This is a genomic window from Streptomyces sp. NPDC046308 (assembly GCF_055588065.1).
Map to the genome: position 1 here is coordinate 113,995 of NZ_JBVJFB010000004.1, position 111,979 is coordinate 225,973.

Below are 111,979 nucleotides of genomic sequence, written 5' to 3' on the forward strand. Positions count from 1 at the left end.
CATCGTGTTCCCGCAGGTAGTCCTGACGGGCGAAGTGGGCGAGCACCGCCTCGCCGAGCGGCTGCTCCACCGTGTGCGGCCACTCCTCGACCACGATCGAGGGCTCGGTGGCGTCCGACCGGCGCAAGGTGATCCAGCCGAAGCCGACGGACTTGGTCTTGCGGGCCTCGAACTCGTCCAGCCAGTCCTCGTAGCGCCGCGCGTACTCCCCGGGATCGGTCCGGTGGTCGCCCGCGTCGCGCAGCCACAGCTCCGCGTACTGCGTCACGTCCTGCACGTCACGCTGCACGATCCAGGCGTCGCAGCCGCGCGGCACCCAGGACCGCAGCCGGTCGCGCCAGTCCTCGCCCTCGACGTGCTGCCAGTTGCCGAGGAACTGCGCGTACCCACCCGGGTTGAGCCGCGCTCCGGCCTCCTGGACCAGGGTCCGGCACAGGTCGTCGCCGCCCATTCCGCCGTCCCGGTACGTCAGCCGGGCTCCCGGGGAGATCACGAACGGCGGGTTCGACACGATCAGGTCGTACGTCGCCTCGCCGACCGGTTCGAAGAGGGACCCGGTGAGCAGCTCGGCCTCCGGGGCGCCCGACAGGGCCAGCGTCAGACGGGTGAAGTCCAAAGCGCGCGGGTTGACGTCGGTGGCGGTGACCCGGGTGGCGTGCCGTGAGGCGTGCAGCGCCTGGATGCCCGATCCGGCGCCGACGTCGAGGGCGGAGCCGACGGGCGTGCGGACGGTGATCCCGGCCAGCGTGGTGGAGGCGCCGCCGACACCGAGGACCACCTCCGTGCCTGGCTGACGCCCCCGGCTGCCGATCCCGCCGGCCCCGCCGACGGCGCAGCCGAGGTCGGACACGATGAACCAGTCCTCGCCGTCCGGGCCGCCGTACGGGCGCACGTCGACGGTCGCGTGCACCTCGTCGCCCTCCAGCCGGAGCCAGCCGTCGGCCAGGGCCGCGTCGACGGGCAGCGCGGCGGCGGCGTGCACGTACGGCTCGGGCTGCTGGAGCAGGAACAGCCGGACCAGGCTCGCGAGCGGGGCGTCGCCGGCGCCACGGGTGGCGCGCAGGGCGGGGACCGTCTCGCTGCGGGCCAGGGCGGCGTAGGCGGGGGCGCCGAGCAGGTCGAGCAGCCCGTCGGCGGTGAAACCGGCGGCCAGCAGGGCACTGCGGAGTTCGGCGGCGTGGTCGGACGTGGGGAGGCTGGTGGTACTCACGCGTCCATTGTGTCCGCTGGGGCCCGTCCTGCCGGTCAGCCGGGCCCCGTACGCACGAAAGGGCGGCCGCGGCCCCTTCCGGGACCCGGCCGCCCTGAGCGCAAGCCCTACTTCGCCGTGGGCGAGGGCGCCGCGACCTGACAGCCCTTCTGGGCGTTGATCGCCTTGTCCAGGCCGCCCGCGTTGAGCTTGGCGAGGGCGTCCTGGCCGCCCTTCGTCGCCTCCTGGAGGCCGCCCGCGACCTCCTTCAGGCCGTCGGCGAACTTCGTCTGCTCCTTGGGGTCGAGGGCGTCCATCTTCGCCTTCAGGTCGGCATACCCCTTGGACGTCGCCTCGAAGCCCTTGGCGGCCGCCTCCTGGGTCGCCGCGCCGTCCTTGACTGGCGGAACTCCCGCCGACTGCAGGGCGGCTCCCATGGTCTTGTACGACTCCGACATGGTCGCGAAAGCCGCGGAATCGGTCTGCTGGACCTCCTCGGGCTTGCTGCTCTCCGTCGCCACGCGCTTGATGTCGGCGTTGGCGGTCTCGATCTTCGCGAGTTCGGGCTGCCACTTGTCGCAGACCTTCTTGGCCCAGGCGCTGGCCTTCTCGTCGGTCTCGTCCCCGCCGCAGCCGGACAGGACGAGCATCAGCACCGCACCGCCCGACATTGCGGCCGCAAGCTTCTTGTTCACCGGATTGGTCCCTTCGAAGGCTCTCGGCCCGGAAGATACACGTCTGCCATCCGGGGACGCACAAAGGCGGACAGACGGCGCGTCAGTCCGCGCTGCCTGTCCGCCCTTCGGGCGTACGGCCGGCCCTGCCCGGCCCTGCCCGTCCTGCTGCCGGGACCTCTGGTCAGGAGACCGTCGCGGGGTCGGCCGGCTGCTGGGCCACCCGCTCGGCGGCTCCGTCCTCGGTCTCGTCGCCGACGGCGATGCCGCGGCGCTTGGAGACGTACACCGCGCCGATGATGACGGCGATCGCGAGGACCCCGACGATCGCCCGCACGGTCGGGTTGGTGTCCGGGCCGTAGCTGAACTGCACGACCGCGGGGGCGATCAGCAGCGCCACCAGGTTCATGACCTTGAGCAGCGGGTTGATCGCGGGACCGGCGGTGTCCTTGAACGGGTCGCCGACCGTGTCGCCGATGACGACCGCGGCGTGGGCCTCGCTGCCCTTGCCGCCGTGGTGGCCGTCCTCGACGAGCTTCTTCGCGTTGTCCCACGCGCCACCGGAGTTGGCGAGGAAGACCGCCATCAGCGTGCCCGTGCCGATGGCGCCGGCGAGGAAGGAACCGAGCGCGCCCACGCCGAGGCAGAAGCCCACGGCGATCGGGGTGAGGACGGCGAGCAGGCCGGGCGTGGCGAGCTCGCGCAGCGCGTCCTTGGTGCAGATGTCGACGACGCGCCCGTACTCGGGCTTCTCGGTGTAGTCCATGATCCCGGGGTGCTCGCGGAACTGGCGGCGCACCTCGTAGACCACGGCGCCCGCGGAGCGGGAGACCGCGTTGATGGCCAGGCCGGAGAACAGGAACACGACCGCCGCGCCCAGGATCAGCCCGACCAGGTTGTTGGGCTGCGCGATGTCCAGGCTGAGGTTCATCTCCCCCGCCTTGGCCCCGACTTCCCTGACCGCGGTGGCGATGGCGTCGTTGTACGAGCCGAAGAGCGCGGCCGCGGCGAGCACGGCGGTGGCGATGGCGATGCCCTTGGTGATGGCCTTGGTGGTGTTGCCCACGGCGTCCAGGTCGGTCAGGACCTGCGCACCGGCGCCCTCGACGTCGCCGGACATCTCGGCGATGCCCTGGGCGTTGTCGGAGACGGGCCCGAAGGTGTCCATGGCGACGATGACGCCGACGGTGGTGAGCAGGCCGGTGCCGGCCAGGGCCACCGCGAACAGCGCGAGCATGATCGACGTACCGCCGAGCAGGAACGCTCCGTAGACGCCGAGACCGATGAGCAGCGCCGTGTAGACGGCGGACTCCAGGCCGACGGAGATGCCGGCGAGGACGACGGTGGCCGCGCCGGTCAGGGAGGACTTGCCGATGTCCCGGACGGGACGCCGGTTGGTCTCCGTGAAGTAGCCGGTCAGCTGCTGGATCAGGGCCGCCAGCACGATGCCGATGGCGACGGCGACGACGGCCAGGATCCGCGGGTCACCGGAGTGGTTGGAGATCGCCGGGTCCTCGACGCCGACGAGCTCCTTGTAGGTGGCCGGCAGGTAGGCGTAGACGGCGATCGCGACCAGCACCAGGGAGATCACGGCGGAGATGAAGAAGCCGCGGTTGATGGCGGTCATGCCGCTGCGGTCGGAGCGTCGCGGGGAGACCGCGAAGATGCCGATCATCGCGGTGATGACGCCGATCGCGGGGACGATCAGCGGGAAGGCGAGGCCCAGGTCGCCGAAGGCGGCCTTGCCGAGGATGAGTGCGGCCACGAGGGTGACGGCGTAGGACTCGAAGAGGTCGGCCGCCATTCCGGCGCAGTCTCCGACGTTGTCGCCCACGTTGTCGGCGATGGTCGCGGCATTGCGCGGGTCGTCCTCCGGAATGCCCTGTTCGACCTTGCCGACCAGGTCGGCGCCGACGTCGGCGGCCTTGGTGAAGATGCCGCCGCCCACGCGCATGAACATGGCGATCAGGGCGGCGCCGAGACCGAAGCCCTCCAGGACCTTGGGGGCGTCGGCGGCGTAGACCAGCACGACGCAGGAGGCGCCGAGCAGGCCGAGGCCGACGGTGAACATGCCGACCACGCCACCCGTGCGGAAGGCGATCTTCATCGCCTTGTGGGAGACCTCGGTCAGGTCCTTGGCGGGCTCTCCCTCGGCGGGGGTCGCCTCCCGCGCGGCGGCGGCGACGCGGACGTTGGCGCGGACCGCGAGACGCATGCCGATGTAGCCGGTGGCCGCCGAGAAGAGGGCGCCGACGAGGAAGAAGGCGGAACGTCCCGCCCGCTGCGTCCAGTCGTCTGCGGGGAGCAGGAAGAGCAGGAAGAAGACCACGACGGCGAAGACGCCGAGGGTGCGCAGCTGCCGGCCGAGGTAGGCGTTGGCGCCTTCCTGGACGGCCGCGGCGATCTTCTTCATGCTGTCGGTTCCCTCGTCGGCGGCGAGGACCTGGCGGACCAGGATCTGCGCGACGACGAGTGCGGCGAGTGCCACGGCCGCAATGACGATCACGATGAGCCGATTGTCATCGGTGAGTACTGCGGATGCCAGATCCGTGGTGCGATCCGGCGCGATAGGGGTGAAGAGCCCCGTCATTCGTCCTCCTTGACGTGATGAGCTCAAGATGTGGACGGATTGTAGGGAGCGCGCCCCGATCAAAACAGTGCGCAGGAAACGCAATTGGCGTGCTCTTGCTCCTCAGCAATAGATCGCGTCACTCCATTACCCTCGAAAGTGGTAATGGGACAAAGGCATTGACGGTCGGTCATTGATCCAGGGAAATGAAAAAGGCCCTGCTCAGCAGGGCCTTGATAAAGATCGGAAGATATGACGGGCCGTCGCCCGGTGGATCTTACGGAAGGTCGGAGGACCCGGAGACGGGCCAGCTCATCCGGATCGTCCCGCCCGATTCGCCACTGGTCACCTCGACGTCGTCGACGAGCCCGCTGATCACGGCGAGACCCATCTCGTCCTCCGTGTCGGCGTCGGGGTCCAGGGCGGCGTCGAGTCCGGACACGACCTCGCCGGAGCCGCCGCCCGGCGCCGGCACCTCGTCGCCGACCTCGATGGAGAACGTCTTGTCCTCCTCGGTCAGGACCACCCGGACGGGCCCGGTGAGCCCATAGCTGCGGTGGAGTCCGACGGCACGCGAGCAGGCCTCGCCCACGGCGAGGCGGACCTCGTCGAGGACGGCTTCCTCCACACCGGCCCGGCGCGCCACGGCGGCCGCGACGAGGCGGGCCGTCCGGACGTGTTCGGGCTGGGCGCTGAAGCGCAGTTCAACGGTGGCCATGCGCGTCCCCCTCGGACTACGGGCGTGCCTTGACAGGGGCCCGGGCCATCCCTGACCCGGTACCCCCGCTCTCCTTGCCGGCTCCCGGCCGCCCGAAGGCCGCCGGGAGCCGCCTGGAGACGTCAGTCGGTGGCGTTGACGGCGTCTTCCACCGTGGTGTGGATCGGGAAGACCTTGGTCAGACCGGTGATGCGGAAGATCTTCAGGATGCGCTCCTGGTTGCACACCAGGCGCAGCGAACCCTCGTGCGCACGGACGCGCTTGAGACCTCCCACGAGCACACCAAGTCCGGTGGAGTCGAGGAAGTCCACTCGCTCCATGTCGACAACCAGGTGGTAGCTGCCGTCGTTCACCAACTCGACCAACTGCTCGCGCAGCTTGGGCGCGGTATACACATCAATCTCGCCACCGACCTCCACGACCGTACGGTCGCCGACAGTGCGAGTCGACAGGGACAGGTCCACGGATCCTCCAGCACCTTGCTATCGAGCGGCGCCCCCTAGGGGCCTCCCCACCCGAAGGTAGGGAGGGATTGGCTGCCGCGATGGCATTCAATCACTTACCGGCAGGCGCGCACGACGCCTTCGGACCATTGTCCCGCACGCCGGTGACACACTCGGTTCCAATGGCCAATACTCACGGCTCCGGGCGGCCCAAGCCACCCGGAGACCCAAGACCCACTCCCGGCACGGTCCTGGACCGCCTGTCACGGGGGCCTTCCCGAGCTGCGCGCATCACCCATACGGAGCACTTGCCCCCTCGGGCGGGCCGTCATGCAGTCTGGCCCGATCGCATCCGAACGGATGTCGTAGCCGCGATCCAGGCGGCGGGCATCGACCATCCGTGGGAGCACCAGGCCGCCGCCGCCGAGCACGCCCTGGACGGCGAGTCGGTGGTCGTTGCCACCGGCACCGCCTCGGGCAAGTCCCTGGCGTACCTCGCGCCCGTGCTCTCCGCCCTCGCGGACGGCGCCGAGGCCCCCGCACAGCATGCGCAGCAGCGCGGAGCGCTTCCCCGGGGTGGTGGCGGGGGACGGGTGGGCGGCAGGGGCGCGACCGCCCTGTACCTGGCTCCCACCAAGGCCCTTGCGGCCGACCAGCGGCGCGCCGTACGGGAACTGGCCGCCCCGCTGGGCAACGCCGTCCGCCCCGCGGTCTACGACGGGGACACGCCCGTCGAGGAACGCGAGTGGGTGCGCCAGTACGCGAACTACGTCCTGACCAACCCCGACATGCTGCACCGCGGGATCCTCCCGGCCCACCCGCGCTGGTCCTCCTTCCTGCGGGCCCTGCGCTACGTCGTGATCGACGAGTGCCACACCTACCGCGGGGTGTTCGGCTCCCACGTGGCACAGGTCCTGCGCCGGCTGCGGCGGCTGTGCGCCCGCTACGGCTCCGAACCGGTCTTCCTGCTGGCCTCCGCCACGGCCAGCGACCCCGCGGCCGCCGCGTCCCGGCTGACCGGCGTACGGGTGATCGAGATCACCGACGACGCCTCTCCGCGCGGCGAGCTGGTCTTCGCCCTGTGGGAGCCGCCGCTCCTCACCGAGCTGCGCGGCGAGAGGGGCGCTCCCGTACGCCGTACGGCCACCGCGGAGACCGCCGACCTGCTGACCGACCTGGTGGTCCAGGGGGTCCGCACGGTCGCCTTCGTCCGCTCCCGGCGCGGCGCGGAGCTCATCTCGGTGATCACCCAGGAGCGGCTCGCCCAGGTGGACCGCTCCCTGGCCCGGCGGGTCGCGGCCTACCGCGGCGGCTACCTGCCCGAGGAACGCCGTGCCCTGGAGCGGGCCCTGCACTCCGGCGAACTGCTGGGGCTGGCCGCCACGACGGCCCTGGAGCTGGGCGTGGACGTCTCCGGGCTGGACGCCGTACTGATCACCGGATACCCCGGCACGAGGGCCTCCCTGTGGCAGCAGGCCGGCCGCGCGGGACGGGCCGGCCAGGGCGCCCTGGCCGTGCTGATCGCCCGCGACGACCCGCTGGACACCTACCTCGTCCACCACCCCGAGGCGCTGTTCCGCCAACCGGTCGAGGCCACCGTCCTGGACCCCGACAACCCGTACGTCCTCGCCCCCCACCTGTGCGCGGCGGCGGCCGAGCTGCCGCTGACGGAAGCCGACCTGGACCTCTTCGGCCCGGCGACCGAAGAACTCCTCCCCCAGCTGGAAGCGGCGAAGCTGCTGCGCCGCCGGGCGACCGCCTGGCACTGGACCCGCCGGGAACGGGCCTCGGACCTGACCGACATCCGCGGCGGCGGCGGCCGCCCGGTGCAGATCGTCGAGGCCGCCACCGGGCGGCTGCTGGGCACGGTCGACGAGTCCGCCGCCCACACCGCCGTCCACGACGGGGCCGTCCACCTCCACCAGGGCCGCACGTATCTCGTGAAACACCTGGACCTGGAGGATTCGGCGGCCCTCGTGGAGGAGGCCGATCCGCCCTTCTCCACCACGGCCCGTGACACCACCTCCATCTCCATCCTGGAGACCGAGACCGAGATCCCGTGGGGCTCGGCCCGGCTCTGCTTCGGCTCGGTCGAGGTCACCAACCAGGTCGTCTCCTATCTGCGCCGCAAACTGATCACCGGCGAGGTCCTGGGCGAGGCGAAACTGGACCTGCCGCCCCGCGTCCTGCGCACCCGGGCCGTGTGGTGGACGGTGACCGAGGACCAGCTCGACGAGGCCCGGATCAATCCGGAGATCCTCGGCGGAGCCCTGCACGCCGCCGAGCACGCCTCCATCGGCATGCTTCCGCTGTTCGCCACCTGCGACCGCTGGGACATCGGCGGCGTCTCCGTGCCGCTGCATCCCGACACCCTCCTTCCCACGGTTTTCGTCTACGACGGCCACCCCGGCGGGGCCGGCTTCGCGGAGCGGGCCTTCCACACCGCCGCCGCCTGGCTGACGGCGACCCGTGACGCGATCGCCGCCTGCGAGTGCGAGGCCGGCTGCCCGTCCTGCATCCAGTCCCCCAAATGCGGCAACGGCAACGACCCCCTCCACAAACGCGGTGCCATCCGCCTCCTCACCCGTCTCCTCGCCGAATCCCCGGCCCAGCCCACCGAGCCCGCCCCCTGACCTGCCCATCGGGCTTCTGCCCTGACCGGGTCCTGAACCGGGACCCAATCCCGGCCCGGGCCCTGGCGCTGGCCCGAGCCCTGCCCCGGGCCCTGAGCCGGGTCCTGGCACCTCCTGAGGTGCGGACCGGGCCCGGACCCTGACCCTGGCCCGAGCCCTGCCCGGACCCTGACCCGTGCCCTGCCCCGGGCCCTGACCCGGGCCCTGACCCGGGTCTGGCACCTCCTGAGGTGCGGACCGGTCCCCTGGGCCCGGCCTCACTCCCGCGACGCCCGAGGCGGGCCCGCACGGGCCGCCACGGCGGGGGTGAAGGGGCCCGCCGTCACCCGGGCCGTCACCTCCGCGACCTCCCCGTGGAGACGGCAGCCGGCGAGCGCCGCCTCCTGGGCCCGGGCCACCCTCAGCGCCGTGGCACAGGCGGTCTCCGGTCCGTGCGCCCAGGTGGCCGCCGCCGCGAGCGCCGCGAGATCCGCCGCCGATGCCGCCCGGTGCCGTGCCACCACGGCCTGGCCGAGCAGCAGCACCCCGCCGAACACCGCCCCCAGCGCCGTGGCCACCAGGGCCGCCCAGACCGTGGCGGAGCCCCGGTCCCGGCTCACGGCGGCGGCCCCACGCTGTCCTCGGCCAGGGCCACCGCCTGCGCCCCGAGCCGTACGGGCAGCCCGCCCGGCCCCGGCGCGGGCGCCGCCACCCGGACCCGCCAGAGGTCGCCCACCCGCTCCACCTCCACCCGCGCCCCCGGCGGCGCGGCCTCCTCGGCCGCCGCCACGGCCACCTCGGCCGGCTCCGAGCGGGACACCGCCCGGGCGCCGGCCCGGGCCGCGTCCACACACCGGATCTGCGCGGCCGCCGCCATCAGGGCCCACACGAGCAGCGCCGCGAACAGCACCAGCGCCGGGATCACGAGGGCGGCCTCGGCCGTCACATATCCGCGGTCCCCGATTTTCCGGCGCGCCGGCGACTTCCCCTCAGAAGGGCACATCGAGCGCCTTCCCGATGGTCGACTGAAGGGCCGTCGCGACGACTTCGCTCGTCACCACCTTGTAGAGCACGGCAGCGAATGCGCAGGCCGCGATCGTGCCCATGGCGTATTCCGAGGTGGACATCCCCGCGTCGTCCCCGCGACCGCTCAGTGCCGTCCGCAGCCGAAACCAGATGATCCTCATGGCAAACCTCCTGTGGATTTCCGTTGTTGATGTGTGTGGTCAATGCGACGTCAGGTGTTCGAGAGAAGTCCCGAGGCCATTCCGATCACCACCGGCGCCACCCCGATCGCGAGAAATGCGGGGAGGAAACACAGCCCCACCGGCGCGGTGACGAGTACCGCCGCCCGCTGCGCCCTGGCTCCCGCCCGGCGGGCCCGGTCCTCCCGGAGGCCCGACGCGAGCCGGGAGACCGGTTCGGCCGCGGGCGCCCCCGTCCGGGCGGCCCGTTCCAGGCATTCCGCGAGCGCCCGGGCACCCGGTATCTCCGCCAACCTCCCCCACCCGGCGCCCGGTTCGCCGCCGAGCCGCAGCTCCGCCCCGGCCCGGGCCAGCCGCTCGCCCACCGGGCCGCCCAGTGACTCCCCGACCACCTCCGCGGCCTCCACCGGTCCCGCCCCGGCCGCCAGACACGCGGCCAGCAGATCGGCGGCGAACGGCAGCTGGCGCTCCGCCTCCCCCGCGTCCACCTCGGCCGGCGGCCGCGCCCTGGCCCGCCACCGCCACACGCCGAGCGCGGCCAGCACGCCGACCACGGCACCCGCAGGCCCGCCGACGAGCACCCATCCGGCCACCAGCGCCCCCGCCGGCCCGGCCCACTGCGCCAAGACACCCCGCACCGCGGAAGCGAACGCCGGCCCACGAGGAAGCTGTTCCACCCCGAGCAGCGCCGCGATCCTGCGCCGCGCCGCCCGCTCCCGGACCCGCGCCACCACCGCCGCCCCCACCACCCAGAGGGCCGCCCCCGCGAAGCACAGCGCGATCCCCAGCCTGTGGACGAGGACGCCGCCCATCACCGCTCCCCCGCCCCTACGATCCGCCGACACCAGAGCAGCCCCAGCGCCTCCAGCAGCGCGCCCGCCAGCAGGCACCCCCAGCCCATCGGGCTGTGCAGCAGCACCCGCAGCGGAGCCGCCCCCAGTCCGGTGCCGATCAGCAGGCCCACCAGCGGCAGCAGGGCGAGCACCAGCACCGTCGACCGCGCCCCCGCCAGCTGGGCCCGCAGCGACTCCTGTCGGTCCCGCTCCGCCCTCAGGGCCCCCTCCAGCCGGTCCAGTCCGGCGGCCAGTCCCGCACCACCGTCCACGGACACCCGCCAGCAGGCAGCCATCCCGGCGAGCCCCTGCGCGCCGGATTCCTTCGCCGCCTGGCGCAGCGCTCCCGGCACGTCCCCGCCGAACGCCGCGGCGGCCAGCACGCCCGCCTCGGCCGCACCCGGCCCGCCCGGAGCCGCGGCGGTGCGCCGCATCGCGGCCGTCAGCGCCTGCCCGGGCTGAGCCCCCGCCCGCAGCTCGCCCACCACCGCCCCGCACAGGGCCACCACCTCGGCGGCCCGCGCCGCCCGGGCCCTCTCCCGCGCCCGCACCCGCAGCCACCTCCGCAGCAGCGGCAGGGCGGCCGCACCCGCCAGCAACGGGATCACCGACCCGCCGAGCACCGAGACCAGCAGACCGGCCCCGAGGCAGGCCCACTCCCGCCACCTCGCCGCCCGCACCCGCACGGCCACGAGCAGCCGCTCCCAGTGCAGCGGCCCGCCCGGAACCGCCGGAGCGGCCCCGGCCAGCACCACCCGGGCCCGCCGGCCCACGCGGTCGCCCCCGCAGATCCCCCAGGCAGCCGCCCCGGCGCAGATCATCCCGGCGAACACCGGCATCGACAGCCCCGCGGCGGCGCTCACCGCACACCCCGCAGCAGCGGACGCAGCCGGTCCCAGCCCCGCTCCCGCACGAAGCCCCGGGCAGACCAGCGCAGCGCCGGCACGGTCACCACCAGTCCGGCAGCGTCCCGCTCCAGCACGTGCACCTCGGCCAGCCGGCGGCGCCCCTCACGATCCCGGACCAGATGGAGCACCAGGGTCAGCGCCGCGGCCAACTGGCTGTGCAGGGCGGCCCGGTCGAGCCCGGCGGCCGTCCCGAGCGCCTCCAGCCGAGCCGGGACATGAGCCGCGGCATTCGCGTGGACCGTGCCGCATCCCCCCTCGTGTCCGGTGTTCAGCGCGGCGAGCAGATCCGCCACCTCGGCGCCCCGCACCTCGCCGACCACCAGGCGGTCGGGCCGCATCCGCAGCGCCTGCCGGACCAGATCCGCCAGCGTGACCAGGCCCGCCCCTTCCTGATTGGCCGGCCGGGTCTCCAGCCGCACCACGTGCGGATGGTCGGGGCGCAGCTCGGCCGAGTCCTCGGCCAGCACGATCCGCTCACCGGGCCCGACCAGCCCCAAAAGGGCGCTGAGCAGGGTGGTCTTGCCGGTTCCCGTGCCTCCTGAGACGAGGAACGACAGCCGGGCCTCGACCATGTCCCGGAGCAGCCGGTGGCCGCCGGGCGGCAGCGTGCCCGCCACGACGAGCTCCTCCAGCGTGAACGCCCGGGGCCGCACCACCCGCAGCGAGAGGCAGGCCGAGCCGACCGCCACCGGCGGCAGCACGGCATGCAGCCGGGTGCCGTCCGGCATGCGGGCGTCCACCCAGGGCCGGGCGTCGTCGAGGCGCCGCCCCGCCACGGCGGCCAGCCGCTGGGCGAGCCTGCGCACGGCCTCGGGGTCGGGGAAGGTCACCCCGGTCAGTTCCAGGCCGCCACCCCGGTCCACCCACACCCGGTCGGGAGCCGCCACCAGCACATCGGTGACCTCCGGGTCGGCCAGCAGCGCCTCCAGCGGGCCGGCGCCGACGAGCTCGGACCGCAACTCGGCTGCCACACCCAGCACTTCGGCATGCCCGAGCAGTCGACCCTGGGCCCGTAGGGCCGCCGCCACCCGCGCCGGGGTCGGTTCCGCCCCGCTCTCGGCGAGTCGGCGGCGCACCGCGTCCAGCAGCACCGCGCTCATGCCGGCACCCCCTGGGCCGGACCGAGCGCCCGCTGCCAGAAGCCGTCGCAGAAGCGGGCCAACGCGCCCCGCCCCTGCGCCCCCGGCGGTTCCCCCTCGGCCACCCGCCCCGGGAGCCCCACCTCGACCGGCACCTCACCGGCCAGCGGCGCCCCCAGCAGCCCCGCCACGGCCTCCGGATCCAGACCGCCCGGGCAGCGGCCCCGCACGACGACGCGCACGTCCCGGGCCACCATCCGCACTCCGGCCGCCACCCGGCCCGCGGCGGCCACCGACCGCAGCTCGCCGGGCACCACCATCAGCACCAGGTCGAGCTGGGCCAGCACCTCGGCCACGGCTTCGTCCACCCGCCGTGGGAGGTCGACCACCACGACCCCGCCCCTGCGGCGGGCGGCGGCCACCACCGACCGCATGGCGGCGGGCGGCACCACCACCCGGTCCCCGCGGTCCCAGCTGAGCACCCGCAGGGCGTGCAGCTCGGGCAGGGACTCTTCCAGGGCTCCGGCGCCGACCCGCCCCCGCGACGCCGCGAAGTCCGGCCAGCGCAGCCCCTCGGCGCTCTCGCCGCCGAGCAGCACGTCCATGCCCCCGCCCAGCGGGTCGCCGTCGATGAGGATGGTCCGCTCCCCGGCGCGGGCGGCCCGGACGGCGAGCGCGCAGGCGAGGGTGGAGGCACCGGCGCCGCCGGCGCCCCCGATCACCCCGACGGCGAGGGCGGGCCGTCCGGCCCCCTCCACGACGTCGGCGATGCGGTCGACGAGCAGGCTCTCGGCGTCGGGAAGGCGCAGCACCTCCTCGGCACCGATCTCCACCGCGCGTTGCCACACGAGGGGATCGTCGAGGTCCCGGCCGACGAGGAACACCCCGGTCCTGCGCGGCGCCCCTCGGACCCGCCCCGCGGCGTCGTCCCCGACGAGCACGAGCGGCGCGGAATCCCAGCCAACACCCCCGGTGCGTCCGTCACTTGCGTCGGCGGCGCCGCCCGCGCCGCCCTGCTCGGGTACCGCGTGGTGCACGTGCGGCTCGGCGCCCGCGGCGGCACACAGCCTCAGCAGGTCGTCGAGGAGCACGGGGTCCTCGGTGATGATCAGCGGCCGCCCGCCGCCGGGCACGGCCGCGACCCCCACTCCGGCCCCCGCCACCGCGGACTTCGGCGTTTCACACGACTTCGATCGAGCCACGATCTCCGCCCCCTTCTCACTGCAAATCCAGCACCGCGGACTTCGCGGCTGGAATCACCGTGCAGCGATCGGGAAAAACAAGTGGATCTTGCTCGATAACTGTGGACAACCCAGCGATTGTGAATAACCCGGTCACCCTCCCAGGTGAGTTCCGGAGCGCGGCGGAACCACTACGCACCGTCACGAGTCTGATGTGGTGAGGGCCTTCGCCGCGTCGGCCCCGCAGAAGAGGAGGGCCGGGAACATGGTCACTTGGGGCCGAAGGCAGGGGCGCGAACCGCGTCCGGACATGCGACGACCCCCGCCGGGGGGGAGAGCGGGGGTCGTCCCCACGGTCCGACTCGGGGGGGGAGGAGCCAGACCGGGTTAGCACGGTCGCGAACGATCCGTGACTTCCATGGTGTACCCGAGAGCCTTCTCAGGCAAACCCACGCGCCACACCTTACGCCGAATGGTGGGCGCATATGCTCGGGGCGTGGAAAATCAGCCCTTGCCGCGCTCCTCGCCTCGCACCGCAGCCTTCTTCGACCTGGACAAGACGGTCATTGCGAAGTCGAGCACCCTGACGTTCAGCAAGTCCTTCTACCAAGGCGGCCTGATCAACCGGCGAGCCGTGTTGCGCACCGCGTACACGCAGTTCATCTTCCTGGCCGGCGGCGCCGACCACGACCAGATGGAACGGATGCGGGAGTACCTGTCCGGCCTCTGCAAGGGGTGGAACGTGCAGCAGGTCCGGGAGATCGTTGCGGAGACCCTCCACGACCTCATCGACCCGATCATCTACGACGAGGCCGCCTCGTTGATCGAGGCCCACCACACCGCGGGCCGCGACGTGGTGATCGTGTCGACCTCCGGCGCGGAAGTGGTCGAGCCCATCGGGGAGATGCTCGGGGCGGACCGGGTCGTCGCCACGCGCATGGTCGTGGGCGAGGACGGCTGCTTCACCGGCGAGATCGAGTACTACGCCTACGGGCCCACCAAGGCGGAAGCCGTGCGCGAGCTCGCGGAGTCCGAGGGGTACGACCTCGCCCGCTGCTACGCCTACAGCGACTCGGCCACCGACATCCCGATGCTGGAGGCCGTGGGACACCCGCACGCGGTCAACCCCGACCGGGCGCTGCGGCGGGAGGCGGTGGCCCGCGCGTGGCCGGTGCTGGTGTTCAACCGGCCCGTGCGGCTCAAGCAGCGGCTGCCCGGACTGTCGATGCCCGCACGCCCGGCCCTCGTCGCGGCGGCCGCCGTGGGCGCGGCAGCCGCCACGGCGGGGCTGGTCTGGTACGCGAGCCGGCGCCGCGCCCATGCGCTCGCCGCCGCCGCGTCTGCCTGAATGTCCCGACCCGGACCGATACGGGCTGTCCGGTTCACCCGAAGTCGTCCCGAATAGTAAAAAGTGGAGCCAGGGGTTTCGCATGGCTCACAAGCGGAGTACAAATAAAGCAACGGCCCGCGAGACCAAAGAACATCCGAGAGGATCATCTTTAAAACGCAGTAAGGCCCACGGACCGAAGCATGAACGCCGAGCACCCACGCGACGTCGACCCGTCGATTACGGGCCAGCCGCACCAGGTAACGGGCAAAGTCCCCGACCTGATGGGCAACAATCGAGGACGCTTGGTAACTGGGCGTAAATGCCAGCGGCGACACCAAAGCAGTACGGTGTCGCCGCAACCCATGTCCGGGCCGCGCGTCAGGCCGCGCCGCGCTGCAGGGCCTCGCAGACCGCCGTCGACTCGCGCACTCCGAGCTCGATCGCCCGCCCGCAGTGGGCGATCCACGCGGACATCCCCTCCGCGGTGCCGGAGACATAGCCCTCGAAGGCGGCCAGGTACGCCTCGCGCCCCTGCTCCGCGTGACCGACCTCCGCGGGACAGATCGCCTTCGGGTCCAGACCGCTGTTGATCAGGACGATGCGCTCGGCCGCCCGCGCGACCAGCCCGTTGTACGAGGCGAACGGACGCAGGGCCAGCAGCTCGCCGTGCACCACCGCCGCCGTGACCAGGGCCGGGGCGGAGCCACCCGCGATGATCAGGCGGGACAGGCCGTCCAGCCGGCCCGCGACCTCCTCGGCGCTCGGCAGCGGGAGGTCCACCAGGGGCTCCACCACCTGCTCGCCCGCCAGACGGGGGCGGCCGACCACGTCACCCTCGGCCGTCGACCCGGACGCCACCAGGTGCAGCCGCGCGAGGACCCGCAGCGGGGACTGGCGCCAGATGCTCAGCAGCTGCCCGGCCTCCGCGGTGAGCCGCAGGGCCGCGCCCACCGTCAGCGCCTCCGGCTCCGATCCGAAGTCGGTGCGGCGCCGCACCTCTTCCAGCGCCCAGTCCGCACCGGAGAGCGCCGCGCTCCCTCGGGCCCCGCGCAGGGCGGCTTCCGAGGTGATCTCACCGCTGCGGCGGCGCATCACCCGGTGCCCGTAGACCCGGTCCACGGCCTTGCGTACGGAATCCACGGACTCGGCGACACCCGGCAGCCCGGCCAGGGCGACCAACGGGTCAGAAGCGCTACTCATAAGTAGGGAGCCTACGCACTGCGCACCCCTGGCACCGACCCCTCCTTGGAGTGGTCTTCTTCACTCACCTTGACAACACAGCGCGACTTACCCACTACGCTTGGTGAACATGAAGATCGCTTTCGTGGGAAAGGGCGGCAGCGGCAAGACGACGCTGTCCTCCCTCTTCATCCGCCACCTCGCCGCCAATGAGGCCCCCGTCGTCGCGGTGGACGCCGACATCAACCAGCACCTGGGCGCCGCGCTCGGTCTCGGCGAGGACGAGGCCGCCGAACTGCCCGCCCTGGGCGCGCACCTGCCCCTGATCAAGGAGTACCTGCGGGGCTCCAACCCGCGCATCGCGTCCGCCGACACGATGATCAAGACCACCCCGCCCGGCCGGGGCTCGCGCCTGCTGCGGGTCACCGAGGACAACCCGGTGTACGAGGCCTGCGCGCGCACGCTCCTGCTGGACGGGGAGCCCGTGCGGCTCATGGCCACCGGGCCGTTCACCGAGGCCGACCTCGGCGTGGCCTGCTACCACTCCAAGGTCGGGGCGGTCGAGCTGTGCCTCAACCACCTGGTCGACGGCCCGGACGAGTACGTGGTCGTCGACATGACCGCCGGATCCGACTCCTTCGCCTCGGGCATGTTCACCCGCTTCGACATGACCTTCCTGGTGGCCGAGCCGACCCGCAAGGGCGTCTCCGTCTACCGCCAGTACAAGGAGTACGCGCGGGACTTCGGGGTCGCGCTGAAGGTCATCGGCAACAAGGTGCAGGGCCCCGAGGACATCGAGTTCCTGCAGGACGAGGTGGGCGAGGACCTGCTGGTCACCGTCGGGCACTCCGACTGGGTACGGGCGATGGAGAAGGGCCGTCCGGCCGCCTTCGAGCTGCTGGAGGCGACCAACCGGTTCGCCCTCCAGGCGCTCCAGGACGCCGCCGACGACTCGTACGCCCACCGCGACTGGGACCGGTACACCGAGCAGATGGTGCGCTTCCACCTCAAGAACGCGGAGAGCTGGGGCAACGCCAAGACCGGGGTCGACCTGGCGGACCAGGTCGACCCCGACTTCACCCTGCGCGAGGGCGTCGCGGCCACCGCCGCGGACGAGTCCTTCGTCAGCCCTCGTCCGCACTCTCATCAGCCGGCTCCGCAGCCGGCTTGACGCCCGCGGGGGCGGCCGGCGCCGCCGGCGGCCCCGCGGTCAGGAACTTCGCCCAGCCCTGCTTCGGCGCCTCTCCGACGTCGAGGGTGCGCAGCCACTCCAGGGCCTTCGGGTCCTGGGCGTCCAGCCAGTCCACCAGCTCGCGGAACGGCACGCACCGGACCTCGGGCTTGGTGCACATGGACTTGATGGAGTCCTCGACGGCACGCATGTAGGTGCCGCCGTTCCAGGACTCGAAGTGGTTGCCGATGATCAGCGGCGCGCGGTTGCCCTGGTAGACGCGGTCGAAGGCTTCCTGCAGGCCGTCACGCATCTGGTCACCCCAGTACGCGTGCTGCGAGGGGTCTCCCTGCGAGGTCGTCCCGGACTGGTTGACCATGTAGTTGTAGTCCATGCTCAGGGTGTCGAAGGCACGGCCGGGCATGGGCACCAGCTGGAGCGGGACGTCCCAGAGTCCGTCCGTCTTCTTGGGCCAGATCTGCTTGCTGATGCCGCTGGAGTCGTAGCGGAAGCCCATGTCCTTCGCCGCCAGCATGAAGTTCTTCTGGCCCTCGAGGCAGGGGGTGCGGGCGCCGATGAGCTCCTTGTCGTAGTCGAAGGGGAGCGCCTCCATGGTCTTCAGGCCCGCGTTGGTCTTCCAGTTCTTGACGAAGGCCTTGGCCTGGTTGATCTCGCTCTTCCACTCGTCCACGGACCAGGTGCCGACGCCGCCGTCGGGCCCGCAGAAGTGCCCGTTGAAGTGGGTGCCGATCTCGTTGCCCTCCAGCCAGGCCGCGCGGAGCTGGGTGGCGGTGTCCTTGATGCCCTGGAGGTCGCCGAAGCCGATGTCGGAGCGGCCGGGCGAGTGCTGCGGTGCCGTATAGAGGGAACGTTTCTCCTCCGGGAGCATGTAGACGCCGCTGAGGAAGTACGTCATGCGGGCGTTGGACTGCTTGCCGACCTCACGGAAGTGCGAGAAGAGCTTCTGGCTGTCCTCGCCGGCCCCATCCCAGGAGAACACCACGAACTGCGGCGGCTTTTCGCCGGGCTTCAGCTTCTGCGGCTTCTGCACGTTCGGCTGGGGGCCGGTGTACGCGGTCGAACCGTCGCCGATGGGCCGGTTGACACTGCCGGGGGCCTCCGCCTCGGCACCCTTGCGTGCGTTCGGCGCCCCGGGAGCCGGTGACTTGGCGGGGCCCGAGGCGCTGCACCCGGCAACTCCCAGGACCAGGGCCGTGGCGACCAGGCCACCGGCGATCTTCTTCGTGGCGGCGATCATCCGCCCCACCTCTCCCTCGCAGTTCCATCGCAGGACTTCCGCGCCGCAACGTCCCACGCGGTCAGCTTTGAGGAAGGTATGACAAGCCGTACAAAATGCTTAATCACTCTTGAGTGCTAATTTATAGGCCATTTGCCCGTATTATTCACCGCACACCTTTACTCTCCATTACCATCCATTTACCGAGTGTTGAGACTCCCGCCGCTTCATCCCTCCCCAGAGGAGACGGGAACCCATGACAGCCACCTCTCCCACCCGCACGACCCGCGAGACCCGCAAGGACCTCCCGGCCGACTTCTCCGCCTCCATCGCCGTCTTCCTGATCGCTCTGCCGCTCTCGCTCGGCATCGCCCTGGCCACCGGCGCCCCGCTCCAAGCCGGGCTGGTGGCCGCCGCGGTCGGCGGGATCGTCGCCGGTTGGCTGGGGGGCGCCCCGCTCCAGGTCAGCGGGCCCGCCGCCGGACTCACCGTGGTCACCGCCGAATTGATCCAGCACTACGGCTGGCGCACCACATGCGCCATCACCGTGCTCGCCGGCGTCTGCCAGCTCGGCCTCGCCGCACTGCGCACCGCCAGGTCGGCGCTCATGGTCAGCCCGGCCATCGTGCACGGCCTGCTCGCCGGGATCGGCGTGACGATCGCCCTCGCCCAACTCCACATCGTGCTCGGCGGCAACCCGCAGAGCTCGGCCGTGGCCAACGTCCTCGGGCTGCCCGCCCAGTTGGCCGATCTGCATCCCGCGGCACTCGGCGTCAGCGCCCTGACCCTGGCCGTCCTGCTGGCCTGGCCGTGGCTGCCCGGACGGGCCGGCCGGATCCTGCGCAAGGCCCCCGCCGCGCTGGCGGCCGTCGCCGCGGCCACCGCCGCCGCCGCACTGTCCGGGCTCGCCCTGCCCAGGGTGGACCTGCCGTCCTGGCGCAGCCACGCCCTGCCCGAGCTGCCCGAGGGGCCGGTCCTCGGCATCCTCGCCGCCGTCCTGACCATCGCGCTGGTCGGCAGTGTGCAGTCCCTGCTCTCCGCGGTCGCGACCGACAAGCTGATCGCCTCCGAGCGGCGGACGGGCAACCGGCCGCCGCGCACCGACCTCGACCGCGAGCTGTGGGGGCAGGGTGCGGCGAACATCGTCTCCGGCGCGCTCGGCGGGCTGCCCGTCTCGGGTGTGGCCGTCCGGAGCGTGGCCAACGTCAAGTCCGGTGCGGTCAGTCGGAGATCGACCATGCTGCACGGCCTCTGGGTGGTTCTGGCGGCCGGCCTTCTCGTCCCGGTCCTCGACCTGATCCCGCTCGCCGCACTCGCGGCCCTGGTGATGGCCGTGGGCGTGCAGATGGTCAGCATCACGCACCTGCGCAGCGTCACCCGGCACCGGGAGGTCGTGGTCTACGGCACGACCATCGCGGCCGTCGTACTGGGCGGGGTCCTGGAGGGCGTGGCCATCGGCATCGCGGTGGCCGTCGCACTGGCCCTGCACCGGCTCGCCCGGACCAGGATCACCATGGACCGGCAGGATGACGGGACCCACCGGGTTCGGGCGCGCGGGCAGTTGACCTTCCTCGCGGTACCCCGGCTGAGCCGGGTACTGAACCAGATCCCGCACGACGGGCATGTGGTGATCGAGCTGGACGGCTCGTTCATGGATCACGCCGCCTACGAGACGCTGCAGGACTGGCAGGAGTCCCATCTGGCGCACGGGGGCACGCTGGAGGTGACCGGCCGGGCCGGATCATCGGCGCGGCTGCCCGGAGCCACCTCAGCCGACGGGCCCGACGGGTTCGGGGGATCCGGGGAAGCCGGGGAAGCCACCGAAGCCGGCGCGACCGGAGCGGGCGTACCGCACAGCGGCAGCCACCACGCGGACCGGTCTCGACGCGGGACCCACCAGTGCTGCCGGCCCTGGACCCCCTGGCAGAACCACTGCGACCACCGCCCCGCCGGGACCCGTACGCCCACGGCCGCGGCCGCGGCGGCGGCCGCCGAGACCTCCGCGGACGAGGCCCCGACGGCGCCTCGGCGGCGCGGCGCCGGCCAACTCGCGAGCGGCATCGGCGCCTTCCAGCGGGACACCGCCCCCCACGTGCGGGACGAGCTGGCCCGACTGGCCCGCGAGGGGCAGCGGCCCTCGCAGCTCTTCCTCACGTGCGCGGACTCCCGCCTGGTGACCAGCATGATCACGGCCAGCGGACCGGGCGACCTGTTCACCGTCCGCAACGTCGGCAACCTGGTCCCGCTGCCCGGCGCGGAGTCCACGGACGACTCGGTCGCCGCGGCCATCGAGTACGCCGTGGACGTGCTGAAGGTCGACAGCATCACGGTGTGCGGGCACTCGGGCTGCGGGGCCATGCAGGCCCTGCTCAGCTCCGCGCCCGGACTTCCGATGACCCCGCTGCGCCGCTGGCTGCGGCACGGGCTGCCCAGCCTGGAGCGGATGGCCAGTCGCCACCACGCCTGGGCCCGAATCTCCGGCCGGCTCCCGGCGGACGCGGTGGAGCAGTTGTGCCTGACCAATGTGGTCCAGCAGCTGGAGCACCTGCGGGCCCACGAATCGGTGGCCCGGCGGCTCGCCGAGGGCACGCTGGAACTGCACGGCATGTACTTCCACGTGGGCGAGGCGCAGGCCTACCTGCTGTCCGAGGGCGAGGACTTCTTCGACTGCCGGGTCTTCGACACCGTGGGCCAGCACGCCTGAACCGATACCCTCCCGTATCCGTGCAATCGTTTGGCCCCTTCCCGCACCCTGCAGCGGGAGGGGGCCATTCGCACGCCGTTCTCGTGCGGGCCGATCGTGATATAGGTCTAAACCAATTCTCGGCTACCCCTTGTCACCTGGGCCGCTGACTGATGAGCTATGCCCGGGGACACAACGGACACCCTGGGAAAGGGAGATGTCGTGAGCAATGAGAGCCTGGCCAATCTGCTCAAGGAGGAGCGGCGGTTCGCACCGCCCGCCGATCTGGCCGCCGCCGCCAATGTGAAAGAGGCTGCGTACGCACAGGCCGACGCGGACCGGCTGGGCTTCTGGGCCGAGCAGGCCCGGCGGCTGACCTGGGCCACCGAGCCGACCGAGACGCTCGACTGGACGAATCCGCCCTTCGCGAAGTGGTTCGCGGACGGCAAGCTGAACGTCGCGTACAACTGCGTGGACCGCCACGTCGAGGCCGGAAACGGCGACCGCGTCGCCATCCACTTCGAGGGCGAGCCCGGGGACAGCCGCGCGATCACCTACGCCGAGCTCAAGGACGAGGTCTCCAGGGCCGCGAACGCCCTGACCGAGCTGGGTGTCGAGGCCGGCGACCGCGTCGCCGTCTACCTGCCGATGATCCCCGAGGCGGTCGTCGCGATGCTCGCGTGCGCCCGCGTCGGCGCCGCGCACTCCGTGGTCTTCGGCGGCTTCTCCGCCGACGCCGTCGCCTCCCGCATCCAGGACGCCGACGCCAAGCTGGTCATCACCGCCGACGGCGGCTACCGCCGCGGCAAGCCGAGCGCCCTGAAGCCCGCCATCGACGAGGCCGTCGCCAAGTGTCCGCAGGTCGAGCACGTGCTGGTCGTGCGACGCACCGGTCAGGACACCGCCTTCACCGAGGGCCACGACGTCTGGTGGCACGAGGTGGTGGGCCGGCAGTCCGCCGAGCACACCCCGCAGCCCTTCGACGCCGAGCACCCGCTCTTCATCCTCTACACCTCGGGCACCACGGGTAAGCCGAAGGGCATCCTGCACACCTCCGGCGGCTACCTCACCCAGACCGCGTACACCCACCACGCGGTCTTCGACCTGAAGCCCGAGAGCGACGTCTACTGGTGCACCGCCGACATCGGCTGGGTGACCGGGCACTCCTACATCGTCTACGGGCCGCTCGCCAACGGCGCCACCCAGGTGATGTACGAGGGCACGCCGGACACCCCGCACCAGGGCCGCTTCTGGGAGGTCGTGCAGAAGTACGGCGTCACCATCCTCTACACGGCGCCGACGGCCATCCGCACGTTCATGAAGTGGGGCGACGACATCCCCGCCAAGTTCGACCTGTCGAGCCTGCGCGTCCTGGGCTCGGTCGGCGAGCCGATCAACCCCGAGGCCTGGATCTGGTACCGCAAGCACATCGGCGGCGACCGCTGCCCGATCGTGGACACCTGGTGGCAGACCGAGACCGGCGCGATGATGATCTCCCCGCTGCCGGGCGTCACGCACACCAAGCCGGGCTCCGCGCAGCGCGCCCTGCCCGGGATCTCCGCCACCGTCGTGGACGACGAGGCGCACGAGGTCCCGAACGGCGGAGGCGGCTACCTGGTCCTCACCGAGCCGTGGCCGTCGATGCTGCGCACCATCTGGGGTGACGACCAGCGGTTCATCGACACCTACTGGTCCCGCTTCGAGGACAGGTACTTCGCGGGCGACGGCGCCAAGAAGGACGAAGACGGTGACATCTGGCTGCTCGGCCGGGTGGACGACGTGATGCTGGTGTCCGGCCACAACATCTCGACCACCGAGGTGGAGTCGGCGCTCGTCTCGCACCCCTCGGTCGCCGAGGCGGCCGTGGTCGGCGCCAACGACGAGACCACCGGCCAGGCCATCGTGGCCTTCGTCATCCTGCGCGGCAGCGCCTCCGAGACCGAGGGCCTGGTCGCCGACCTGCGCAACCACGTGGGCGCCACACTCGGCCCGATCGCCAAGCCGAAGCGGATCCTGCCGGTCCAGGAACTGCCGAAGACCCGATCGGGCAAGATCATGCGCCGTCTGCTGCGCGACGTGGCGGAGAACCGCGCGGTCGGTGACGTCACCACGCTCGCCGACTCCTCGGTCATGGACCTGATCCAGAGCAAGCTCCCGGCTGCTGCCGGCGGCGAGGACTGACCGCGGCGCTCACCGAAACGAGAAACGGGCACCCGTCGCGACGCGCCGGGTGCCCGTTTCGCACATAAAGTGACGATCATCGGATTCGCCCTCGCGTGTGCCCTGTAAAATATTGAAAGCGTAAAGAAACATCACAGGGTGCGCCGGGAAGTCTGGTCGGCAATGAGCTTCGCCATGCCGTCCAACCGACCCCGGAGGTGTCACCTCGTGGCCGCGCCCAGCCCCACCGATCACCAGAAGCGCAAGCTGCTCGGCCGGCTCTCGCTGCCCGAGCGCCGCTTCGTCGCCGATGCCCTGCGCACCGAGACCGTCGGCGGCGTGCTCCTGCTCGCGGCCGCCGTCGCCGCGCTGATCTGGGCGAACACCCCACCGCTGGCGGACAGCTACCAGGCGGTCCGGGACTTCCACATCGGCCCCAGCGCCCTCGGCCTGGACCTGTCGATCCAGCACTGGGCGGCCGACGGACTCCTCGCGATCTTCTTCTTCGTCGCGGGCATCGAGCTCAAGCGCGAGCTCGTCGCGGGCGACCTGCGCGACGCCAAGGCGGCCGCCCTCCCGGTGATCGCGGCCGTCTGCGGCATGGCCATGCCCGCGCTGGTCTACGTACTGGTCAACTCCCTCGGCAACGGCGCGATGGACGGCTGGGCGGTCCCGACCGCCACCGACATCGCCTTCGCGCTCGCCGTCCTCGCCGTCCTCGGCACCTCCCTGCCCTCGGCCCTGCGCGCCTTCCTGCTGACGCTCGCGGTCGTCGACGACCTCTTCGCCATCCTGATCATCGCGGTGTTCTTCACCAGCGAGATCGACTTCCTGGCGCTCGGCGGCGCGCTCGTGGGCCTGGCCCTCTTCTGGTTCCTGCTCCACCGGGGAGTGCGCGGCTGGTACGTCTACGTCCCGCTCGCGCTGGTCGTCTGGGGCCTGATGTACAACAGCGGCGTCCACTCCACCATCGCCGGCGTCGCCATGGGCCTGATGCTCCGCTGCACCCGCAGGGAAGGCGAGGAGCAGTCCCCCGGTGAGCACATCGAGCACCTGGTCCGGCCCGTCTCGGCCGGTCTCGCCGTGCCCCTCTTCGCCCTGTTCTCCGCCGGGGTCTCGCTCTCCGACGAGGCCATCGCTCAGGTGTTCACCCGGCCCGAGACCCTCGGCGTCGTCCTCGGCCTCGTCGTCGGCAAGGCGGTGGGCATCTTCGGCGGCACCTGGCTCGCCGCGCGGTTCACCAAGGCCGAACTCAACGACGACCTCGCCTGGCCCGACGTACTCGCCGTGGCCTCGCTCGCCGGCATCGGCTTCACCGTCTCCCTCCTGATCGGCGAGCTCGCGTTCGCCGGCGACCCGGTCCTCACCGACGAGATCAAGGCGGCCGTACTGCTCGGCTCGCTCATCGCCGCCGTGATCGCGGGCGTCATGCTCAAGCTCCGCAACCGCAAGTACCGGGCGCTCACCGAGGCCGAGGAGCGGGACGAGGACCTCGACGGCATCCCGGACATCTACGAGGAGCACAACCCCGAGTACCACCTGCGGATGGCGAGGATCTACGAGGAGCGCGCCGCGGAACACCGCCGCAAGGCCGAGAGCGCGGCTGCCGCGGCGCTCCAAAGCGCGGCCGGGTCCACCACCGAGGGCGACCGTCCGGCATGATCTGACTGACGACGCAGGACAGCCGCACGGCAGCAGACGACAGAGGGAGAGAGCGATGAGCGCAGTGGACCAAGAGGCGCAGGGAGCCGAGCGCACACTCGGCCAGCTGGTCGCCTCGGCCACCGCCGAGATGTCCGCCCTGGTTCACGACGAGATCGCCCTCGCGAAGGCGGAGCTGCGCGAGGACGTCAAGCGCGTGGGCAGCGGCTCCGCCTCCCTCGCCGGCGCCGGTGTGTTCGCGGTCTTCTCGCTTCCGGTGCTGACCTTCGCCGCCGCGTACGGCATCCACAACCTCGGGCTCGGGCTCGCCTGGTCCTTCCTCATCGTGGGCAGTGCGTTCCTGCTCATCGCGGGTGTGCTCGTGCTGATCGCGGTGCGCAAGTTCAAGAAGGTCAAGCCGCCGGAGAAGTCCATCGCCTCCGTGAAGCAGACCGCCGCACTGGTCGGGACCGTCAAGCCGCACCCGCGGCCGGTGAGTGACCAGGCTGTGGGTGTGGCACGCTCGTCCTCATGACAGCGCCCACGCCGGACCCCAGCGTTCCCCCCACGGCTGCCACGGCGGTACGGCTCGACCTCCCCGGCGGGCGGACGGTGACGCACCGGGACGTCGCCGCCAACGGCGCCCGCTTCCACGTCGCCGAGCTCGGTGACGGACCGCTCGTGCTGCTGCTCCACGGCTTCCCGCAGTTCTGGTGGACCTGGCGGCACCAGCTGACCGCGCTCGCCGACGCCGGGTACCGGGCGGTCGCGATGGACCTGCGCGGGGTGGGCGGCAGCGACCGCACCCCGCGCGGCTACGACCCGGCCAATCTCGCCCTCGACATCACCGGGGTCGTACGGTCCCTCGGCGAGCCGGACGCCGCCCTCGTCGGGCACGACCTGGGCGGGTACCTCGCCTGGACGGCGGCCGTGATGCGGCCCAAGCTGGTGCGCCGGCTCGTCGTCTCCTCCATGCCGCACCCGCGTCGCTGGCGCTCGGCGATGCTGTCGGACTTCGGGCAGACGCGGGCCAGTTCGCACATCTGGGGCTTCCAGCGGCCGTTCGTGCCCGAGCGTCAGCTCGTCGCCGACGGCGGGGCCCTCGTGGGGGAGCTGATCCGGGACTGGTCGGGGCCGCGGCCGCCCGAGGAGGAGGACCTGGCCGTGTACCGGCGGGCCATGTGCGTCCCGTCCACCGCGCACTGCTCGATCGAGCCGTACCGCTGGATGATGCGGTCCATGGCGCGGCCCGACGGGCTGCAGTTCAACCGGCGGATGAAGCGCCCGGTGCGGGTCCCGACGCTGCACCTGCACGGTTCGCTCGACCCCGTGATGCGGACGCGGAGTGCGGCCGGGTCCGGGGAGTACGTCGAAGCCCCTTACCGCTGGCGGCTGTTCGACGGGCTCGGGCACTTCCCGCACGAGGAGGACCCCGTGGCCTTCTCCTCGGAGCTGGTGAACTGGCTCAAGGACCCCGAGCCGGACCGCTGAGCCGGACGGCCGGCCCGTCCTCCGGCCAGACGGCCCACCACGTCGTGAAAGTCGGGCAGTTCGCTCATACGCTCGTCTTACGAGCATTCAATTGCCTGGCGCATAGGCCAATTGGCCGCCGCTGACGGGGTTACCGACCTTGGGCTACGGGCACAGCTCGGAGTATGAGCTGGACGCACGACCACGGTGACACCGCGCACGAACGCCGCTCGGCAGCTACGCCGGGCACCCACGAGAGGGCCGGCCGACACGGCCACGACCTCCACCTCGGGATTCCGCGCATCCTGCGCCGCCGGGCCCGCTGGGTCTCGGCGCGCCTGCGCCATCCACGGACGTAGGGCCCCGGCGGGCGCGGTCGCTCAGAGGGCGCAGCCCTGGCTCGGGACCCGCTGGTCGGCGACCTTGCCGGTCTGGATGTCATCGCGGATCTCGTCCACGGTCAGCGCGTAGCCGGTGTTCGGGTCGTCGAGGGACTTCGCGAAGACGACCCCGTACACCTTGCCCTCGGGCGTCAGCAGCGGGCCGCCGGAGTTTCCCTGACGGACCGTCGCGAACAGCGAGTAGACGTCCCGTCGGACAGTACCGCGGTGGTAGATGTCCGGTCCGGTGGCATTGATCCGGCCGCGGACGCGGGCGGCTCGGACGTCGTACGCGCCGTTCTCCGGGAAGCCGGCGACGATCGCGTCGACGCCGCTCGTCGCGTCCTTGTCGGTGAACTCCAGCGCCGGCGCCTTCAGCTTGGGCACGTCCAGTACGGCGATGTCGCGCTCCCAGTCGTAGAGCACGACCTTGCCGTCGTACAGCCTGCCCTCGCCGCCGACCTGGACGGTCGGCTCGCCGACCCCGCCGACGACGTGCGCGTTGGTCATCACCTTGCCGGGCGCGAAGACGAAGCCCGTGCCCTCCAGCACCTTGCTGCAGCTGGGCGCGGTGCCGACGACCTTCACGATCGAACGCTTGGCCTGCTCGGCGACGGGGCTGATGGCGAGCGCCGGGTCGGGCGCCTTGACCTCGGTGATCGGCTCGTTGGAGAACGGGGTGAAGACCTGCGGGAAGCCGTTGCGCGCGAGGGTGGAGCTGAAGTCCATGAACCAGGTGTTCGCCTGGTCGGGGAGCACCCGCGTCACGCCGAGGAGCACCTTGGAGTTGCGGACCTCCTTGCCCAGGGTGGGCAGCGAGGTCCCGGCCAGCAGCAGGCCGATCAGCCAGGCGACCAGCAGCATCGCGACCACGTTGACCAGGGCGCCGCCGGTCGCGTCGAGGGCGCGCGCCGGTGACCAGGTGATCTGGCGGCGGACACGGTTGCCCAGGTGGGTGGTCAGGGCCTGGCCGATCGAGGCGCAGACGATGATCACGACGACGGCGATGACGACGACGGTGGTGGACACCTGGGTGCCGTTGTCCGTCACCCGGTCCCAGATCAGCGGGATCAGGGACACGGCGATGAGGCCGCCGCCGAGGAATCCGATCACCGACAGGATGCCGACGACGAACCCCTGGCGGTAGCCGACGATCGCGAACCACACCGCGGCGAGCAACAACAGGATGTCCAGCACGTTCACGTGGGCCACCGTCTCATGCGCGCCAGTCGAGCGGGACCCGGCGCGTGCGGTCCCAGGGGCGCTCCCAGCCCGCGAAGTGCAGGATCCTGTCGATCACCCCGGCGGTGAAACCCCAGACCAGAGCCGATTCGACGGTGAATCCCGGCCCCTGGTGGCCGGCCGGGTGGACGGCCATGACCCGGTGCTCGGGATCCGTGAGATCGGCCACGGGAACCGTGAAGACGCGTGCCGTCTCGGCCGGGTCCACGGCGCCGACCGGGCTGGGCGTGCGCCACCAGCCGAGGACCGGGGTCACCACGAACTCGCTGACCGGGATGTAGAGCCGGGGCAGCACCCCGAAGAGCTGAACACCGGAAGGATCGAGTCCGGTTTCCTCCTCGGCCTCGCGCAGCGCGGCGCGCAACGGGCCGGTGGTGTGCGGATCGCCGTCCTCCGGATCCAGTGCGCCACCGGGGAAGGACGGCTGCCCCGCATGCGAGCGCAGGGTGCCGGCGCGCTCCATGAGGAGCAGCTCGGGGCCGCGGGGGCCCTCCCCGAAGAGGACGAGCACGGCGGACTGCCGCCCGCGGCCGTCCTCGGGCGGCAGGAACCGGCTCAGCTGCCGCGGCTGCACGGTCCGGGCGGCCTCGACGACCGGGTCGAGCCAGGCGGGCAGGCCCTGCGTGCTGAGCGCGATGCCGTCGCCCTCGCGGGCTCCCGCCGCCGTCTCGTCCCGTGTACCGCTACCGCGCGTCATAGGCATCCCCGTCCGTGATCTCCCACACCGCCAAACGCGGTGCGGGTACTGATTGGTTCCTCGGGTGCGGCGCCACCGCGGGACCGCGGCGGGGGCGCAGCCGCGGGTCCGCGGCTACGCCCCCGCCGTGGGTGCGCCCCCGCCGTGGGTGCGTCCCCCGCCGTGGGTGCGTCCCCCGCCGTGGTGGGCCGGGACCGCTCAGGACGGCGCCGGAGCACCCCCCAGCGGCGGCGCGGGGAGTCCCGGGTAGTCCGGGGGCGGGGACAGCCGCTGGCCCGGCTGACCGCCCTTCTCGTACTTGAGCAGCTTCCGCGCCTTCTCCGGGTCCGTCTCGCCCTCCCCGTACGCCGGGCAGAGCGGGGCGATCGGGCAGGCCCCGCAGGCCGGCCGCTGCGAGTGGCAGATGCGGCGGCCGTGGAAGACGACGCGGTGCGAGAGCATCGTCCACTCGCTCTTCGGGAAGATCGCGCAGATCTCCGCCTCGACCTTCTCCGGGTCCTGCTGCTCGGTCCACTTCCACCGGCGCACGAGGCGGCCGAAGTGGGTGTCGACGGTGATCCCGGGGACGCCGAACGCGTTGCCGAGGACCACGTTCGCCGTCTTGCGGCCCACTCCGGGCAGCGTCACCAGGTCTTCGAGCCGGCCCGGCACCTCCCCGCCGAAGTCGTCCCGCAGGGCCTGCGAGAGGCCGAGCAGGGACTTGGCCTTCATCCGGAAGAACCCGGTCGGCCGGATCAGCTCCTCCAGGTGTTCGGGAGCGGCCGCGGCCATGTCCTCGGGGGTCGGGTAGGCGGCGAAGAGGGCCGGGGTCGTCTGGTTCACCCGGAGGTCGGTGGTCTGCGCGGAGAGCACCGTCGCGACGAGCAGTTCGAAGGGATTGCGGAAGTCGAGCTCCGGATGGGCGTACGGATAGATCTCGGCCAGCTCGCGGTTGATGCGCCGCGCCCTGCGCACCATGGCCAGGCGCGATTCCGGCTTGGGCGCCTTCGGTTTCTTGGCCGAAACTTTGCCCTGAGGGCCGGCTGCCCCCTTCCCGGACGCCACCCTGGAGGCTTGTTCGCCCACGGCTGAATTTTGGGGCGCCGTCACTCCTGCGGACCCCTTGGCCTGTGCTCTCACCGGCTTATTGGACACCCGGCCAGCCTAAGGCCGGCCGCTGACACCCGCCCGGACCTCAGGTAACACCACTCCGATTGGCCTCTCGCCGCACAGCACGCCCGTCCGTCCGGCATCCTTGTGATTGATCGCACTGTTTGAGCCGTCCGGCAAAATGGGGAGCACGGTCCCCGTGAGCTGGTCGACATAGGAGAGAGACTCGTGGACGACGTTCTGCGGCGCGCCCCGCTCTTCGCGGCGCTCGATGACGAGCAGGCCGCGGAGCTCCGCGCCTCCATGGGCGAGGTGACCCTCGCACGCGGTGACGCCCTGTTCCACGAGGGCGACCCCGGCGACCGGCTGTACGTGGTGACCGAGGGCAAGGTGAAGCTGCACCGCACCTCCCCCGACGGCCGCGAGAACATGCTGGCCGTCCTCGGCCCCGGCGAGCTGATCGGTGAGCTGTCGCTCTTCGACCCCGGCCCGCGCACCGCCACCGCCACCGCCCTGACCGAGGTCAAGCTGCTCGGCCTCGGCCACGGCGACCTCCAGCCCTGGCTCAACGCCCGGCCCGAGGTCGCGACCGCGCTGCTGCGCGCCGTCGCCCGGCGCCTGCGCAAGACCAACGACCAGATGTCCGACCTGGTCTTCTCCGACGTTCCCGGACGTGTGGCGCGGGCGCTCCTCGACCTGTCGCGCCGCTTCGGCGTGCAGTCGGAGGAGGGCATCCACGTGGTGCACGACCTCACGCAGGAAGAGCTCGCCCAGCTCGTGGGCGCCTCCCGCGAGACCGTGAACAAGGCCCTGGCCGACTTCGCGGGCCGCGGCTGGCTGCGCCTGGAGGCGCGCGCGGTGATCCTGCTCGACGTGGAGCGCCTCGCGAAGCGCTCGCGCTGACGCCGGTCCCGGCTGTTCGGAGGGGTCCCGCCCGAGAGGGCGGGGCCCCTTCCGCATGTCCGGGACGCGCCCCCCGCGCCTCCGCGCCCCCGCGCCCCAGCGCCCCCGCCCCCGCGCCTCGGGCACCGGCGGGTCCGCACGAGGCACAGTGGAGGCATGGAGCACAGAGGGCTGGACACGGACGGCTGCTTCGAGCGCGAGGGATCCCTCGGGCAGGTCCCGGGCGCGTTCGCGGGCGTCGTCGCGGCCGCCCGCGGCCGGATCCGCGACGCGTACGGGAGGCGGCTGCACAGCGCCTACCTGTACGGGTCCGTGCCGCGCGGGACGGCCCGCCCCGGGCGCTCCGACCTCGACCTCCTGCTGGCCCTGCACCACGAGCCCGCCGGCGAGGACCGCGACGCCGCCGAGGTGCTGGCGCGCGGGCTCGACGAGGACTTCCCGGAGGTCGACGGCGTCGGCATCCTGCTGTACGGCAAGGACACCCTGCTGAGCGAGGCGGAACGATTCGACCTGGGCTGGTTCCTCGCCTGCCTGTGCACGCCGCTCCTCGGCGCGGACCTGGCCGAGCACCTGCCGCGCTACCGTCCGGACAGCCTGCTCGCGCGCGAGACCAACGGCGACCTGGCCGACGTACTGCCCCGGTGGCGCCGGCGGATGCGGGAGGCGTCGACCCCGGACGAGTACCGGAGCCTGTGCCGGCTCTTCTCACGGCACCTGGTGCGCACCGGGTTCACGCTGGTCATGCCCCGGTGGGGTGGCTGGACCAGCGACCTCACCGAGTCCGCGGAGGTCTTCGGCGGCTACTACCCGCAGCGCGCGGACCAGATGCGCGCCGCGGCCGCCGCGGCACTGGATCCGGTGGCCGACCCGGCCGTGCTGCGCGCGTACGTCGAGGACCTCGGGCCCTGGCTCGCGGACGAGTACACGGCCCGGCACGGCACGAAGACCCCGCGGCCAGCCGGAGCGGGCAACACCCCCTAGGGCCTACGGGCGTCCGCCAGGGCCTCGACGGCCAGTTTGGCCTCGGCCAGGCCCGCGCCGGTGATCCGGCGGTAGGCCTTGATCGCCGAGATCTGCCGGTCCTGCGCGAGCAGCGCGCGCACCTCGTCCATGCCGGCGGGCTCCGGCTCCTCGATGCCGAGGTGGTCCAGCACGAGGGCCAGGCGGCGCTCCGCCCGGTCCGCCTGCATCTGGAGGCTCTTCACCCGCAGCGACACCGTCGACGTGATCCATCCGGCCGTGCCCACCAGCATGACGAGCAGGAACACGGTGTTCATTCGGGCCCTCCTGGGATCAGTCCGTGATCTTGAAGGTACTCGAGCTGCGCGCGGACGGACCATTCCGCCGCCGGCCACAGGGAGCGGTCCACGTCCGCGTAGACCTGGGCCACGACCGCCTCGGGGGTCACGAAGCCGTTCTCGACGGCGGTCTCGACCTGGGCGAGCCGGTGCGCGCGATGGGCCAGGTAGTACTCGACGGCCCCCTGCGCATCCTCCAGGACGGGCCCGTGCCCCGGCAGGACGGTGTGCACCCCGTCGTCCACGGTGAGCGAGCGCAGCCGGCGCAGGGAGTCCAGGTAGTCGCCGAGCCGCCCGTCGGGGTGGGCGACGACGGTCGTGCCGCGGCCCAGGATGGTGTCGCCGGTCAGCACGGCCCGGTCGGCGGGCAGGTGGAAGCAGAGGCTGTCGCTGGTGTGGCCCGGGGTCGGGACGACGCGCAGCTCCAGCCCGCCGGTGCGGATCACGTCCCCGGCGGCCAGGCCCTCGTCGCCGAGCCGCAGGGCCGGGTCCAGGGCGCGGACCTTGGTACGCGTGAGCTCGGCGAAGCGGCCCGCGCCCTCGGCGTGGTCGGGGTGTCCGTGGGTGAGCAGGGTCAGGGCGATCCGCTTGCCGGCCTGTTCGGCGGCGGCGATGACCGCCCGCAGGTGTGCCTCGTCCAGCGGGCCGGGGTCGATGACGACGGCGAGGTCGGAGCCGGGCTCTGACACGAGCCAGGTGTTGGTGCCGTCCAGGGTCATCGCGGAGGCGTTGGGGGCGAGGACGTTCACCGCGCGGGCCGTCGCCGGCCCCGAGGTGACGACTCCGCGGGGGTGTCCGGGCAGTGCGACGGCGTCGCTCATGCGGTGCCCCCCGGACGGCCGAGGCGGACCCGCTTGGTGAACTCGTCGTGGCCCGGCCAGCTGAGCACGACCTCGCCGTCCTCCAGCACGGCCTCGGCGAGCACCGGGGTGAGGTCCTGGGCGGCGGCCGCGGTGAGCGCGTCTGCGGCGCTCCCGTACGGCTCCAGGGAGCGCAGGGTGGAGATGGTGGGCGGCATCATCAGCAGCTCGCCCTTGTCGTAGCCGGCGGCCGCGTCGGCCGGGCGAATCCAGACGGTCCGGTCGGCCTCGGTGGAGGCGTTGCGGGTGCGCTGGCCCTCGGGGAGGGCGGCCACGAAGAACCAGGTGTCGTAGCGGCGCGGCTCGAACTCGGGGGTGATCCAGCGCGCCCACGCCCCCAGCAGGTCGGAGCGCAGCCGCAGGCCGCGGCGGTCGAGGAAGTCCGCGAAGGACAGCTCACGGGCGACCAGGGCCTGCCGGTCGGCCTCCCAGTCGTCACCGGTCGTGTCGCCGACGACGGTGTCCGGGGTCTCCCCGGCGAGCAGGACGCCCGCCTCCTCGAAGGTCTCCCGTACGGCGCCGCAGACGATGGCCTGGGCGGTCAGGACGTCCGTTCCGAGCCGGTCCGCCCAGTCCTCCTGCGAGGGCCCGGCCCAGCCCACCTGGTGCTCCTCGTCGCGGGGATCGACCCCGCCGCCCGGATAGGCGTACGCGCCCCCGGCGAAGGCCATGGAGGCCCGTCTGCGCAGCATGTGCACGGCGGGACCGGCCGGGGTGTCGCGCAGGAGCATCACGGTGGCGGCGCGGCGTGGCGGCACCGGGACGAGGGAACCGGCCGCGAGCGCGCGGATGCGGTCGGGCCATTCCGGCGGATACCACTGGCCTCCGGCGGGAGGCTGCTGCTGACCATGCTGACCATTCGGCATGGCCGGATGCTACGGCCATCCGGCCCGATGTTCGAGGGTCACCCGGCGCCGACGCCGCGTCCCGGCCTGCGGGGCCCTGCCGGGGGCGGGGCCCCCGGCAGCGGCGCCGCACCGGCGGAAAGAGCGGAACCCTCCCCGGGGGGTCAGGCTCCGGCGACCAGTTCCACCTGGATCTCGATCTCGACCGGGGCGTCCAGCGGCAGGACCGCCACGCCGACCGCGCTGCGGGCGTGCACGCCCTTGTCGCCGAGGACGGCGCCCAGGAGTTCGCTCGCGCCGTTCAGCACGCCCGGCTGGCCCGTGAAGTCGGGGGCCGAGGCGACGAAGCCGACGACCTTCACGACACGCGCGATCTTGTCGAGGTCGCCGACGACCGACTTGACGGCGGCCAGGGCGTTCAGCGCGCACGTGGCGGCCAGCTCCTTGGCCTGCTCCGGCGAGACCTCCGCGCCGACCTTGCCGGTGACCGGCAGGTTGCCCTTCACCATCGGGAGCTGGCCCGCGGTGTAGACGTACACGCCCGAGCGCACGGCCGGCTGGTACGTGGCCAGCGGCGGGACGACCTCGGGCAGGGTCAGGCCGAGCTCGGCCAGCTTCGCGTCGACGACGCCGCTCATGCCTTCTCCCGCTTCAGGTAGGCCACGAGCTGCTCGGGGTTGTTCGGGCCGGGCACGACCTGGACGAGCTCCCAGCCGTCCTCGCCCCAGGTGTCCAGGATCTGCTTGGTGGCGTGGACCAGCAGCGGGACCGTCGCGTATTCGAACTTCTTGGTCATGGGAGCGAGGGTAGTGCCTGCGGTGCCGCGCCTCTCCCGGGGCCGGGCCCGGGGGAGGCTCATGCGTGTTCCGGGAGGCGAGTGGTTAGGCTCGGACGCTGTGAGCAGGCTCCAGGTGGTCAGCGGCAAGGGCGGCACCGGCAAGACCACGGTCGCCGCGGCACTCGCGCTTGCCCTCGCACGCGAGGGCAAGCGGACTCTTCTGGTGGAGGTCGAGGGCAGGCAGGGGCTCGCGCAGCTCTTCGGTGCCGAGGCGCTCCCGTACGAGGAGCGGAAGATCGCCGTCGCGCCCGGCGGCGGCGAGGTCTTCGCGCTCGCCATCGACGCCGAACGGGCGCTGCTGGACTACCTCCAGATGTTCTACAAGCTCGGCTCGGCCGGCCGCGCGCTCAAGAAGCTCGGCGCCATCGACTTCGCCACGACCATCGCCCCCGGACTGCGCGACGTCCTGCTGACCGGCAAGGCGTGCGAGGCGGTGCGGCGCAAGGACAAGGCCGGCCGGTACGTCTACGACCACGTGATCATGGACGCGCCGCCGACCGGGCGGATCACCCGGTTCCTGAACGTGAACGACGAGGTGGCGGGCCTGGCCCGGTTCGGGCCGATCCACAACCAGGCGCAGGCGGTCATGAAGGTGCTCAAGTCCCCCGAGACGGCCGTCCACCTGGTCACCCTCCTGGAGGAGATGCCCGTCCAGGAGACCGCCGACGGCATCGAGGAACTGCGGCAGGCCGGGCTGCCCGTCGGCCGCGTCGTCGTCAACATGGTGCGGCCGCACCACCTGGACGAGGACACCCTGCGCACCGCGGCCGGCGACCACCGCGCCGAGGTCGCCAGGGCCCTGTCCCGGGCGGGCCTCGGCGGCGCGCGCCGCGGCGGGCTGGCCGAGCGGCTGGTGGACCCGCTGCTCACGCAGGCCGCCGAGCACGCGAGCCGGGTGGAGCTGGAGCGCGCGCAGCGCACCGTACTGAGGGACCTGGACCTGCCGACGTACGAACTCCCCCTGCTCGGCGCGGGGGTGGATCTGGCCGGGTTGTACGAGCTGGCCAAGGAACTGCGGAAGCAGACGGTGGCCGAATGAGCGAGGGGGTGGACACCGTGGGGCTGGACACTCCGCCGCGGCTGGCGGTCGACCGGCTGCTGGACGACCCGGAGACCCGGATCGTCGTGTGCTGCGGGGCGGGCGGGGTCGGCAAGACCACCACGGCCGCGGCACTGGGCGTACGGGCGGCCGGGCGCGGGCGGAAGGCGGTCGTGCTCACCATCGACCCGGCGCGCCGGCTCGCGCAGTCGATGGGGATCGACTCGCTGGACAACACCCCGCGCAGGGTGGCGGGCGTGGGCGCCGACGGCGGCGAACTGCACGCGATGATGCTGGATATGAAGCGGACCTTCGACGAGATCGTCGAGGCGCACGCGGACGGCGAGCGGGCCCGGGCCATCCTCGCCAACCCCTTCTACCAGTCCCTGTCGGCCGGTTTCGCGGGCACGCAGGAGTACATGGCGATGGAGAAGCTGGGCCAGCTGCGGGCCCGGGACGACTGGGACCTGATCATCGTCGACACCCCGCCGAGCCGGTCCGCGCTGGACTTCCTGGACGCTCCGAAGCGCCTCGGGTCCTTCCTGGACGGGAAGTTCATCCGGGTGCTCATGGCCCCGGCGAAGGTGGGCGGCCGGGCGGGGATGAAGTTCCTCAATGTCGGCATGTCGATGATGACCGGCACCCTCAGCAAGCTGATGGGGGCCTCGCTGCTGAAGGACGTGCAGACCTTCGTCGCCGCGATGGACACGATGTTCGGCGGCTTCCGCACGCGTGCCGACGCGACCTTCCGGCTGCTCCAGGCGCCCGGTACGGCCTTCCTCGTGGTCGCGGCGCCCGAACCGGACGCCCTGCGCGAGGCGGCGTACTTCGTGGAGCGGCTGGCCGCGGAGAGCATGCCGCTGGCCGGGCTGGTACTGAACCGGGTGCACGGCAGCGGCGCCGATCAGCTGTCCGCCGAACGGGCGTTGGCCGCCGCAGAGAATCTTGAAGAAGGGGGCATTGTCGATCAGGAGTCCGGGAAAGCTGGACTTCGTGACACGGCCGCGAACCCTCCCGGGACAGGCTCCCCCGGCCCCGAAGGCGATACCGCGGTCGTCGACCGGATCACGGCAGGACTGCTGCGCCTGCATGCCGAGCGGATGCAGGTGATCGCGCGTGAACAGCGCACACGCGATCGCTTCACCTCACTGCACCCCGAGGTGGCGGTGGCCGAAGTGGCCGCCCTGCCCGGCGATGTGCACGACCTCGCCGGGCTTCGGGCCATCGGAGAGCGACTCGCGGCCGGGGTACCGGCCGGAGCGTAGGCGTTCGTACGTCGTGGCGTCGGTGTGGTCTACCCGACTGCCGCGTATGTCTCGTACGGAACGTCGATCTCCGTGTCTGCATCCATGGTGAGGATGCCCGTACTGCGCTCGTACTCCGTACGGGCGGTTTCGAGCAGCCGTCGCCACGAGGTGACGGTGGGACGCCGGCGCAGCAGCGCACGTCGTTCCCGCTCGGTCATTCCGCCCCACACGCCGAACTCGACGCGATTGTCGAGCGCATCGGCCAGGCATTCGGTCCGCACCGGACATCCGGTGCACACCGCCTTGGCCCTGTTCTGTGCCGCTCCTTGAACGAACAGTTCATCCGGATCGGTAGTGCGGCAGGCTGCCTGCGCACTCCAGTCGGTAACCCAGCCCATCCCGGCGCCGTCCTCTCCCGAATCGAGGCTCCCCCACGGCGGTAGCGGCATATTCACCGCTGCCAGTTGAGGACGTTACGGAAGGCGGGCACAGTGCAACACCCCCGACGGGCCCAATCTTGAATGGTCCGAACGGACTATGGGTAAGCGGCAGATCACCCGACGGAGTGATCCGGCGACATGCCCGACCATTCCGGCAATTCGGGTGGAATCGGCGGATGAGCTTCAACCGAGGGGCGAGATTCGGACATGCGTCCACCCCATTCGGGAAGGGTGAAAATCAAGCCGAGGGGTTGATGTCGCACCACACTGCTGTGACAGTTGGGGACAGCTTAGGCCAAGGCATTCGCGCGTGTCCGGTGAATGAGAACGTAGGCTGCCCTCTATGGCAAAGAAGCGCTCGGGCGGCGGGCTCACGGGGAGCCAGCAGGCCGCCAAGTTCCTCGGGGTGTCCGTTCTCTCCGGAGTTGTGCTGGCCGGCATGGCGATTCCGGCTGCAGGCGCCCTGGGGCTGGCGGCCAAGGGCACGGTCGAGGGATTCGATGAGATCCCGGCCAATCTCAAGACTCCGCCGCTGAGCCAGCGGACCACGATCCTGGACGCCGAGGGTGGCTTGATCGCCACCGTCTATTCACGCGACCGTCAGGTGGTCCCGCTCACGTCGATCTCCCCGTACATGCAGAAGGCGATCGTCGCCATCGAGGACTCCCGCTTCTACGAACACGGAGCCGTCGACCTCAAGGGCATCCTGCGCGCGGTCAACCGCAACGCGCAGGAGGGCGGCGCGGCGCAGGGCGCCTCCACGCTCACCCAGCAGTACGTGAAGAACGTGTTCGTCGAAGAGGCCGGCGACGACGAGACCAAGGTGCGCGAGGCCCAGGAGAAGAGCCTCGGCCGCAAGATCCGCGAGCTGAAGTACGCGATCCAGGTCGAGGAGGAGCTCGGGAAGAAGAAGATCCTCGAGAACTACCTCAACATCACGTACTTCGGCCAGCAGGCGTACGGAATCGAATCCGCGGCCCAGCGCTACTTCAGCAAGCCGGCCAAGGACCTGACCCTGGAGGAGTCCGCGCTGCTCGCGGGCGTCGTGCAGTCGCCGAGCCGGTACGACCCGGTGAACGACACCCAGGAGGCGACGAAGCGCCGCAACATCGTCCTGCAGCGGATGGCCGACACCAAGGACGTCTCGCAGGCCGAGGCGGACGCGGCGAAGGCGAAGCCGGTCACCCTGAAGGTGACCAGGCCGAAGAACGGCTGCATCACCGCGGTCAAGGGCGCGGGCTTCTTCTGCGACTACGTGCGCAACACCTTCCTGAACGACGCCGTCTTCGGCAAGACGCGCGAGGAGCGCGCGAAGGTCTGGAACCAGGGCGGACTGACCGTCCGCACGACCCTGGACCCGCAGTCGCAGGACGCGGCCAACGAGTCGATCAAGGACCACGTCTACCAGGACGACTCGATCGCGACGGCCGTGACCATGGTCCAGCCGGGCACCGGCCGGGTGCTGGCGATGGGTCAGTCCAAGCCGTACGGCTTCGGGAAGAACGAGACGCAGATCAACTACTCCGTGGACAAGCGGATGGGCGGCTCCAACTTCGGCTTCCAGGTCGGCTCGACCTTCAAGCCGTTCATCGCCGCCGCCGCGCTGGAGCGGGGCCTGCCGCCGACGAAGGTGTACCCGGCGCCGAACAAGATGGACTACCCGAGCGGGATCACCCGCTGCGACGGGTCCCAGTACGTCAACGTCAAGAACGAATCGGCGGAGAACGAGACCGAGGACGAGGTCGGCCCCTACGCCCTGCGGACGGCGATGGAGAAGTCGATCAACACCTACTTCGTCGAGATGATCTCCGAGATCGGGCTGTGCCCGGTGTCGGAGATGGCGGCGAAGCTCGGTGTGGTCCCGGCGAGCGGGGCGAAGCTGTCCGAGGGCCCCTCCATCGCGCTCGGCTCGGAGGAGATGTCCCCGCTGACGATGGCCAACGCGTACGCGACCTTCGCCAACCGCGGCGTCTACTGCACCCCGGTCGCCATCGAGTCGATCACCGACGCGCACAACAAGGCCCTCTCGGTACCGAAGAGCAAGTGCGATCGGGCGATGTCGGAGTCGACGGCCGACACCATCAACACCCTGCTGGGCGGAGTGGTCGACTCCGGCACCGGTGAGCGGGCCGGTCTGACCGACCGCGACAGCGCGGGCAAGACGGGTACGACGGACAACCGCTACAACGCCTGGTTCGTGGGCTACACCCCGAACATCTCCGGCGCGGTGTGGGTCGGCTCGGGCGGCGCGAAGAAGATCACGATGGAGAACATCGTGATCGGCGGCAAGTCCTACCAGAAGGTCTTCGGCGGCGGTCTGCCCGGCCCGATCTGGAAGGACGCGGTCACGGGTGCGCTGGACGGTCGCGAGGCCCTGCGCTTCGTCACGGTCAGCATCCCGGAAGCGAACGTTCCGTCCGGCGGCCCCCGCGGCAACAAGCCGCCCACCACCACCCCGAGCAGGCCCGGCAACGGCAAGCCGGGCGGCGACGGAAAGCCCGGCGGGCGGCCCGGCGGCCAGACCGCCGGAGCCACCCAGGGCGCCACGGGCGGGGCCACGGGCGGGGGCGATCCGCAGCGCCCGTTCCCCGGGATCACGATCGACCCGGGCGCCGTGATCGGTGGCCGCGACGACCAGTAGCGGGTCGGCGCACCACGCGAGGGAGGGCCCCAGCCGGAACCGGCTGGGGCCCTCCCTCACATCTGTTCCTTCTATCTGTTCCTGAGCTAGGAGAGCTGCTGCTTGACGACGGCGGCGACGCGCCCGCCCTCCGCCAGCCCGGCGACCTTCGGATTCACGATCTTCATGACGGCGCCCATGGCCCGCGGCCCCTCGGCACCCGCGGCCTTGGCCTCCTCGACGGCCTGCGCCACGATCGCGACGAGCTCGTCGTCGGTGAGCTGCTTGGGCAGGTACGTGTCGAGGAACTCGCCCTCCGCGGTCTCGCGCGCTGCCTGCTCGGCACGGCCGCCCTGGGCGAAGGCCTCCGCAGCCTCGCGGCGCTTCTTCGCCTCCTTGGCGATCACCTTGAGGACTTCCTCGTCGGAGAGCACACGTGCCTCCTTGCCGGCGACCTCCTCCTTGGTGATGGCGGAGAGGGTCAGGCGCAGCGTGGACGAGTGCAGCTCGTCACGCGCCTTGATGGCGGTCGTGAGGTCTTCCTGGAGCTTGGCCTTGAGCGTGGTCATGGATGTGAGTCTGCCAGGTACGGGGGCAGTGGCGCTCACCGGTTTTGCGGGTCTGCGACGATGGGTCCATGCGTGCGCGTTACGGAGTACCCCTGAAGGCAGCTGCCGGAATCGCTGCGGTGGGGGCCGCGGGTGTGGCCTATGCCGCCGGTTTCGAGGCGAGGTCCTTCCGCCTGCGCCGGGTCACGGTGCCGGTCCTTCCCCGGGGGATGCGCCCGCTGCGCGTACTCCAGGTGTCCGACATCCACATGGTGGGCGGGCAGCGCAAGAAGCGCGCCTGGCTCCAGTCCCTCGCGGGCCTGCGCCCCGACTTCGTCGTCAACACGGGCGACAACCTCTCCGACACCGAGGGCATCCCCGAGGTGCTCGACGCGCTGGGCCCCCTGATGTCCTTCCCGGGCGTGTACGTCTTCGGGTCGAACGACTACTACGGGCCGCGGCTGCGCAACCCCGGACGCTACCTGCTGGAGAAGGCCCAGGGCCGGCACGGGCTGAACGGCAACAAGCCGGTCGTCGGCGCCGTCCACAACCCGTGGGAGGAGATGCGGGACGCCTTCGACGCGGCGGGCTGGCTGAACCTCACCAACACCCGGGGGCGGCTGAAGCTGGAAGGCCTGGAGCTGGCCGTCACCGGACTCGACGACCCCCACATCAAGCGGGACCGCTACGAGATGGTCGCCGGCGGCCCGGAGAAGGACGCGGACTTCTCGATGGCCGTGGTGCACGCCCCGTACCTGCGCGTCCTGGAGTCCTTCACCGCCGACGGGTACCCGCTGATCCTCGCCGGACACACCCACGGCGGGCAGCTGTGCATCCCCTTCTACGGGGCGCTCGTCACCAACTGCGACCTCGACACCAAGCGGGTGAAGGGCCTGTCCACGCACGAGGCGGCGGGGCAGCAGGCGTACCTGCACGTCTCGGCCGGCTGCGGCACCAACCGCTTCACCCCGGTCCGCTTCGCGTGCCCGCCGGAGGCGACGCTCCTGACGCTGACCCCGCGGGCCTAGCGCCCGCGGCACCGCCCCGCGAAAACCGGATTTCGTCTCCGGCGTGAGGTCCGCTAAAGTAATCGATGTCGCCAGGACAGCAAGTGCTGCAAGGCGGCGATCGGGGTGTAGCGCAGCTTGGCAGCGCGCTTCGTTCGGGACGAAGAGGTCGTGGGTTCAAATCCCGCCACCCCGACTTCGTAGAAGCAGGTCAGAGCCACCTGGGAGAGATCCCCGGTGGCTCTTCTGTTTCCTGAGCGTCTAACCGAGTGACTACGACTTTCACGGAAGCGCCGCCCGCGGTCGACCAGCTCGGCTAGCGTGATGGCATCGCGTTTGCGGGACCCAGTCGGCAGGCTGAGAAGTCGGGCCGGGTGGCGTGACAGACCGAATAGGTCGGCGCTTGAGTGATTGTCTTCTGTGCAGTCGGCACCGACGCTGCCGACTCACTGGGCACTCGACCCCATCCGTGAAGCTCTGACCCGATGACGATGGTCATCGGAGCTTGATCATGTTGATGTTCTGAGCGTTGGCAGAACTCATCTCGACCGCTGTGCGCGGTCGGGCTGAGCCTGCCGTTTGCCGCCCAGCCCGGCCGTGCCCTACACGAAAGGCACGTAGTCGCGTGGACTGGGACAAGCACGTCGTTCTGTGGATCCTTGGCCTCTTTGGAGTCGTGGGGCTCCTGCGTCACCTCGCACTCGACCTCCTGACCGCTCTGCGTCCGGTCATCACAGCCGTACGGGAGCTCCGCGACGAGTGGCGCTCGTAGCCCAGCAGGTGGTGGGGGGAAACGCCCCCACCACCCCGGGGCCTACCACCCGTCGAAGATTTGATCCATTGCCGTCGCCCCGGTCTGGATCACGGGCCGGATCTGCTTCCGGTAGACCGCCTCGGTGACGGCCGTCCCGGAGTGCCCGACGAGACGGGAGATCTCTACGAGCGGGACCCCCTTGTCGGAGAGCAGCGAGACGAAGCTGTGCCGCAGCTCCCTCGGCGTCCACTCACTCGCGTCGACGCCCTCGGCCCCGGTGATCGCCTGCCGGAAGGCGCGCCGGACGTTGGTGGGGTCCAGCTCGGTCCCGGTGGCGGAGGAGAAGACCAGCCCGTTCTCCTTCCACTGATCACCAGCGGCGAGCCGGTCCCACTCCTGCTCCTCGAATTGCTGCCAGAGCGCGTCCACGCATCGCGTCGGCAGGGCGATCGTCCGGCGCGACTTCTTGGTCTTGGTGTCCCCGGTGGAGCGGACCGATCGCCACACCGCGATGTGCGGCGGGACGGGCGGTGACGCGTCCCGGTCCCCTTCAGGAAGACGTGATCCCAGGTGAGGGCCCGCATCTCTTCCGTCCGCGCGCCGGTGAGCAGGGCCACCACGATGTACGCGTAGGCCGACGTCCCCGCGGCGGCCTTCAGCACCGCCTCGGCCTCGGCCAGCCGGAGCGCTTTCGACGGCCGGCCGGGCTGGCCCGTCGGGATGGCGCACAGCTCCACGATGTTCCGCTTCACCTTGTCCCGGACCATGGCCCGCTTCACGGACCGGTTCAGGCACGAGTGCATCGCCTGAAGCGTGCGGGTGCTGAGCGCCCTGGCCTTCTCCGCCAGCCACTTGTCGACGTCCTCGCCGCTCAGCTCCCGACGCGCGTACGCCACGGCGCGGAAGCTTTGGCCGGAGGTGGGGATCATCAGCGCGTCCACCCCGCTGACCTTCACGGAGTACGTCGACTCGATCGGCGATCCGAAGCTCGTCATCGACATGCTCGTCGGCGCCCTCCAGCGGCTTCAGCTCTACCCGGATCAAGGGTTCATGGTCCACATGCCTGTACCGGTTCCCGTGCTCGCCGCCTATCAGCGCCTGTGCAACTACGGCTTTACCAGCAGGCTGGTCGTGACTTCTGCGACATAAGCGGCTGCGGCGCAAATTTGCCCTACATGGTCAAGGCACCCGGCTGCGCTCCGCGCGACGCTCCTGTTTGCGGCCCGCTCCGCGCACGCTGCGCCGACGCCCGCCCCTGCAAGGCGGGATAGGCCCAAGAGCATGAGGCAGTCCCATACGGCCGACGGTGCCATCACTCACCGATAGGCCTCCGGCGGGAGCCTCCGACCCCGGGATGGAGGGGCACCGTTGGCGGGTGCCGGCCCGTGGAGGCTTGAGGCGGGGAACTCCCAGTTGTCTGGAGCATTTGTGTCGGGGTGCCCTGGCTGGGCGTTTGCCTTCTACCGTGCAGGAGCATCCGGTCCGGCCTCTATGCATAGCGTCGTACCACACGCATCATGTGGCGATGGTTCCCGTGGACGATGACTACCTGATCCAGATCGGCCGCCTCGCCTACAGCGTCACGTACTTGGAAGGGCTCGTGCTCTACGGCCTCCCGCACCTTGCCGGGTTGCCCGCCGAGCTTGACCTGAGAGCCATCCTGGAGCAGGTGGCCGACACCTCGGTCCGCACCTGGCTCCAGAGGTCCGGGGAGCTTCCATCGGCGGCCGCCAAGATCCGCCACTCGGTGCTTCATGCGAGGCCCGCCACGATCCAAGGGCAACAGATGCTCCAGCGGTGGCACCCGGAGGCAGATCAAGTCTTCCCCATCGAAGGATCCTGGCTCTCGGCCGCACAAAAGCAGGTCGAAGGCGCGATACGCGAGCTAGCCCAAACACGCCCGGCCGGCGCATGACTGCGGAGGCGAGCGAGTACGACAAGGACATCCCAGCGGTGTCAGCGTTCCTGGCGAAGATGGAACGAGGCGTCGACCGTACGCGAGCGACGCATGCCGGGCAGCCGTACACAACCGTCCGACAGGCCCTGGCTCTCGCCCTGGAGGAGGAAGGGGCTCGCCCCATGGTGCCGCAGGTGGTCGACGAGCTGGCTCGGCAGATCTCGGAAGGGGCCAATCGCTGATACGACCCTCATAGCCCACATCGTGCGTGCCAGACGCGTGCCAGGTAGAGCGGAGAAAAGCGGGCAACGGCGATTGCTAGGGCAAGTCCCAAGGTTCTTGTTGGCACCCGTTTTCGCTGGTCACGGGGCAAGATGGAGCACCGAAGATCGGCGATTCCCAAGCTCACGGCGCCTTTCTGCCTACCCGTAAGCGGAGCAGGTCCCGGGCCGTGGGTTGGGAGTCGATGTGGTGGCTGCCGGTCGGCACCGCTGTCCTGATCCCGAGGGCAGCACGGTCTGGGAGGGCGGCGCACAAGGTCGTTCGGCCAGCGGGGTGCTCCACCTTGTGCGCCCTCCCAGACCGTGCAGGGGCGGTGCCCATCAGGGCAACGGCACCGACCTCCGAGGAGCACACCATGGCTTGCACCGACTCCCAGTGTGACGGCGGCATCATCCCCAACCCGTACTCGGACGACCCCGAGGACCTGACGCTTTGCCCCGGCTGCAACCACGGGTACGACCCCGGCGACTACGTCGGTTGACCCAGCCGCGGGCCCCAGCGCAAGTCGGGGCCCGCATGGTTGGCGGTACGCGCGGCCGGCGCTGACAGGTCATCCCCTGGCCATCGACGAAGCCCGACCGTCGGTTAGGTCCCGGACGAGTCTCCGGTCCGCCCCCAGACAGGCCGGGGATGCAACCATTCCCTTCGGAGCTGGAACCCCCGGAAGCCGACCGCGCGCTTGAGACCATAGAGGTAGGCACTGACAACGACCCCGCCGATCGTTCGCCGTTGAGCGGTGAGTGTCTAACTGCATCACAACCGAGGGGAACGAGCGCGGACGTCCACGGACGATCACGGACCTTCGCCGCAGGTCAGCACCATAGAACGGGCAGTTCGCCCGTCGACCTCCTTCCAGGCGTGGTCGGCCTGTACCCATCGGGCGCGCCTCCGGCCTCGCGGTCGCGGGTTACCTTCCACACTGTGGTGCCCACGGCGAGCAGGAGCGCGACCGACGGGATCGTCGCGCCGATGAGGCTCGACCTGTGTGAAGGCCGTTCTCGGTTACTTGGAGGGCAGCCGGCTCCTCGCGGTCCGAGCTCGGTATGCCCAACGGGCCAGTGCGCCGACGGCGAGGGACGTGAGAATCGCACCCCAGTCGATGACGTGGGGGAGCCCGGGACAGAACGCGAAGAAGGCCAGGGAGGCGACAGCTCCGGCCAGGAAGGCGATGATGCCTGCCCGTCGACGCTTTGCTTCCCAGATCCGGTCTTCGGGGGTGGGCTGAGTGGTCATGTGCGGCTCACTTCGTGATGTGGTGGCACTGGCTGACCCTGCGGACACCGTTGATGTTGAGATGGGCACACGCTTTGCCATAGCGGGGCAGCGTCTGGGGGGCGTTGTCCCGCATGGGGTGGATCTCGCACTCGGTGTGGGTCTTGCCGGGCGAGGTCTTGTACGTCTTGTTGTTGGTGTCGGCGTACGTGAAGTCGATGCGCCAGTTGCAGAAGCCCGCGTTGAGGGCTCCGACGAAGCCGCAGTCCACGCCGGCGTTCTGGTAGGTGATCCTCTTGCCATCACCCCGAATGATGTGGGTGAACATGCAGCCGGTCGGGATCGTCATCGTGACACCCCCAACCTGGTAGTCGAAGGTCGCCACCGCGGTGGAGCCGATGGCGCCCGCGTGTGCCTGCGCCGGGGTTAAGAACGCGAGCGCGGCTGCCGTGGCCATGGTGGTCGTCACGCGGCGTGCGAGGCGGTTGACCATGTCTGATTGCCCTTCCATGGGAGTGTCTTCAACAGAGGACGAAACTCCTCCCGATGGCCTTCGGGCTCTCCTGAACGCGCTCATCCACTACGAAGAGTGATCAAACAGGTTGGTAAGCCGATTACCCCGTACGGGCGTCGCATCCGCCGGAAACCCCCTCTCGCAAGCACCGCAGGGCCTGTGCCCGCAGGAGCGGTGACGGTACGACGATCACATGCACCGTTGGTCACCCCTCAACGATCGCCAGCTCGCCCGCCTGACCCGGATCGGCGAGGGCGTCGAACCTGTCACGTCGGACGCCCCCGAACTCGCCCTCACCGCCCGAGCCCTGAAGGAGCGGGGCACATCGCCATGCCCAGGAGGGCGGGAGATGATTCAAGTACCTCTTCGACTGTCCACACCAGTTCAAGTTGCGCTTCCTGTACGGCTTCGCTTCACCGCTGCAGAAGGCCCTCATTCGACGAAGGGAGGGCCCGGTGTCGCGTGTTGGGAAGCGTGCCGGGAGCCAGGGCGGGGAACGGGTCGGCGGGCGCGTTAGTGCGCGGCGGGGGCGGAGAGCGCCGAGAGTTCGGTGCGTACGAGGGCGAGGAAGGTCGCGGAGGGCAGGGCCTCCACGGCGTGCCGCGCGGCCAGGGCGTCGAGGTGGTCGAGGACCGCGCCGACGGTGGTGAAGGAGCCGACCGGGCGGAGCAGCCAGAGGCGGCCCCCGGGGCGGGGCGGGAGGCCGAGGCCCGCGAGGGCGGCGTCGGCCTCCTGGTCGAGGCCGTGCAGATCCGGCTCGGTGAGCGGGGCGCACTCGACGCCGGTGATGTGGCCGTGCCCGTCGAGCGAGGTGTCCACCGCCCAGTGGGTGGAGCGGTCGGGGATCCAGGTCCGGGCCGCCGGGGGCCACACGTACGGGAGGAACGCCCAGCGCAGGTCCTCGGGCGCGGGCTCCCAGCCGAGCACCTCCAGCTCCCGGATCTCGGGCAGCCGGTCCGGCTCCAGTTCGCTGCGGCCGGTGCGGCGCAGTGCGAGCGGGTGCGGCGTTCCGTCCTCGTCCCACGACATGCGGGCACGCTATCCGACGCGGCGGCGGATGTGCGTCACCTCGGCCGAGGCACCCGCCCTCACGCCCCCAGAGGGTTGGCCGCGATGCGGGTCGCCGCGCCGCCGGCGACGTAGGCGGCGGCCGCGCAGTCGGGCTTGCGCTTCGCCTGGTCCTCGACCAGGGCGGTGAAGGCGGCGCCGAAGCCGGCCCGCGGGTGGGCGGCGAGCAGGGCGGCCGTGAAGTCGGGGTCGAACTCGGACAGGCGCAGGCCCGAGACGTCGGCGCTCGTGCCGACCTGCAGGAGGTGGCTCTCGACGTCCTCGGCCGCCGTCACGTCGTCCCGCATGTGCAGGACGATGACCTCCTCGGCGCGGGCCCGGCGGGCGGCCGGCCAGCCCAGGCCCGCCGTCAGGACGCGCGCGACGTGACCGCCGGCCTCCTCGAAGGGCAGGGTGTGGCTGTCGAAGGGCGGGGTCAGGCCCAGGTCGTGGAGGAGGGCCGCCACGTAGAAGAGCTCCTGGTCGTACGCCAGGCCGTGCTGGTCCGCGTACTGCGCGCCGAAGGCGTAGGAGCGTACGGAGTGGTTCAGCAGCGCCGGGTCCGCGTACTCCGAGGCGATCTGCAGGGCGGTGCGGGCCGAGTTGGTCCCGAGTGTCCACGTCATGGGGCGTCAGCGTAGGCGGCGGCTGAAGTCCACCTCCGAGGGGGCCTCCCCCGGCCAGTTCAGCCGGGCCGGGGCGGGCGGGGTCTCGGCGAGGACGGTGCCGCGCGAGACGACGTACCGGGGCCGGACCTGACGGCGGATCGCCTCCTCGGGCGACGGGGCCGGGAGCAGGACGAAGGAGGCGGGGGCGCCCTCGGTGATGCCGTACTCGGCGTCCGACAGGCCCAGGACACGCGCCGCACGGTCCGTCACCATCGAGAAGGCCACCGGGATCTCGTCCGCACCGGTGAGCTGGGCGGCGTACAGACCGACGAGGGCGGTCTGGAGGGGGTTGGCGGTGCCGAGGGCGTTCCAGGGGTCCATCACGTCGTCGTGGCCGAAGGCCACGTTGACCCCGGCCGCCAGCATCTCCTTGACCTGGGTGAGGCCGCGGCGCCTGGGGTAGGCGTCGAAGCGGCCCTGGAGGTTGAGGTTGGCGAAGGGGCTGGCGATCAGGTTGATGCCCGAACGGGACAGCAGCCGCTGGAGTTTGAAGCTGTACGCGCCGTTGTAGGAGCCCATGGCGGTCGTGTGCGAGGCGGTGGCGCGTTCGCGCAGGCCCGAGCGCAGGGCCAGCGTGGCCAGCACCTCCACGAACCGGGACTGCTCGTCGTCGATCTCGTCGCAGTGCGCGTCCACCCGCAGCCCGTGCTCCTCGGCCAGCGCGAAGGCCGTCCGCAGGGAGGCGACCCCGTCCTCGCGGGTGTCCTCGAAGTGCGGGATCGCGCCGACGACGTCGGCCCCGCGGGCGATCGCCTCCCGCAGCAGCGCCTCGCCGTCCGGGAAGGAGGCGATGCCCTCCTGCGGGAAGGCCACGATCTGCAGGGTCATGACGTCCCGCACCCGGTCGCGCACCTCGAGCAGCGCGTCCAGGGCGGTGAGGGCCGGGTCGGTGATGTCGCAGTGGGTGCGCACGTGCAGCACTCCGTGGGCGGCCTGCCACCGCAGCACCTCGGTGGCCCGCGCGATCACGTCCTCGCGGGTCAGGGTCCGCTTGCGTTCGCTCCAGCAGGCGATGCCCTCCCACAGGGTGCCGGAGACGTTGGGACGCGGCTCCCCGGCGGTCAGCGCCGTGTCGAGGTGGATGTGCGGTTCGACGAAGGGCGGGCTGAGCAGGGCGCCGTGGGCCTCGACGAGGATGCCGGTGGCCGGCGGTTCCTTCTGGTCGTCGTGCGGGACCACGCGCGCGATCCGACCGTCCTCCGCGACCTCGACGTCGGACAGGCCTGAGGTGTGCAGCAGCCGGGCGCCCCGGACGATCATCCGCATGGCGCCAGCCTACGGACCTGCGCACGCTTGCGCAGGCCTCCGCAGCGCGACCTGCGGGCTCAACCGCGCTTGGCCTGGGCCTTCTGCTGCATGCCGCGCGTCTTCGCGGCGGACGACTGCACGTCCCTGGTCGCCGCCTTGGCCCGGGCCTCGGCGGCCGTGTTCTTCGCAAGCGCGCGCTCGGAGTCCTGGTGGATGTGGTGGCCGGTGTGCGCCTTCTTGGCCATGACCGTTCCTCCTTGGGCTACGGGTTCCACTCTGCGCCCGTTCGGAGCAGTCGGCATCCCGGGGACCACTGCGGCCACAATGGGGCGCATGACCAGCGACAGCGAGATCACCCCCGAGACGCCCGACTGGGAGAAGCGGTTCCGGGCACCGCGCGTCGGACTGCCCGACTGGGCCGAGGACGCCCCGGACCGTTCGCTCTTCGTCTCCAACGCGACCGGAACCTTCGAGCTCTACGCCTGGGACCGCACCACCGGCGTCCAGCGGCAGGCCACCGACCGCCCGAACGGCACCACCGACGGCGCCCTCTCCCCCGACGGGGCGTGGATCTGGTGGTTCTCCGACAAGGACGGCGACGAGTTCGGCACCTGGGTGCGCCAGCCCTTCGGGGGCGGCCCGGACGAACCGGCCACCCCCGGCCTGGAGCCCTCGTACCCCGCCGGTCTGGCCATCGGCCGCGACGGCACCGCCGTCGTCGGGCGCTCCACGGACGAGGAGGGCTCGACGGTCCACGTGGTCCGCCCGGACGGCTCCGCGCCCACCGTGATCTACCGGCACCGGGAGTCGGCGGGCGTCGGCGACCTGTCCCACGACGGGACGCTCGTGGCCGTCGAGCACACCGAGCACGGCGACGCGATGCACTCCTCACTGCGCGTGCTGACCCTCGACGGGTCCACCGTCGCCGAGCTGGACGACACCCGCGGCGGCACCGAGGAGCTCGGCCTGGAGGTCCTCGGCTTCGCCCCTGTCGCGGGCGACACCCGTCTCCTCGTCGGCCACCAGCGGCGCGGCCGCTGGGAACCGATGGTGTGGGACGTGGCGAGCGGCACCGAGGAGGAGCTCGCGATCGACCTGCCGGGCGACGTCAGCGCCGAGTGGTACCCGGACGGATCCGCGCTGCTCGTCGCGCACAGCTTCGAGGCGCGCAGCGAGCTGTGGCGCTACGACCTGGCCGCGCGGGAGCTCGTACGGGTGGACACGCCGCCGGGGACGGTGTCGGGGGCCGGGGCGCGCCCCGACGGGACCGTGGAGTACCTGTGGTCCTCGGCGGCCGAGCCCCCGACCGTACGGTCCACCGCGGGCGGGATCGTCCTGGACCCGCCCGGCTTGAAGGCGCCCGGGTCGGTGCCGGTGGAGGACGTGTGGGTGGAGGGTCCGGGCGGCCGGATCCACGCGCTCGCGCAGCGGCCGGCCGGCCACGGCGAGGGCCCCTTCCCGACGATCTTCGAGATCCACGGCGGGCCCACCTGGCACGACAGCGACGCCTTCGCGGCGACCCCGGCGGCCTGGCTGGACCACGGCTTCGCGGTCGTGCGGGTCAACTACCGCGGCTCCACGGGCTACGGCCGCGCCTGGACGGACGCCCTCAAGCACCGGGTCGGCCTGATCGAACTGGAGGACATCGCGGCGGTCCGGGAATGGGCGGTCGCCTCCGGCCTCGCGGACCCGGCACGCCTCGTGCTGTCGGGCGGCTCCTGGGGCGGGTACCTGACGCTGCTGGGCCTGGGCACGCAGCCCGACGCCTGGGCGGTGGGGCTGGCCGCCGTACCGGTCGCGGACTACGTGACGGCGTACCACGACGAGATGGAGGCGCTGAAGGCACTGGACCGCACCCTCTTCGGCGGTACTCCGGAGGAGGTCCCGGACCGGTTCGAGGTCTCGTCGCCGCTGACCTACGTCGACGCGGTGAAGGCACCCGTCCACATCGCGGCGGGCGTCAACGACCCGCGCTGCCCGATCCGGCAGATCGACAACTACGTGGACCGGCTGGTGGCACGCGGCGCGGAGCACGAGGTGTACCGGTACGACGCGGGGCACGGTTCGCTGGTCGTGGAGGAGCGGATCAAGCAGGTCCGGATGGAGCTGGAGTTCGCGCTGAAGCACCTGCCCCGCTAGTCCCGCTCCGGTGCACTCCCCGTACGGTGGTGGGGTGCACCGGTTTCTCCTGACCCCGCGCTGGTGGGGGATCAACGTCTTCGTCGCGCTCGCCGTCCCCTTCTGTCTGTTCATGGGGTCCTGGCAGCTCGGCCGGTTCGAGGACCGTGTCGACAGCCACCGGGAGGCGACGGCCGGGCAGCCCGCCGAGCAGGTGGCCGAGCCCCTGGACTCGTTGCTTCCGGTGACCACGAAGACCTCCGGACGGCTGGCTTCCACGGCCGGGGAGTACGCCGATCAGATGCTGGTGCCCGAGCGGCGGCTCGACGGCGAGTCCGGCTTCTACGTCCTGACCCTGCTGAGGACCGACTCCGGCAAGACCGTCCCGGTGGTCCGGGGCTGGCTGCCGGGGGCGGCGGACCCGGCGAAGGCCCCGGCCCCGCCGAGCGGCCGGGTCGAGGTCACCGGAGCGCTGCAGGCCCCGGAGAACTCCGGCACGAAGGGCGTCCACTCCCAGGGCGGCCTGCCGGCCGGGCAGCTCGGCGTGATCGGGGCGGCCTCGCTGGTCAACCTCGTGCCGTACGACCTGTACGACGCCTGGCTGACCGTGCAGACCCCGTCGGACGGGATGGTTCCGGTGCCGGCGCAGGCGCCGGCCAACACCGGGCTCGACCTGAAGGCCTTCCAGAACCTCGGCTACACCGGCGAGTGGTTCGTCTTCGTCGCCTTCGTGCTGTTCATGTGGTTCCGGCTCTACCGCCGTGAGGTGGAGAGCCTGCGGGACGCCGAGGCGGGACTGCTCGAACCCGACGCGTCCGCCGCGTAGGCGCGCCCGCCGCGTAGACGCGCCCGCCGCTTAGGACGGACGCACCAATCCCCGCGCGACGTTCATCGGACTACTCGCCGAGCGGGATCGCACCCGTCCGGTAGACCGTTCCGCCGCAGGCCTCGGGAAGCGTCGTCCGCGTGGTCGGGGCCCCCGGCTGCGGGGTGTGGGACACCGAGACGCCCGCCGCCGGGGGCGCACCCGTCTGCGGCTCGGTGACCGCCCCGTGCGCCGGAGCGCCCGAGCTGCCCGCGGAGTCCGTCTGCGGCGGCTTGCCCCCCGTGTCCGGGTTCGTCGGCGTACAGGACTCCTTCGAGGGGACCCAGGCGAAGCGGACCTCGTAGGCCGTGTTCGGCGGGAGCACCAGCACCGGCGCCTCCGCCGACGGATCGGGCAGCAGCCCGCTCGCCGGGTCTCCCGCCTTGTGGCCGACGACCGCGACCGAGGGGCCCTGGCCGGACGGGGTGCCGGCCGCCGGGGCCGCCGAGACGGTGTCCTGGCCGGTGACGGCGCAGCCCTGCGCTGAGACGTTGGTGACCCGGAAACTGCCGTACACGCGGCCGTCGGTCTCCGGGGCGCGGGCCGAGCCCACCACCCCGAGCTGGTCCGCGCCGCATCCGGGCACGCCCGGCGCGGCCACCGGCGGCATCGGACCGGAGCCCGGCACCGAACCGGCCGTCCCGGAGGACGCGCCCGCGGTGCCGGTGGGGCCGGCCGTCACACCGCCCACCGGGGAACCGCCCAGCGTGGCGTCCGGCTGCCCGGTGGCGCCGCCCACGGCGGGAGCGCCCCCGGAGGAGCGGGTGGACCTCGGCTGGTTCCCGTATCCGTTCTGGTGCGGGTCGGAGGCGACCGCGCCCAGCTTGTCGCCGGTGTGCTCGCCGTGCCCGGCCATCGCCGGGTGGTCCGTGGCCCTGCCCTCACCGCCCGCCAGGTGCATGAGGGCCGGGACGGCGGTCCCCGCGAGCAGGGCCACCGCGGCGGCGCCGATCAGAGCCTGGCGTTTGCGGGCGCGGCGCGCGGGAACCGCGTGCCGCAGCCGCTCCAGGGCTCCCGCGGAGGGCTGCAGGCCCTCGACGGCCCCGTGCAGCAGGCTCCGCAGCGCCTCTTCCTCGCTCGCTCCGCCCGGCGGAGTGTGGTCGTCCCTCATGACTGCGCAGCCTCCATCGCCACCCGCAGCGCGGCAATGCCCCGCGATCCGTACGCCTTGACCGACCCGAGCGATATCCCGAGCGTCTCGGCGACCTGGGCCTCCGTCATGTCCGCGAAGTAGCGCAGCACCAGCACCTCGCGCTGGCGGCGCTGGATTCCGCGCATCGCCTTGATCAGATCGTCCCGCTCGAGCTGGTCGTACGCGCCCTCTTCGGCGCTCGCCATGTCCGGCATCGGCTTCGAGAGCAGCTTGAGGCCGAGGATGCGCCGGCGCAGGGCGGAGCGCGAGAGGTTCACCACGGTCTGGCGCAGGTACGCCAGGGTCTTCTCCCGGTCGCGCACCCGGTTCCGCGCCGAGTGCACGCGGATGAACGCCTCCTGGACCACGTCCTCGCAGGAGGCGGTGTCGTCGAGGAGGAGGGCGGCCAGGCCGAGCAGGGAGCGGTAGTGCGCCTGGTAGGTCGCCGTGAGGTGGTCGACGGTGGTCCCCGCGACCACTTCGACCGTCGGCTCGGCCATGACCTCGGACGTCGTCCCGGACATGACCTCGGACGGCTCGTCGCGGCGGCTCCCCGCCGCCTCAGCGCTGTCGCGCGGCGCGGGCACGAGACCGCCCGGGATCGGTGCGGCGGTGAGTACGGGCGCCTCGGACGGCCCCGCCGGCGGGACGGGCACGATCACGGGGAGCCCGCCGCCGGACGCACGCAAACCCCGGCGCGACGGGATGATCCCGAGGGGCGCCGGGAGGAGGGTCGATTCGAGCAGTGCCTCTGCCACGCCTGTAGGACACGCGTCCCCCCGTCAGGGTTGTACGCGCGAGGCAGCCCCACCAGCCATATCCCCATTGCCCGCATGCGTACCCGCTCTTCCCGATGTGCCCCGTCTTATCGAGACGGCAGTCGGGCCATCACCTTGATCAAGGGATCGGCACCGATCCTACAAAGCGAATTACGCAAATTCACCTGCGATCAGTTCCGCGATGAGCGTGGCATTCAGCGCGGCACCCCTGCGGAGATTGTCGGCGCACACGAAGAACTCCAGGACGCGGGGGTCGTCGAGGGAGGCCCGCACCCGCCCCACCCAGGCCGGATCCGTTCCGGCGGCGTCCGCGGGCGTGGGGAACTCCCCCGCCGCGGGATCGTCGACGAGCACCACGCCGGGGGCCGCCTCCAGGATCTCCCGCGCGTGCGGGGCCCCCACCTCGTTCGCGAACCGGGCCCGCACGGTCAGGGAATGCCCGGTCAGCACCGGCACCTGGACACAGGTCACCGACACCGGGAGCTGCTTCAGCTGCAGGATCCGGCGCGTCTCGGCCCGTACCGCCAGCTCGTGCGAAGACCAGCCGTCCTCCCGCAGGTCTCCGGACCAGGGCACGACGTTGAGGGCGAGGGGGCCGGCGAAGGGGCCCGTGTCCTCGCCCACGGCACGGCGGACGTCACCGGTCTGCTCCCCGAGGGCGGTCCCCGCGACCAGCGACAACTGGCGGCGCAGCGCCTCGGAGCCGGGCCGGCCGGCGGCGCTCGCGGCCTGGTACGAGGAGACCACCAGCCCGGTGAGGGAGTACGCGGTGTGCAGTGCGCCCAGGGCCGCGATCATGGCGGCGGTCACGCAGTCCGGCCCGGCGACGATCCCGCGCGGCCGGTTCCGTACGGCGTACCCGTTGACCTCGGGCGCCACCAGCGGGACCTCGGGGTCCGCCCGGAAGGCGGCGGACTGGTCGACGACGACCGCGCCGCGCGCGGTGACGACGGGCGCCCACCGGGCCGAGACCTCGGCCGGGGTGAGGAAGAGCGCGACGTCGCCCGGACCGAGGCCGTCGAAGGCGTCCTCGGTGAGGGCGATCACCTCGGTCTCCTCCGCGCGGACGGCCAGCGTGCGGCCGGCCGAGCGCGCGGAGGCGATCAGGCGGATGTCGCCCCAGACGTCCGCCCGCCGGGACAGGATCTGGAGCAGGACCGAACCGACTGCTCCGGTCGCCCCGACCACGGCGAGTGCCGGGGCGGAGGACCGGGTCGCGGTCATCGTCCGGTGCCTCCGTAGACGACGGCTTCGTCGCTGTCGGAGTCGAGGCCGAAGGCCGTGTGCACGGCGCGGACGGCCTCGTTGACGTCGTCCTGGCGCGTCACGACCGAGATGCGGATCTCGGAGGTGGAGATCAGCTCGATGTTGACGCCCGCGTCGGACAGCGCCTGGAAGAACGAGGCGGTGACGCCCGGGTTCGTCTTCATGCCGGCGCCGACCAGGGAGATCTTGCCGATCTGGTCGTCGTAGCGCAGGGAGTCGAAGCCGATCTGGCCCTTCGCCTTCTCCAGCGCGTCGATGGCCTTGTGGCCCTCGGCCTTCGGGAGCGTGAAGGAGATGTCGGTGAGGCCCGTCGAGGCGGCCGAGACGTTCTGCACGATCATGTCGATGTTGATCTCGGCGTCCGCGATGGCGCGGAAGATCGCCGCGGCCTCACCCGGCTTGTCCGGGACGCCGACGACCGTGATCTTGGCTTCGGAGACGTCGTGAGCGACTCCGGAGATGATGGCGTGCTCCACCTGCTCGTCCCCTTGCGGATTCTCGTTGCTGACCCAGGTGCCCGGCAGTCCCGAGAAGGACGAGCGGACGTGGATCGGGATGTTGTATCGGCGTGCGTACTCGACACAGCGGTGCAGCAGCACCTTGGAGCCGGAGGCGGCGAGCTCCAGCATGTCCTCGGAGGAGATCCAGTCGATCTTCCGGGCCTTCTTCACGACCCGGGGGTCCGCGGTGAAGACGCCGTCGACGTCGGTGTAGATCTCGCAGACCTCGGCGTCCAGGGCCGCCGCGAGCGCGACCGCCGTGGTGTCCGAGCCGCCCCGGCCGAGGGTGGTGATGTCCTTGGAGTCCGCGGACACGCCCTGGAAGCCGGCGACGATGGCGATGTTGCCCTCGTCCAGCGCGGTGCGGATACGGCCCGGCGTGACATCGATGATGCGCGCTTTGTTGTGGACCGAGTCGGTGATCACGCCTGCCTGGCTACCGGTGAACGACTGGGCCTCGTGGCCCAGGTTTTTGATCGCCATGGCCAGCAGGGCCATGGAGATCCGCTCTCCGGCGGTCAGCAGCATGTCGAATTCGCGCCCGGCAGGCATCGGCGAAACCTGCTCGGCGAGATCGATCAGCTCGTCCGTCGTGTCGCCCATCGCGGAAACCACGACGACCACCTGGTGGCCGTTCTTCTTGGCGTCCACGATCCGCTTGGCGACACGCTTGATGCCTTCGGCATCGGCTACGGAGGAGCCTCCGTACTTCTGCACGACAAGGCCCACGTGCGCTCCTCGCTCAGTCCGTCTCATTGCTGGTGCAGTGTAACGAGCGACCGGGATCCGACCGCTTCGTACCACATCATGAGACGAAAAGATCAGCGAACCGGTTCCCCGCGCCGAGGCCTTACTTGCCTTGGACCTGCGGCTTCGCCGGCCGCGACCTCACTTGCGGCCGAAGCCGCCCAGTTCCTCCGCCATGACCTGCCCGGCCTGCTCCGCGAGGTCCTCCTCGGTGAGGTCCTCGTCCGTGTCCAGGCCGTCGAGGGCGGCGAGGGGCTGGTTCAGCCGCACGTGCGCGATCAGCGACTGGAGGGCACGCAGGGTGGCCGATGCCGTCGGGCCCCAGTTGGTGAAGTACGAGAACTGCCACCACCACAGGGCCTCCGTGATGCGGCCGGACTGGTGATGGATGAGCCCGTGCCGCAGGTCGGCGACCACATCGGCCAGGTCGTCGGAGATCCGGTGCGCCACCGGGGTCTTGCGCGGCTCGTACGGGTCGAAGACCTCGGAGTAGACGTCGACCGGCTCCAGCATGATCGCGAAGCGCTCGCGCAGGTCGTCCACGTCCGGCTCCGGACCGAGGTCGGGCTCGTAGCGCTCATCGGGCATCACGTCCTGGTACGCGCCCAGCCGGCCGCCCGCGAGCAGCAGCTGCGAGACCTCCAGCAGGAGGAACGGCACCGCACTGTCCGGGTCCTCGCCCTTGGCCACCTCGGTGACCGCAACGATGAACGACTCGATCTGGTCCGCGATCGAGGCGGCGAAGTCGTCCGGATCCTGGCCGAGGGCGTGCAGCGTTGCGTCAGACATCGAGAAGTCGCCTTCCTTCAAAGGCCCGCCCGAGCGTGACCTCGTCCGCGTACTCCAGATCTCCCCCGACGGGGAGCCCGCTGGCCAGGCGGGTGACCTTCAGGCCCATGGGCTTGATCATGCGGGCGAGGTAGGTGGCGGTCGCCTCGCCCTCCAGGTTCGGGTCGGTGGCGAGGATCAGCTCGGTCACCTCGCCGTCCGCCAGCCGCGCCAGCAGCTCACGGATGCGCAGGTCGTCGGGGCCGACGCCCTCGATCGGGCTGATCGCGCCGCCGAGGACGTGGTACTTGCCCCGGAACTCACGCGTCCGCTCGATCGCGACGACGTCCTTCGGCTCCTCGACGACACAGATGACCGTGAGGTCGCGCCGGGGATCGCGGCAGATGTTGCACCGCTCCTCCTGCGCCACGTTCCCGCACACCGCGCAGAACCGGACCTTGTCCTTGACCTCCAGCAGCGCGTGCGCGAGGCGGCGGACGTCGGTGGGCTCGGCCTGCAGGATGTGGAAGGCGATCCGCTGCGCGCTCTTGGGCCCGACGCCGGGCAGCCTGCCCAGTTCGTCGATCAGGTCCTGAACCACGCCTTCGTACAACGGACTGCCTTCTCTCTGTGTTGGGGACCGCGGGGACTAGAACGGAAGACCGGGAATGCCGCCGCCGCCCAGTCCCTGGGCCAGGGGGCCCAGCTTCTGCTGCTGGAGCGCCTGTGCATTCTCGTTGGCCGCCTGGACCGCCGCCACCACCAGGTCGGCGAGCGTCTCCGTGTCCTCCGGGTCCACGGCCTTCGGGTCGATCACCAGGGCGCGCAGCTCGCCGGAGCCCGTGACGGTCGCCTTCACCAGGCCGCCGCCGGCCTGGCCCTCGACCTCGGCCTGGGCAAGCTCCTCCTGAGCGGCCGCGAGATCCTGCTGCATCTTCTGGGCCTGCTGGAGCAGCTGCTGCATGTTGGGCTGGCCACCACCGGGAATCACAGGACACTCACTCCGTTTCGTCGGAACCATCGGGCCTTCGGGACCTCGCAATGCTTGGTCAATCCGAGCCTACGTGCTCCCCGCGCGCTACGCCCTACGCCGTGAGGACCAACTCTTTCGAGTGAGAGACGGGGCGTACGCGTACCTGATGGAGACCTCCTTGCGGGCGGAAATCCCGGGATTCGGCGCCCATCGCCCGTCATTCGAAGGTAGGAAGAGCATGCGCATCATTGCGCACACGCGCACCACCACACGTCAGCGCAGGCAGAGGGAGTGCCGGGTGAGCCAGCCGGAGATGCAGCCCGAGGGGCCACCCCGGGATCCCCGGGAGGAAGGCGGCGGACCGATGGCGGCGGGCGATCTGACCGGCCGGCCGTTCCCCCTCGGGGACTGGGGCGAACCCGCGGAGCGGCTCGACGAGCTCTACCGGCGGGTCGAGGCCGATGCGCTGCGCACGGCGGAGTGGTACCTGTCGGACCGGGCGTGGAAGCGACGGGGCGCGCGGGTGCTGCGCGTCGCCGCCGCCGTGGGCGCCGTCACGGGGGCCGCGATGCCGCTGCTGGAGCTGACGGGCTCGGCGCCGGGCGCCTCGACCTACGGGTACCTGGCGCTGCTGCTGGGCGCGGCCGCGCTGGCCTGCGACCGGTTCTTCGGGCTGACGTCCGGCTGGATGCGGGACGTGGCCACGGCCCAGGCGGTGCAGCGGCGACTGCAGACCCTCCAGTTCGACTGGGCCTCGGAGAACGTGCGCGAGGTGCTCGGGCCCACCGAGGGCACGGCCAGCGAGGCCGCCGAGCGGTGCCTGACCGTGCTGCGGCGCTTCTCGGAGGACGTGACGGAGCTGGTGCGCTCGGAGACCGCGGAGTGGATGGTGGAGTTCAGCTCGGGCCCCGCGCCCCTGGTGATGCAGTCCCTGGGCGCCACCGGGGTCCGCGCGGACACGAACATCCCGCCGGCCCGCTTCCCGCTCCCTCCGGGCACCCGCCCGAACATGCCCCGTCAACGGCCCCCGGAACAACCGCGCTGACCAGCCCCGCCGGCGTGTGAGGGGCGGGGCCTGGGGCGGGGGCTCGCGGCGGTGCCTGGGGCGGGGGCGGGCTCCGCGCAGCGGCACCGCACCGCACCCGCCCCACCCACCGGCGTCAGCTGAAGATGATCATCGAGCCCTGGCCCAGACTGCGGGTCGCCGCCGCGTGCAACCCGAGCCACACGTGCCGCTCACGCGCGAAGGGACTGTCGTCGTACGGAATCGGCCCCGCCGGTTCCTCCAGCAGCGTCGGCCGCCCGGGCGGAGCCGGCGCGGCCGGCGGGTTCCCCGGGTCTATACCGATGGCGGGAGCCACGAACGCCAGCTCCCGCAGCAGCCCCTGCGCGGACCCCAGCGGACCGCCCCCGGCCAGCAGCTCCTCGTTCGCCAGCGGAGCCGCGAAGTCCACCGGCACGTACGCGCCCGCGTGGTCGTAGTGCCACACCAGGTGCGACTGCTGCGCCGTGGGCTCGAACATCTCCAGCAGCTGCTCGTAGTCCCCGCCCAGCTCGTCCACCGGGGTCACCGGCAGCCCGCAGAGCTGGAGCAGGTACGCCCGCCTCAGGAAATGCAGGGCGTCGTAGTCGAAGCCGGCGACCGGGGCGACGTCCCCGCTCAGGCCCGGCATGTAGGCGAACACGGGCACGGACGGCAGTCCGGCCGCGCTCAGCGCCTTGTCGTACGAGGCGATCTCTTCCGCGAAGGGGTTGTCGGGGCTGTGGCACAGCACGTCGACAAGGGGGACCAGCCACAGGTCACAGGCCACTCGGCCTCCGATCAGTCGTTGTCGCCGATCCGGCCAGCGTAGTGCGCCGAACACCCTCCGCGAAGGGGTGCGCAGAACCTGCGGTCGCGCTGCGGGCGTATCCGGGTACCCCGGAACCCCTCAGATGCGGGACGCCCAGGCCAGTGCGTGCTCGTTGTAGCCGTGCACGATCCGCCGCACCGCGTCGGCGTCCGCCAGGGTGACCGCGTCGACCAGATCGCCGTGCCCGTCCCACAGCGCCTCCCGCAGGAGCGGCTCACGCTGGAGGTGGGGGACGGCGAAGACCCAGCACTGCACCCGGATGCGGTGCAGGAACTCGGAGATGTACGTGTTGGCGACCAGCTCGCTCAGCTCCCGCCAGAAGCGCAGGTCGTAGCCGATCAGCACTTCGAGCGAGCCGCTCTGCGCGGCCCTGCGCGCCTCTTCGCCGCGGCGCCGTACCGACACCAGCATCTCGCCGGATCCCGGCGCGGTCCCGCGCTCGGCGAGCCGGCGGAAGATCCCGTCCACGACCAGCGAGCGGGCCTCGATCATTCCCCTGAAGTCGTCCACGGAGAAGATCCGGACCCGGAAACCCCGGTGCTGGACCAGTTCGAGCAGACCCTGGGCCGAGAGGTCCACGAGCGCCTCGCGCACCGGGGTCGCGGAGACCTCGTACTGCTCGGCTATCTGCTTGACGGTGAACTCGGTCCCCGGAGGCAGGCGTCCCGCGAGCACCTCGTCACGCAGCGCGTCCGCGATCTGCTGGCGAAGTGTGTTGCGGGTGACAGCTCCGCTGCCTGGCATAGGGCTCCGTCTCCTGTCGTAGGACTCCGGACACCATAGGCCAGACAGCGCGGCCGAAACCGAACGGTTAACGGTCGGTAGGCGGATCTACACCAACCCGTCATAGACCGCGAACCGGCCATCATCCGGCGCGCCGGGCCCGGCGGCCCGGTGCGCCCCGATGGGACCTAGCCGGCCGTGGTGTGGCGGTCGGCGACCGTCAGCGCCTCGTCCAGCAGGGCCAGACCCTCCTTCGCCTCCGCTTCCGTGATGGTGCACGGGGGGACCACGTGGGTGCGGTTCATGTTGACGAAGGGCCACAGGCCGGACGCCTTGCAGGCCGCCGCGAACTCGGCCATCGGCGCGTTGTCCGCACCGGCCGCGTTGTACGGGACGAGCGGCTCACGCGTCTCCTTGTCCCGTACGAGTTCCAGCGCCCAGAAGGTGCCCAGGCCGCGGACCTCGCCGACCGAGGGGTGCCGCTCGGCGATCTCGGCGAGCGCCGGGCCGATCACGTTCTCGCCGAGGTGGGCGGCGTGCTCGACGATGCCCTCCTCCTCCATGGCGTTGATCGTCGCGACGGCCGCGGCGCAGGCCAGGGGGTGCCCGGAGTACGTGAGTCCGCCCGGGTAGGGGCGGGTGGCGAAGGTCTCGGCGATGGCGGCCGAGATCGCGACGCCGCCGAGCGGTACGTAGCCGCTGTTCACGCCCTTGGCGAAGGTGATCAGGTCGGGGCGCACGTCCCAGTGCTCGGCGGCGAACCACTTGCCGGTGCGGCCGAAGCCCGCCATGACCTCGTCGAGGACGAAGACGATGCCGTGGCGGTCGCAGAGCTCGCGCACGCCCGCGAGGTAACCGGTCGGCGGAGTCATGATCCCGGCGGTGCCGGGCACGGTCTCCAGAATGATCGCCGCGATGGTCTGCGGCCCCTCGAAGGCGATGGTGTCGGCGAGGTGGGCGAGGGCGCGGGCGCACTCCTCGGCCTCGGTGGTGGCGTGGAAGGCGGAGCGGTAGAGGTACGGGCCCCAGAAGTGCACGACGCCGGCGGCGGCCGTGTCGGAGGGCCAGCGGCGCGGGTCGCCGGTCAGGTTGATCGCGGCGGCGGTGGCCCCGTGGTACGAGCGGTAGGTGGACAGCACCTTCTGCCGGCCCGTGTGCAGACGGGCCATGCGGACGGCGTTCTCGACGGCCTCGGCGCCGCCGTTGGTGAAGAAGATCTTGTCCAGGTCACCGGGGGTCCGCTCGGCGATGAGGCGTGCGGCCTCGGAGCGGACGTCCACGGCGAAGCCGGGCGCGAGCGTGCAGAGCCGGGCGGCCTGCTCCTGGATCGCGGCGACGACCTTGGGGTGCTGGTGGCCGATGTTCGTGTTGACCAGCTGGGAGGAGAAGTCGAGGTAGCGCTTGCCGTCGTAGTCCCAGAAGTACGACCCCTCGGCCCCGGCGACGGCGAGCGGGTCGATCAGGGCCTGGGCGGACCAGGAGTGGAAGACGTGCTTCCGGTCTGCGTCCTTCACTGCGGCAAGGGTGTGCGGGGTGACATGAGGGGTCATGGCGTCACGCTAGAAGTGCGCAGGTGGGGAGGGATATCGGCGGACTGTATGCGGGTGGGGGGCCGGTCTCGGCAGTCTGTCGGCCCGTCCGCTCGCCCGGATGCCCGGCTCACGCCATTGACAGCATCCTGTCGAAATGACAGTCTCTTGTCATCAGGGCTCGCGGGGCGGGCCCGACCAGAGCAGCCGGATTCGATTCGACGCTGGAGGCGACCACCATGAGCGAGACCCCGCGCAAGCCCGTCCACCTCGCCGTCTACGACACGTACGCGGACTGGGAGACCGGACACACCACCGCGCACCTCACCCAGCGCGGTCACGTCGTACGCACGGTCGGCCTCGCCGCCGACCAGCCGGTCACCACCATGGGCGGCGTCCGCATCCTGCCCGACCAGGCCCTGGCCGACCTGCGGCCGCAGGACTCCTCGCTGCTGATCCTCACCGGCGCCGCGCTGTGGGACACGAGCGATGACCTGGCGCCGTTCGCGGCGAAGGCGGAGGAGTTCCTGGCCGCCGGGGTACCCGTGGCGGCGATCTGCGGGGCCACCGCCGGCCTCGCCCGCGCGGGCCTACTGGATGGCCGGGCCCACACGAGCGGAGCCTCCTTCTACCTCGCCGCGCAGCCGGGCTACGGGGGCGCCGAGGGCTACGTCGAGGCCGACGCCGTCACCGACGGTGACCTGATCACGGCGGGGCCGACGGAACCGGTGGCCTTCGCCCGCGAGGTCTTCGCCCGCCTCGACGTCTACAAGCCGGACGTCCTGGACGCGTGGTACCGGCTCTTCCACGACTCGGACGCGAGCGCGTACCCCGTCCTGATGGCGGCAGCGGAGGCCGGCGATGCCTGAGCCGCAGCCGGCCGGCTCCACCCGGGCCCGCCAGGACCTGCTGAGCCGCACCGCGCTCGGGGTGTTCCGGCTGAACGGCCAGTTCCTCTCCGTTTCGGAGGAACTGGCCCGGCCGGCCGGGCTGACGGCCGCCTGGTGGCAGGTGCTGGGGGCGGTGCTGCGGGAGCCGCTGCCCGTCGCGGGCATCGCCCGGACCATGGGGATCACCCGGCAGAGCGTGCAGCGCATCGCGGACCTCCTCGTCGCCAAGGGCCTGGCCGAATACGCCCCGAACCCCGCCCACCGCCGCGCGAAACTGCTGCGCCCGACGCAGGAGGGGTACGCGGCGGTCGCCCGCATCGGCCCGGGCCACGCCTCCCTGGCCACCCGCCTCGCGGCAGAACTGGGCGACACCGCCTTCGCGGAAACCGTCCGGGTTTTGGAGCGCCTGACGAAGGCCCTGGACACCTTGGCAGCAGAAGATCCAGCCCCCGCAGCACCACCCAGCCCCGCCGCACCACCCAGCCCCGCCGGCGTTTGAGGCGCGGGGTCCGGGGCGGAGCCCCGATCTTGGAGCCGCGCGGCCCGACCCGCCGCACCATCCAGCCCCGCCGGCGTTTGAGGCGCGGGGCCCGCGGCGGAGCCCCGATCTTTGAGCCGCACTATCCAGCCTCGCCGGCGCTTGAGGCGCGGGGCCCGGGGCGGAGCCCCGATCTTTGAGCCGCACGGCCCGACCCGCCGCACCATCCAGCCCCGCCGGCGTTTGAGGCGCGGGGCCCGGGGCGGAGCCCCGATCCAGGGGCGCGGCCTGCCGGGGCGCGGGGCCGGGCGGACCGGCCCGGGCCCGGCCGGTGGCAACCACCCGGCACCCCCAACCGTCCTTCCCTGCGGAGCCGTTCGGCCAGTGCTCGGCACGGGAGGGACCCCGGCATGGAACACCTGCATCCGCACGATCCCCACCACATCGGCCCCTACCGCCTGCTCTCCCGCCTGGGCGCCGGCGGCATGGGCCAGGTCTACCTCGCCCGCTCCGACCGCGGCCGCACCGTCGCCGTGAAGCTGGTCCACCACGACCTCGCCACCCGCGAGGAGTTCCGCATCCGGTTCCGCCACGAGGTCGCCGCCGCCAGGCGCGTCGGCGGCGAGTGGACCGCCCCGGTCCTCGACGCCGACACCGAGGCCGCGACGCCCTGGGTCGCCACCGGCTACGTCGCCGGGCCGAGCCTGCGCGACGTCGTGGCCCGCGACTTCGGCCCGCTGCCGGCCCGTTCCGTACGCATCCTGGCCGCGGGCCTCGGGTACGCCCTGCAGGACATCCACCGCGCCGGCATCGTCCACCGCGACCTGAAACCGTCGAACGTCCTGCTCACCCTCGACGGCCCACGCGTGATCGACTTCGGCATCGCCCGCGCTCCGGCGGAGCCCGGCGACGCGGCGGGCGGCGGCCTGACCCGCGTCGGCGAACTCATCGGCTCGCCCGGATTCATGGCGCCCGAGCAGATCCGCGGCGAGCCCGTGACCGCCGCCTGCGACATCTTCTGCCTCGGCATGGTCCTGGCGTACGCGGCCACCGGCCGGCTGCCCTTCGGCGACGCGGAGCAGCCCGGCGGCCTGGCGGGGCTCCTGCTCCGCAGCACCGAGGCGCAGCCCGACCTGGCCGGCGTACCGGCCGAACTGCACGACCTCGTACGGGACTGCCTGCACCGGGACCCCGCCGCGCGGCCGGGGCCCGCCGAGGTGTTGGCACGGGTCGGCGCGGGCGACACCGTGGCCGACGGCAGGGCTCTGGAACCCTGGCTTCCGGGCCCGCTCGTGGCCCGGCTCGGACGGCACGCCGTACAGCTGCTGGACCGCGAGGACGCCGGCCCGGACCGGCCGACGGCCGCCGCCCCGCCGCGGGTGCCGATGACGCCGCCGATGCCGCCCGCCTACTCGGCGTACGCGCCGGTGCCGGCGGAGCCCGCGCCCCGGCCCAGGGCGGCGTCGACCGCCCTGCTCCTGGCGGTGGCCGCGGTCGTCGCCGCCCTGTCCGCCGGCACGGTGTACGCGGTGATGAGCGGGGCCGAGGATCCCCGACCGCCCATCGGCAGTACCCGTAAGCCGACCGCGCCGACGCCCGCAACCCCGTCCACCCCCTCCCCTACTCCCGCTTCCGCTTCGGGTTCCGGTTCCGGATCCGCGGCCGGCGAACTGCCCGAGGCGTACCTCGGCACCTGGCACGCCACCCACGGCAGCCAGACCTGGCGGCTCACCCTGACCCGCGGCGCGGTCGGCGACCCGGTGATGTCCCTCGCCGTCGAGGCGCCGGGCTTCGCCTGCGCGTGGACGGCGCCCCTGCGCCACGCCCCCGATCCCGTGGAGCTCGACGCCTCCACCGTCACCTCCGGCGCCCCGCCGACCTGCACGCCGGGCGCTTGGAGCCGCCTCCGGTTACTGCCCGACGGCACCCTGCGGCGGGAGCTGGCGGGCAGCGACAACCCTCCGCTCGGCTACCGCCGGCAGTGACGGCCGGCGATTGTGTCGAGGTCAATAAGCCTGCAAGCAAAGCTTGTTGCGTGTCACGGGGCTGTCGGACACTGCGGCACATGGAGCCGTTGAAGGTAGTGGCACAACTGTGGGAGCGGATCGAGGCGCGGGACTGGGACGGCGTGGGCGGGCTCATCGCCGAGGACGCGGTCATCGAATGGCCCGTGAGCGGCGAACGCATCGTGGGCCGCGCCAACTTCATCGCCGTGAACAGCGACGACGGCTACGCGGACGAGAGATCCGTGGAACTGATCCGGATCCTGGCCGACGGCGACCTCGTCGTCACCGAGGTGGAGATACCCCAGGACCACGTCGTCTACCGTGCCGTCTCCCTGTGGACCGTGCGGGACGGGGAGATCGTGGAGGCGAGGGAGTACTGGACCAGCCCCGGCCAGGACCCCGCCCCGCGCTGGCGGGCGGGGTACGTCGAACCCCTGGTGGCAGACTGAGCCGCGTGCTCACCGCTCTTCTCGGCGCGACCGGGGTACTCGCGCTCCTCACCCTCGTCCCCGGCCCGGACATGGCGATCGTCACGAAGCGGGCCGTCACCCGCGGGCGCGGCGACGGCCTGCGCACCGTCGCGGGCATCGCCGTCGGACTGCTGATCTGGGGCGCCCTGACCGTGGCGGGGCTCGCGGCGCTGCTCGCCGCCTCGGCCGAGGTGTACCTGGCGGTGAAGCTCGCGGGCGCCGCGTACCTCTGCTGGCTCGGGATCCGCTCCGTGTGGCGGCCGGGGGCGGAACCGGAGGCCGAAACCCCGGAGGTTGACGGGCGGGGGGCGCGTCGCTCCGGCGGGGCCTGGCGGACCGGCCTCGTCGCCAACGTCCTCAACCCCAAGATCGCCGTCTTCTACACCGGCCTGCTGCCCGCCCTCACCCCGCCGGGCCTGCGCCCGGCGGCCGGGATGGCGCTGCTGGTCCTCGTCCACGTGCTGCTGACACTGGCCTGGCTGAGCACGTACGTGTACGTCCTCTCGCGCGCCCGGCGGTTCTTCGCCCGGCCGCGGGTGCGGCGGGCCCTGGACCGGGCGACGGGAGTCGTCCTGATCGGCTTCGGCGTGCGGGTGGCGACGACCTGACGGGGGCAACGGTCTGGGGCTCGGGGTCGGGGGCTGGTGGGGCTGGGGCTGGGGCTGGGGCTGTCCTCAGGCCTCGCCCAGCCGGTCCAGCTCCCCTCCGATGGCGGCCCGCAAGGCGTCGTGGTGGGGCCCCAACGCGTGCTGCTCGGCACGCCGGTACTCCTCCTCGTACAACCACACGGGCAGCCGGACGCGGTCGGCGGGCTCCCAGTCGTAGCGGGGCCAGACGTGGGCGTGGAGGTACGGGTCGGTGTTGCCGAGGATCTCGATGTTCACGCGGCGGAAGGCCGGGTCGAGCCGCGCGCAGGCCCGCTCGACGGCCTCGGCGAGCCGCTCCATGTCCTCGAGGTACACGGCCCTGCGCGCCCGGGGCAGGTCGGAGAGCCGGGTCACGGCCGGGTCGTCGGTCAGGAGCACCGAGTACCCGGGCAGGAACTGCCGGTCGCCGATGACGGCGAAGCCGGAGTCGAGGCGGCGGAGCACGGTGGGGTTCTCGCCGCGGTGAGCGCTGCCGATGCGGTCGTCGCGCCAGTCTTCGCCGGTCACGTACCGACCCTAACCGAGCCGAGCGTCGGCGGCGGCCGGGCTGTGTGCGGTGCTCCGCGCCACTCACCTAACCCATGTCATACCTGAGAGCTACAGGCGGATACGGCTCCATGGCGTGACGCCGACCATGGGCTCGGATTTCTAACTTCGGTAACAGAGAAGAGCGCTGACGGCTCTTCCGGATACCGGGGGAACACACCATGCAGACGGGGACGGCGGGCGCGGCGGGGACGGCGGGGACGGCGGGCGCGGGCGGCACGACGGGGGCGGCGGGCGTGACCGGCGCGGCGCGCGTGACGGGCGGGGCGGGGACGGCTCTCGCCACCGGGACGGCCAGGGCAGGGGGCGGTGGCGGGGGTGGCCGGATGCGCCGCACCCTGCTGGCGGCCCTGGTCGCGGCGGCCGTGGTGTTCCCCATATCCGCGGCCGCCTCCGCCGAGGCCCCCGCTCCCGCGCCCGTCACGTTCGCGGAGGACGTCGCGCCCCCGGTCCGGTACGCCGCCGACCGCGCCAATCTCGCCGAGGCGGCCCGCATGGCCCAGGAAGGCGACCGCACCGGCCGGGCCGCCAGGCTCCGCGCCATGGAGACCGCCGGGGCCGCGCAGTTCCTCGCCTTCGACGGCCGCGGCAAGGGCCGGGCGGTCGAGGTGTTCGGCGAGCTGGAGACCGCCGACCGGGTCGCCGTCCTGGTGCCCGGCTCCGACACCACGCTCGACACGTACGAGAGGTTCCGCGCCGGGGCCGTCGCCCTCCAGGGGCGTCTCCAGGCCGAGCATCCGCATTCCGCCGTGGTCGCCTGGCTCGGGTACGACACGCCCGGCACGGTCAGCACGACCGTCCTGACCGCCGCCCGCGCCGACGTGGCCGCCACCGAACTGGCGCCCTTCCTCGACCGTTTGGGGTCCATGGCGGCGCCCGGCGCGCGGCTCTCCCTGCTCTGCCACTCCTACGGATCCGTGGTCTGCGCCCGGACCACGACCGGGCCCGCGGTCAGTGACATGGCCCTCTTCGGCAGCCCCGGTACGGGGGCCTCGGCCGCCCGGGAGCTGCCGACCGACGCCCGGGTCTGGGCGGGGCGGGGCCGCGGCGACTGGGTGGCGAAGGTCCCGCATGTCCGGCTCGGCGGGCTCGGCTTCGGCACCGACCCCGTCGCCCCCTCCTTCGGAGCGCGGGCCTTCACCGCCGGCGCCGCCGGCCACAGCGACTACCTCAAGCCCGGCACCGAGTCCCTGGAAAGCCTGGCCGCCATCGTCCTCGGCACCACCCCCGCCTCGGAGGCCTCCCATGCGTAAGCTCCGCGCACGCTGGTCCGCCCTCGCGACGGGCATCGACGCGGCCACCCCGGCCGGCCGGGACCGGACCGTGGACGCGCTGCGGGCCTTCGCGATCCTCGGCGTGGTGCTCGGGCACTGGCTGGTCACCGCCCTCACCGCCACCGACGGCCGACTGAGCTCCACCAGCCCGCTGGCGTACATGCCCTGGCTGGCCCCGGTGTCCTGGCTGTTCCAGACCCTCGCCGTCTTCTTCCTCGTCGGCGGGTACGTCGCGGCCCGCGGGCATGCCTCGGCGCGCGAGCTGCAGGTCTCGCACGGCACGTGGGTCCGGCAGCGGCTGGGCCGGCTGTTCCGTCCGGTGGCCGCGGTGCTCGTCCTGTGGGCCGTCGTGGCGGGCGGGATGCTGGTCGGCGGGGCGGAGCTGGACACCGTCCGGGCGCTGGTCAAGCTGGTGCTGTCGCCGATGTGGTTCCTGCTGGTGTTCGCCGCGCTGACCGCCGCGACCCCGCTCGCGGCCCGGCTCAACCCGCTGTGGCCGCTGGCCGTGGTGGCCGGCGTCGACGTGTGGCGCTTCGGCCTCGGCGGGGCCGAGTGGATCGGCTGGGTCAATGTGGCCGCGGGCTGGCTCGTCCCCTTCACCCTGGGCGCCGCCTGGTCCCGCGGGGCCTTCGCGCGGCGGAGGCCGGCGCTGCTCCTGTTCGGGGCGGCGACCCTGGCCACGATCGCGCTGGTCCTGTGGGGCGGGTACCCGGCGTCCATGGTGGGTGTCCCGGGGGCCACGGTCTCGAACCTGAACCCGCCGACACTGGCCGCGGCCGCGTTCGGACTGGCCCAGTGCGGGCTGGCCCTGCTGGTGCGCGAACCGCTGGCCCGGGCCATGCGGCGGCCTGCGGCCTGGGCGAAGGTGGCCCTGGTGAACCTGTCCGCCATGACGGTCTTCCTGTGGCACCAGACCGCCATGATGGCCGTCACCGCGCTCGGGCTGCTGCTCTCGGCCGATCTGCCCGGGCTGCACACCGTGCCCGACTCCGTGGACTGGATAGCGGCGCGGTTGCTGTGGCTGCCGGTGTTCGCCGCCGCGCTGACGGTGTGCCGGGCCGCGTTCCGCACGTACGAGCGGGGCTCCCGCCGTCCGCAACGGGAAGGCACCGCCCGCGTCGTCGTCGGCTCTCACCGGGCGACGGCCCCCAGCGAGGAGATCACCCATGCCTAGTCTGGAGCCCGTGAGCGACCCGAGCGAGTCCCCGGCACCTGACATTCGAGAAGGCCGCGCCGGCCGTCCCGCGCAGCGCGGCCTGGCCCAGGAGCTGTTCACCCTCCGGTGGGATCCCCTCCCGAAGATGTCCCGGCCTCGCTGGCTGGCCTGGCTGCCGCATGTGCTCCTCGGCTACGCGGCCGTTCCCTGCGGTGTCCTGACCGGGATGCAGCTGAACGACCACTACGGGGTCTTCGGCGGGGCCGTGCTGGGGCTGTCGCTGCTGACGTCCGCGTCGGTGCTGCTCAGCATGTTCCGGCCGATCGCCGCCTGGTGGCTCGGCCTGGTCACCACGGGCCTCATCGCCTGGGTCATCCACGACCACGTCGGTCAGGGACAGTCGTGGCACTGGACGGCCGCCGGACCGTTCACGTTCGCGCCCCTCATCCTGATGGTCGCCCTGCGGGTGCCACCGCGAGTGACCGTCTGGGTCATCGGCATCACGCTCACCCTCTCCGCAGTGACCGATGTCGTCCTCAGACCGCCCCAGAGTCAGACGCTCATCGGGGGCGTGGCGATCCTCTTCGCCTTCGTCGGCGTCCTCGGCCACGCGCTCCGCGCGACGCGCCTGGCGCGTGGCAAGCTCGTCGAGCAGGAGACCCTCACCGAGGAGGAGCGGGCCCGGCGCACCCTGCTGGAGGAGCGCAGCCGGATCGCCCGCGAGCTGCACGACGTCGTCGCGCACCACATGTCGGTGATCTCCATCCAGGCGCAGGTCGCCCCGCACCTGGTGGAGAACCCGTCCGAGGAGCTCAAGGAGAACCTGGCCGGCATCCGGGCCAACGCGCTGGAGGCCCTGACGGAGCTGCGGCGGGTCCTGGGCGTCCTGCGTTCCGAACAGCCCGACGATCCCGCGACGCTGCAACATCCGCAGCCCACCCTGGCCGAGTTGGACAGCCTCGTGGACAACGTGCGGGGGGCCGGGCTGGACGTCACCACCGAGACGGCGGGCATCCGGCGGCCGCTGACCCCGGGCGTGGAGCTGACCGCGTACCGGATCGTGCAGGAGGCGCTGAGCAACTGTCTGCGCCACGCTCCCGGTTCGCGGGTGGAGGTCGGCATAGCGTACGGGCCGCGCGAGCTGCACCTGTGCATCGCCAACACCGCACCGACCCGGCCGGTTCTGCCGTCCCAGGGTGCGGGTCACGGGCTGCTGGGGATGCGGGAGCGGGCAGGCATGCTGGGAGGTGAACTGGCCGCGGGCCCGCGCCCGGACGGCGGGTACGAGGTCAGCGCCGTTCTGCCGATGGACCCGCAGCAACCGCCCGCCGGCACCGCCCCCGAGACGAAGAAGGCTTCATGAGCACCCCGATCAAGGTGATGATCGCCGACGACCAGATGATGGTGCGGCAGGGCTTCACCGTGCTCCTCAACGCGCAGCCCGACATCGAGGTCGTGGGACAGGCGGTGGACGGGGCGGACGCCGTGGCGAAGGTCGCCGAGCTGGATCCGGACGTGGTGCTCATGGACATCCGCATGCCCGGGATGGGCGGCATCGAGGCCACGTCCGTCATCACCGGCGTCCCCGAGGCCACCGTGAAGGTGCTCGTGCTGACCACCTTCGATCTCGACGAGTACGTGTACGAGGCGCTGCGGGCCGGGGCCTCCGGGTTCCTGCTCAAGGACGCCTCGGCCGACCAGCTCGCCGAGGCGGTGCGGGTGGTGGCGGCCGGCGAGGCGCTGCTCTCGCCGAACATCACCAAGCGGCTGATCACGGAGTTCTCCCGGCTGGGGGCGCCGCGGGCGCCGTCGCGGGCCCGGATCGACGAACTGACCGAGCGGGAGACCGAGGTCCTGTCGCTCGTGGCCCAGGGCTTGTCGAACGCGGAGATCGCGTCCCATCTGACGGTGGCGGAGCAGACGGTGAAGACGCATGTCGGACGGATCCTGGTGAAGCTGGGCCTGCGCGACCGCACGCAGGCGGCGGTGTTCGCGTACGAGACGGGGCTGGTCCGGCCGACGGGGTACTGAGGCGGACCGGGTGGTTTTCGCGGCCCTCGTAGTACTTGAGGGGGATGCCTGGATATCCCCTTCAGCGGCGACGCGGACGACGGGACCACCGCCCTACGGTGGGGGCATGACCGAGACGACCACCGGGGGGACAGCCCGGCCGCCTGAGTTCCGACTCGCTTCGGGGCTCTTCAAGAGCCTCCGCGACGACCTGATCACCGATGCGTTCGCCTACCGGCCGCTGCCGCCGATACGTACGGACGGGCGGCTCGCCCGGTGGGTTCCGCGGGCGCTGCGCCCCAGGACGGCTTTCCTGCCGCATGCCGTGGTGGTCCTGCTGTCCGTGATCACGGTGTTCGTCACCATCGCCAACAACATGACGGTCCCTTCCGGCCTGTCGCTGCTGATGGGGCTGCTGGCCGCGGCGCCGGTGCTCATGACGCTGGTGCGGCCGATCGGCGCCGTGTGGGTCCTGCTCGGTGTGACCCTGCCGCTGGCCATGGTGGAGAGCACGGGCATGACCTGGCCGTGGTCTCCGGGCACCTTCTTCGCCCACCTCGTGGTAATCACCATCGTGGCGTTGCGGAGCCGGCCCCGGGTGGCCGGCTGGCTGTGGCTGATCACCGTGGCGATGGGGTCCTTCCTGCCCTCGCTGGTAGGCCGGCCCCTCGAACCCGGGCCGATGGCCTTCCTGTCCGCGGTCTCCCTCCTCGCGGTGACCGTCCGCAACACCCGCAAGGAGGCACGGCAGGAGGTCACGGCGCAGCAGGAGGTCACCGCCTTCGAGCGGGACAAGCGGACGCTGCTGGAGGAGCGGACGACGATCGCGCGGGAGCTGCACGACGTGGTGGCCCACCACATGTCGGTGGTGGCGATCCAGGCGGAGGCCGCGCCGTACCGGGTGAAGAACCCGCCGCCGGAGCTGGAGGCGGCGTTCGTCACCATCCGCGAGAACGCCGTGGCGGCCCTGACGGAGCTGCGGCGGGTGCTGGGTGTGGTGCGCTCCGCGGACTACGAGGCTCCGGACGCCCCGCAGCCGACGCTGGCCTCGCTGGACGGGCTGCTGGGCAATGTGCGCGAGGCCGGGCTGAGCGTGGAGAAGACGATCACGGGCGCGGTGCGGGAGCTGCCGCAGGGCGTGGAGCTGTCGGCGTACCGGATCATCCAGGAGGCGCTGAGCAACACCTTGCGCCACGCTCCGGGAGCGGCGGCCGGGGTGGAGGTGTCGTACGTGCTGGGCGGCCTGGGGATACGCATCGTCAACGAGGCGGCGACCGGGGATGTGCGGCCCTCGCCGGGGGCCGGGCACGGGATCACCGGAATGCGGGAGCGGGTGGCCATGCTGGAGGGGGAGATGACGGCCGGGCGGACGGCCGCGGGCGGGTACGAGGTGGCGGTGTTCATACCGGTGCGCAGTCGCCAGGAGCCGCAGCCGGTGGCGGCGGAGGGGACGGCATGACGATCAGGGTGCTGATCGTCGACGACCAGATGATGGTGCGGGAGGGGTTCTCTGTCCTGCTGAACGCCATGGACGGCATCGAGGTCGTGGGCGAGGCGGTCGACGGCCGGGAGGCCATCGCGCAGGTGGCGGCGTTGCGGCCGGACGTGGTGCTGATGGACATCCGGATGCCGCAGATGAACGGCCTGGAGGCGACACGGGAGATCGTCGCCGCGGACACGGATGCGAAGGTGCTGGTCCTGACGACCTTCGACCTCGACGAGTACGTGTACCAGGCGTTGCGGGCCGGGGCCTCCGGGTTCCTCCTCAAAGATGCGTCGGCCCGTCAGCTGGCCGACGGTGTAAGGGTGGTGGCGGCCGGGGAGGCCCTGCTGGCGCCTTCGGTGACCAAACGGTTGATCGCGGAGTTCTCGAAGATCTCCGAGACGCGCAAACTGGCGGATCCGGCGGGAGTGGGTGAGCTGACGGAGCGGGAGACGGAGGTGCTGGTGCTGATCGCACAGGGGTTGTCCAATGCGGAGATAGCGTCCCGGCTGATCGTCGCGGAATCCACGATCAAGACCCATGTGAGCCGGATCCTGGTGAAGCTGGGCCTGCGTGACCGCACCCAGGCGGCGGTGTTCGCCTACGAGACCCGGCTGGTGACACCGGCCTGATCGGGGTGCCAGCCCCTAGGGTTCGGGGATGGGCTTTGATCCGTGGGATGCCGCGTTCGTCGCCGATCCGTATCCGGCGTACCGGGAGTTGCGGGAGCAGGGGCGGGCCGTGTGGTGGGAGGCCACCGGGCAGTGGCTGGTGCCGCACTACGCCGATGTGAGTGCGCTGTTGCGGGACCGGCGGCTGGGCCGGACCTATCTGCACCGGTTCTCGCACGAGGAGTTCGGGCGGGAGGCGCCGCCGCCGGAGCACGAGCCCTTCCACGTGCTCAACGGCAACGGCCTGCTGGACCTGGAGGATCCCGCGCACGCGCGGGTGCGCAGGCTGGTCGCGAAGGCCTTCACCCCGCGGACGGTGGAGCGGCTCGTGCCCGCCGTGCAGCGGATGGCCGAGGGGCTGGTGGGACGGCTGCTCGCGGATGGGGGTGGGGATCTGCTCGCGACCGTCGCCGAGCCCCTGCCGGTGGCCGTGATCGCGGAGCTGCTGGGCGTGCCGGAGACGGACCGGGGGCTCCTGCGGCCGTGGTCGGCGGACATCTGCGGGATGTTCGAGCTCCGGCCGGATGAGGAGACGGCGCGGCGGGCGGTGCGGGCCAGCGTCGAGTTCAGCGCCTACCTGCGGGAGCTGATCACCGAGCGCCGCACGCGCCCCGGTGAGGATCTGATCTCCGGCCTGATCGCGGCCCATGACGAGGAGGGCCGGCTCAGCGAGCAGGAGATGATCTCCACCTGCGTGCTCTTGCTGAACGCCGGACACGAGGCCACGGTCAACACCACCGTGAACGGGTGGTGGGCGCTGTTCCGCAATCCCGCGCAGCTCGCCGCGCTCCGCGAGAGCCGCGATCCCGAAAAGTTGTCCACAGCTGTGGATGAACTCATGCGGTACGACACCCCTCTGCAGATGTTCGAGCGGTGGGTGCTCGACGACATCCGGATCGGGGACACCGAGGTCCCGCGCGGCGCCGAGGTCGCGCTGCTCTTCGGGTCGGCGAACCGGGATCCCGCGCGGTTCGAGGAGCCCGACGTGCTGGACCTCGTACGGGCCGACAATCCGCACCTGAGCTTCGGGGCGGGCATCCACTACTGCCTGGGGGCTCCGCTGGCGCGCAGGGAGCTGGAGGCGTCGTTTGGGGCGCTGCTGGCGGACGGGGTCCCGCCACTGCGGCTCGTCGAGGAGCCGCGGTGGCGGGACGGGTACGTCATCCGGGGGCTGGAGCGGCTGCTCGTGGAGTTCTAGGGGCGTTCACGTCGTCATGTCGCGGCGGCGCAGGGCGGCGAGGCCGGCTGCGGTGAGGGCCGCCGCCAGGGCGGTCAGGGTCAGCAGCGGGGACCAGTCCAGGGCCTCCGCGCCCGGGAGTCTGGGCAGGTGGGCGAAGGGCGAGAGGTCGAGGACGGCCTGCGGGAGGTTCAGCGCCGGGCCGACCCAGCCCAGGGCCAGCGCGGTCCCGGCCACCGCCCAGGCGGCCGTCGCGTACGCGGGCACCGCGCCGTACAGCAGCGCCGCCACCGCCCCGATCAGCCACACCGCCGGGAGCTGGGCGAGCGTGGCGCCGACCGTCGCCCCCACGTCGCGGCCGTGCCCGATGCCGAGGCCCAGTCCCGCCAACAACAGGATCAGCGCCGAGCCGCCGAAGGCCACGGCCAGATGGCCGCCGGCCCAGCGCAGCCGGCCGACGGCGTTCGCGAGCAGCGGCTCCGCTCGCTGCCCGGACTCCTCACCGGACAGGCGCAGCACCGACGAGACCACGTACAGGGCGGCGACCAGGCCGAACATCCCGGCCAGCGTGGCGAGGAAGGCATCGGTGAGCCCGCTCTGCCCGCCCTGCCCGCCCATCCGCTCGATGATCTCGCGCGTCTTGTCGTTGCCGCCGACCAGCTCTGCGGCGCCGTTCGCCATTCCGCCGAAGACGACGCCGGCGAGCAGGAATCCGGCGCTCCAGCCGGCCACGCCGGCGCGCTGGAGCCGCCAGGCCAGCGCTCCCGCCGTGCCCAGGCGCCCCTCGGCCGGCCCCGGCCGGGTCGGCAGGAAGCTCATGCCCAGGTCACGCCGTCCGGCCAGCGCGTAGGCCGCGACCGCCTGCACCGCGACGGCTGCGGCGAACAGCAGGAGCACCCCTCGGCGTTCGGCGGCGAAGGCCCGTACGTACTCGACCCAGCCGAGCGGGGAGGCCCAGGTCAGGGCCGAACTTCCGGTAGCGGTCCCGGAGTCGCCGGCGGCCTTCAGGACGAAGGCCGCGCCGAGCACGGCGGCCGTGATCCCCTTGGCGGCGCGGGCGCTCTCGGTCAGCTGGGCGGCGATGGCCGCCAAGGAGGCGAAGACCATGCCGCTGCCGGCCATGGCCAGGCCGAGGGCGAGCGCCCCCGGCGCGCCCTGCCCCGCGAGGCCGATCGCGACGATCAGCGCGACACACGCGTTGGCCACGAGCGCGGCGAGCAGGGCGGCGGTCAGCGGGGCGCGTCGCCCCACCATGGCTGCGGACAGCAGCTCCTGACGACCCGTCTCCTCCTCCTCGCGGGTGTGCCGAACGACGATGACCAGGCTCATCACGGCCGCGAGGACCGCGCCGTAGACGCCGACCCGCCAGGCGGTCAGGCCGCCGAGGGAGTCGCTGAAGACGGGCCCGTACAGGGCGCGCATCGAGCGGTTGGCGTTCATCGACGCGGCGACCTGGGCGCGTTCGGCGGCGGTGCCGTACACGCCGGCCAGCGAGCGGGGCATGCTCACCACCAGGAGCGAGGTGACGAGGATCCAGACGGGCATCATCACGCGGTCGCGGCGCAGGGCCAGCCGGAGCAGGGCGCCGGTGCCCGCCAGTTGTCGCCTCATCGCCCGCCCACCCGACTCGCCTCGGCCACCTCGGCCACCTCGGCCTCCTCGCCCGCGTAGTGGCGCAGGAAGAGCTCTTCGAGGGTGGGCGGCGTGGAGGTCAGCGACCGCACCCCCGAGGTGAGGAGGGAGCGCAGCACGGCGTCCAGCTTGTCGGTGTCGGCCTGCAGCCGGACCTTGAGTCCCCGCACCTCCACGTCGTGGACACCCGGCAGGTGCGCGATCCCGTTCGGCGGCGCGGCGAGCTCGGCGCTGATCGACGTACGGGTGAGGTGGCGCAGCTCGGCGAGGGTCCCCGTCTCCACGGTGCGGCCCTTGCGGACGATGCTGACCCGGTCGCAGAGGGCCTCGACCTCGCTCAGGATGTGCGAGCTGAGCAGGATGGTGCGCCCGGCCGCGCGGGCGTCGGCGACGCAGCTCTGGAACACCTCCTCCATCAGCGGGTCGAGGCCGGAGGTGGGCTCGTCGAGGACGAGCAGTTCGACGTCGGAGGCGAAGGCGGCGACGAGCGCGACCTTCTGCCGGTTGCCCTTGGAGTACGTGCGCCCCTTCTTGGTGGGGTCGAGCTCGAACCGCTCGATGAGCTCGGCGCGGCGGGTCCGGTCGAGGCCGCCGCGGAGCCGCCCGTAGAGGTCGATGACCTCGCCGCCGGAGAGGTTGCGCCACAGGGTGACGTCTCCCGGGACGTAGGCGGCCCGGCGGTGGAGGGCGACCGCGTCGGCCCAGGGATCGCCGCCGAGGAGTTCGGCGGTGCCGGAGTCGGCGCGCAGCAGGCCCAGCAGGACCCGGATGGTGGTGGACTTGCCGGCTCCGTTGGGGCCGAGGAAGCCGTGGACCTCGCCGGTGGTGACCGAGAGGTCGAGTCCGTCCAGTGCGCGGGTGCGGCCGAACGCCTTGTGGAGTCCGGCGACGCTGATTGCCTTCGTCATGGCTCCGAACGTACGCTCATTTCACAAATTTGTGAACCTTGAGAATCTAAGGAATCGCGTAAAGTCGGGAGGGTGGCGGACGACAGGGTGGATACGGGCGTGGACCAGCTGGACGGCAGGGACGGCAGGGACAGTCGGGACGGCCGGGGCGGCGGCGACGGCCGGGACGGCGAAGCGGTCTCGCGCTTCGTGGAGCGGTTCGCCGCGCAGCTGACCGACGCGGGCATGCAGCGGATGGCCGCGCGGGTCTTCGCGCAGCTGCTGGCGAGCGACGGGGGCGCGATGACCTCGGCCGAGCTGGGCGAGGCTCTGCGGATCAGCCCGGCGGCGGTGTCGGGGGCCGTGTCCTACCTGACCCAGGTCAACATGGTCAGCCGCGAGCGCGAGCCCGGCTCACGGCGCGACCGCTACGTCCTGCACAACGAGCTCTGGTACGAGACCTTCACCCGCCGCGACCAGGTCCTGAGCCTGTGGGAGAAGACCCTGCGCGACGGCGCCGCCAGCCTCGGCGCCGACTCGCCCGCCGGCACGCGGGTCGCGGAGACGGCGGCCTTCTTCGAGTTCCTGCAGGGCGAGATGCTGGCCATGATGGACCGCTGGCGGGACCACAGGAAGAAGCTGGGCCTCGACTAAGTCCGCCTGACCGCGCGGCGGCGTACGGGACGGGCGCGGCCCAGGCCCCCGGAGTGTGGGGCCCACAGGATTCCACCCGTGGCCGGGTCCCCCGCAAGCCGCACCACCAGCCCCGACGCGGCCGGCGCCGCCGATGCGGCGGGCGCGGCCGGGTCCTCCGGCGCCGTACGGGGCCACGGGCGCGGCGGCAGCACCCGGCGGCCCAGCAGGCCCAGGGTGAGCGCGTACCGCCCGTCCGCCAGGAGCAGCACCGGCGGCCGCCACCGGGCGCGGACCACCACGGCCTCGTACGGGGTCCAGCACATCGCCGGGTCCCGCAGCGCGCGCCGAACCCGCCGGGCAGCGTGGAGCTCCCGCACCCCCAGCACCACCGGGCTCAGCAGCACCAGCAGCACCGGCGGCCGGGTGAGCACGGCCGCGACCACCGCCGGCCACCAGAACACCGGCAGCAGACAGAGCAGCAGCCCGTCCCGCCGCCAGTCGCCCAGAGCGTCCCCCAGCGCGTCGCCCAGCGCCTCCGACCCCGACCCCGGCCCGACCACCACCGCCCCCGCTTCCGTCACCGGGGCAGGGTGAGCGCCCAGGCCCCGGGTAGCAGGGTCCACGTACGGCGGCGGACCGGCCCGGTCATCGCCGCGTCGGCGCGGTAGCGGAAGTCCGCGCCCGACACCGTCACCGTCCTGGCCCGGGCCGTCACCGTGGAGCCGGAGCCGGAGCCGGAGCCTGAGCCGGAGACAGAGCCGGAGCCCGAGCCGGCCGGGCCTCCGCCCGTGCGGACCACGACCTCCGCCGGACCTCCGTCACCGCACGTGCGCACCGACACGTCCTCCACGGGCTGGTCCACGTCCGCCAGCAGCACCCCGTCGGCCTCGACCCGCAGCCGGTGGTACCCGCCGCCCCCGCCCGCGCCGCCGCCCCCGCCGCCCGCCGCCACCGGGCGGACCAGCGTCCGGACCAGCGAGCGGTACGCGCTCCACACCGACGGCCCGGCCGGCCGCGGAATCCCGCGCACCGGCGGGATCCGCAGGGCGCCCAGCACCACCCCGTCACTGTCGTCGACGAGCAGGTCGCACGTCCGTACCACCCCGTCGAGCACCGCCCGGGCCGCGGAAACGGCCGAAAGCGGAATCCCGAGGGAACCCGCCAGCCCGAGGGACCCCACGGGTCCCACCGGGACCAGCGCGAGGGCGCCCTCGCCCAGCGCCCGCTCCCGGTACAGCAGCCCCACGGCCCGGACCAGCGCCCGGTCGTCGCCCACGATCACCGGCTGCCGATGACCCCGGCGGGCGAGAGCCCGCGCAAATTCCTCCTGCGAATCCGGGAGGCAGATTTTCGCCGCCGCGCCCGCTGACAACACATCCTTCGCGATCCGCACGGACTCGCCGTCAAGACGGCGGGCGACCGGGTCGACGAGCACGAGCAGGCCGCCTACCGGCGCGCCCGCATGGCTCATGGTGGGCTCTGGAGCCGACACCTCGGTCCTTCCTCGGGTAGCATCTTTGTGCAAGAGGCCCTTGCGCTATTGCGCCAGGGCCTTCGTCTATTCCGGGGTACCGGTCCGACGGCTCAGCCTGCGTACATCGTCGTACGCCCCCCTGACCTTGGACATGCCCCATCCGGAAGAGGTGTACGCCTGTGCCCGCTCTTGTGCTGCTCGGAGCTCAGTGGGGTGACGAGGGCAAGGGAAAGGCCACCGACCTGCTCGGTGGATCCGTTGACTATGTAGTGCGCTACCAGGGTGGCAACAACGCCGGCCACACGGTCGTCGTCGGCGACCAGAAGTACGCACTGCACCTTCTCCCGTCCGGCATCCTCTCCCCCGGATGCACCCCTGTCATCGGTAACGGCGTCGTCGTCGACCCGGCCGTCCTGCTCTCCGAGCTGCGCGGCCTGAACGAGCGCGGCATCGACACCTCCAAGCTGCTCATCAGCGGCAACGCGCACCTGATCACGCCGTACAACGTCACCCTCGACAAGGTCGGCGAGCGCTTCCTCGGCAAGCGCAAGATCGGTACGACCGGCCGCGGCATCGGACCGACCTACGCGGACAAGATCAACCGCATCGGCATCCGCGTCCAGGACCTCTACGACGAGTCGATCCTCATCCAGAAGGTCGAGGCGGCGCTGGAGGGCAAGAACCAGCTCCTGGCGAAGCTCTACAACCGGCGTGCGATCGACGCCGCGCAGATCGTCGAGGAGATGCTCCAGTACGCGGAGCAGATCAAGCCGTACGTCGCCGACACCACCCTGATCCTCAACAACGCGCTGGACGAGGACAAGGTCGTGCTGTTCGAGGGCGGCCAGGGCACCCTGCTCGACGTCGACCACGGCACCTACCCCTTCGTCACCTCGTCGAACCCGACCGCGGGCGGCGCCTGCACCGGCACCGGCGTGGGCCCGACGAAGATCAGCCGTGTCATCGGCATCCTCAAGGCCTACACGACCCGCGTCGGCGCGGGCCCGTTCCCGACCGAGCTGTTCGACCAGGACGGCGAGGACCTGCGCCGCATCGGCGGCGAGCGCGGTGTGACCACCGGCCGTGACCGTCGCTGCGGCTGGTTCGACGCGCCGATCGCACGGTACGCCACCCGGGTGAACGGTCTGACCGACTTCTTCCTCACCAAGCTGGACGTGCTGACCGGCTGGGAGCAGATCCCGGTGTGCGTCGCGTACGAGATCGACGGCAAGCGCGTCGAGGAGCTCCCCTACTCGCAGACCGACTTCCACCACGCGAAGCCGATCTACGAATACCTCCCCGGCTGGTCCGAGGACATCACCAAGGCCAAGACCTTCGAGGACCTGCCGGCGAACGCCCAGGCCTACGTCAAGGCCCTGGAGGAGATGTCGGGCGCCCCGATCTCCGCGATCGGCGTCGGCCCCGGCCGCACCGAGACGATCGAGATCAACTCCTTCCTGTAGGCAGGAGACGCACCATCCGAAGGGCGGGACGCGCACGGCGCATCCCGCCCTTCGGGCTGTCCGGGGCGGGCGCTACACTCCGGCTGCCCAGAGCTCCCGCGCAGGTCACGGGGGTCGGGCCCATCCGAACTGGGGGGTTCATGAGCTTGCTGCCTACCGGCAGAAGAGGACGGAGCAGACGGGGGCGGGGCGGCGCGATCGCCGCCTCGGGCACCCTGCTCCTCGCACTACTGGCCTCGATCGCGGGCCAGACCGGCACCGCCACCGCGGCCACCGCGCCGCCGGTCACCACCACGGCCACCCCGGCCACGGCCCAGCAGAAGCCCGCGGGCCCGCAGACCACGCCCGAGCCGGATGCCAGGGCCGACGACCATGCGGCCGTACGCACGCTGCAGAACAGCGATCTCTCCGGTCCGTGCCCGGCCGCCGTCGCTCCGCACACGATCGTCACCTGCACGGTCGACCCGTCCCAGACGGCGTCGTTCTCGATCGCCTTGCCGCAGCAGAAAGACCTGGTCGTGCTCCAGGTCGTCACGACCAAGTGGTCCGCCACCAAGCTGATCGCGCCCGGCGGCGCCACCGTCGCGTGCGCCTTCGCCCACGGCTCAACCCGGACCTGGCGGTGCCCCACCAGTCAGGCCGGAACATACACACTGCAGGTCACGGACAAGACCGCCGAGGCGAACGGCATCTCCGTGTCGTACGTTCCGCTGCTTTCGTCCTCCGCGTGCAAGGCCATCAGCGCCGCAGACCGCAGGCTCGGCGGACCGACCGTGTTCCCCGGGGCGTTGTCGACCGGCTCGGCGGGCGACTGCTACACCCTGGACCTGGCAGCGGGTGATGTCCTGCGCGCATACAGCTCCAGCTCCGAAGTCCTGCACAGCGTGTACGACGCCTCCGGGCAGGAGATCTGCACGTCCTATCTCCGTGGGGCGTCCGCCATGGACTGCAGGCTCACGGGCACTGCACCGTTTCGTATCTCGGCGCTGCAGTCCTGGGGTGACGCGGTCGCTTACAACTACTCCGTGGCCCGGCTCTCCAAGCCGGAGGGCTGCGCGCTGGTCGTCCCCCAGGCCTTCGGAACCGCCCCAGAGCTGAGCCTGAAGGAGCACTGCCGCATCCTTCGGGTCACGCACGAGGCCGAGCACTCCTTCGCCGCGGTCTCCTCCGGCATCGTCCCGCTTCCCTCGAAGCTCGCCTCCGTGGCCGGCGACGTCATACCCGGCTGCGACGACGGCACCTGCGACCTGGCTCCCGGTGACTACACCTGGTCGGCAGACCCCCAGTCCCGGAACTTCACGACCTTCGGTATCTCATTCGTCTCCGCCAAGGAGACCAGAGGATGCACGACGACCCACGACAACGGCCTCGTGGCCGGTCCGGTCACCGGCGCGTTCGGCGCTCCCGGGCAGCAGTTCTGCCTGACCCTGCCGACCGCCACCGGCAAGGGCATCTACGCATTGAACCGGCCGCCGGACGGCGGCAAGCAGGCGCGGGTGAAGGTGTACGACGCATCCGGGACCCTCCAGTGCGACACCGGGCCCATCTGCAAACTGACCGGCACCGCTCCCTTCCGCGCACACCTGAGCGGGCAACCGGACTCGAGCTACGGACTGGTGTTCCACAGGACCGGCGAGACCGCCGGCTGCACACCGTGGCCTCATTCCACGTACGGCGACGGTGCCGGGGGAGCCGAGGTGTCGGTGTCCCCGGACAATACCTGGGGCTGCCTGAGCGTGCCGGGGGACGCGCACTCAAGCGCCGAGTTGATCAACTCAGCCAACACCGCGAGCTACCTGAACGCGACGGTCATGCTGGTCGACGCAGCGGGCGACGTGAAGTGCGAGACCGGCTACTCCGACACGTCCGCCAGATGCTCTCTCGCCTCCGGAGTGCCCTATACGACGCTGCTCTTCAGCCGGGGCGGATTCAACACGTACAAGCTCGTCCGCCGTGACGTGTCCGCAACTGCGCAGTGCCCGGCCCCGGCCTCGACGAAGACAGGCGGCCCCTCTCTCGCCTTCGACCTGACTTCCTCGCTGGATGCACGCTGCGTGCGCGTGAACGCCGCCACCACGGACAAACTCTGGATCGCCGCACGGGTACCCGGCCAAGGTGACGTCACCCAGCTGACCGTTGTCGACAGCGAGGGCCGCTTTGTGTGCCCAGAGCCTCGCGTCCCATGCCGTGCCGGCGGCTCGACGTCGTACACAGCGGTCATCACATCCGACGATGCCCGCCATGACGCCCCCCTCGCGGTGAAACTGGACACCTGGCGAGTGGGTACGGCCTCAGGCTGGGCCCCGGAATGCACCGCCAACCGGGTTTCGGTCAATGATTTCCCTGAACGGAGCGGGACCCTCTCCGAAACCTCCACGGCCTACTGCGCCGTGATCGACATGAAGCCCGGCCAGTCATTCACGGTCTCCGGCAACACCTCCGACACGGGGGGCCCGAAGCCGGACCTGGACCTGCTGAGCAGCCCGGGATGGACTTCCACTACCAGCGGCTACGGGTGCAGCAACTTTGACGCCAGCCGGTTGTTCTTCGCCTGCCGGGCGAGCGCCGACGCAGCACCCGGCCAAGCGGTCCTGCTGTTGAGCCCCCGCGGGTCCCGCACCCCCGTCGACTTCCACCTGAAGGGAATCTGTGACTCGGGCTGCGCTGCGCCAACGCCGACCGGCATCAGCCCGTCGACCAGCGCGGCGGGCACGCGTACCGAAGCCGTCGTCAGTGGTACCGGGCTCACCTTCGGCACCAAGCTCAAGCTGATCCGCAACGGCTCGCCAGAGCGGGTGCTGCAGCCGATCACGGCGAGCATCGACGGAAAACAACTGCGTGTCACCGTCGATACGAGCGGGCTGGAACCCGGACAGTACGACCTGCTCCTCGACGGCGCCAACTACACCAGCGGGGTGCCCTCCCGGGGCTATCTGCCCAGGGCATACACGGTCACCGCCCCGGCGCCCGTCCAGACGGGCAGCCGGTTCGTGCCGGCCGGGCCGTCGCGGTTCCTGGACACGCGGGACGGCACGGGTGCAGCGAAGCAGCGGGTCGGTCCCGGCGGGGTCGTCACCCTCCAGGTCGCCGGTGTGAAGGGCATTCCGGCGACGGGGGTCACGGCCGTGGTCATGAACGTGACCGCCGTCCACCCCACCGAGGCCGGGCACGTGATGGTCTACCCGAATGGGCAGGCCACGCCCAAGGTGTCGAACCTCAACTTCGCGCCCGGGCAGATCGTCCCCAACCTGGTGACCGTCCCGGTCACCAACGGCAAGGTCGACCTGCGCAACAACGCCGGATCGGTGGACCTCATCGCCGACGTCACCGGCTACTACACCGACAAGGCAGGGGCCGGCTCCGCGCTGAATTCGATCACGCCGTCGCGGTTCCTGGACACGCGGGACGGCACGGGTGCAGCGAAGCAGCGGGTCGGACCGGGCGGGGTCGTCACCCTCCAGGTCGCCGGCGTGAAGGGCATTCCGGCCACCGGCGTGACCGCGGTCGTCATGAACGTGACCGCCGTGTACCCCACCGAGGCCGGGCACGTCACCGTCTACCCCAACGGGCAGGCGGCGCCAGACGTGTCGAACCTCAACTTCACGGCCGGGCAGATCGTCCCCAACCTGGTGACCGTCCCGGTCGTCAACGGCAAGGTCGACCTGCGCAACAACGCCGGATCGGTGGACCTCATCGCCGACGTCACCGGCTTCTACGCGGCCACCGGTTCCACCTTCTCCGCGGCGGGTCCGGTCCGGCTGCTCGACACCCGGGACGGCACCGGCACCACCGCAGGCGCCGTGGGTCCGGGCGGCCTCGTGAACCTCCAGGTGGCCGGGGTCGCGGGGGTGCCCGCACAGGGTGTGACCGCTGTCGTGCTGAACGTCACGGTCACCAATCCCACCGGGGCGAGCCACCTGATCGTCCACCCCCACGGGGTCGTGCGCCCCAACGTGTCGAACCTGAACTACACCGCTGGGCAGACCGTCGCCAACCTCGTGGTCGTCCCGGTCGTGGACGGCCGGGTGACGTTCTTCAACAACTCGGGCTCCGTCGACGTGATCGCCGATCTGAACGGCTATTTCACGTCCTGACGCCCCGGTGACGCGAGCGAGGGTCCTGACCGGTCTGCCGACCGGGCAGGACCCTCCGCCTTTCCGGGAGGGGGATCCTTCCGGATCCGCACGTCCGCGCGTGTCCCGCTCGGCCCCGGGGCCGTCTCGGGGGGCGCGTTCCGGGTGCCCGGAAATATGATGTGCACGGGCTCGTGAACGGAGCGGAAGCAGGGACGAATGGGTGCACCTCGGAGCGTTCCATGAGTCCGCGCCGCCCCCCGCGCGTGGCGAGCGCCGACCTGCTCAGCATGCTCGGGCGGCTCACCGCCCAGGCGCGGCAAGGGGTCGAGCTGCAGCAGGCCCGGGTCGAGCTGGCCGAGGCGCTGCAGCGTGAGATGCTGCCCACCGCCCTGCCCGTGCTGCCGGGGCTGCGCGCCGCGGCTCGGTACGCGCCGGCCCGGCACGGCCTGGACATCGGCGGCGACTGGTACGACGGCTTCCAGCTGCCGGAGGGCGCCCTCGCCTTCTGCATCGGCGACGTCCAGGGACACGACGTGGACGCGGCCGCCTTCATGGGGCAGATCCGGATCTGCCTGCGTGCCGTGTCGGCCGTGATCGCCGATCCGGGCGAGGTGCTCGGCCGGGCCAACGAGGTGCTGCTCTCCATGGACCGCGATCTCTTCGCCACCTGCAGCCTGCTCCGTTTCGATCCGCGGACGCGGGAGCTGGAGAGCGCCCGCGCCGGGCACGTTCCCTCGGTCTGGGCCACCGTCGACGGCCGGTACGGGATCAGCGAGGACGAGGGCGGACTGCCGCTGAACCTGCAGTCCGGATCGGCGTACGGGGTGACCCGGCGCCGGCTGACGACGGCGGGATCGATCGTCCTGCTCACCGACGGCGTCGTCGAGGGCCCGAGGTTCCCGATCGAGGTGGGGCTGGAGCGCGTCGTCCGCGTCGTGCGGGAGGCGGCGGGCACCGATCCCGACGAGCTGGCCGCCGAGGTGATGAAGGTGGCCGACTCCACCGGCCATGCCGATGACGCCGCAGTGCTCGTCCTGACCCACGACGCGGCGCGTCACGCCCCGCCGGGGCGCGGGCCTGTTGTCTGATGCTGTGGTGCGCACCGAGGAATGGCGACGACTGTCCACAGCTGTCCTGCTGATCCTCGCCGTCGCCCTCGCCTACTACGTGGGCGGACGCATCGGCCTGCACCAGTCCGTGGTCGTCAACGGCGCCGAGGTCACACCCTTGTGGCCGCCCACCGGCATCGCCCTCGCCGCCCTGCTCTGGCTGGGCCTGCGGACATGGCCGGGGATCGCCCTCGGCACGTACCTCGCGATCGAGCGGATCGGCGACTTCAATCTCGCCGGCCTCGGCATCGTCGCTGGGAACACCCTCGCACCCGTGTGCGCGTACCTGATGCTGCGCCGGGTGGGCTTCCGCAGCGAGGTCGACCGGCTGCGGGACGCCCTGGCGCTGGTCTTCCTGGGTGGTCTGCTGCCGACGCTGATCAGCGCCACCATCGGGACCTGGTCGCTGGTGCTCGGCGGCGACCTGCCCCCGGCCCGGTTCTGGCCGGTGTGGTCGGCCTGGTGGGCCGGGGACGCGATGGGTGTGCTCGTGGTGACGCCGCTCCTGCTCGTCCTGCGCCGGATCCGCCGGCCGGCCGGGGAGGGCGGCTACCGCGTCCTCGAGGTGTCGGCCCTGGTGCTCACGTCCGTCGTCGTCACCGTCGTGGCCACCCGGAGCCCGCTGTCCCTGCTGTTCCTCGTCTTCCCGGTGATCATCTGGGCGGCCGTACGCTTCCAGCTGGCCGGCAGTGCCCCGTGCGTCCTTCTCGTGTCCGTCCTGGCGATCTCGGCGGCGAGCGACCGCACCGGGCCGTTCGACGGGCAGGGCCTCCTGGCCATCATGATCAACCTCCAGGCCCTCAACGGCGCGGCGGCCCTCACGGCGCTGCTCCTGTCGGCGATGGTCACCGAGCAGAACAACGTCCGCCTGAAGATCGAGCAGGTCTGCGAGGACCTCGCCGAACTGGTGGAACACCTGGCCCGGGGCAGACCGGAACGCTGAGCGCCGCGGGGACGGCGGACGATCCCCGGGGCGCTCAGCGGTGGATCACTTGGACTCGTAGAGACCGAACATGTCGACGATGAGGTCGACGTCCTCCCAGCCCTGGTTCCAGTAGTCGACGATGCCGTTCTTGCCGGAGCTCGCCTGGACCAGGTTCGGGACGGTCTTGCCGGCCGTCCAGTTCAAGGTCGAGGCGCTCGGACGCTCCGGGAAGACCGCGGTCCGGTCCTTGTACTGCTGGATCGTGTTCGGGTCCGGCGCGACCGACAGGAAGCCGGTGCCCCTCGTGTTGGTCACGGTGGTGTTCAGCACGTACCCGTCGACGCCCACGTCGCCGGGCGACTTCCCGTTGTAGGTGTAGATGTAGTTCCGGGCGCGCAGCGGGCCGTAGGGCCAGGCGGGGTCACGGGTGTCGATGATGCGGCTCGGCTGGAGCGGCATGAAGGACGCCTTGCTGTCCTTGCTGTAGAAGCCGACGACGTCGACGATCACGTCGGTGCCCGCCCAGGCGCCGTTGAAGACGCTGATCCTGCCGTCCGTGCCGACGGGCACGATCACCGAGTTGGCGATCGTCTGGCCGGGGGTGAAGTTCAGGTTGGACGCGGTCGGGGTGGCGCCGCCGCCCGGGAAGACCGACAGGTGGCCGGCCTCCTTCGGGTTGGTGACCGTCACGTTCAGCGCCACGGCGGTGATGCCCTGGGGCACGCCGCGCAGGCCGCTGATCTGGGTGGAGAAGGTCTTCCGCCCGCCGAGCTGGCCCTTGACCGTGCCAAGGCCCTCGCGGGTGTCGACGAAACGGGCCGGGGTCATCGGCGCGTAGCCGCTCGCCTCGGTCCGGGTGAAGTAGCCGGTCACGTCCGCGATCAGGTCGATCGGGTCCGCGCCGCGGTTGGCCAGCTCGACGTAGCCGTTCTTGCCGACCGGCACGATCACCAGGTTCGGGACGGTCTGGCCCGCCTCGAAGTTGACGTTCGACGTGGTCGGACGCTCGGTGCCCTCGGGGAACGCCGTGACGTGCCCGCCCGCGGTGGTGTTCGTGACGGTCAGGTTGAGGACGACGGCGGTGACCCCCGTGGGGATCGCTCCGTTGCCGCCGACCTTCACACGGGTCGAGCCGTACGGGGCGACCTTGCCCTTGACCGCGCCGGTCCCGTCACGGGTGTCCAGCAGGCGGGTGGGCGCGTACGGGACGAAGTCCGAGCCCGCGGTCATGACCTGGAACTCGTTGACGACCTCGGCCTGGTTCGCCGGGTCCGTCACGGTGACCTTGACGGTGTACTCGCCGAGCTCGGCGTAGGTGTGGCTGCTCTTGAGGACGGTGGAGCCGTAGGCGTCCATCCCGTCCGTGTTCCCGTCGCCCCAGTCGACGGTGACCTTCAGCGTGGAATCCGCGCTGATGACGGTGGTCTCCAGGTCCACCGCGTGCGCGGTGGTGCTCGCCGCGTTCAGCACGATGGCCAGGTCCGGGTTGCCGGCGGCCTGCGAGGCACCGGCCCCGGCCTTCCCGCCGGGCAGGCCCTTGCGGACCGAGCGCTCGGCGGGGCTCTTGAAGGTCTTGACGTTCGGCGCCGCGGCCTTCCCCAGATCCACGGCGGGAGCGGCCACGCCCTGCGCGCCCGGTGCGACCGGAGCGACGGGACCGGCCGCGTGGGCCATTCCCGGGACGAGACCGACCGTGGCCGCGATGACGGCAACGGATATTACGAGACGGCGACTGCGCACCGTTCCCCCCAATTTTGAACATGCTCAGGAACTGTCTGGGCCACAGTACATAGATCCTCGTCGCATGATCGGCCGATATCACCGCAGGGAGGGGGAGTTGGCGCGATCCGACCCGCACGCCGGCCCGCCGCCGGCCCGCCCGTCAGCCCGCGCTGTCGCTCAGCTGCTCCGCCACCGTGAACCGGCAGTGGAAGACCTGCCAGCGTCCGTCCAGGACCAACAGGAAGGAATCCCCGTCCCGGTACAGCACCCGCCGCCTCGGCCGGTACGGGTGCTGGGGCTGGTGGTCTTCGGCGTGTTTCCGCAGGGCGGCGACGGCCTCCTCACGCGTCCCGTCGACGTGTCCCAGGACCTTGACGGACCACTCCCGGCCCTCGCCGCTGCCCACGTGCTGCTCGACGAGCAGCCCCCACCGGGCCACTACGCGCGCTCCCCGAACCACCGCAGGGTGTTGCCGCTCATGTCCGCCCTCCCGCCGGCCGGCCCGAGAGCCCCTCGGTCCACGGGGCCCGGTGCCTGTGCGCGGATCCTCGCACACCGCCCGGACCGCCGGGACGGACGCCCCGCCCCGGCGCCGCGGCCGGCCGCCGGACCGCCGGACCGCCGACCGCCGACCGCCGACCGCCGACCGCCACCCGCTACCAGGCCAGTTGGGCGATCTCCTCCGACACCACCGCGCACGCGTCCGCCGCCGGATCGATGAGCGGGAAGTGCCCGATCCCGTCGAGGAGCGTCAGCCCCACCATCTCGCCCGCCTTCGCCGCGGCCGCCACGTACGCCTCGGCCACCTGCTGCGGGACCACGATGTCGTCGCGTCCCTGCACCACCGTCGTGGCGATCCCCGTCGGCAGCAGCGCCGCCGGGTCGGCGTACGGCAGGCGGTCCGCGAACAACTCCTCGCCCCCCAGCAGTTGCGCGCTCGCGCCGCCGCACACGCCCAGCTCCTGCGCCACCGTGAAGTCCGCGATCGGCGCCAGGGCCACCACGCCGCGCAGCATCGGCGGGGAGGACAGCCGCCACGGGGAGTCGTACGGGAGCACGTGCCGGGCCGCGGCCCACAGCGCGAGGTGCCCGCCCGCCGAGTGGCCGGTGAGGACCAGGCGGCGGACATCGGCCTGCGGGAGCGCGGCGGCGGCCAGCTCGGGGAGGGCGTCCATCGCGGCGGCGACGTCGTCGAAGGTCTCCGGCCAGCGCCCGGCGACCGGCCCGTCGCCGTGCTGGTGCGGGAGGGAACTGCCGCGCCGGTACTCGACGTTCGCGACGGCGAAACCCCGCCGGGCCAGGAAGTCCGCGAAGGGGGTGATGTGCCGCCTGTCGTACGGGGCCCGCCACGCGCCGCCGTGCAGGACGGCCACCAGCGGGACCGGGCCGCCCGGGGGCTCGGCGCGGGGGGCGTAGAAGTCGACGACCTGGTCGGGGTGTTCCCCGTACGCGCCGGTCGCGTCCGGCGCGACGGCCGGATGGGAGAAGGCCGAGGCGGCCTCGGCGGCGTCCCGTTCCACGGCGGCGGGGTCCGTCATCGGCTCAACCTCTCGGTAACGCGTGGGACAGCGGGGACAGATGTTCCGGTGTTCCGGCAGAGCGGGACCGTATCAGTCTGGAACGAGAGGTTCCGTGCAGGGTCCGGGATGTGACCGGGCGGACGGAGCCGTAGCCCCGCCCGCCCGGTGATGTGACGTTTCGCTACCGAGTCACCCGAAAATGTGACCCAGTGTGCGCGCGGCGCGCTCGGCGTCGGCGAAACCGACGTAGAGCGGGGTGAAGCCGAAGCGCAGGACGTCGGGCGCGCGGAAGTCGCCGATGACCCCGCGGGAGATGAGTTCCCGCATGACCTCACGGGCGTTCTCGGTGCGCAGCGAGATCTGGCTGCCGCGGTGCCCGTGCTCGTCCGGGGTGACCGACTCGACCCGGCCCTGCGGGACGTACGCCGCCACGCATTCGAGGAAGAAGTCGGTCAGGGCGAGCGACTTGGCCCGTACGGCCTCGACGGAGACGCCTTCCCAGGCGTCGAGCGCGGACTCCAGCGCCAGCATGGACAGGATGTCCGGGGTGCCGACGCGGCCGCGGGTCGCTCCCTCGGCCGCCTCGAAGGCCGGGGTCATCGCGAAGGGGTCCGCGTGCCCGTTCCAGCCCGGGAGCGGGGAGTCGAAGCCGGCCTGGTGGCGCGCGGCGATGTACAGGTACGCCGGCGAACCCGGACCGCCGTTGAGGTACTTGTACGTGCAGCCGACCGCGAGGTCGACGCCGTGCGCGTCGAGGCCGACGGGGAGGGCCCCGGCGGAGTGGCAGAGGTCCCAGACCGTGACCGCCCCGGCGGCTCGGGCCGCCGCGGTGAGGGCGGGCAGGTCGTGGAGCCGCCCGGTGCGGTAGTCGACGTGGTTGAGGAGGACCACGGCGGTGTCCGCGTCCATCGCCTCGGCCGCGTGCGAGGGGTCCACCGGGGTGACGGTCAGGCCCGTCATCCGGGCCGCCGACTCGGCTATGTAGCCGTCGGTCGGGAAGGTGGCCGCGTCGACCAGCATCCGGGTCCGGCCGGGGGCGGCGAGACGGGCCGCGCCGACCAGGGCCTTGAAGAGGTTGACGCTGGTGGAGTCGCCGACGACGACCTGGCCGGGGGCCGCGCCGACGAGCGGGGCGATCTTGTCGCCGATCCGCTCGGGGGCGGTCCACCAGCCGCTCTCGTCCCAGGACCGGATGAGGAGCTCGCCCCACTGCCGGGAGACGACGTCGGCGGTCGTGTCGGCGACGCCGACGGGGAGCGCGCCGAGGGAGTTGCCGTCCAGGTAGACGACTCCGTCGGGGAGGGTGAAGCGCCCGCGCAGCTTGGCCAGCTCGTCGGCGGTGTCCAGGGACGCCGCGCGGGCCGCAAGATCCGCGGGGCCGGAGGTCTCAGACATGGCTGCGGGCCGTCCAGAGCTCCGGGAAGACGTTCTTCGTGGCGCGCTTCTCCAGCCAGGTCACGCCGGCCGAGCCGCCCGTGCCCGTCTTCGCGCCCATCGCGCGGCGGGTGGCGACCAGGTGGTCGTTGCGCCAGCGCCAGACGAGCTCGGCGACGTCGGTCAGGACCTCGCCGAGGCGGTGCAGGTCCAGGTGCTCGTCCGGGGTGGCGTAGAGGCCCGTCCAGACGGCCTCGACCTCGGCCGAGGGCTCGTAGCGCAGCGAGAGGTCGCGGTCGAGGACGGCGGCCGGGACCGGGAGGCCGCGGCGGGCCAGCAGGCGCAGCACCTCGTCGTAGAGGCTCGGCTCGTGGAGGGCCTTCTCCAACTCCGCGTGGACGCGCGGCGCGCCGCGGTGCGGGACCAGCATGGAGGAGGACTTCTCGCCGAGCAGGAACTCCATCCGGCGGTACATCGCCGACTGGAAACCGGAACCCTCGCCGAGCGCGGAGCGGTAGGCGTTGAACTGGCCCGGGGTGAGCTGGGCGAGCGGGCGCCAGGAGGCGTTGAGGGCTTCGAGTTCGCGGAGGGAACGTTTCAGCGCATCCATCGCGACCGGGATGCGGTCCTCGCGCAGGGCCTTCGCGGCGGTTTCCCACTCGTGGACGATGACCGTGAACCACAGCTCCATGACCTGGGTCGTGACCAGGAAGACCATCTCGCCCGGGTCGTCCGAGCGGAGGTGCTGGAGGTGGGTGAGAACGTCCGCCTGGACGTAGTCCTCGTACGGGGTGGTGCCGTCGAAGTCGAGGTTCGGGGTGTCCGACCCGCCGACTCCGGAGGCATCAAGGGTGTTCGACATTTCTGTCTCCTCGACACGTGCTTCCGGGTAGCGGTCCGCTCCTTCCGTGAGGTGAGTGGAGCCCCGGTCCCCTGCCCGCAGCATAGGACACCGGCGCGCCGACGCTCCAGCGGGGAGTGACGCAGACCACACAAATGCGGTCCGCGTCACTCCCCGCCGTACGGGATCAGGCGCTCAGCGTGTCCGCCGCCGTCGGGGACGAGTCGCGCAGGAAGGTCGAGCAGCGCTCGTACTCCTCCTTCTCGCCGATGGCCTCGGCCGCGCGGGCCAGCGCGTGCAGGGCCCGCAGGAAACCGCGGTTCGGCTCGTGCTCCCACGGCACCGGGCCGTGGCCCTTCCAGCCGGCGCGACGCAGGGCGTCGAGGCCGCGGTGGTAGCCCGTGCGGGCGTAGGCGTACGACTCGACCGTGCTGCCGGCGGCGAAGGCCTCGTCGGCGAGGATCGCCCAGGCGAGGGAGGACGTCGGGTGCGCGGCGGCCACCTCGACGGCGGGGGTGCCGGCGGCGATGGCCTCGCGGCCCGGCTCGTCGGGGAGGTGGGTGGGGGCGGGGCCCCCGAGCAGGTTCTGGTGAATGGACATGCCCCCAGTCTGCCGGGTGCGGTGATCCGCAAAACCCGCCATCCCTCCGCCCCGCCGTCTCCGGCCCCGCCGGCTCCGGGCCCGCCGTCATTCCGCCCCGCCGACTCCGGGCCCGCCGTTCCTCCGCGCCGGCTCCCGGCCCGCCGTCCCTCCGCGCCGCCGGCTCCCGGCCCGCCGTCCCTCCCGCGCCGCCGACTCCGGGCCCGGCGTTCCTCCGCGCCGCCGGCTCCGGGCCCGCCGGCTCCGGGCCGCCGGCTCCGGGCCGCCGGCTCCCAGCCCGCCGTCCCTCCGCGCCGCCGGCTCCCGGCCCACCGTCCTTCCGCGCCGCCGGCTCCGGGCCCGCCGGCTCCGGGCCGCCGACTCCGGGCCCGCCGTCCCTCCGCGCCGCCGGCTCCCGGCCCGACGTTCCTCCGCGCCGCCGGCTCCGAGCCCGCCGTTCCTCCGCCCCGCCGACTCCGGGCCCGCCGGCTCCGGGCCGCCGGCTCCCGGCCCGTCGTTCCTCCGCGCCGCCGGCTCCGAGCCCGCCGTTCCTTCGCGCCGCCGGCTCCCGGCCCGCCGTCCTTCCGCCCCTCGGCTCCGGGGTGCGCCCGAAGCCCCGTCGCGTGGGCCGGGGGCGCCCACCGACCCCCCGCGCGCCGCGGCTCGCGCGGCGGCGGCGCCCGGGGGGTGGGGCCGGGCGGCCATGGCGGAGGGCCCGGCCCCGTCCTCGGGGGACGGGACCGGGCCCTCTTGCGACAGCCGCTGCGCGGCAGCCGGTTACTTCAGCTTGGTACCGGTGGAGCGCAGGTTCGCGCACGCCTCGGCGACACGCGCGGCCATGCCGGCCTCGGCCGCCTTGCCCCAGGTGCGCGGGTCGTACTTCGACTTGGTGCCGACCTCGCCGTCGACCTTCAGGACGCCGGCGTAGTTGGTGAACATGTGGTCCACGACCGGGCGGGTGAAGGCGTACTGGGTGTCGGTGTCGAGGTTCATCTTCACGACGCCGTTCTCCAGCGCGGTGGCGATCTCCTCGGCCGTGGAGCCCGAACCGCCGTGGAAGACGAAGTCGAACGGCGAGGCCTTGCCGTACTTCTCGCCGACACCGGCCTGGAGGTCCTTGAGGAGCTCGGGGCGCAGGACGACGTTGCCCGGCTTGTAGACGCCGTGGACGTTGCCGAAGGACGCGGCCAGCAGGTAGCGACCCTTCTCACCCAGGCCGAGGGCCTCGGCGGTGCGGATGGCGTCGTCGACGGTGGTGTACAGCTCGTCGTTGATCTCGTGGCTGACGCCGTCCTCCTCGCCACCGGTCGGGGTGATCTCCACCTCAAGGATGATCTTCGCGGCGGCGGCCTTGGCGAGCAGCTCCTGGGCGATGGCCAGGTTGTCGGCCAGGGTCTCGGCGGAGCCGTCCCACATGTGCGACTGGAAGAGCGGGTTCAGACCGCGGGCCACCCGCTCGGCGGAGATGTCGAGCAGCGGACGGACATAGCCGTCCAGCTTGTCCTTGGGGCAGTGGTCCGTGTGCAGCGCGACCGTGATGTCGTACTTGGCGGCCACGATGTGGGCGAACTCGGCCAGGGCTACCGCACCGGTGACCATGTCCTTGTTGTGCTGGCCACCCAGGAACTCCGCACCACCGGTGGAGATCTGGATGATGCCGTCGCTCTCGGCCTCCGCGAAGCCGCGCAGTGCAGCGTGCAGGGTCTGGGAGGAGGTCACGTTGATGGCCGGGTAGGCGAACTTGCCTGCCTTCGCCCGGTCGAGCATCTCGTTGTAGACCTCGGGGGTTGCGATGGGCATCTGTCCGCTCCTTGGATGTGCGGGGAGTGTGCTTATTGCGGGCCCTGACCTGGGGGCGACGTCATCGTCGCGCCTATCTTTCCAGACTCGGCGCGGGGGTCCAGCCTGCCGGTCTCACGTGCTGGGCGAACGGCCCGGGATGTTTCACGTGAAACATCCCTGGCCGCCACGAAAGCGCAGGTCAGGACCGGGTCCGAGGTCACCGAGGACCTTCGGCACCAGTTGTCCCGGTGGCCGGTCCGGCGCCCCCGGACCCGGAAAGCAGACCCGGACGGAGGCCCTTAGGACAGGCCCAGGTCCCCGAGGCGGTAGCCGGTGAGGTACGGGAGACCGGCCTCGGCGATGGCGTCGGCCGCGCCGCGGTCGACGATCGTGGCGACGGCGACGACCTCGCCGCCGGCCTCACGGACCGCCTCGACGGCCGTCAGCGGGGAACCGCCGGTGGTCGAGGTGTCCTCGACCACCAGGCAGCGCCTGCCCTTCACGTCGGTGCCCTCGATGCGGCGCTGCATGCCGTGGGCCTTCTGCGCCTTGCGGACGACGAAGGCGTCCAGGCGCTGTCCGCGCGCGGCGGAGGCGTGCAGCATCGAGGTCGCGACCGGGTCCGCGCCCAGGGTCAGACCGCCGACGCAGTCGAAGTCGAGCTCGGCGGTCAGGTCGAGCATGACCTGACCGACCAACGGGGCCGCCTCGCCGTCGAGGGTGATCCGCCGGAGGTCGATGTAGTAGTCGGCCTCCCGGCCGGAGGAGAGGATCACCTTGCCGTGCACGACGGCCTTGTCCTTGATCTGCTGCAGAAGCGCATCCCGTACGTCACTCATGGCCCTGAGCTTAATTGCGCCCTAGCGCAGCCGCCGCCACGTCCACGTCGTGGAGACCTCCAGCGGATCCACGGGGGTGACCAGGCGCGGCAGGGTGTTCAGCCCGTTCGGCGGACCGGACTGCGGCTCCACGCAGACGGCCTCGGACTCCTCGTCGTAGACGACCACCCATTCGGCCCGGCTGGTGAGCCGCAGTTCCAGCGCGCCGGGCCAGGTGAGGGTGACGTCGACGCCGTGCGGCATGCCGAAGCAGTCGTCCCAGGGGCCGGGCTTCGGGTCGATGCGGTGGCCGGTGGGGAGGTGGTCGGCGCCGCGCTCCTCCTGCCAGGCGGGCTCGAAGGAGAGCTCCGCCGCGCCGCCGCCGATCCCCAGGTCGCGCCGGAACCAGGGGTGCCAGCCGGCCTGGGCCGGGAAGGAGTCCCCGTAGGTCTCGACGCCCAGGCTGAGGGTGAGCGCGTCCTCGGTGAGCGCGAAGACCTGGGTGACCCGGCCGGGGTACGGCCACGGCTCACCGAGGTCGTAGGTGAACGCCGCCTCGGTGGCGGTGGCCCCCGCGGGGCGCCAGGGGGCGTCACGGCCGAACCCGTGGAGAGCGTGCGGCGGGTGGTTGAGCGGCATCTGGTGGACGGTGCCGCCGTCGCGGAACCGGCCGTTCTCGATCCGGCCGCACCACGGGACCATCGGGAACGCCCCGTACCGCGGGCCCTGGCGCAGCAGCTCCGTCCCGTCGATGCGCAGGCTGCTGATGCGGCAGCCGTTCTCCTGGTCGACCGTCACCTCGGCGCCACCGGCGCTCAGTTGCGTACTCATGCGGTCGACCCTAATGCGGGCCGCGGCCGCAGGTCAGCGGCGGCGGCGCAGGGCCCGGCCGATGACGACCACCGAGGCCAGCGCGAGGGCGGCGGCCGGGGCGATCCAGCGCAGGCTGTCGCCGGCGGTGGTGGCGGCGGGCGCGGGGACCGGGGCGTACCGGCCGCGCGGCGGCGCGTGGTCCACCTCCTCCGCACTGCGGCCGATCATGGTGCGGCGGGCGTGCGCGGCCTCCGCCGGGGGCCGCGGGCCCCCGTCCAGCTCCTCGAACCCGCCGGCCAGGAACGGGTCCAGCGACGGGGGCGGCACCTCGGTGTCGAAGAGGGAGGCGCTGACCTCGCTGACGTCGTCCTCGACGAACCCGGGACCGGCCGCCGTGGCCTCCTCCGCCTCCTCGGCCTCGGCGACGGGGTCACCGAGGGCGGATCCGGCGCCCAGCTGGCCGGCGGCCCGGTCCAGCAGCCGCTGTACGGCGGTGGCCGCGGCCTCGGGGGCGAAGGCGGCGGCCCGTCCGTCGGCGGTGGCCCCGGCGGTGAAGTCCAGCCGGGTCCCGTCCTCGGCGGGGGAAAGCCGCAGGTCGACGGAGAACTTCACCGTCCCGCTGCCGCGGACCTCCGTGCCCTCACCCTCGAAGGTGAAGTGCCCGGGGTCCCGCTCGATGACGGCCAGGGCACCCCGGTAGGTCACGGTGCTCCCGCCGACGCGGACCTTCAGCCGGCCGGAGACCGGCCCGGCGTCGGTGTCGGCGTCCTGCTGGAGGCCCGGCACGCACCGGGCGACCCGGGCGGGGTCGCGCAGCACGGCGCGGAGATCGTCTGCCGGTACCGGGACGAAGACCTGATGCTCCATGCGGTCGAGCCTACCGACGACAGCGCACCGGGTCACGAATACCGCGGGTGCGGAAGGGTCGACGGCGGAAGCCCGGGCACGCGGGTGCGTTCCGCGTCGCGTGCGGCGTCCTGCAGCGAGCGCGTCGACAGCGAGCGCAGGGCGGGCGTGTCGCGGTCCACGTGCAGCGCGGGGACCCCGTCGCGGGCGGCCAGGACGAAGCCCCAGTCCTGCGGCGGTGCGTCGGCCACGCCGAGGGGGGTGCGGTCGGGTCCGGCGGCGAAGCCCGACAGGCGGCCGCCCGCGCTGTACGGGGAGGTCAGCAGGCCGGCCGCGCGCAGGGTGGAGTCGACGGTCCAGTACGTACGCGGGCGCGTGGCCAGCGGCCCGGCGTGCACGGCGATCCGGCCCCCGGGGCGCAGGGCCCGCGCGGCCAGGCCGTAGAACTCCTGCGAGTACAGCTTCGTGCTGGGGGTGATGCCCGGGTCCGGGAGGTCCGAGACGATGACGTCGAAGCGGCTGGAGGCGGCCGGCCCGCGCAGCCAGCGGAAGGCGTCCTGCGTGACGACGGCCAGGCGGGGGTCCTCGTACGCCCCGGCGTTGAGCGCCGAGAGCATCGGATCGGTGCGGGCGAGCCCGACCACGCCGGGGTCGAGCTCGACCACGGTGACGGAGGTGACGTCCCGGTAGCGGAGCACCTCGCGGGCGGCGAGCCCGTCGCCACCGCCGAGGACCAGGACCCGGGCGTGCGGGCCGGTCATCGCGGGGTGGACCAGGGCCTCGTGGTAGCGGTACTCGTCGTAGCCGCTGACCCGCAGCCGTCCGTCGAGGTACAGGTCGAGGGAGCGCGGGGAGCCGGTCGGGGGGCCGGTGAGGACCAGTTCCTGCACTCCGGTCTGAACGGCGACGCGCACCTCCCCGCCGTAGACGGCGCGCCGTGCCACCCGCTCGAAGTCGTCGGCGAGGACGGTCGCGGAGGCGAGCACGGCCAGCACGGTCACGTTGGCGACGATCAGCAGCCAGCGGCAGCGGCGGCTCAGGTCCCGCCGGAACAGCCACAGGACCAGTCCGCCGCCGACGGCCGCGTTGACGGTGCCGGTGAGCATGGCGCCGGTGAGCTGGCCGAGCACCGGGAGCAGCAGGAACGGGAAGGCGAGGCCGCCGACGAGGGCGCCGACGTAGTCGGCGGCGAACAGGTCGGCGACGGCGCCGCCCGCGTCCTGTCTGCGGATGCGCTGGATGAGGACCATCAGCAGCGGGATCTCCGCGCCGATGAGCACCCCGATGGTGAAGGAGAAGGCGACGAGGGCGGGGCGGGACTCCCCCAGCCAGGCGAAGCTCGCGTAGAGCGCCATGGCCGAGAGCCCGCCCAGGAGGGCGAGCCCGGCCTCGATGGCGCCGAAGCCGAAGGCGGGCCGGTGGCGCAGGCGCTTGGCGAGCAGGGAGCCGACGCCCATGGCGAAGACCATGACGGACAGCACGACCGACGCCTGGGTGACGGAGTCGCCGATGAGGTAGGTGCCCAGGGCGAGCAGCTCCAGTTCGTACACGAGCCCGCAGGCGGCGCAGACGAACACGGTGGCCAGGACGAGGAGTCGGCCGGTCCGGGGCCGTACGGGCAGGGCGGCCGGGACGGTCGCGGCGCCCCGCGGCTCCGGAGCCGGGAGCACCCGGCGCGGGACGGAACGGTCGATCATGAAGCGAACCGTACGTCACCGCCCACCTACATCCGGTCACCCACATGGGTGCAAGTGGCTTGTCGATCCAGCCAGTTGGCGTAACGGCGGCGGGCCGTCCGCGCCCCGGAGGCGCCGGCCGCGCCCCCCGTCCGGACCGGTCCGGCCCGCACCTCCCGCGGCCGCTACAGCAGCGCCGGCGATTCCAGCGTCGCCTCCGCCGGGGCCCCCGCCCGTACGCCCACCCGGGTCCGGGTGGCCACCAACTGGCCCTCCTGCGGGTACGCGTGCCAGGTCCGCCAGCGCACCTGCCCCTCGTAGCGCTGCGCGAGCATGGCCGTGAAGGCGTGCGGACTTCCCGGGAAGGTCCCCGCCAGCCCGTTCGGGTGGTCGGCCACCAGTGCGAGGAGCTCCTGCGCCCGCCCCGCGAAGGACCCGCGGGACAGCGTCTCGACGCGCGCGGCGAACTCGTACTCCCAGTCACCCACCCGCTTGGCCACGCCGAGCGGCAGCGGCGTACTGCTGCCGGGCATACAGGCGACCGTCTCCGAGCAGAGCACCTCGGCCTCTTCCAGAAGAACCTGATGGGAGGCCCCGAGCAGGCGCAACTCCACCTTGGCTCCTGACAGTTCGAGGTTCAGTACGGCCAGGGCGGGCAGCCGGTCCCGACCCAGGGCCCAGGCGAGATCGGCGGCACGCGTGTCGGTGTAGGAGGTCTGGAGGGTCGTGAGCATGAGTCGGCTCCGCAAACGCGCGAGGGAGATGGGCCGGGGCCCGCCAGCGGTAGTCAACGGGTGGGGGGACACCGGCACGGATCCACAGGAAGTCCAGGGAGGTCCGAGGACTGGTCTACTCAACCGAGGGAATCATGAAAGGCACGGCACTCACAGCGTTTTTACCCAACTTGACGGGGTTTACATCCCCCCGGGGGCTCCACAGTTCACGTGTTCAACGGGTTGCGTCCCGCGCGTCGTCATGCATGGGCGAACGAGCCGTCACGGGCGGGAGAAACGACGAGGACGCCCGACGGAAACCGGACCGCCGAGCGCCCTCGTCCACGCGGTGCCCGCTGCCCCGTGTCAGCTGGAACCGCACCCCCCGCCGCCGCACGAGGACGACGAGCCGCAGGACGAGGAGGAGCAGGACGAGGAGGAGCCGCAGCCTCCGCCCGCGCCGCCCCCGTCCACCCACGAGCCGCTCCTCTTGCCGCGGCCGCGGGTGTGCCCGGCCTTGGACGACCGGGCTGAGATCGTCACGACGAAAGCGATGACCACGACTGCGATGACGATTCCGACGAACATGTGTCCGCCCTTCTCTCACGCCCCGGTCTTGCCGGGGAGCGGGATCCCCTCGTCCCGCGTGGAGGGGGGATTCCCACGGGCCGCACGGCCCAAAGCACACTTGAGGAAGTCCAGAGGTTGACCGCAGGATGGCGCCCATGAGCGCACCCGTGAGCAGCGACCGCCCCTTCCTGAACCGCCGGCTGGCGGCCTTCGGCACGACGATCTTCGCGGAGATGTCGGCGCTGGCCGCCCGCACCGGTTCGATCAACCTCGGCCAGGGCTTCCCCGACACCGACGGCCCGGCGGAGATCGCCGAGGCGGCCTCCCGCGCGGTCCTCACGGGCCGGGGCAACCAGTACCCGCCCGGCCCCGGCGTCCCCGAGCTGCGCACCGCGATCGCCGCGCACCAGCAGCGCTTCTACGGCCTGTCCTACGACCCCGACACCGAGGTCCTGGTCACGACGGGCGCCACCGAGGCCATCGCCGCCTCACTCCTCGCCCTGCTGGAGCCGGGTGACGAGGTCATCGCCCTGGAGCCGTACTACGACTCGTACGCGGCCTGCATCGCGATGGCCGGCGCCGTACGCGTCCCGGTCACCCTGCGTCCGCACGCCGGGGCCTTCGCCCTCGACCTGGACGAACTGCGCGCCGCCGTCACCCCGCGCACCCGGCTGCTCCTGCTGAACACCCCGCACAATCCGACGGGCACCGTCCTGACCGCCGCCGAGCTCGCCGCGATCGCCGAGCTGGCGGTCGAGCGCGACCTGCTGGTCGTCACGGACGAGGTGTACGAGCACCTGGTCTTCGAGGGCGCCCACGTCCCCCTGGCGGGCCTCCCCGGCATGCGCGAGCGCACGGTCACCATCTCCTCGGCCGGGAAGACCTTCTCCTTCACGGGCTGGAAGGTCGGCTGGGTCACCGCGCCCCCGGAGCTGGTCACGGCGGTCCGCTCGGCCAAGCAGTTCCTCACCTACGTCTCCTCGGGGCCCTTCCAGTACGCGATCGCCGAGGCCCTCGCCCTCCCCGACACGTACTACGACGCCTTCCGCGCCGACCTGGCCGCCAAGCGCGACATCCTCGCCGACGGCCTCGCGGCGGCCGGCTTCGAGGTCTTCCGCCCGCAGGGGACGTACTTCATCACCACCGACATCACCCCCCTCGGCGAGAAGGACGGCCTCGCCTTCTGCCGCGCCCTGCCCGAGCGCTGCGGCGTCGTCGCCATCCCGAACCAGGTCTTCTACGACGACAAGTCCGCCGGCGCCACCCAGGTCCGCTGGGCCTTCTGCAAGCGCGAGGACGTTCTGCGGGAGGCCGCCTCACGGCTGCGCGGCCTCTGAGGACCGCACCGGGAACCCTGCCGTCCGGCCGGGGCCGCCAGGGGTGCTTGCGGGGCGGCCGAGGCCGGTGTGAAGCTGTCGCTCGCACGAGTGCCCGAGCCCCCACCTCCCGGTGAGCGGACCTCACCGAGAGACGGAAGTCGGGATTGATGGCAACGGGCAGAGCGACCGTGTCCGCGTCGCCCCTCGAGTTGCGCGCGGTCCGCGCCGTACGGTCGGCCGCGCCCCCGGCGGTCATAGCGCTCGGGGTGTTCGCCGCCGTGCGCGGGGCCGGGGTGCTGGTGCTGGCCCTCGGGTCCTGGTGGGCCGGGCGGGATCCGCTGCGGGTCCTCGGCCGGTCCTGGGACGCGGACTGGTACCTGCGGATCGCGGCCCACGGCTACGGCCGCACCCTGATGTGGCCCGACGCCGCCACCGGCACCGGGCCCGTCCAGAGCGACCAGGCCTTCTTCCCGCTCTACCCGGCGCTGATACGGGCCGTCTCCGGCCTCCTGCCCGGCGGGCCCGTCCCCGCCGCGCTCCTCGTCACCTGGACGGCCGCGGCCGTCGCCGCCGTCGGGATCTACCGGGTCGGGGAGCGGGTCGTCGGGCCGCGCGCCGGGCTGCTGCTCGTGGGGCTGTGGGCGGCCCTGCCGCACTCGGTGGTGCTCACCCTCGCCTACACCGAGGCACTGCTGGCCGCCTTCGCCGCCTGGGCCCTGTACGCCCTGCTGCGGGGCCGCTGGCTGTGGGCCGCCGGCCTCGCCGTACTCGCCGGGCTGACCCGGCCCACCGGGCTCGCCGTCGCGGCCGCCGTGTCGGTCCTGGCCCTGCACGCCGTCCTCGTACGAAGATCCCGGGCACCCGAGGTGTGGGTGGCGGGGCTGGTGGCGCCGGCGGGCTGGGCGGCGTACGTCCTGGCCGTCGGGGTGAAGGTGCGCGACCCCTTCGGCGGCTACTTCGCCGTGCAGCGCAGCTGGGGCTCCCGCTTCGACTTCGGCGCCGGGGCGCTGCGCTCGGCGGAGCGGGTGCTGACCGGCGGGCACGTGCCCCTCGCCACCACCGTGACGGTGGTGCTGCTGGCCGCGGCGGGGCTGCTCGCGGTGCTGCTGTTCCTGGACCGCGTCCCGCTCGCGCTCCTGGTGTACACCGCGGTCCTGCTGGTGATGGCCTTCGGCGGGGCCGGTTTCTTCGAGTCCAAGCCGCGCTTCCTGCTGCCGGCCTTCCCGCTGCTCCTGCCGGCGGCCGCCGTCATGGCGCGAGCCCGGCCCCGCACCGCGGTCGTGGTGACCGTGGTGCTGGCCGGGCTCGGTTACGGCTACGGGCTGTACCTGCTCCTGGTGGCCCGGGTGCCGCTCTAGTCAGTTGCCGTTGTCGGCGTCGCCTTCGCCGTCGTTCTCGCCGTCGGTGGAGTCGATGTCCTTCTCCAGACCGAGCTGCTCGACGAGCCACTTGTCGAATTCGATGGAGGCGCGGACCCAGCTGACCGTGGAGGACACGAAGTGCTCCAGGTTGACGCCGGTGCCGATCAGCATCTGCGCCTCACCGATCAGGCGGACCGAGCCGTCGTCGTGCGTGTGGCTGTAGACCTTCGGCCACAGGGTGCGGCGGTTCCAGTCGTCGATCGACTCGAGAAGCTGGGGCTTCTCGTCGATCTTGTGCGGACGGTCGTAGAAGGTCCGCACCGAGAAAACCTGCTGCTCGTCCTCGCCGCGGAACATGAAGTACGTGCGGAACTCCTCCCACGGCGCCGCGAGGTCACCCTCGTCGTCGACGACGTACTTGAGCTCCATCTGCTCCAGCAGCTGCTTGACCAGATCCTGGTCGGGGACGACGGGGCCCGCCGGTCCTGTGGCCTGCGGATCGGGCTGCTGCCCTCCGAAGTTCGGAATCGAGGCCGGGTCGATGCTCACCGTGTTTTTCCCTTCGTGCGGATACATGCATCCTCCCCCATCCCGCCCACCCCGTGTCCAGCCCCGCAGCGCCGATCCGCTGCGGGCGGACACCGAGTCCGCCCGGCCGGGTCAGAGCCCCTTGCCGACCAGCAGGTCCTCGCCCGCCACGTCGACCCGGACGGTGTCGCCGTCGCGGACCTCGCCCGAGAGGATCTCCTTGGCCAGCCGGTCGCCGATCGCCGTCTGGATCAGGCGGCGCAGCGGCCGGGCGCCGTACGCCGGGTCGTTGCCCTTGTCCGCCAGCCAGGCCAGGGCCTCGGGCGTGACGTCCAGGGTGAGGCGCCGGTCGGCCAGGCGCTTGGCCAGGCGGCCGATCTGGAGCTCGGCGATGTGCGCGAGCTCGTCGCCGGACAGGGCGGAGAAGACCACAAGGTCGTCCAGGCGGTTCAGGAACTCCGGCTTGAAGGAGCTCCGGACCACCTCCAGGACCTGCTGCTTCTTCTGTTCCGCGGGGGTGGCCGGATCCATGAGGAACTGACTACCCAGGTTCGATGTCAGGACCAGGATGGTGTTGCGGAAGTCCACGGTCCGGCCCTGGCCGTCCGTGAGGCGGCCGTCGTCCAGGACCTGGAGCAGGATGTCGAAGACCTCGGGGTGGGCCTTCTCCACCTCGTCCAGGAGCACCACGCTGTACGGGCGGCGGCGGACGGCCTCCGTCAGCTGGCCGCCCTCCTCGTAGCCGACGTAGCCGGGCGGGGCGCCGACGAGGCGGGCCACGCTGTGCTTCTCGCCGTACTCCGACATGTCGATGCGGACCATGGCCCGCTCGTCGTCGAAGAGGAAGTCGGCGAGGGCCTTGGCCAGCTCCGTCTTGCCCACGCCCGTGGGGCCCAGGAAGAGGAAGGAGCCGGTGGGGCGGTCGGGGTCGGCGATGCCGGCGCGGGTGCGGCGCACGGCGTCCGAGACGGCCCGTACGGCCTCGCCCTGGCCGATCAGGCGGCGGCCCAGCTCGTCCTCCATGCGCAGGAGCTTCTGGGTCTCGCCCTCCAGCAGGCGGCCCGCCGGGATGCCCGTCCAAGCCCCCACCACGTCCGCGATGTCGTCCGGGCCGACCTCGTCCTTGACCATCGTCCCCTTGGACGCCTCGGCCTCGGCCTCGGTCGCCTCCGCCAGCTCGCGCTCCAGGGTCGGGATCTCCCCGTAGAGCAGCTTGGAGGCGGTGTCGAAGTCGCCGTCGCGCTGGGCGCGCTCGGCCTGGCCGCGCAGGTCGTCCAGGCGTTCCTTGAGCTCGCCGACGCGGTTGAGGGACTGCTTCTCCTTCTCCCAGCGGGCGGTCAGGCCGCGCAGGTCCTCCTCCTTGTCGGCGAGGTCCTTGCGGATCTTCTCCAGGCGCTCCACCGAGGCCGGGTCGGACTCGTTCCTCAGCGCCAGCTCCTCCATCCGCAGGCGGTCGACGGAGCGCTGGAGCTCGTCGATCTCCAGCGGGGAGGAGTCGATCTCCATGCGCAGCCGGGACGCGGCCTCGTCGACGAGGTCGATGGCCTTGTCGGGCAGGAAGCGGGAGGTGATGTACCGGTCGGAGAGGGTGGCGGCGGCCACGAGCGCGCTGTCGTTGATGACGACCTTGTGGTGGGCCTCGTAGCGGCCCTTGAGCCCGCGCAGGATCGCGATGGTGTCCTCGACGGACGGCTCGGCGACCAGCACCTGCTGGAAGCGGCGCTCCAGCGCCGGGTCCTTCTCGATGCGCTCGCGGTACTCGTCGAGGGTGGTCGCGCCGACCATGCGCAGTTCGCCGCGGGCCAGCATGGGCTTGAGCATGTTGCCCGCGTCCATGGCGGAGTCGCCGCCGGCGCCCGCGCCGACGACCGTGTGCAGCTCGTCGATGAAGGTGATGATCTGCCCGTCGCTGGACTTGATCTCGGCGAGCACCGTCTTCAGCCGTTCCTCGAACTCGCCGCGGTACTTGGCACCCGCGACCATCGCGCCGAGGTCCAGGGAGACCAGCCGCTTGTTCTTCAGGGACTCGGGGACGTCGCCCTTGACGATGCGCTGGGCCAGGCCCTCGACGACGGCCGTCTTGCCGACGCCGGGCTCGCCGATGAGCACCGGGTTGTTCTTCGTACGGCGCGAGAGCACCTGCACGACGCGGCGGATCTCGTGGTCGCGGCCGATGACCGGGTCGAGCTTGCCCTCGCGCGCGGCCGCCGTGAAGTCGGTGCCGAACTTCTCCAGGGCCTTGTACTGACCCTCGGGGTCCGGGGTGGTCACCCGCCGTCCTCCTCGTGCGTTCTCGAAGGCGGCCAGCAGCTTCTTCGCGCTCGCGCCCTGGGCGGAAAGGACCTCACCCGCCGCGCCGCCCTTGGCGGCGATGGCGATGAGGAGGTGTTCGGTGGAGAGGTATTCGTCGCCGAGCCGGCCGGCCTGGGCGTCGGCCTCGGCCAGGACGGCCAGCAGGTCGCGGGTGGGCTGCGGGGGCGCGACGGTGGAGCCGGTGACGCTGGGCAGGGCGGCCAGCAGCCGGTCCGCGCCCGCCCTCACCTCGGCCTGGTCGGCGTCCGTGGCGGCCAGCAGGTCGGTGACGTTCTCGTTGTCCTCGCCGGCGAGCAGGGCCAGCAGCAGGTGCGCGGGGGTCAGATCGGCATGACCGTCCTTGACGGCCCTGCTCGTGGCCGCGTTCAGGGCGTCCCGGCTCTTGTTGGTCAGCTCGGCGTCCACTGCGTCTTCTCCTCTCCGAAGGGATCAGAACTCAGGTATGAACTCTGACAGAGTCAACCTATGCAAAGTTGAGTCTATTCCACTCAAGGCAACGAGGGACACCCCCGGCCCGTACCCTTCGGCGCATGTCCCAAGACGTACTCAACCCGACGCCCGAGTACCTCGCCTTCTGGCAGGAGCGGCACGTCTGCACGCTGACCACCCCGCGCCCCGACGGCACTCCGCACGTGGTGCCGGTGGGAGTGACGTACGACCCGGAGGCCGGGCTGGCACGGGTGATCAGCAACAAGCACAGCAAGAAGGTGCGCAACGTCCTCGCGGCGCAGGCGGCGGCACAGGCGCAGGCGCCGGCACAGCCCTCGGCCGGCGGGGCCCGGGTCGCGGTCTGCCAGATGCAAGGGCGTCGCTGGGCCACCCTCGAAGGGCGCGCGGTGGTCCGTACGGACGAGGCGTCGGTCGCCGACGCCGTGGCGCGCTACGCGGTGCGGTACGGCCGCACGCCGTCGCCCAATCCGGACCGCGTGGTCATCGAGATCACCCTGGACCGGGCCATGGGGCGCGCGTGAGCCGTTGACCCTTCATCTTGTCCGGTTCAGGCACTGGACGCGGGCATCACAACGGCGCCATCGTGGTCAGGTCCACGATGGCGCCGTTGTGTGGGGGTAGCGCCTGAGCGATCTGCAACGACGGGGGAATCGCTTCAGGCACTGCGGGGGGTGGCGGTGGTGATATCGGGTTCGAAGAGCTGGTGGTCGCGCTGATCGAGATTGACGAAGACCATTCCGTAGCGCACCTCGCAGCGGACGGGCTGCGGCGCGCCCCGCGGGCGGCGCAGGCACCGGTAGGCACGTACGTCCTCGTCCTCCTCGCGCACGACGACGATCGGTTGGCCGAACAAGGTGACCATCAACGAGTCGCCGGGGTGGGGGATGGCCGTGGCGAGATCGATGAACTGCCAGCCCGAGCGGTAGGCGGATGCCATCTCGCGGCGGAAGCCGCGGTCGTCGGGGGTCACGCGGACACCGTCACAGGAGTCTCGGTCCACCCCGTATCGCCGCCGTTACCGCCCAGCTGGCCGCTGGTCCAGCCGGTGTCCGCGTACTTGCCCGCGGGCGCCGTGGTCCAGCCGGTGTCGAACTCCGTGCTCGTCAGGCTGGTGCCCTGACCGCCCCTAGCGCTCCCCGCGTCACTTTCGACGGCGCTGACTGCCCCAAAAACCGCAACGGCGGAGAAACCTATGGCAAGCACCGAGCGAAGCATTCTCTTGAACATGGTCGGCTTCGTCCTCACTTGATGGAATCCTCTCCCCCGCGTGTCAGACGATGGCTCATTCAGGCACGTCAATGCCACAGGGACGATGCATCATGTTCTTGCATGTTCAGGACCCTGGGGGGTGGAGATTTGACGCGAAACGAGACAATGGCGACACATCCCCACCCCGTGACGTCCATGTGCGCCGAGGGAACGCGGCTCTACGCGGCTGCACTGAGCACCGGCCGGATCGCCCGGGGCGAGATCCAGAACGCCCCCTGCCTGCTTGAATTCGCCCTTCTGCAGCCCGACCCGGATGACGCGAACCAACTCCGCCCGGTTCCCCCGTCGGTCGCTTTGGCTCAACGGCTCCATCCGATTGAACGCGAGATCCAAGACCGGCGGCGCAGCGCTGTAGATCTCACCGACACTTTCGAGCCTTTCCTGGCCATCAGCGCGCAGAGCCCGGCCAACACCCACGCCATCACCGTGCTGGAGGGCTTCGAGCGGATCAACGCCGCCCTCAACCTCGCGACGGCCGAATGCCACACCGAGGTGCTGACCGTACAGCCGGGCGGGGCCCGCCCCTCCGAGGCCCTGACCCAGGCCCTGGAGCGCGACCAGCCGCTGATCGACCGCGGGGTCAGCATACGGACCCTCTACCAGCACACCGCCCGGCACAGCCAGGGCACGCTCGCCTACGTGGACCGCATCTCCACGGGCAAGGTGGAGATCCGCACGCTCGAAGAGCTGATAGAGCGGCTCATCATCTTCGACCGCACCGTCGCCTTCATCCCGGTGAGCGACGACCGCCGGGTCGCACTGGAGCTGCGCCACCCGGGCCTCGTCGACTACCTCATCAAGGTGTTCGAGCAGCTGTGGCACCGTGCGGTGCCCCTGCAGGAGGAGGTGACCTACCGGAGCACCCCCGGCGGGATCACCGGCGTGCAGCGGACCATCGCCCAGCTCCTCATCGAGGGACACGTCGACGAGGCCATCGCCCGACGCCTCGGCATGAACGTCCGCACCTGCCGGGCCCACATCGCCAAGCTCGCCACGACCCTCGGCAGCGGCAGCCGCGCCCAGCTCGGCTACCTCATCGCCCAGTCGGGCATCCTGGGCCGGCCCTCCGCCCCTGACCGGGACTGCGGCGAGGAGCTGGGCCAGGACCCCGACGAGGTCCGGGAAGGCCTCTAGAAAGCCGTCAGGCCCCGCCCTGGAGGGGCGGAGCCTGACGGTACGGAGCGGGGAACCGGGTCAGTCCAGCGGGCGCTTGGGGCTGGGCCGCCAGACGACCAGGGCACTGCCCGGCTGCGGGGGCTGGTACTTGACCAGGTCGCGCCGGTACGAGGCGTGCACCTGGGCCTCGCGGGCCTGCAGCGTGGCCGCCGCGCCGTCCACCGCCGCGGAGAGCTCGGCCACGCGCTGCTGGAGCGCGGCGACCTGGTTCTCCAGTTCGATGATCCGCTTGATGCCGGCCAGGTTGATGCCCTCGTCCTGGGACAGCGCCTGCACCGTGCGGAGCAGTTCGATGTCGCGGGCCGAGTAGCGCCGGCCGCGGCCGGCCGTACGGTCCGGGGAGACCAGGCCGAGACGGTCGTACTGACGCAGGGTCTGCGGGTGCAGGCCCGAGAGCTGGGCGGCCACCGAGATCACGTAGACCGGGGTCTCGTCGGTGAGCTGGTAGCCCCCGCCCAGGCGGGAGGACTGTCGTGGGCGGCCGTCCATGGTCATGCTCCCTTCGCGGACTCGAACAGCGCGGAGCGCGGGTCCTCGGTGACCGTCGCCTCGCGGTACATCTCCAGCGCCTCGCGGGCCTTGTCCGACAGCTCGGTCGGGACCGCGACCTCCACCGTCACCAGCAGGTCGCCGCGGGTGCCGTCCTTGCGGACCGCGCCCTTGCCGCGGGCCCGCATGGTCCGTCCGTTGGGGGTGCCCGGCGGCAGCTTCAGCGTCACCGGGGGACCGTTCAGGGTCGGGACCTTGACGTCGGCGCCCAGCGCCGCCTCCGCGAACGTCACCGGCACGGTCACCGTGAGGTTGTCGTCCTTGCGGCCGAACACCGGGTGGGCATCGACGTGCACGACCACGTAGAGGTCACCGGCGGGGCCGCCGCGCTCGCCCGGCGCGCCCTTGCCGCGCAGCCGGATCCGCTGGCCGTTGGAGACGCCCGCCGGGATCCGGACCTGCATGGTGCGCGAGGAACGGGCCCGGCCGCTGCCCTTGCAGACGTCGCAGGGGGTCTCCGCGATCAGACCGCGGCCCTTGCAGTCCGCACAGGGGTCGGTCAGCGAGAAGCCGCCGCCGCTGCCCCGCGAGACCTGGCCGGTACCGACGCAGGTCGGGCACACGCGGGGCGTGCCGTTCTTGTCGCCGGTTCCCGAACAGGCCTTGCAGGGTGCCTGGGAGGACATCCGGAGCGGGACCGTGGCCCCGTCCACCGCCTCCGTGAAGGAGAGGGTGACCTCCGACTCGATGTCCTGGCCGCGGCGCGGCTGGGTACGGGTGCCCGCACCCGGGCCGGCGCCGCGGTTGAAGAGGCCGCCGAAGACGTCGCCCAGGCCGCCGCCGAAGCCGCCGCCCGCGCCGCCTGGCTGCTGACCGCCGAAGAGGTCGCCGAGGTCGAAGTTGAACGAGCCGCCGCCCCCGCCCGGCCCGGGGCGGAAGCCACCGTTGCCGAACAGGGCGCGGGCCTCGTCGTACTCCTTGCGCTTCTTCGCGTCGCCGAGGATGTCGTTCGCCTCGGAGATCTCCTTGAAGCGCTCCTCGGCCGAGGCGTCGCCCTTGTTGGCGTCCGGGTGGAACTCGCGGGCGAGCTTCCGGTACGCCTTCTTGATCTCGGCCTCGGTGGCGTCCTTCGGGACACCGAGGACCTTGTAGTAGTCCTTCTCGACGAAGTCCTTCGTGCTCATCCCCGGTGTCCCTCCTCCCGTGCCGCTACGTGTACTGCGTCAGCCCTGGTCGGCTGCATCCGCGTCCTCGCCGGACGGCTTGTCGCCCTCGGCGGACTCGGACTTGGGGGCCGCGCCCGGCTGGGGCTCGGCCACCGCGACCCGTGCGGGACGGATCGTACGCTCGCCGATCCGGTACCCCGGCTGCAGGATCGCCACGCAGGTCGTCTCGGTGACGTCCGGCGCGTACGAGTGCATCAGGGCCTCGTGGATCGTCGGGTCGAAGGGCTCGCCCTCCTTGCCGAACTGCTGCAGCCCCATCTTGGCGGCCACCGTCTCGAGCGACTCGGCCACCGACTTGAAGCCGCCGACCAGCTCGCCGTGCTCCCGCGCCCGGCCGATGTCGTCCAGGGTCGGGAGGAGCTCCGTCAGGAGGGACGCGACCGCGATCTCCTTGACGGTGATCCGGTCCCGCTCCACCCGGCGGCGGTAGTTCTGGTACTCCGCCTGGAGCCGCTGGAGGTCCGCGGTGCGCTCGGAGAGCGCCGTACGGGCCTGGTCCAGCTGCGCCAGCAGGGCCACGTCCTGAGTGCTGTCCCCGGCCGGGGCCGCCGCCTCCTCCTTGGCGGAGTCGGCGGCCTGCGGCTCGTCGGGCGTGCCGTCGGCGGGGACTTCGGGCTTCTCGTCAAAGCCCGGGGTCTCCTCCGACATCAGGCAGCGCCACCCTTCGGCTTCTCGTCGTCGACGATCTCGGCGTCGACGACATCGTCGTCGGCCTTGGCCTGGCCCGCGTCACCGGCGGCGCCGGCGGCACCCTGAGCGGCCTGGGCGTCGGCGTAGATGGCCTGGCCGAGCTTCTGGCTGACCGCCGCGAGCTTCTCGGTCGCGGTGCGGATCTCCGCCGTGTCCTCGCCCTTGAGGCTTTCCTTCAGCTCGGAGACGGCGGTCTCGACCTCGGTCTTGACGTCGGCCGGGACCTTGTCCTCGTTGTCCTTGAGGAACTTCTCCGTCTGGTAGACGAGCTGCTCGCCCTGGTTGCGGGACTCGGCGGCCTCCTTGCGGCGCAGGTCCTCGTCCGCGTACTGCTCCGCCTCCTGGCGCATGCGGTCGACCTCGTCCTTGCCGAGCGAAGAGCCGCCGGTGACGGTCATCTTCTGCTCCTTGCCCGTGCCGAGGTCCTTGGCCGTGACGTGCATGATGCCGTTCGCGTCGATGTCGAAGGAGACCTCGATCTGCGGGACGCCACGCGGGGCCGGCGGCAGGCCGGTCAGCTCGAACATGCCGAGCTTCTTGTTGTACGCCGCGATCTCGCGCTCGCCCTGGTAGACCTGGATCTGCACGGACGGCTGGTTGTCCTCGGCCGTCGTGAAGATCTCGGACCGCTTGGTCGGGATCGTGGTGTTGCGCTCGATGAGCTTGGTCATGATGCCGCCCTT

The 111,979-nt window shown here is 72.0% G+C and carries 106 protein-coding genes, 1 tRNA gene and 1 pseudogene (2 of these 108 running past the window's edge); 43 read left to right on the forward strand and 65 right to left on the reverse strand.

The window, feature by feature from the left end:
* The 5 genes from ACZ6JT_RS18015 to bldG form a co-directional block, all read right to left on the reverse strand.
* Positions 1-1,210, reverse strand: the 5' portion of a protein-coding gene (locus ACZ6JT_RS18015; RefSeq protein WP_469210872.1) for a DUF7059 domain-containing protein. 317 nt of this gene lie to the left of the window's left edge; the window shows 1,210 of its 1,527 coding nt (coding positions 1-1,210); its start codon is at positions 1,208-1,210; its stop codon lies off the left edge, out of view.
* Between the two features lie 107 nt (positions 1,211-1,317).
* Positions 1,318-1,884, reverse strand: a complete 567-nt coding sequence (locus ACZ6JT_RS18020) for a small secreted protein (protein WP_469210873.1) — start codon at positions 1,882-1,884, stop codon at positions 1,318-1,320.
* A 163-nt stretch (positions 1,885-2,047) separates the two neighbouring features.
* Entirely contained in the window at positions 2,048-4,453 is a 2,406-nt protein-coding gene (locus tag ACZ6JT_RS18025) for a sodium-translocating pyrophosphatase (RefSeq protein WP_469210875.1), read from the reverse strand.
* Positions 4,454-4,709: 256 nt separating this feature from the next.
* Positions 4,710-5,150, reverse strand: coding sequence for an ATP-binding protein (locus tag ACZ6JT_RS18030; protein WP_469210877.1), 441 nt, complete (start codon positions 5,148-5,150; stop codon positions 4,710-4,712).
* Between the two features lie 122 nt (positions 5,151-5,272).
* Entirely contained in the window at positions 5,273-5,614 is a 342-nt protein-coding gene (bldG, locus tag ACZ6JT_RS18035; RefSeq protein WP_008743037.1) for an anti-sigma factor antagonist BldG, read from the reverse strand.
* Positions 5,615-5,694: 80 nt separating this feature from the next.
* On the opposite strand from bldG, the gene ACZ6JT_RS18040 reads away from it, so the two are divergent.
* Positions 5,695-8,226, forward strand: a complete 2,532-nt coding sequence (locus ACZ6JT_RS18040; protein ID WP_469210879.1) for a DEAD/DEAH box helicase — start codon at positions 5,695-5,697, stop codon at positions 8,224-8,226.
* 257 nt (positions 8,227-8,483) lie between these two features.
* Here ACZ6JT_RS18040 and ACZ6JT_RS18045 read toward each other — a convergent pair whose 3' ends face one another.
* Genes ACZ6JT_RS18045 through ssd form a run of 7 tightly spaced genes read right to left on the reverse strand, consistent with a single transcriptional unit; the run spans position 8,484 to position 13,393 of the window.
* Positions 8,484-8,825, reverse strand: a complete 342-nt coding sequence (locus ACZ6JT_RS18045; RefSeq protein WP_469210881.1) for an Rv3654c family TadE-like protein — start codon at positions 8,823-8,825, stop codon at positions 8,484-8,486.
* Positions 8,822-9,208 carry a TadE family type IV pilus minor pilin gene (locus ACZ6JT_RS18050; RefSeq protein ID WP_469210883.1) on the reverse strand — a complete coding sequence of 129 codons (387 nt, stop codon included), beginning with the start codon at positions 9,206-9,208 and terminating at the stop codon, positions 8,822-8,824. The genes ACZ6JT_RS18045 and ACZ6JT_RS18050 overlap by 4 nt, the downstream gene beginning before the upstream one ends.
* Complete coding sequence (locus ACZ6JT_RS18055; RefSeq protein ID WP_469210885.1) at positions 9,195-9,392, reverse strand: DUF4244 domain-containing protein; 198 nt, start codon at positions 9,390-9,392, stop codon at positions 9,195-9,197. The genes ACZ6JT_RS18050 and ACZ6JT_RS18055 overlap by 14 nt, the downstream gene beginning before the upstream one ends.
* Positions 9,393-9,442: 50 nt before the next feature.
* Entirely contained in the window at positions 9,443-10,222 is a 780-nt protein-coding gene (locus ACZ6JT_RS18060; protein ID WP_469210887.1) for a type II secretion system F family protein, read from the reverse strand.
* The gene (locus ACZ6JT_RS18065) at positions 10,222-11,082 is read right to left on the reverse strand and encodes a type II secretion system F family protein (RefSeq protein WP_469211552.1); all 861 of its coding nucleotides are present in this window, start codon (positions 11,080-11,082) and stop codon (positions 10,222-10,224) included. The genes ACZ6JT_RS18060 and ACZ6JT_RS18065 overlap by 1 nt, the downstream gene beginning before the upstream one ends.
* Positions 11,083-11,102: 20 nt before the next feature.
* Positions 11,103-12,251: a TadA family conjugal transfer-associated ATPase gene (locus ACZ6JT_RS18070; RefSeq protein WP_469210888.1), complete on the reverse strand. Its 1,149-nt coding sequence runs from the start codon at positions 12,249-12,251 to the stop codon at positions 11,103-11,105.
* The gene (gene ssd / locus ACZ6JT_RS18075; protein ID WP_469211554.1) at positions 12,248-13,393 is read right to left on the reverse strand and encodes a septum site-determining protein Ssd; all 1,146 of its coding nucleotides are present in this window, start codon (positions 13,391-13,393) and stop codon (positions 12,248-12,250) included. Before ssd ends, ACZ6JT_RS18070 begins: the two co-directional genes overlap by 4 nt.
* 490 nt (positions 13,394-13,883) lie before the next feature.
* Between ssd and ACZ6JT_RS18080 the strand changes: the two genes are divergently transcribed.
* Positions 13,884-14,759, forward strand: coding sequence for an HAD family hydrolase (locus ACZ6JT_RS18080; RefSeq protein ID WP_469210890.1), 876 nt, complete (start codon positions 13,884-13,886; stop codon positions 14,757-14,759).
* Between the two features lie 360 nt (positions 14,760-15,119).
* On the opposite strand, the gene ACZ6JT_RS18085 is transcribed toward ACZ6JT_RS18080, so the two are convergent.
* Positions 15,120-15,941: a Fic family protein gene (locus ACZ6JT_RS18085; protein ID WP_469210892.1), complete on the reverse strand. Its 822-nt coding sequence runs from the start codon at positions 15,939-15,941 to the stop codon at positions 15,120-15,122.
* Positions 15,942-16,050: 109 nt separating this feature from the next.
* Here ACZ6JT_RS18085 and ACZ6JT_RS18090 point away from each other — a divergent pair, with 109 nt between their 5' ends.
* Positions 16,051-17,091 (forward strand): ATP-binding protein, encoded by a 1,041-nt coding sequence (locus ACZ6JT_RS18090; protein ID WP_469210894.1) that lies wholly within the window; start codon positions 16,051-16,053, stop codon positions 17,089-17,091.
* Here ACZ6JT_RS18090 and ACZ6JT_RS18095 read toward each other — a convergent pair.
* Positions 17,045-18,349, reverse strand: coding sequence for a polysaccharide deacetylase family protein (locus ACZ6JT_RS18095; protein WP_469210896.1), 1,305 nt, complete (start codon positions 18,347-18,349; stop codon positions 17,045-17,047). The two genes, ACZ6JT_RS18090 and ACZ6JT_RS18095, sit on opposite strands and share 47 nt — an antisense overlap.
* Before the next feature lie 235 nt (positions 18,350-18,584).
* Here ACZ6JT_RS18095 and ACZ6JT_RS18100 point away from each other — a divergent pair, with 235 nt between their 5' ends.
* From ACZ6JT_RS18100 to ACZ6JT_RS18125, 6 genes are all read left to right on the forward strand, one after another.
* Positions 18,585-21,032: a SulP family inorganic anion transporter gene (locus tag ACZ6JT_RS18100; RefSeq protein WP_469210897.1), complete on the forward strand. Its 2,448-nt coding sequence runs from the start codon at positions 18,585-18,587 to the stop codon at positions 21,030-21,032.
* A 159-nt stretch (positions 21,033-21,191) separates the two neighbouring features.
* Complete coding sequence (gene acs, locus ACZ6JT_RS18105) at positions 21,192-23,192, forward strand: acetate--CoA ligase (RefSeq protein ID WP_469210899.1); 2,001 nt, start codon at positions 21,192-21,194, stop codon at positions 23,190-23,192.
* Between the two features lie 207 nt (positions 23,193-23,399).
* Positions 23,400-24,833, forward strand: a complete 1,434-nt coding sequence (gene nhaA / locus ACZ6JT_RS18110) for a Na+/H+ antiporter NhaA (protein WP_469210901.1) — start codon at positions 23,400-23,402, stop codon at positions 24,831-24,833.
* Positions 24,834-24,888: 55 nt separating this feature from the next.
* Positions 24,889-25,347 carry a phage holin family protein gene (locus ACZ6JT_RS18115; RefSeq protein WP_469210902.1) on the forward strand — a complete coding sequence of 153 codons (459 nt, stop codon included), beginning with the start codon at positions 24,889-24,891 and terminating at the stop codon, positions 25,345-25,347.
* Positions 25,344-26,303, forward strand: a complete 960-nt coding sequence (locus tag ACZ6JT_RS18120; protein WP_469210904.1) for an alpha/beta fold hydrolase — start codon at positions 25,344-25,346, stop codon at positions 26,301-26,303. Before ACZ6JT_RS18115 ends, ACZ6JT_RS18120 begins: the two co-directional genes overlap by 4 nt.
* Before the next feature lie 164 nt (positions 26,304-26,467).
* Positions 26,468-26,641, forward strand: coding sequence for a hypothetical protein (locus tag ACZ6JT_RS18125; RefSeq protein WP_376612305.1), 174 nt, complete (start codon positions 26,468-26,470; stop codon positions 26,639-26,641).
* A gap of 21 nt (positions 26,642-26,662) precedes the next feature.
* On the opposite strand, the gene ACZ6JT_RS18130 is transcribed toward ACZ6JT_RS18125, so the two are convergent.
* The 3 genes from ACZ6JT_RS18130 to nth form a co-directional block, all read right to left on the reverse strand.
* Positions 26,663-27,865 carry a MarP family serine protease gene (locus ACZ6JT_RS18130; protein WP_469210907.1) on the reverse strand — a complete coding sequence of 401 codons (1,203 nt, stop codon included), beginning with the start codon at positions 27,863-27,865 and terminating at the stop codon, positions 26,663-26,665.
* Positions 27,866-27,878: 13 nt separating this feature from the next.
* Positions 27,879-28,607: an NUDIX hydrolase gene (locus tag ACZ6JT_RS18135; RefSeq protein ID WP_469210909.1), complete on the reverse strand. Its 729-nt coding sequence runs from the start codon at positions 28,605-28,607 to the stop codon at positions 27,879-27,881.
* A 192-nt stretch (positions 28,608-28,799) separates the two neighbouring features.
* Positions 28,800-29,645 (reverse strand): endonuclease III, encoded by an 846-nt coding sequence (nth, locus tag ACZ6JT_RS18140; protein ID WP_469211555.1) that lies wholly within the window; start codon positions 29,643-29,645, stop codon positions 28,800-28,802.
* A gap of 273 nt (positions 29,646-29,918) precedes the next feature.
* Here nth and ACZ6JT_RS18145 point away from each other — a divergent pair, with 273 nt between their 5' ends.
* Both ACZ6JT_RS18145 and ACZ6JT_RS18150 read left to right on the forward strand, forming a co-directional pair.
* Positions 29,919-30,593, forward strand: a complete 675-nt coding sequence (locus ACZ6JT_RS18145; protein WP_003981529.1) for a Crp/Fnr family transcriptional regulator — start codon at positions 29,919-29,921, stop codon at positions 30,591-30,593.
* Between the two features lie 156 nt (positions 30,594-30,749).
* Entirely contained in the window at positions 30,750-31,574 is an 825-nt protein-coding gene (locus ACZ6JT_RS18150) for a nucleotidyltransferase domain-containing protein (protein WP_469210912.1), read from the forward strand.
* Here the strand turns inward: ACZ6JT_RS18150 and ACZ6JT_RS18155 are convergent.
* From ACZ6JT_RS18155 to ACZ6JT_RS18175, 5 genes are all read right to left on the reverse strand, one after another.
* On the reverse strand, positions 31,571-31,870 hold the full coding sequence (locus tag ACZ6JT_RS18155; protein WP_469210914.1) for a hypothetical protein: 300 nt from the start codon (positions 31,868-31,870) through the stop codon (positions 31,571-31,573). The genes ACZ6JT_RS18150 and ACZ6JT_RS18155 overlap by 4 nt on opposite strands.
* Positions 31,867-32,712, reverse strand: a complete 846-nt coding sequence (locus ACZ6JT_RS18160) for an MBL fold metallo-hydrolase (protein WP_388473082.1) — start codon at positions 32,710-32,712, stop codon at positions 31,867-31,869. Before ACZ6JT_RS18160 ends, ACZ6JT_RS18155 begins: the two co-directional genes overlap by 4 nt.
* Positions 32,709-33,617, reverse strand: a complete 909-nt coding sequence (locus tag ACZ6JT_RS18165) for an NUDIX hydrolase (protein ID WP_469210916.1) — start codon at positions 33,615-33,617, stop codon at positions 32,709-32,711. Before ACZ6JT_RS18165 ends, ACZ6JT_RS18160 begins: the two co-directional genes overlap by 4 nt.
* 143 nt (positions 33,618-33,760) lie before the next feature.
* The gene (locus ACZ6JT_RS18170; RefSeq protein ID WP_351286359.1) at positions 33,761-34,234 is read right to left on the reverse strand and encodes a RidA family protein; all 474 of its coding nucleotides are present in this window, start codon (positions 34,232-34,234) and stop codon (positions 33,761-33,763) included.
* Positions 34,231-34,392 carry a DUF4177 domain-containing protein gene (locus ACZ6JT_RS18175; protein ID WP_007264966.1) on the reverse strand — a complete coding sequence of 54 codons (162 nt, stop codon included), beginning with the start codon at positions 34,390-34,392 and terminating at the stop codon, positions 34,231-34,233. The genes ACZ6JT_RS18170 and ACZ6JT_RS18175 overlap by 4 nt, the downstream gene beginning before the upstream one ends.
* A gap of 100 nt (positions 34,393-34,492) precedes the next feature.
* On the opposite strand from ACZ6JT_RS18175, the gene bagA reads away from it, so the two are divergent.
* Together bagA and bagB are read left to right on the forward strand one after the other, a co-directional pair.
* Complete coding sequence (gene bagA / locus ACZ6JT_RS18180) at positions 34,493-35,473, forward strand: ATPase BagA (protein WP_469210919.1); 981 nt, start codon at positions 34,493-34,495, stop codon at positions 35,471-35,473.
* Positions 35,470-36,738: an ATPase BagB gene (gene bagB / locus ACZ6JT_RS18185; protein ID WP_469210921.1), complete on the forward strand. Its 1,269-nt coding sequence runs from the start codon at positions 35,470-35,472 to the stop codon at positions 36,736-36,738. The genes bagA and bagB overlap by 4 nt, the downstream gene beginning before the upstream one ends.
* Positions 36,739-36,767: 29 nt before the next feature.
* On the opposite strand, the gene ACZ6JT_RS18190 is transcribed toward bagB, so the two are convergent.
* Positions 36,768-37,118, reverse strand: a complete 351-nt coding sequence (locus ACZ6JT_RS18190) for a WhiB family transcriptional regulator (RefSeq protein WP_365471428.1) — start codon at positions 37,116-37,118, stop codon at positions 36,768-36,770.
* 385 nt (positions 37,119-37,503) lie between these two features.
* Between ACZ6JT_RS18190 and ACZ6JT_RS18195 the strand changes: the two genes are divergently transcribed.
* Positions 37,504-39,801, forward strand: a complete 2,298-nt coding sequence (locus tag ACZ6JT_RS18195) for a transglycosylase domain-containing protein (RefSeq protein WP_469210923.1) — start codon at positions 37,504-37,506, stop codon at positions 39,799-39,801.
* 86 nt (positions 39,802-39,887) lie between these two features.
* Here ACZ6JT_RS18195 and ACZ6JT_RS18200 read toward each other — a convergent pair whose 3' ends face one another.
* Positions 39,888-40,349 (reverse strand): GatB/YqeY domain-containing protein, encoded by a 462-nt coding sequence (locus ACZ6JT_RS18200; protein WP_319722136.1) that lies wholly within the window; start codon positions 40,347-40,349, stop codon positions 39,888-39,890.
* A gap of 68 nt (positions 40,350-40,417) precedes the next feature.
* Here ACZ6JT_RS18200 and ACZ6JT_RS18205 point away from each other — a divergent pair, with 68 nt between their 5' ends.
* The gene (locus ACZ6JT_RS18205; RefSeq protein WP_469210926.1) at positions 40,418-41,356 is read left to right on the forward strand and encodes a metallophosphoesterase; all 939 of its coding nucleotides are present in this window, start codon (positions 40,418-40,420) and stop codon (positions 41,354-41,356) included.
* Positions 41,357-41,457: 101 nt separating this feature from the next.
* Positions 41,458-41,531, forward strand: a tRNA-Pro gene (locus ACZ6JT_RS18210).
* Between the two features lie 618 nt (positions 41,532-42,149).
* Here the strand turns inward: ACZ6JT_RS18210 and ACZ6JT_RS18215 are convergent.
* A pseudogene (locus ACZ6JT_RS18215) lies at positions 42,150-43,021 on the reverse strand (site-specific integrase).
* Here ACZ6JT_RS18215 and ACZ6JT_RS18220 point away from each other — a divergent pair.
* From ACZ6JT_RS18220 to ACZ6JT_RS18230, 3 genes are all read left to right on the forward strand, one after another.
* Complete coding sequence (locus ACZ6JT_RS18220; protein ID WP_469211595.1) at positions 42,903-43,238, forward strand: hypothetical protein; 336 nt, start codon at positions 42,903-42,905, stop codon at positions 43,236-43,238. The pseudogene ACZ6JT_RS18215 and the gene ACZ6JT_RS18220 sit on opposite strands and share 119 nt — an antisense overlap.
* 376 nt (positions 43,239-43,614) lie before the next feature.
* Complete coding sequence (locus tag ACZ6JT_RS18225; protein ID WP_469210928.1) at positions 43,615-44,004, forward strand: hypothetical protein; 390 nt, start codon at positions 43,615-43,617, stop codon at positions 44,002-44,004.
* Between the two features lie 619 nt (positions 44,005-44,623).
* Complete coding sequence (locus ACZ6JT_RS18230) at positions 44,624-44,749, forward strand: hypothetical protein (RefSeq protein WP_469210930.1); 126 nt, start codon at positions 44,624-44,626, stop codon at positions 44,747-44,749.
* Positions 44,750-45,508: 759 nt separating this feature from the next.
* Here ACZ6JT_RS18230 and ACZ6JT_RS18235 read toward each other — a convergent pair.
* The 5 genes from ACZ6JT_RS18235 to ACZ6JT_RS18255 form a co-directional block, all read right to left on the reverse strand.
* Positions 45,509-45,991 (reverse strand): hypothetical protein, encoded by a 483-nt coding sequence (locus ACZ6JT_RS18235; protein ID WP_469210932.1) that lies wholly within the window; start codon positions 45,989-45,991, stop codon positions 45,509-45,511.
* 516 nt (positions 45,992-46,507) lie between these two features.
* Positions 46,508-47,023, reverse strand: a complete 516-nt coding sequence (locus ACZ6JT_RS18240) for a DUF5956 family protein (RefSeq protein WP_469210934.1) — start codon at positions 47,021-47,023, stop codon at positions 46,508-46,510.
* A gap of 59 nt (positions 47,024-47,082) precedes the next feature.
* Positions 47,083-47,667 carry an HD domain-containing protein gene (locus ACZ6JT_RS18245; protein ID WP_469210936.1) on the reverse strand — a complete coding sequence of 195 codons (585 nt, stop codon included), beginning with the start codon at positions 47,665-47,667 and terminating at the stop codon, positions 47,083-47,085.
* A gap of 6 nt (positions 47,668-47,673) precedes the next feature.
* Positions 47,674-48,975, reverse strand: coding sequence for a cytosine deaminase (gene codA / locus ACZ6JT_RS18250; RefSeq protein ID WP_469210938.1), 1,302 nt, complete (start codon positions 48,973-48,975; stop codon positions 47,674-47,676).
* A gap of 59 nt (positions 48,976-49,034) precedes the next feature.
* A complete protein-coding gene (locus ACZ6JT_RS18255; RefSeq protein WP_158754341.1) occupies positions 49,035-49,202 on the reverse strand; it encodes a hypothetical protein in 168 nt (55 codons plus the stop codon).
* A gap of 88 nt (positions 49,203-49,290) precedes the next feature.
* Here ACZ6JT_RS18255 and ACZ6JT_RS18260 point away from each other — a divergent pair, with 88 nt between their 5' ends.
* Complete coding sequence (locus ACZ6JT_RS18260; RefSeq protein WP_469210940.1) at positions 49,291-51,096, forward strand: S9 family peptidase; 1,806 nt, start codon at positions 49,291-49,293, stop codon at positions 51,094-51,096.
* Between the two features lie 34 nt (positions 51,097-51,130).
* Positions 51,131-51,901 (forward strand): SURF1 family protein, encoded by a 771-nt coding sequence (locus ACZ6JT_RS18265; protein ID WP_469210942.1) that lies wholly within the window; start codon positions 51,131-51,133, stop codon positions 51,899-51,901.
* Between the two features lie 70 nt (positions 51,902-51,971).
* Here the strand turns inward: ACZ6JT_RS18265 and ACZ6JT_RS18270 are convergent, their stop codons facing one another.
* The 7 genes from ACZ6JT_RS18270 to ACZ6JT_RS18300 form a co-directional block, all read right to left on the reverse strand.
* On the reverse strand, positions 51,972-53,051 hold the full coding sequence (locus tag ACZ6JT_RS18270; RefSeq protein WP_469210944.1) for a hypothetical protein: 1,080 nt from the start codon (positions 53,049-53,051) through the stop codon (positions 51,972-51,974).
* Positions 53,048-53,830, reverse strand: a complete 783-nt coding sequence (locus ACZ6JT_RS18275) for a SigE family RNA polymerase sigma factor (RefSeq protein WP_469210946.1) — start codon at positions 53,828-53,830, stop codon at positions 53,048-53,050. Before ACZ6JT_RS18275 ends, ACZ6JT_RS18270 begins: the two co-directional genes overlap by 4 nt.
* A 171-nt stretch (positions 53,831-54,001) precedes the next feature.
* The gene (locus ACZ6JT_RS18280) at positions 54,002-55,075 is read right to left on the reverse strand and encodes an aspartate-semialdehyde dehydrogenase (protein WP_469210948.1); all 1,074 of its coding nucleotides are present in this window, start codon (positions 55,073-55,075) and stop codon (positions 54,002-54,004) included.
* Positions 55,072-56,346 (reverse strand): aspartate kinase, encoded by a 1,275-nt coding sequence (locus tag ACZ6JT_RS18285; protein ID WP_384215319.1) that lies wholly within the window; start codon positions 56,344-56,346, stop codon positions 55,072-55,074. The genes ACZ6JT_RS18280 and ACZ6JT_RS18285 overlap by 4 nt, the downstream gene beginning before the upstream one ends.
* Before the next feature lie 159 nt (positions 56,347-56,505).
* Positions 56,506-57,153, reverse strand: a complete 648-nt coding sequence (locus tag ACZ6JT_RS18290; RefSeq protein ID WP_469210949.1) for a DUF5063 domain-containing protein — start codon at positions 57,151-57,153, stop codon at positions 56,506-56,508.
* Complete coding sequence (gene recR, locus ACZ6JT_RS18295; RefSeq protein WP_030709293.1) at positions 57,146-57,745, reverse strand: recombination mediator RecR; 600 nt, start codon at positions 57,743-57,745, stop codon at positions 57,146-57,148. The genes ACZ6JT_RS18290 and recR overlap by 8 nt, the downstream gene beginning before the upstream one ends.
* Positions 57,746-57,781: 36 nt before the next feature.
* The gene (locus ACZ6JT_RS18300) at positions 57,782-58,123 is read right to left on the reverse strand and encodes a YbaB/EbfC family nucleoid-associated protein (protein ID WP_451180559.1); all 342 of its coding nucleotides are present in this window, start codon (positions 58,121-58,123) and stop codon (positions 57,782-57,784) included.
* A gap of 280 nt (positions 58,124-58,403) precedes the next feature.
* On the opposite strand from ACZ6JT_RS18300, the gene ACZ6JT_RS18305 reads away from it, so the two are divergent.
* A complete protein-coding gene (locus ACZ6JT_RS18305; protein WP_469210951.1) occupies positions 58,404-59,150 on the forward strand; it encodes an SLATT domain-containing protein in 747 nt (248 codons plus the stop codon).
* 115 nt (positions 59,151-59,265) lie between these two features.
* Here ACZ6JT_RS18305 and ACZ6JT_RS18310 read toward each other — a convergent pair whose 3' ends face one another.
* The 3 genes from ACZ6JT_RS18310 to ACZ6JT_RS18320 all read right to left on the reverse strand — a co-directional run bounded on the left by ACZ6JT_RS18310 (position 59,266) and on the right by ACZ6JT_RS18320 (position 62,231).
* Positions 59,266-59,916, reverse strand: a complete 651-nt coding sequence (locus ACZ6JT_RS18310; protein WP_030709288.1) for a hypothetical protein — start codon at positions 59,914-59,916, stop codon at positions 59,266-59,268.
* Positions 59,917-60,036: 120 nt separating this feature from the next.
* Entirely contained in the window at positions 60,037-60,702 is a 666-nt protein-coding gene (locus ACZ6JT_RS18315; RefSeq protein WP_469210952.1) for a GntR family transcriptional regulator, read from the reverse strand.
* 167 nt (positions 60,703-60,869) lie between these two features.
* Positions 60,870-62,231 carry an aminotransferase class III-fold pyridoxal phosphate-dependent enzyme gene (locus ACZ6JT_RS18320; RefSeq protein WP_469210954.1) on the reverse strand — a complete coding sequence of 454 codons (1,362 nt, stop codon included), beginning with the start codon at positions 62,229-62,231 and terminating at the stop codon, positions 60,870-60,872.
* Positions 62,232-62,449: 218 nt separating this feature from the next.
* Here ACZ6JT_RS18320 and ACZ6JT_RS18325 point away from each other — a divergent pair, with 218 nt between their 5' ends.
* The 5 genes from ACZ6JT_RS18325 (at position 62,450) to ACZ6JT_RS18345 (ending at position 66,662) form a co-directional block, all read left to right on the forward strand.
* A complete protein-coding gene (locus tag ACZ6JT_RS18325; RefSeq protein ID WP_469210956.1) occupies positions 62,450-63,079 on the forward strand; it encodes a DJ-1/PfpI family protein in 630 nt (209 codons plus the stop codon).
* A complete protein-coding gene (locus tag ACZ6JT_RS18330; RefSeq protein WP_469210958.1) occupies positions 63,072-63,599 on the forward strand; it encodes a MarR family winged helix-turn-helix transcriptional regulator in 528 nt (175 codons plus the stop codon). Before ACZ6JT_RS18325 ends, ACZ6JT_RS18330 begins: the two co-directional genes overlap by 8 nt.
* 389 nt (positions 63,600-63,988) lie before the next feature.
* Positions 63,989-65,563 (forward strand): serine/threonine-protein kinase, encoded by a 1,575-nt coding sequence (locus ACZ6JT_RS18335; RefSeq protein WP_469210960.1) that lies wholly within the window; start codon positions 63,989-63,991, stop codon positions 65,561-65,563.
* 80 nt (positions 65,564-65,643) lie between these two features.
* The gene (locus tag ACZ6JT_RS18340) at positions 65,644-66,033 is read left to right on the forward strand and encodes a nuclear transport factor 2 family protein (RefSeq protein WP_362851643.1); all 390 of its coding nucleotides are present in this window, start codon (positions 65,644-65,646) and stop codon (positions 66,031-66,033) included.
* A 5-nt stretch (positions 66,034-66,038) separates the two neighbouring features.
* On the forward strand, positions 66,039-66,662 hold the full coding sequence (locus tag ACZ6JT_RS18345) for a LysE family translocator (protein ID WP_469210962.1): 624 nt from the start codon (positions 66,039-66,041) through the stop codon (positions 66,660-66,662).
* 66 nt (positions 66,663-66,728) lie between these two features.
* On the opposite strand, the gene ACZ6JT_RS18350 is transcribed toward ACZ6JT_RS18345, so the two are convergent.
* A complete protein-coding gene (locus ACZ6JT_RS18350) occupies positions 66,729-67,208 on the reverse strand; it encodes an HIT family protein (protein WP_469210964.1) in 480 nt (159 codons plus the stop codon).
* 200 nt (positions 67,209-67,408) lie between these two features.
* Between ACZ6JT_RS18350 and ACZ6JT_RS18355 the strand changes: the two genes are divergently transcribed.
* From ACZ6JT_RS18355 to ACZ6JT_RS18385, 7 genes are all read left to right on the forward strand, one after another.
* The gene (locus ACZ6JT_RS18355) at positions 67,409-68,500 is read left to right on the forward strand and encodes an alpha/beta hydrolase (RefSeq protein ID WP_469210966.1); all 1,092 of its coding nucleotides are present in this window, start codon (positions 67,409-67,411) and stop codon (positions 68,498-68,500) included.
* Complete coding sequence (locus ACZ6JT_RS18360; RefSeq protein WP_469210968.1) at positions 68,493-69,695, forward strand: acyltransferase family protein; 1,203 nt, start codon at positions 68,493-68,495, stop codon at positions 69,693-69,695. The genes ACZ6JT_RS18355 and ACZ6JT_RS18360 overlap by 8 nt, the downstream gene beginning before the upstream one ends.
* Positions 69,696-69,705: 10 nt before the next feature.
* Entirely contained in the window at positions 69,706-71,040 is a 1,335-nt protein-coding gene (locus tag ACZ6JT_RS18365) for a sensor histidine kinase (protein ID WP_469210970.1), read from the forward strand.
* A complete protein-coding gene (locus tag ACZ6JT_RS18370; protein WP_469210972.1) occupies positions 71,037-71,708 on the forward strand; it encodes a response regulator in 672 nt (223 codons plus the stop codon). Before ACZ6JT_RS18365 ends, ACZ6JT_RS18370 begins: the two co-directional genes overlap by 4 nt.
* A gap of 106 nt (positions 71,709-71,814) precedes the next feature.
* On the forward strand, positions 71,815-73,146 hold the full coding sequence (locus tag ACZ6JT_RS18375) for a sensor histidine kinase (RefSeq protein ID WP_469210974.1): 1,332 nt from the start codon (positions 71,815-71,817) through the stop codon (positions 73,144-73,146).
* On the forward strand, positions 73,143-73,802 hold the full coding sequence (locus ACZ6JT_RS18380; protein ID WP_030709262.1) for a response regulator: 660 nt from the start codon (positions 73,143-73,145) through the stop codon (positions 73,800-73,802). Before ACZ6JT_RS18375 ends, ACZ6JT_RS18380 begins: the two co-directional genes overlap by 4 nt.
* 28 nt (positions 73,803-73,830) lie before the next feature.
* A complete protein-coding gene (locus tag ACZ6JT_RS18385; RefSeq protein WP_469210975.1) occupies positions 73,831-75,039 on the forward strand; it encodes a cytochrome P450 in 1,209 nt (402 codons plus the stop codon).
* A gap of 6 nt (positions 75,040-75,045) precedes the next feature.
* Here ACZ6JT_RS18385 and ACZ6JT_RS18390 read toward each other — a convergent pair whose 3' ends face one another.
* Complete coding sequence (locus ACZ6JT_RS18390; protein WP_469210977.1) at positions 75,046-76,629, reverse strand: ABC transporter permease; 1,584 nt, start codon at positions 76,627-76,629, stop codon at positions 75,046-75,048.
* Positions 76,626-77,558, reverse strand: a complete 933-nt coding sequence (locus tag ACZ6JT_RS18395; protein ID WP_469210979.1) for an ABC transporter ATP-binding protein — start codon at positions 77,556-77,558, stop codon at positions 76,626-76,628. The genes ACZ6JT_RS18390 and ACZ6JT_RS18395 overlap by 4 nt, the downstream gene beginning before the upstream one ends.
* Before the next feature lie 108 nt (positions 77,559-77,666).
* Between ACZ6JT_RS18395 and ACZ6JT_RS18400 the strand changes: the two genes are divergently transcribed.
* Positions 77,667-78,191: a GbsR/MarR family transcriptional regulator gene (locus ACZ6JT_RS18400; RefSeq protein ID WP_469211557.1), complete on the forward strand. Its 525-nt coding sequence runs from the start codon at positions 77,667-77,669 to the stop codon at positions 78,189-78,191.
* Here the strand turns inward: ACZ6JT_RS18400 and ACZ6JT_RS18405 are convergent.
* Entirely contained in the window at positions 78,188-78,754 is a 567-nt protein-coding gene (locus ACZ6JT_RS18405) for a hypothetical protein (RefSeq protein WP_469210981.1), read from the reverse strand. The two genes, ACZ6JT_RS18400 and ACZ6JT_RS18405, sit on opposite strands and share 4 nt — an antisense overlap.
* A complete protein-coding gene (locus ACZ6JT_RS18410; RefSeq protein WP_469211559.1) occupies positions 78,751-79,644 on the reverse strand; it encodes a diacylglycerol kinase family protein in 894 nt (297 codons plus the stop codon). Before ACZ6JT_RS18410 ends, ACZ6JT_RS18405 begins: the two co-directional genes overlap by 4 nt.
* 182 nt (positions 79,645-79,826) lie before the next feature.
* Between ACZ6JT_RS18410 and ACZ6JT_RS18415 the strand changes: the two genes are divergently transcribed.
* From ACZ6JT_RS18415 to ACZ6JT_RS18430, 4 genes are all read left to right on the forward strand, one after another.
* Entirely contained in the window at positions 79,827-81,110 is a 1,284-nt protein-coding gene (locus tag ACZ6JT_RS18415; RefSeq protein ID WP_189971896.1) for an adenylosuccinate synthase, read from the forward strand.
* A 140-nt stretch (positions 81,111-81,250) separates the two neighbouring features.
* Positions 81,251-85,204, forward strand: coding sequence for a hypothetical protein (locus ACZ6JT_RS18420; RefSeq protein WP_469210983.1), 3,954 nt, complete (start codon positions 81,251-81,253; stop codon positions 85,202-85,204).
* Between the two features lie 221 nt (positions 85,205-85,425).
* Complete coding sequence (locus ACZ6JT_RS18425; RefSeq protein WP_469210985.1) at positions 85,426-86,274, forward strand: PP2C family protein-serine/threonine phosphatase; 849 nt, start codon at positions 85,426-85,428, stop codon at positions 86,272-86,274.
* Positions 86,275-86,278: 4 nt separating this feature from the next.
* Positions 86,279-87,238, forward strand: a complete 960-nt coding sequence (locus tag ACZ6JT_RS18430) for an MASE1 domain-containing protein (RefSeq protein ID WP_469211561.1) — start codon at positions 86,279-86,281, stop codon at positions 87,236-87,238.
* Between the two features lie 45 nt (positions 87,239-87,283).
* Here ACZ6JT_RS18430 and ACZ6JT_RS18435 read toward each other — a convergent pair whose 3' ends face one another.
* The 12 genes from ACZ6JT_RS18435 to ACZ6JT_RS18490 all read right to left on the reverse strand — a co-directional run bounded on the left by ACZ6JT_RS18435 (position 87,284) and on the right by ACZ6JT_RS18490 (position 99,926).
* Complete coding sequence (locus ACZ6JT_RS18435) at positions 87,284-88,960, reverse strand: PKD domain-containing protein (RefSeq protein WP_469210987.1); 1,677 nt, start codon at positions 88,958-88,960, stop codon at positions 87,284-87,286.
* A 142-nt stretch (positions 88,961-89,102) separates the two neighbouring features.
* Positions 89,103-89,381 carry a hypothetical protein gene (locus ACZ6JT_RS18440; RefSeq protein ID WP_469210988.1) on the reverse strand — a complete coding sequence of 93 codons (279 nt, stop codon included), beginning with the start codon at positions 89,379-89,381 and terminating at the stop codon, positions 89,103-89,105.
* Between the two features lie 217 nt (positions 89,382-89,598).
* On the reverse strand, positions 89,599-90,480 hold the full coding sequence (locus tag ACZ6JT_RS18445) for an alpha/beta hydrolase (protein ID WP_469210991.1): 882 nt from the start codon (positions 90,478-90,480) through the stop codon (positions 89,599-89,601).
* A 171-nt stretch (positions 90,481-90,651) separates the two neighbouring features.
* Positions 90,652-91,857: a kynureninase gene (kynU, locus tag ACZ6JT_RS18450; RefSeq protein WP_469210993.1), complete on the reverse strand. Its 1,206-nt coding sequence runs from the start codon at positions 91,855-91,857 to the stop codon at positions 90,652-90,654.
* Positions 91,850-92,698 carry a tryptophan 2,3-dioxygenase family protein gene (locus tag ACZ6JT_RS18455; protein ID WP_467955588.1) on the reverse strand — a complete coding sequence of 283 codons (849 nt, stop codon included), beginning with the start codon at positions 92,696-92,698 and terminating at the stop codon, positions 91,850-91,852. The genes kynU and ACZ6JT_RS18455 overlap by 8 nt, the downstream gene beginning before the upstream one ends.
* A gap of 166 nt (positions 92,699-92,864) precedes the next feature.
* Entirely contained in the window at positions 92,865-93,278 is a 414-nt protein-coding gene (locus tag ACZ6JT_RS18460; protein ID WP_030012083.1) for a DUF3151 domain-containing protein, read from the reverse strand.
* Between the two features lie 756 nt (positions 93,279-94,034).
* On the reverse strand, positions 94,035-95,057 hold the full coding sequence (fbaA, locus tag ACZ6JT_RS18465) for a class II fructose-bisphosphate aldolase (protein WP_469210995.1): 1,023 nt from the start codon (positions 95,055-95,057) through the stop codon (positions 94,035-94,037).
* A gap of 281 nt (positions 95,058-95,338) precedes the next feature.
* Complete coding sequence (pyrE, locus tag ACZ6JT_RS18470; RefSeq protein ID WP_469210997.1) at positions 95,339-95,878, reverse strand: orotate phosphoribosyltransferase; 540 nt, start codon at positions 95,876-95,878, stop codon at positions 95,339-95,341.
* Between the two features lie 21 nt (positions 95,879-95,899).
* Positions 95,900-96,688, reverse strand: a complete 789-nt coding sequence (locus tag ACZ6JT_RS18475) for an aldose epimerase family protein (protein ID WP_469210999.1) — start codon at positions 96,686-96,688, stop codon at positions 95,900-95,902.
* Positions 96,689-96,721: 33 nt separating this feature from the next.
* Entirely contained in the window at positions 96,722-97,537 is an 816-nt protein-coding gene (locus ACZ6JT_RS18480; protein WP_469211001.1) for an SRPBCC family protein, read from the reverse strand.
* Between the two features lie 32 nt (positions 97,538-97,569).
* Positions 97,570-99,213 carry a polyamine aminopropyltransferase gene (locus ACZ6JT_RS18485; protein ID WP_469211003.1) on the reverse strand — a complete coding sequence of 548 codons (1,644 nt, stop codon included), beginning with the start codon at positions 99,211-99,213 and terminating at the stop codon, positions 97,570-97,572.
* A 164-nt stretch (positions 99,214-99,377) separates the two neighbouring features.
* Positions 99,378-99,926: a DUF2617 family protein gene (locus ACZ6JT_RS18490; RefSeq protein WP_469211005.1), complete on the reverse strand. Its 549-nt coding sequence runs from the start codon at positions 99,924-99,926 to the stop codon at positions 99,378-99,380.
* 695 nt (positions 99,927-100,621) lie between these two features.
* On the opposite strand from ACZ6JT_RS18490, the gene ACZ6JT_RS18495 reads away from it, so the two are divergent.
* Both ACZ6JT_RS18495 and ACZ6JT_RS18500 read left to right on the forward strand, forming a co-directional pair.
* Positions 100,622-101,812, forward strand: coding sequence for a pyridoxal phosphate-dependent aminotransferase (locus ACZ6JT_RS18495; protein WP_469211007.1), 1,191 nt, complete (start codon positions 100,622-100,624; stop codon positions 101,810-101,812).
* A 149-nt stretch (positions 101,813-101,961) separates the two neighbouring features.
* Positions 101,962-103,152: a hypothetical protein gene (locus ACZ6JT_RS18500; protein ID WP_469211009.1), complete on the forward strand. Its 1,191-nt coding sequence runs from the start codon at positions 101,962-101,964 to the stop codon at positions 103,150-103,152.
* Here the strand turns inward: ACZ6JT_RS18500 and ACZ6JT_RS18505 are convergent, their stop codons facing one another.
* Positions 103,153-103,704, reverse strand: a complete 552-nt coding sequence (locus ACZ6JT_RS18505) for a type III secretion system chaperone family protein (RefSeq protein ID WP_030709219.1) — start codon at positions 103,702-103,704, stop codon at positions 103,153-103,155.
* A gap of 111 nt (positions 103,705-103,815) precedes the next feature.
* The gene (gene clpB / locus ACZ6JT_RS18510) at positions 103,816-106,401 is read right to left on the reverse strand and encodes an ATP-dependent chaperone ClpB (protein WP_469211011.1); all 2,586 of its coding nucleotides are present in this window, start codon (positions 106,399-106,401) and stop codon (positions 103,816-103,818) included.
* Between the two features lie 125 nt (positions 106,402-106,526).
* On the opposite strand from clpB, the gene ACZ6JT_RS18515 reads away from it, so the two are divergent.
* Positions 106,527-106,967, forward strand: coding sequence for a pyridoxamine 5'-phosphate oxidase family protein (locus ACZ6JT_RS18515; RefSeq protein WP_469211013.1), 441 nt, complete (start codon positions 106,527-106,529; stop codon positions 106,965-106,967).
* Positions 106,968-107,101: 134 nt separating this feature from the next.
* Here the strand turns inward: ACZ6JT_RS18515 and ACZ6JT_RS18520 are convergent, their stop codons facing one another.
* Both ACZ6JT_RS18520 and ACZ6JT_RS18525 read right to left on the reverse strand, forming a co-directional pair.
* Complete coding sequence (locus ACZ6JT_RS18520) at positions 107,102-107,383, reverse strand: Rieske (2Fe-2S) protein (protein WP_051762453.1); 282 nt, start codon at positions 107,381-107,383, stop codon at positions 107,102-107,104.
* A gap of 29 nt (positions 107,384-107,412) precedes the next feature.
* On the reverse strand, positions 107,413-107,691 hold the full coding sequence (locus ACZ6JT_RS18525; RefSeq protein ID WP_469211015.1) for a hypothetical protein: 279 nt from the start codon (positions 107,689-107,691) through the stop codon (positions 107,413-107,415).
* A gap of 84 nt (positions 107,692-107,775) precedes the next feature.
* Here ACZ6JT_RS18525 and ACZ6JT_RS18530 point away from each other — a divergent pair, with 84 nt between their 5' ends.
* Positions 107,776-108,849 (forward strand): helix-turn-helix transcriptional regulator, encoded by a 1,074-nt coding sequence (locus ACZ6JT_RS18530; protein WP_469211017.1) that lies wholly within the window; start codon positions 107,776-107,778, stop codon positions 108,847-108,849.
* 60 nt (positions 108,850-108,909) lie between these two features.
* Here the strand turns inward: ACZ6JT_RS18530 and ACZ6JT_RS18535 are convergent, their stop codons facing one another.
* The 4 genes in view from ACZ6JT_RS18535 to dnaK are tightly spaced (at most 39 nt apart) and all read right to left on the reverse strand, a layout consistent with a single transcriptional unit that may run on beyond the window.
* A complete protein-coding gene (locus ACZ6JT_RS18535) occupies positions 108,910-109,380 on the reverse strand; it encodes a heat shock protein transcriptional repressor HspR (protein ID WP_469211018.1) in 471 nt (156 codons plus the stop codon).
* Positions 109,381-109,382: 2 nt separating this feature from the next.
* The gene (gene dnaJ, locus ACZ6JT_RS18540) at positions 109,383-110,564 is read right to left on the reverse strand and encodes a molecular chaperone DnaJ (protein ID WP_469211020.1); all 1,182 of its coding nucleotides are present in this window, start codon (positions 110,562-110,564) and stop codon (positions 109,383-109,385) included.
* Between the two features lie 39 nt (positions 110,565-110,603).
* Complete coding sequence (gene grpE / locus ACZ6JT_RS18545; RefSeq protein WP_469211022.1) at positions 110,604-111,254, reverse strand: nucleotide exchange factor GrpE; 651 nt, start codon at positions 111,252-111,254, stop codon at positions 110,604-110,606.
* Positions 111,254-111,979, reverse strand: the 3' end of a protein-coding gene (gene dnaK, locus ACZ6JT_RS18550) for a molecular chaperone DnaK (protein WP_469211024.1). 1,122 nt of this gene lie beyond the right edge of the window; 726 of the gene's 1,848 nt are visible here — the last part of the coding sequence; its start codon lies off the right edge, out of view; it ends in the stop codon at positions 111,254-111,256. The genes grpE and dnaK overlap by 1 nt, the downstream gene beginning before the upstream one ends.

Coding starts and splice junctions, on each gene's coding strand:
- ACZ6JT_RS18050 (WP_469210883.1), bottom strand. CDS start 9,208: ATGTGCCCTTCTGAGGGGAAGTCGCCGGCGCGCCGGAAAATCGGGGAC.
- ACZ6JT_RS18165 (WP_469210916.1), bottom strand. CDS start 33,617: ATGCCGAATGGTCAGCATGGTCAGCAGCAGCCTCCCGCCGGAGGCCAG.
- ACZ6JT_RS18460 (WP_030012083.1), bottom strand. CDS start 93,278: ATGTCCATTCACCAGAACCTGCTCGGGGGCCCCGCCCCCACCCACCTC.
- ACZ6JT_RS18425 (WP_469210985.1), top strand. CDS start 85,426: ATGAGTCCGCGCCGCCCCCCGCGCGTGGCGAGCGCCGACCTGCTCAGC.
- ACZ6JT_RS18125 (WP_376612305.1), top strand. CDS start 26,468: ATGAGCTGGACGCACGACCACGGTGACACCGCGCACGAACGCCGCTCG.
- ACZ6JT_RS18280 (WP_469210948.1), bottom strand. CDS start 55,075: ATGACCGCGACCCGGTCCTCCGCCCCGGCACTCGCCGTGGTCGGGGCG.
- codA (WP_469210938.1), bottom strand. CDS start 48,975: ATGCGGATGATCGTCCGGGGCGCCCGGCTGCTGCACACCTCAGGCCTG.
- ACZ6JT_RS18485 (WP_469211003.1), bottom strand. CDS start 99,213: ATGATCGACCGTTCCGTCCCGCGCCGGGTGCTCCCGGCTCCGGAGCCG.
- ACZ6JT_RS18520 (WP_051762453.1), bottom strand. CDS start 107,383: ATGGCATCCGCCTACCGCTCGGGCTGGCAGTTCATCGATCTCGCCACG.
- ACZ6JT_RS18410 (WP_469211559.1), bottom strand. CDS start 79,644: ATGAGCCATGCGGGCGCGCCGGTAGGCGGCCTGCTCGTGCTCGTCGAC.
- ACZ6JT_RS18380 (WP_030709262.1), top strand. CDS start 73,143: ATGACGATCAGGGTGCTGATCGTCGACGACCAGATGATGGTGCGGGAG.
- ACZ6JT_RS18370 (WP_469210972.1), top strand. CDS start 71,037: ATGAGCACCCCGATCAAGGTGATGATCGCCGACGACCAGATGATGGTG.
- ACZ6JT_RS18065 (WP_469211552.1), bottom strand. CDS start 11,082: ATGCCGGTGTTCGCCGGGATGATCTGCGCCGGGGCGGCTGCCTGGGGG.
- ACZ6JT_RS18155 (WP_469210914.1), bottom strand. CDS start 31,870: ATGAACACCGTGTTCCTGCTCGTCATGCTGGTGGGCACGGCCGGATGG.
- ACZ6JT_RS18240 (WP_469210934.1), bottom strand. CDS start 47,023: ATGTCGTGGGACGAGGACGGAACGCCGCACCCGCTCGCACTGCGCCGC.
- acs (WP_469210899.1), top strand. CDS start 21,192: ATGCCCGGGGACACAACGGACACCCTGGGAAAGGGAGATGTCGTGAGC.
- ACZ6JT_RS18315 (WP_469210952.1), bottom strand. CDS start 60,702: ATGCCAGGCAGCGGAGCTGTCACCCGCAACACACTTCGCCAGCAGATC.
- ACZ6JT_RS18260 (WP_469210940.1), top strand. CDS start 49,291: ATGACCAGCGACAGCGAGATCACCCCCGAGACGCCCGACTGGGAGAAG.
- ACZ6JT_RS18025 (WP_469210875.1), bottom strand. CDS start 4,453: ATGACGGGGCTCTTCACCCCTATCGCGCCGGATCGCACCACGGATCTG.
- ACZ6JT_RS18245 (WP_469210936.1), bottom strand. CDS start 47,667: ATGACGTGGACACTCGGGACCAACTCGGCCCGCACCGCCCTGCAGATC.
- ACZ6JT_RS18355 (WP_469210966.1), top strand. CDS start 67,409: ATGCAGACGGGGACGGCGGGCGCGGCGGGGACGGCGGGGACGGCGGGC.
- ACZ6JT_RS18160 (WP_388473082.1), bottom strand. CDS start 32,712: ATGAGCGACGCCGTCGCACTGCCCGGACACCCCCGCGGAGTCGTCACC.
- ACZ6JT_RS18040 (WP_469210879.1), top strand. CDS start 5,695: ATGGCATTCAATCACTTACCGGCAGGCGCGCACGACGCCTTCGGACCA.
- ACZ6JT_RS18495 (WP_469211007.1), top strand. CDS start 100,622: ATGGCGCCCATGAGCGCACCCGTGAGCAGCGACCGCCCCTTCCTGAAC.
- ACZ6JT_RS18060 (WP_469210887.1), bottom strand. CDS start 10,222: ATGGGCGGCGTCCTCGTCCACAGGCTGGGGATCGCGCTGTGCTTCGCG.
- ACZ6JT_RS18085 (WP_469210892.1), bottom strand. CDS start 15,941: ATGAGTAGCGCTTCTGACCCGTTGGTCGCCCTGGCCGGGCTGCCGGGT.
- ACZ6JT_RS18360 (WP_469210968.1), top strand. CDS start 68,493: ATGCGTAAGCTCCGCGCACGCTGGTCCGCCCTCGCGACGGGCATCGAC.
- ACZ6JT_RS18150 (WP_469210912.1), top strand. CDS start 30,750: ATGGAGCACAGAGGGCTGGACACGGACGGCTGCTTCGAGCGCGAGGGA.
- ACZ6JT_RS18335 (WP_469210960.1), top strand. CDS start 63,989: ATGGAACACCTGCATCCGCACGATCCCCACCACATCGGCCCCTACCGC.
- ACZ6JT_RS18530 (WP_469211017.1), top strand. CDS start 107,776: ATGTTCAGGACCCTGGGGGGTGGAGATTTGACGCGAAACGAGACAATG.
- ACZ6JT_RS18480 (WP_469211001.1), bottom strand. CDS start 97,537: ATGGAGCATCAGGTCTTCGTCCCGGTACCGGCAGACGATCTCCGCGCC.
- ACZ6JT_RS18390 (WP_469210977.1), bottom strand. CDS start 76,629: ATGAGGCGACAACTGGCGGGCACCGGCGCCCTGCTCCGGCTGGCCCTG.
- ACZ6JT_RS18200 (WP_319722136.1), bottom strand. CDS start 40,349: ATGACCACGCTCAAGGCCAAGCTCCAGGAAGACCTCACGACCGCCATC.
- ACZ6JT_RS18270 (WP_469210944.1), bottom strand. CDS start 53,051: ATGAGGGACGACCACACTCCGCCGGGCGGAGCGAGCGAGGAAGAGGCG.
- ACZ6JT_RS18290 (WP_469210949.1), bottom strand. CDS start 57,153: ATGTCTGACGCAACGCTGCACGCCCTCGGCCAGGATCCGGACGACTTC.
- ACZ6JT_RS18255 (WP_158754341.1), bottom strand. CDS start 49,202: ATGGCCAAGAAGGCGCACACCGGCCACCACATCCACCAGGACTCCGAG.
- ACZ6JT_RS18070 (WP_469210888.1), bottom strand. CDS start 12,251: ATGAGCGCGGTGCTGCTGGACGCGGTGCGCCGCCGACTCGCCGAGAGC.
- ACZ6JT_RS18190 (WP_365471428.1), bottom strand. CDS start 37,118: ATGGGCTGGGTTACCGACTGGAGTGCGCAGGCAGCCTGCCGCACTACC.
- grpE (WP_469211022.1), bottom strand. CDS start 111,254: ATGTCGGAGGAGACCCCGGGCTTTGACGAGAAGCCCGAAGTCCCCGCC.
- ACZ6JT_RS18395 (WP_469210979.1), bottom strand. CDS start 77,558: ATGACGAAGGCAATCAGCGTCGCCGGACTCCACAAGGCGTTCGGCCGC.
- ACZ6JT_RS18320 (WP_469210954.1), bottom strand. CDS start 62,231: ATGACCCCTCATGTCACCCCGCACACCCTTGCCGCAGTGAAGGACGCA.
- ACZ6JT_RS18055 (WP_469210885.1), bottom strand. CDS start 9,392: ATGAGGATCATCTGGTTTCGGCTGCGGACGGCACTGAGCGGTCGCGGG.
- ACZ6JT_RS18330 (WP_469210958.1), top strand. CDS start 63,072: ATGCCTGAGCCGCAGCCGGCCGGCTCCACCCGGGCCCGCCAGGACCTG.
- ACZ6JT_RS18235 (WP_469210932.1), bottom strand. CDS start 45,991: ATGGAAGGGCAATCAGACATGGTCAACCGCCTCGCACGCCGCGTGACG.
- ACZ6JT_RS18515 (WP_469211013.1), top strand. CDS start 106,527: ATGTCCCAAGACGTACTCAACCCGACGCCCGAGTACCTCGCCTTCTGG.
- ACZ6JT_RS18090 (WP_469210894.1), top strand. CDS start 16,051: ATGAAGATCGCTTTCGTGGGAAAGGGCGGCAGCGGCAAGACGACGCTG.
- ACZ6JT_RS18170 (WP_351286359.1), bottom strand. CDS start 34,234: ATGAGCGGCGTCGTCGACGCGAAGCTGGCCGAGCTCGGCCTGACCCTG.
- ACZ6JT_RS18490 (WP_469211005.1), bottom strand. CDS start 99,926: ATGCTCACGACCCTCCAGACCTCCTACACCGACACGCGTGCCGCCGAT.
- ACZ6JT_RS18175 (WP_007264966.1), bottom strand. CDS start 34,392: ATGACCAAGAAGTTCGAATACGCGACGGTCCCGCTGCTGGTCCACGCC.
- ACZ6JT_RS18500 (WP_469211009.1), top strand. CDS start 101,962: ATGGCAACGGGCAGAGCGACCGTGTCCGCGTCGCCCCTCGAGTTGCGC.
- ACZ6JT_RS18535 (WP_469211018.1), bottom strand. CDS start 109,380: ATGGACGGCCGCCCACGACAGTCCTCCCGCCTGGGCGGGGGCTACCAG.
- ACZ6JT_RS18195 (WP_469210923.1), top strand. CDS start 37,504: ATGGCAAAGAAGCGCTCGGGCGGCGGGCTCACGGGGAGCCAGCAGGCC.
- bagB (WP_469210921.1), top strand. CDS start 35,470: ATGAGCGAGGGGGTGGACACCGTGGGGCTGGACACTCCGCCGCGGCTG.
- ACZ6JT_RS18100 (WP_469210897.1), top strand. CDS start 18,585: ATGACAGCCACCTCTCCCACCCGCACGACCCGCGAGACCCGCAAGGAC.
- ACZ6JT_RS18445 (WP_469210991.1), bottom strand. CDS start 90,480: ATGACGGACCCCGCCGCCGTGGAACGGGACGCCGCCGAGGCCGCCTCG.
- ACZ6JT_RS18325 (WP_469210956.1), top strand. CDS start 62,450: ATGAGCGAGACCCCGCGCAAGCCCGTCCACCTCGCCGTCTACGACACG.
- ACZ6JT_RS18080 (WP_469210890.1), top strand. CDS start 13,884: ATGGTGGGCGCATATGCTCGGGGCGTGGAAAATCAGCCCTTGCCGCGC.
- ACZ6JT_RS18475 (WP_469210999.1), bottom strand. CDS start 96,688: ATGAGTACGCAACTGAGCGCCGGTGGCGCCGAGGTGACGGTCGACCAG.
- fbaA (WP_469210995.1), bottom strand. CDS start 95,057: ATGCCCATCGCAACCCCCGAGGTCTACAACGAGATGCTCGACCGGGCG.
- kynU (WP_469210993.1), bottom strand. CDS start 91,857: ATGTCTGAGACCTCCGGCCCCGCGGATCTTGCGGCCCGCGCGGCGTCC.
- pyrE (WP_469210997.1), bottom strand. CDS start 95,878: ATGAGTGACGTACGGGATGCGCTTCTGCAGCAGATCAAGGACAAGGCC.
- ACZ6JT_RS18095 (WP_469210896.1), bottom strand. CDS start 18,349: ATGATCGCCGCCACGAAGAAGATCGCCGGTGGCCTGGTCGCCACGGCC.
- ACZ6JT_RS18030 (WP_469210877.1), bottom strand. CDS start 5,150: ATGGCCACCGTTGAACTGCGCTTCAGCGCCCAGCCCGAACACGTCCGG.
- ACZ6JT_RS18375 (WP_469210974.1), top strand. CDS start 71,815: ATGACCGAGACGACCACCGGGGGGACAGCCCGGCCGCCTGAGTTCCGA.
- ACZ6JT_RS18205 (WP_469210926.1), top strand. CDS start 40,418: ATGCGTGCGCGTTACGGAGTACCCCTGAAGGCAGCTGCCGGAATCGCT.
- ACZ6JT_RS18120 (WP_469210904.1), top strand. CDS start 25,344: ATGACAGCGCCCACGCCGGACCCCAGCGTTCCCCCCACGGCTGCCACG.
- ACZ6JT_RS18135 (WP_469210909.1), bottom strand. CDS start 28,607: ATGCCTATGACGCGCGGTAGCGGTACACGGGACGAGACGGCGGCGGGA.
- ACZ6JT_RS18340 (WP_362851643.1), top strand. CDS start 65,644: ATGGAGCCGTTGAAGGTAGTGGCACAACTGTGGGAGCGGATCGAGGCG.
- ACZ6JT_RS18225 (WP_469210928.1), top strand. CDS start 43,615: ATGGTTCCCGTGGACGATGACTACCTGATCCAGATCGGCCGCCTCGCC.
- ACZ6JT_RS18385 (WP_469210975.1), top strand. CDS start 73,831: ATGGGCTTTGATCCGTGGGATGCCGCGTTCGTCGCCGATCCGTATCCG.
- ACZ6JT_RS18230 (WP_469210930.1), top strand. CDS start 44,624: ATGGCTTGCACCGACTCCCAGTGTGACGGCGGCATCATCCCCAACCCG.
- dnaJ (WP_469211020.1), bottom strand. CDS start 110,564: ATGAGCACGAAGGACTTCGTCGAGAAGGACTACTACAAGGTCCTCGGT.
- ACZ6JT_RS18455 (WP_467955588.1), bottom strand. CDS start 92,698: ATGTCGAACACCCTTGATGCCTCCGGAGTCGGCGGGTCGGACACCCCG.
- ACZ6JT_RS18115 (WP_469210902.1), top strand. CDS start 24,889: ATGAGCGCAGTGGACCAAGAGGCGCAGGGAGCCGAGCGCACACTCGGC.
- ACZ6JT_RS18420 (WP_469210983.1), top strand. CDS start 81,251: ATGAGCTTGCTGCCTACCGGCAGAAGAGGACGGAGCAGACGGGGGCGG.